The organism is uncultured Aquimarina sp. (genome assembly GCF_947492965.1).
GTDB lineage: Bacteria > Bacteroidota > Bacteroidia > Flavobacteriales > Flavobacteriaceae > Aquimarina.
In genome coordinates, this window is the sequence record NZ_CANLOZ010000002.1 from 173015 (window position 1) to 288357 (window position 115343).

Annotated in this window: 98 protein-coding genes (2 of these 98 running past the window's edge); 56 read left to right on the top strand and 42 right to left on the bottom strand. The window is 31.5% G+C overall.

Annotated features, from left to right (window positions below; all coding sequences use genetic code 11):
• From Q1B37_RS05080 to aroB, 6 genes are all read right to left on the bottom strand, one after another.
• A protein-coding gene (locus Q1B37_RS05080; protein ID WP_299896200.1) for a vanadium-dependent haloperoxidase crosses the window boundary here: on the bottom strand, positions 1 to 1181 show its 5' portion. Its footprint begins 217 nt before the window's first position; 1181 of the gene's 1398 nt are visible here — the first part of the coding sequence; its start codon is at positions 1179 to 1181; the stop codon falls past the left edge of the window.
• 296 nt (positions 1182 to 1477) lie between these two features.
• Complete coding sequence (locus Q1B37_RS05085) at positions 1478 to 3931, bottom strand: TonB-dependent receptor (protein WP_299896202.1); 2454 nt, start codon at positions 3929 to 3931, stop codon at positions 1478 to 1480.
• Between the two features lie 3 nt (positions 3932 to 3934).
• The gene (locus tag Q1B37_RS05090; protein ID WP_299896204.1) at positions 3935 to 4861 is read right to left on the bottom strand and encodes a FecR family protein; all 927 of its coding nucleotides are present in this window, start codon (positions 4859 to 4861) and stop codon (positions 3935 to 3937) included.
• 64 nt (positions 4862 to 4925) lie between these two features.
• Positions 4926 to 5450, bottom strand: a complete 525-nt coding sequence (locus Q1B37_RS05095) for a sigma-70 family RNA polymerase sigma factor (protein ID WP_299896207.1) — start codon at positions 5448 to 5450, stop codon at positions 4926 to 4928.
• A 109-nt stretch (positions 5451 to 5559) separates the two neighbouring features.
• A complete protein-coding gene (locus Q1B37_RS05100) occupies positions 5560 to 6174 on the bottom strand; it encodes a hypothetical protein (RefSeq protein ID WP_299896209.1) in 615 nt (204 codons plus the stop codon).
• A 149-nt stretch (positions 6175 to 6323) separates the two neighbouring features.
• Positions 6324 to 7394 (bottom strand): 3-dehydroquinate synthase, encoded by a 1071-nt coding sequence (aroB, locus tag Q1B37_RS05105; protein ID WP_299896212.1) that lies wholly within the window; start codon positions 7392 to 7394, stop codon positions 6324 to 6326.
• Between the two features lie 166 nt (positions 7395 to 7560).
• On the opposite strand from aroB, the gene Q1B37_RS05110 reads away from it, so the two are divergent.
• Positions 7561 to 8736: a proline dehydrogenase family protein gene (locus tag Q1B37_RS05110; protein WP_299896214.1), complete on the top strand. Its 1176-nt coding sequence runs from the start codon at positions 7561 to 7563 to the stop codon at positions 8734 to 8736.
• Positions 8737 to 8756: 20 nt separating this feature from the next.
• On the top strand, positions 8757 to 9134 hold the full coding sequence (locus Q1B37_RS05115; protein WP_299896216.1) for a VOC family protein: 378 nt from the start codon (positions 8757 to 8759) through the stop codon (positions 9132 to 9134).
• On the opposite strand, the gene Q1B37_RS05120 is transcribed toward Q1B37_RS05115, so the two are convergent.
• Complete coding sequence (locus Q1B37_RS05120; RefSeq protein ID WP_299896219.1) at positions 9131 to 11389, bottom strand: BamA/TamA family outer membrane protein; 2259 nt, start codon at positions 11387 to 11389, stop codon at positions 9131 to 9133. The two genes, Q1B37_RS05115 and Q1B37_RS05120, sit on opposite strands and share 4 nt — an antisense overlap.
• A gap of 2 nt (positions 11390 to 11391) precedes the next feature.
• A complete protein-coding gene (locus Q1B37_RS05125) occupies positions 11392 to 16371 on the bottom strand; it encodes a translocation/assembly module TamB domain-containing protein (protein ID WP_299896222.1) in 4980 nt (1659 codons plus the stop codon).
• Between the two features lie 221 nt (positions 16372 to 16592).
• On the opposite strand from Q1B37_RS05125, the gene Q1B37_RS05130 reads away from it, so the two are divergent.
• Entirely contained in the window at positions 16593 to 17168 is a 576-nt protein-coding gene (locus tag Q1B37_RS05130) for a pentapeptide repeat-containing protein (protein ID WP_299896226.1), read from the top strand.
• Between the two features lie 19 nt (positions 17169 to 17187).
• A complete protein-coding gene (locus Q1B37_RS05135; protein WP_299896230.1) occupies positions 17188 to 18162 on the top strand; it encodes an alpha/beta hydrolase in 975 nt (324 codons plus the stop codon).
• A gap of 20 nt (positions 18163 to 18182) precedes the next feature.
• On the opposite strand, the gene Q1B37_RS05140 is transcribed toward Q1B37_RS05135, so the two are convergent.
• Complete coding sequence (locus Q1B37_RS05140) at positions 18183 to 19673, bottom strand: PLP-dependent aminotransferase family protein (RefSeq protein WP_299896233.1); 1491 nt, start codon at positions 19671 to 19673, stop codon at positions 18183 to 18185.
• A 73-nt stretch (positions 19674 to 19746) separates the two neighbouring features.
• Here Q1B37_RS05140 and Q1B37_RS05145 point away from each other — a divergent pair, with 73 nt between their 5' ends.
• Genes Q1B37_RS05145 through Q1B37_RS05160 form a run of 4 tightly spaced genes read left to right on the top strand, consistent with a single transcriptional unit; the run spans position 19747 to position 21229 of the window.
• Positions 19747 to 20412, top strand: a complete 666-nt coding sequence (locus Q1B37_RS05145; RefSeq protein ID WP_299896235.1) for a pyridoxamine 5'-phosphate oxidase family protein — start codon at positions 19747 to 19749, stop codon at positions 20410 to 20412.
• A gap of 10 nt (positions 20413 to 20422) precedes the next feature.
• Positions 20423 to 20713 carry a DUF1272 domain-containing protein gene (locus tag Q1B37_RS05150; RefSeq protein ID WP_299896237.1) on the top strand — a complete coding sequence of 97 codons (291 nt, stop codon included), beginning with the start codon at positions 20423 to 20425 and terminating at the stop codon, positions 20711 to 20713.
• A gap of 2 nt (positions 20714 to 20715) precedes the next feature.
• Entirely contained in the window at positions 20716 to 20919 is a 204-nt protein-coding gene (locus tag Q1B37_RS05155) for a hypothetical protein (RefSeq protein WP_299896240.1), read from the top strand.
• Positions 20909 to 21229 (top strand): N-acetyltransferase, encoded by a 321-nt coding sequence (locus tag Q1B37_RS05160; protein ID WP_299896243.1) that lies wholly within the window; start codon positions 20909 to 20911, stop codon positions 21227 to 21229. Before Q1B37_RS05155 ends, Q1B37_RS05160 begins: the two co-directional genes overlap by 11 nt.
• On the opposite strand, the gene Q1B37_RS05165 is transcribed toward Q1B37_RS05160, so the two are convergent.
• From Q1B37_RS05165 to Q1B37_RS05185, 5 genes are all read right to left on the bottom strand, one after another.
• Positions 21230 to 21604: a hypothetical protein gene (locus Q1B37_RS05165; RefSeq protein WP_299896245.1), complete on the bottom strand. Its 375-nt coding sequence runs from the start codon at positions 21602 to 21604 to the stop codon at positions 21230 to 21232.
• 114 nt (positions 21605 to 21718) lie between these two features.
• Positions 21719 to 22918, bottom strand: coding sequence for an alanine dehydrogenase (locus Q1B37_RS05170; RefSeq protein ID WP_299601862.1), 1200 nt, complete (start codon positions 22916 to 22918; stop codon positions 21719 to 21721).
• Positions 22919 to 23071: 153 nt separating this feature from the next.
• Positions 23072 to 23596: a hypothetical protein gene (locus Q1B37_RS05175; RefSeq protein WP_299896248.1), complete on the bottom strand. Its 525-nt coding sequence runs from the start codon at positions 23594 to 23596 to the stop codon at positions 23072 to 23074.
• Between the two features lie 375 nt (positions 23597 to 23971).
• Positions 23972 to 24376 carry a tRNA (adenosine(37)-N6)-threonylcarbamoyltransferase complex ATPase subunit type 1 TsaE gene (gene tsaE / locus Q1B37_RS05180; RefSeq protein WP_299896250.1) on the bottom strand — a complete coding sequence of 135 codons (405 nt, stop codon included), beginning with the start codon at positions 24374 to 24376 and terminating at the stop codon, positions 23972 to 23974.
• 105 nt (positions 24377 to 24481) lie between these two features.
• Positions 24482 to 26032 carry a PglZ domain-containing protein gene (locus Q1B37_RS05185; RefSeq protein WP_299601854.1) on the bottom strand — a complete coding sequence of 517 codons (1551 nt, stop codon included), beginning with the start codon at positions 26030 to 26032 and terminating at the stop codon, positions 24482 to 24484.
• A 196-nt stretch (positions 26033 to 26228) separates the two neighbouring features.
• On the opposite strand from Q1B37_RS05185, the gene Q1B37_RS05190 reads away from it, so the two are divergent.
• The 9 genes from Q1B37_RS05190 (at position 26229) to Q1B37_RS05230 (ending at position 36911) form a co-directional block, all read left to right on the top strand.
• Complete coding sequence (locus tag Q1B37_RS05190; protein ID WP_299896253.1) at positions 26229 to 27458, top strand: HD domain-containing protein; 1230 nt, start codon at positions 26229 to 26231, stop codon at positions 27456 to 27458.
• Positions 27459 to 27483: 25 nt separating this feature from the next.
• Complete coding sequence (lpxD, locus tag Q1B37_RS05195; protein ID WP_299601850.1) at positions 27484 to 28512, top strand: UDP-3-O-(3-hydroxymyristoyl)glucosamine N-acyltransferase; 1029 nt, start codon at positions 27484 to 27486, stop codon at positions 28510 to 28512.
• Positions 28505 to 29908, top strand: a complete 1404-nt coding sequence (locus tag Q1B37_RS05200) for a bifunctional UDP-3-O-[3-hydroxymyristoyl] N-acetylglucosamine deacetylase/3-hydroxyacyl-ACP dehydratase (protein ID WP_299896256.1) — start codon at positions 28505 to 28507, stop codon at positions 29906 to 29908. The genes lpxD and Q1B37_RS05200 overlap by 8 nt, the downstream gene beginning before the upstream one ends.
• Before the next feature lie 48 nt (positions 29909 to 29956).
• Positions 29957 to 30739: an acyl-ACP--UDP-N-acetylglucosamine O-acyltransferase gene (gene lpxA, locus Q1B37_RS05205; RefSeq protein ID WP_299601847.1), complete on the top strand. Its 783-nt coding sequence runs from the start codon at positions 29957 to 29959 to the stop codon at positions 30737 to 30739.
• A gap of 35 nt (positions 30740 to 30774) precedes the next feature.
• Complete coding sequence (gene efp / locus Q1B37_RS05210; protein WP_299896259.1) at positions 30775 to 31341, top strand: elongation factor P; 567 nt, start codon at positions 30775 to 30777, stop codon at positions 31339 to 31341.
• A gap of 29 nt (positions 31342 to 31370) precedes the next feature.
• On the top strand, positions 31371 to 32309 hold the full coding sequence (locus tag Q1B37_RS05215; RefSeq protein ID WP_299896262.1) for a UDP-3-O-(3-hydroxymyristoyl)glucosamine N-acyltransferase: 939 nt from the start codon (positions 31371 to 31373) through the stop codon (positions 32307 to 32309).
• Complete coding sequence (locus Q1B37_RS05220) at positions 32302 to 32709, top strand: nuclear transport factor 2 family protein (protein ID WP_299601838.1); 408 nt, start codon at positions 32302 to 32304, stop codon at positions 32707 to 32709. Before Q1B37_RS05215 ends, Q1B37_RS05220 begins: the two co-directional genes overlap by 8 nt.
• Positions 32710 to 32876: 167 nt before the next feature.
• A complete protein-coding gene (sucD, locus tag Q1B37_RS05225) occupies positions 32877 to 33749 on the top strand; it encodes a succinate--CoA ligase subunit alpha (protein ID WP_299601834.1) in 873 nt (290 codons plus the stop codon).
• Positions 33750 to 33926: 177 nt separating this feature from the next.
• The gene (locus Q1B37_RS05230) at positions 33927 to 36911 is read left to right on the top strand and encodes a pitrilysin family protein (protein ID WP_299896264.1); all 2985 of its coding nucleotides are present in this window, start codon (positions 33927 to 33929) and stop codon (positions 36909 to 36911) included.
• A gap of 89 nt (positions 36912 to 37000) precedes the next feature.
• Here the strand turns inward: Q1B37_RS05230 and Q1B37_RS05235 are convergent, their stop codons facing one another.
• The 5 genes from Q1B37_RS05235 to Q1B37_RS05255 form a co-directional block, all read right to left on the bottom strand.
• Positions 37001 to 38692 (bottom strand): sodium:solute symporter, encoded by a 1692-nt coding sequence (locus tag Q1B37_RS05235; protein WP_299601828.1) that lies wholly within the window; start codon positions 38690 to 38692, stop codon positions 37001 to 37003.
• A 185-nt stretch (positions 38693 to 38877) separates the two neighbouring features.
• On the bottom strand, positions 38878 to 39252 hold the full coding sequence (locus Q1B37_RS05240; protein WP_299601825.1) for a glyoxalase: 375 nt from the start codon (positions 39250 to 39252) through the stop codon (positions 38878 to 38880).
• A gap of 18 nt (positions 39253 to 39270) precedes the next feature.
• Positions 39271 to 41772: a PIG-L family deacetylase gene (locus Q1B37_RS05245; protein WP_299896267.1), complete on the bottom strand. Its 2502-nt coding sequence runs from the start codon at positions 41770 to 41772 to the stop codon at positions 39271 to 39273.
• A 90-nt stretch (positions 41773 to 41862) separates the two neighbouring features.
• On the bottom strand, positions 41863 to 43164 hold the full coding sequence (locus Q1B37_RS05250) for a hypothetical protein (protein ID WP_299896270.1): 1302 nt from the start codon (positions 43162 to 43164) through the stop codon (positions 41863 to 41865).
• Between the two features lie 105 nt (positions 43165 to 43269).
• Positions 43270 to 43464 (bottom strand): hypothetical protein, encoded by a 195-nt coding sequence (locus tag Q1B37_RS05255; protein ID WP_299896273.1) that lies wholly within the window; start codon positions 43462 to 43464, stop codon positions 43270 to 43272.
• Between the two features lie 128 nt (positions 43465 to 43592).
• Between Q1B37_RS05255 and Q1B37_RS05260 the strand changes: the two genes are divergently transcribed.
• On the top strand, positions 43593 to 43946 hold the full coding sequence (locus Q1B37_RS05260) for a hypothetical protein (RefSeq protein ID WP_299896276.1): 354 nt from the start codon (positions 43593 to 43595) through the stop codon (positions 43944 to 43946).
• An 83-nt stretch (positions 43947 to 44029) separates the two neighbouring features.
• Here Q1B37_RS05260 and Q1B37_RS05265 read toward each other — a convergent pair whose 3' ends face one another.
• Entirely contained in the window at positions 44030 to 46201 is a 2172-nt protein-coding gene (locus Q1B37_RS05265) for a DNA mismatch repair protein MutS (protein WP_299601811.1), read from the bottom strand.
• A 147-nt stretch (positions 46202 to 46348) separates the two neighbouring features.
• Here Q1B37_RS05265 and Q1B37_RS05270 point away from each other — a divergent pair, with 147 nt between their 5' ends.
• On the top strand, positions 46349 to 47014 hold the full coding sequence (locus Q1B37_RS05270; RefSeq protein WP_299896279.1) for a uracil-DNA glycosylase: 666 nt from the start codon (positions 46349 to 46351) through the stop codon (positions 47012 to 47014).
• Between the two features lie 8 nt (positions 47015 to 47022).
• On the opposite strand, the gene Q1B37_RS05275 is transcribed toward Q1B37_RS05270, so the two are convergent.
• The 9 genes from Q1B37_RS05275 to Q1B37_RS05315 form a co-directional block, all read right to left on the bottom strand.
• On the bottom strand, positions 47023 to 47193 hold the full coding sequence (locus Q1B37_RS05275; protein ID WP_299601805.1) for a hypothetical protein: 171 nt from the start codon (positions 47191 to 47193) through the stop codon (positions 47023 to 47025).
• A 264-nt stretch (positions 47194 to 47457) separates the two neighbouring features.
• Positions 47458 to 48048 (bottom strand): hypothetical protein, encoded by a 591-nt coding sequence (locus Q1B37_RS05280; RefSeq protein WP_299896282.1) that lies wholly within the window; start codon positions 48046 to 48048, stop codon positions 47458 to 47460.
• A 135-nt stretch (positions 48049 to 48183) separates the two neighbouring features.
• On the bottom strand, positions 48184 to 48768 hold the full coding sequence (locus Q1B37_RS05285) for a hypothetical protein (protein ID WP_299601799.1): 585 nt from the start codon (positions 48766 to 48768) through the stop codon (positions 48184 to 48186).
• A gap of 55 nt (positions 48769 to 48823) precedes the next feature.
• Positions 48824 to 49675, bottom strand: a complete 852-nt coding sequence (locus Q1B37_RS05290) for a substrate-binding domain-containing protein (protein WP_299896284.1) — start codon at positions 49673 to 49675, stop codon at positions 48824 to 48826.
• A gap of 258 nt (positions 49676 to 49933) precedes the next feature.
• On the bottom strand, positions 49934 to 52036 hold the full coding sequence (gene ppk1, locus Q1B37_RS05295) for a polyphosphate kinase 1 (protein ID WP_299896286.1): 2103 nt from the start codon (positions 52034 to 52036) through the stop codon (positions 49934 to 49936).
• Between the two features lie 57 nt (positions 52037 to 52093).
• Complete coding sequence (locus Q1B37_RS05300; RefSeq protein WP_299896289.1) at positions 52094 to 52966, bottom strand: nucleoside phosphorylase; 873 nt, start codon at positions 52964 to 52966, stop codon at positions 52094 to 52096.
• A 1-nt stretch (position 52967) separates the two neighbouring features.
• A complete protein-coding gene (locus Q1B37_RS05305) occupies positions 52968 to 53906 on the bottom strand; it encodes a DUF1835 domain-containing protein (RefSeq protein WP_299896291.1) in 939 nt (312 codons plus the stop codon).
• A 31-nt stretch (positions 53907 to 53937) separates the two neighbouring features.
• Positions 53938 to 54267: a translation initiation factor gene (locus tag Q1B37_RS05310; RefSeq protein WP_299896294.1), complete on the bottom strand. Its 330-nt coding sequence runs from the start codon at positions 54265 to 54267 to the stop codon at positions 53938 to 53940.
• Between the two features lie 7 nt (positions 54268 to 54274).
• Positions 54275 to 55225 carry a 2-oxoglutarate and iron-dependent oxygenase domain-containing protein gene (locus tag Q1B37_RS05315; RefSeq protein WP_299601782.1) on the bottom strand — a complete coding sequence of 317 codons (951 nt, stop codon included), beginning with the start codon at positions 55223 to 55225 and terminating at the stop codon, positions 54275 to 54277.
• A gap of 287 nt (positions 55226 to 55512) precedes the next feature.
• On the opposite strand from Q1B37_RS05315, the gene Q1B37_RS05320 reads away from it, so the two are divergent.
• From Q1B37_RS05320 to Q1B37_RS05395, 16 genes are all read left to right on the top strand, one after another.
• Positions 55513 to 57513 (top strand): dehydrogenase E1 component subunit alpha/beta, encoded by a 2001-nt coding sequence (locus tag Q1B37_RS05320; protein ID WP_299896297.1) that lies wholly within the window; start codon positions 55513 to 55515, stop codon positions 57511 to 57513.
• Between the two features lie 256 nt (positions 57514 to 57769).
• A complete protein-coding gene (locus Q1B37_RS05325; protein ID WP_299896299.1) occupies positions 57770 to 58768 on the top strand; it encodes an SDR family oxidoreductase in 999 nt (332 codons plus the stop codon).
• A gap of 34 nt (positions 58769 to 58802) precedes the next feature.
• A complete protein-coding gene (locus tag Q1B37_RS05330) occupies positions 58803 to 60083 on the top strand; it encodes a nucleotide sugar dehydrogenase (RefSeq protein ID WP_299896303.1) in 1281 nt (426 codons plus the stop codon).
• 50 nt (positions 60084 to 60133) lie between these two features.
• On the top strand, positions 60134 to 61675 hold the full coding sequence (locus Q1B37_RS05335) for an oligosaccharide flippase family protein (protein WP_299896306.1): 1542 nt from the start codon (positions 60134 to 60136) through the stop codon (positions 61673 to 61675).
• A gap of 7 nt (positions 61676 to 61682) precedes the next feature.
• On the top strand, positions 61683 to 62963 hold the full coding sequence (locus Q1B37_RS05340) for a hypothetical protein (protein WP_299896309.1): 1281 nt from the start codon (positions 61683 to 61685) through the stop codon (positions 62961 to 62963).
• A gap of 27 nt (positions 62964 to 62990) precedes the next feature.
• Complete coding sequence (locus tag Q1B37_RS05345; protein WP_299896311.1) at positions 62991 to 63956, top strand: polysaccharide pyruvyl transferase family protein; 966 nt, start codon at positions 62991 to 62993, stop codon at positions 63954 to 63956.
• Between the two features lie 15 nt (positions 63957 to 63971).
• A complete protein-coding gene (locus Q1B37_RS05350) occupies positions 63972 to 64931 on the top strand; it encodes a class I SAM-dependent methyltransferase (protein ID WP_299896314.1) in 960 nt (319 codons plus the stop codon).
• A gap of 45 nt (positions 64932 to 64976) precedes the next feature.
• Positions 64977 to 66086 (top strand): glycosyltransferase family 4 protein, encoded by a 1110-nt coding sequence (locus Q1B37_RS05355; RefSeq protein ID WP_299896317.1) that lies wholly within the window; start codon positions 64977 to 64979, stop codon positions 66084 to 66086.
• The gene (locus tag Q1B37_RS05360) at positions 66083 to 67198 is read left to right on the top strand and encodes a glycosyltransferase family 4 protein (RefSeq protein WP_299896319.1); all 1116 of its coding nucleotides are present in this window, start codon (positions 66083 to 66085) and stop codon (positions 67196 to 67198) included. The genes Q1B37_RS05355 and Q1B37_RS05360 overlap by 4 nt, the downstream gene beginning before the upstream one ends.
• Position 67199: 1 nt before the next feature.
• Positions 67200 to 67772, top strand: coding sequence for a hypothetical protein (locus Q1B37_RS05365; protein WP_299896322.1), 573 nt, complete (start codon positions 67200 to 67202; stop codon positions 67770 to 67772).
• A gap of 45 nt (positions 67773 to 67817) precedes the next feature.
• Complete coding sequence (locus Q1B37_RS05370; protein WP_299601753.1) at positions 67818 to 68912, top strand: EpsG family protein; 1095 nt, start codon at positions 67818 to 67820, stop codon at positions 68910 to 68912.
• 29 nt (positions 68913 to 68941) lie between these two features.
• Positions 68942 to 69832: a glycosyltransferase family 2 protein gene (locus Q1B37_RS05375; protein WP_299896333.1), complete on the top strand. Its 891-nt coding sequence runs from the start codon at positions 68942 to 68944 to the stop codon at positions 69830 to 69832.
• On the top strand, positions 69832 to 70971 hold the full coding sequence (locus Q1B37_RS05380; RefSeq protein WP_299896341.1) for a glycosyltransferase family 1 protein: 1140 nt from the start codon (positions 69832 to 69834) through the stop codon (positions 70969 to 70971). Before Q1B37_RS05375 ends, Q1B37_RS05380 begins: the two co-directional genes overlap by 1 nt.
• Positions 70972 to 70976: 5 nt before the next feature.
• A complete protein-coding gene (locus Q1B37_RS05385; protein ID WP_299896344.1) occupies positions 70977 to 72380 on the top strand; it encodes a hypothetical protein in 1404 nt (467 codons plus the stop codon).
• A 101-nt stretch (positions 72381 to 72481) separates the two neighbouring features.
• A complete protein-coding gene (locus tag Q1B37_RS05390; RefSeq protein ID WP_366944297.1) occupies positions 72482 to 73807 on the top strand; it encodes an MBOAT family O-acyltransferase in 1326 nt (441 codons plus the stop codon).
• A gap of 10 nt (positions 73808 to 73817) precedes the next feature.
• The gene (locus Q1B37_RS05395; RefSeq protein ID WP_299896350.1) at positions 73818 to 74741 is read left to right on the top strand and encodes a hypothetical protein; all 924 of its coding nucleotides are present in this window, start codon (positions 73818 to 73820) and stop codon (positions 74739 to 74741) included.
• A 131-nt stretch (positions 74742 to 74872) separates the two neighbouring features.
• On the opposite strand, the gene Q1B37_RS05400 is transcribed toward Q1B37_RS05395, so the two are convergent.
• Positions 74873 to 76858 carry a right-handed parallel beta-helix repeat-containing protein gene (locus tag Q1B37_RS05400; protein WP_299896352.1) on the bottom strand — a complete coding sequence of 662 codons (1986 nt, stop codon included), beginning with the start codon at positions 76856 to 76858 and terminating at the stop codon, positions 74873 to 74875.
• A gap of 691 nt (positions 76859 to 77549) precedes the next feature.
• Between Q1B37_RS05400 and Q1B37_RS05405 the strand changes: the two genes are divergently transcribed.
• The 11 genes from Q1B37_RS05405 to Q1B37_RS05455 all read left to right on the top strand — a co-directional run bounded on the left by Q1B37_RS05405 (position 77550) and on the right by Q1B37_RS05455 (position 89136).
• Complete coding sequence (locus Q1B37_RS05405) at positions 77550 to 78623, top strand: glycosyltransferase family 4 protein (RefSeq protein WP_299896359.1); 1074 nt, start codon at positions 77550 to 77552, stop codon at positions 78621 to 78623.
• 192 nt (positions 78624 to 78815) lie between these two features.
• Positions 78816 to 80123, top strand: a complete 1308-nt coding sequence (locus Q1B37_RS05410; protein WP_299896362.1) for a CoF synthetase — start codon at positions 78816 to 78818, stop codon at positions 80121 to 80123.
• Positions 80124 to 80382: 259 nt separating this feature from the next.
• Positions 80383 to 80988: a sugar transferase gene (locus Q1B37_RS05415; RefSeq protein ID WP_299896365.1), complete on the top strand. Its 606-nt coding sequence runs from the start codon at positions 80383 to 80385 to the stop codon at positions 80986 to 80988.
• 24 nt (positions 80989 to 81012) lie between these two features.
• Entirely contained in the window at positions 81013 to 82110 is a 1098-nt protein-coding gene (locus Q1B37_RS05420) for a hypothetical protein (protein WP_299896368.1), read from the top strand.
• 26 nt (positions 82111 to 82136) lie between these two features.
• Positions 82137 to 83633 carry an AMP-binding protein gene (locus Q1B37_RS05425; RefSeq protein WP_299896370.1) on the top strand — a complete coding sequence of 499 codons (1497 nt, stop codon included), beginning with the start codon at positions 82137 to 82139 and terminating at the stop codon, positions 83631 to 83633.
• A gap of 24 nt (positions 83634 to 83657) precedes the next feature.
• Entirely contained in the window at positions 83658 to 83903 is a 246-nt protein-coding gene (locus Q1B37_RS05430; RefSeq protein WP_299601724.1) for an acyl carrier protein, read from the top strand.
• A gap of 5 nt (positions 83904 to 83908) precedes the next feature.
• The gene (locus tag Q1B37_RS05435) at positions 83909 to 84514 is read left to right on the top strand and encodes a sugar transferase (RefSeq protein ID WP_299601722.1); all 606 of its coding nucleotides are present in this window, start codon (positions 83909 to 83911) and stop codon (positions 84512 to 84514) included.
• A gap of 41 nt (positions 84515 to 84555) precedes the next feature.
• Positions 84556 to 85200: a NeuD/PglB/VioB family sugar acetyltransferase gene (locus Q1B37_RS05440; RefSeq protein WP_299896373.1), complete on the top strand. Its 645-nt coding sequence runs from the start codon at positions 84556 to 84558 to the stop codon at positions 85198 to 85200.
• 3 nt (positions 85201 to 85203) lie between these two features.
• Positions 85204 to 86778, top strand: coding sequence for an FAD/NAD(P)-binding protein (locus Q1B37_RS05445; protein WP_299896376.1), 1575 nt, complete (start codon positions 85204 to 85206; stop codon positions 86776 to 86778).
• 85 nt (positions 86779 to 86863) lie between these two features.
• On the top strand, positions 86864 to 87952 hold the full coding sequence (locus tag Q1B37_RS05450; protein WP_299896381.1) for a GNAT family N-acetyltransferase: 1089 nt from the start codon (positions 86864 to 86866) through the stop codon (positions 87950 to 87952).
• Positions 87953 to 87978: 26 nt separating this feature from the next.
• Entirely contained in the window at positions 87979 to 89136 is a 1158-nt protein-coding gene (locus Q1B37_RS05455; RefSeq protein ID WP_299896384.1) for a GNAT family N-acetyltransferase, read from the top strand.
• Between the two features lies 1 nt (position 89137).
• Here Q1B37_RS05455 and Q1B37_RS05460 read toward each other — a convergent pair whose 3' ends face one another.
• Positions 89138 to 90106, bottom strand: a complete 969-nt coding sequence (locus tag Q1B37_RS05460; RefSeq protein WP_299896386.1) for a hypothetical protein — start codon at positions 90104 to 90106, stop codon at positions 89138 to 89140.
• A gap of 26 nt (positions 90107 to 90132) precedes the next feature.
• On the bottom strand, positions 90133 to 91437 hold the full coding sequence (locus Q1B37_RS05465) for an MBOAT family O-acyltransferase (RefSeq protein ID WP_366944298.1): 1305 nt from the start codon (positions 91435 to 91437) through the stop codon (positions 90133 to 90135).
• A gap of 836 nt (positions 91438 to 92273) precedes the next feature.
• Here Q1B37_RS05465 and Q1B37_RS05470 point away from each other — a divergent pair.
• The 4 genes from Q1B37_RS05470 (at position 92274) to Q1B37_RS05485 (ending at position 98574) form a co-directional block, all read left to right on the top strand.
• The gene (locus Q1B37_RS05470; RefSeq protein ID WP_299896391.1) at positions 92274 to 93407 is read left to right on the top strand and encodes an aminotransferase class I/II-fold pyridoxal phosphate-dependent enzyme; all 1134 of its coding nucleotides are present in this window, start codon (positions 92274 to 92276) and stop codon (positions 93405 to 93407) included.
• Positions 93404 to 95332, top strand: coding sequence for a nucleoside-diphosphate sugar epimerase/dehydratase (locus Q1B37_RS05475; RefSeq protein ID WP_299896394.1), 1929 nt, complete (start codon positions 93404 to 93406; stop codon positions 95330 to 95332). The genes Q1B37_RS05470 and Q1B37_RS05475 overlap by 4 nt, the downstream gene beginning before the upstream one ends.
• An 87-nt stretch (positions 95333 to 95419) precedes the next feature.
• Entirely contained in the window at positions 95420 to 96208 is a 789-nt protein-coding gene (locus Q1B37_RS05480) for a polysaccharide biosynthesis/export family protein (protein ID WP_299896396.1), read from the top strand.
• Between the two features lie 5 nt (positions 96209 to 96213).
• The gene (locus Q1B37_RS05485) at positions 96214 to 98574 is read left to right on the top strand and encodes a tyrosine-protein kinase (RefSeq protein ID WP_299896398.1); all 2361 of its coding nucleotides are present in this window, start codon (positions 96214 to 96216) and stop codon (positions 98572 to 98574) included.
• Here Q1B37_RS05485 and Q1B37_RS05490 read toward each other — a convergent pair.
• From Q1B37_RS05490 to Q1B37_RS05510, 5 genes are all read right to left on the bottom strand, one after another.
• A complete protein-coding gene (locus Q1B37_RS05490) occupies positions 98571 to 99308 on the bottom strand; it encodes a CpsB/CapC family capsule biosynthesis tyrosine phosphatase (RefSeq protein WP_299896401.1) in 738 nt (245 codons plus the stop codon). The two genes, Q1B37_RS05485 and Q1B37_RS05490, sit on opposite strands and share 4 nt — an antisense overlap.
• Positions 99309 to 99481: 173 nt before the next feature.
• Entirely contained in the window at positions 99482 to 100216 is a 735-nt protein-coding gene (locus Q1B37_RS05495) for a head GIN domain-containing protein (protein ID WP_299896404.1), read from the bottom strand.
• A 22-nt stretch (positions 100217 to 100238) separates the two neighbouring features.
• Positions 100239 to 101333: a DUF4097 family beta strand repeat-containing protein gene (locus tag Q1B37_RS05500; RefSeq protein ID WP_299896407.1), complete on the bottom strand. Its 1095-nt coding sequence runs from the start codon at positions 101331 to 101333 to the stop codon at positions 100239 to 100241.
• Positions 101314 to 101877: a hypothetical protein gene (locus Q1B37_RS05505; RefSeq protein WP_299896408.1), complete on the bottom strand. Its 564-nt coding sequence runs from the start codon at positions 101875 to 101877 to the stop codon at positions 101314 to 101316. The genes Q1B37_RS05500 and Q1B37_RS05505 overlap by 20 nt, the downstream gene beginning before the upstream one ends.
• Positions 101874 to 102425, bottom strand: coding sequence for an RNA polymerase sigma factor (locus tag Q1B37_RS05510; RefSeq protein ID WP_299896411.1), 552 nt, complete (start codon positions 102423 to 102425; stop codon positions 101874 to 101876). The genes Q1B37_RS05505 and Q1B37_RS05510 overlap by 4 nt, the downstream gene beginning before the upstream one ends.
• A 220-nt stretch (positions 102426 to 102645) precedes the next feature.
• On the opposite strand from Q1B37_RS05510, the gene lon reads away from it, so the two are divergent.
• Positions 102646 to 105096, top strand: a complete 2451-nt coding sequence (lon, locus tag Q1B37_RS05515; RefSeq protein WP_299896414.1) for an endopeptidase La — start codon at positions 102646 to 102648, stop codon at positions 105094 to 105096.
• Positions 105097 to 105824: 728 nt separating this feature from the next.
• Positions 105825 to 107039: a class I SAM-dependent rRNA methyltransferase gene (locus tag Q1B37_RS05520; RefSeq protein ID WP_299896419.1), complete on the top strand. Its 1215-nt coding sequence runs from the start codon at positions 105825 to 105827 to the stop codon at positions 107037 to 107039.
• A gap of 58 nt (positions 107040 to 107097) precedes the next feature.
• On the opposite strand, the gene Q1B37_RS05525 is transcribed toward Q1B37_RS05520, so the two are convergent.
• From Q1B37_RS05525 to Q1B37_RS05535, 3 genes are all read right to left on the bottom strand, one after another.
• Positions 107098 to 107505: a DUF2541 family protein gene (locus tag Q1B37_RS05525; protein WP_299896422.1), complete on the bottom strand. Its 408-nt coding sequence runs from the start codon at positions 107503 to 107505 to the stop codon at positions 107098 to 107100.
• A 115-nt stretch (positions 107506 to 107620) separates the two neighbouring features.
• A complete protein-coding gene (locus tag Q1B37_RS05530; RefSeq protein ID WP_299896425.1) occupies positions 107621 to 108457 on the bottom strand; it encodes a M57 family metalloprotease in 837 nt (278 codons plus the stop codon).
• Positions 108458 to 108698: 241 nt separating this feature from the next.
• Positions 108699 to 109145, bottom strand: a complete 447-nt coding sequence (locus Q1B37_RS05535; RefSeq protein WP_299601670.1) for a hypothetical protein — start codon at positions 109143 to 109145, stop codon at positions 108699 to 108701.
• 232 nt (positions 109146 to 109377) lie between these two features.
• On the opposite strand from Q1B37_RS05535, the gene Q1B37_RS05540 reads away from it, so the two are divergent.
• Together Q1B37_RS05540 and Q1B37_RS05545 are read left to right on the top strand one after the other, a co-directional pair.
• Positions 109378 to 109566: a hypothetical protein gene (locus Q1B37_RS05540; protein WP_299601668.1), complete on the top strand. Its 189-nt coding sequence runs from the start codon at positions 109378 to 109380 to the stop codon at positions 109564 to 109566.
• 626 nt (positions 109567 to 110192) lie between these two features.
• Positions 110193 to 111059 (top strand): M57 family metalloprotease, encoded by an 867-nt coding sequence (locus tag Q1B37_RS05545; protein ID WP_299896428.1) that lies wholly within the window; start codon positions 110193 to 110195, stop codon positions 111057 to 111059.
• 365 nt (positions 111060 to 111424) lie between these two features.
• Here the strand turns inward: Q1B37_RS05545 and Q1B37_RS05550 are convergent, their stop codons facing one another.
• Positions 111425 to 112258: an OmpA family protein gene (locus Q1B37_RS05550; RefSeq protein ID WP_299601663.1), complete on the bottom strand. Its 834-nt coding sequence runs from the start codon at positions 112256 to 112258 to the stop codon at positions 111425 to 111427.
• A 337-nt stretch (positions 112259 to 112595) separates the two neighbouring features.
• Here Q1B37_RS05550 and Q1B37_RS05555 point away from each other — a divergent pair, with 337 nt between their 5' ends.
• Positions 112596 to 113573 (top strand): M23 family metallopeptidase, encoded by a 978-nt coding sequence (locus Q1B37_RS05555; RefSeq protein WP_299896429.1) that lies wholly within the window; start codon positions 112596 to 112598, stop codon positions 113571 to 113573.
• Here the strand turns inward: Q1B37_RS05555 and Q1B37_RS05560 are convergent.
• Positions 113570 to 114805, bottom strand: coding sequence for a response regulator (locus Q1B37_RS05560; protein ID WP_299601658.1), 1236 nt, complete (start codon positions 114803 to 114805; stop codon positions 113570 to 113572). The genes Q1B37_RS05555 and Q1B37_RS05560 overlap by 4 nt on opposite strands.
• A gap of 191 nt (positions 114806 to 114996) precedes the next feature.
• Here Q1B37_RS05560 and Q1B37_RS05565 point away from each other — a divergent pair, with 191 nt between their 5' ends.
• On the top strand, positions 114997 to 115343 hold the 5' portion of the coding sequence (locus Q1B37_RS05565) for a hypothetical protein (protein WP_299601655.1). 304 nt of this gene lie beyond the right edge of the window; only the first 347 of its 651 coding nucleotides appear in the window; the start codon lies at positions 114997 to 114999; its stop codon lies beyond the right edge, outside the window.

Genomic DNA, 115343 nt, shown 5'->3' on the forward strand with positions numbered 1-115343 from the left:
TCCGTACCAAAGAATCCGATAAATACTCCAGCTCCAGCACCTGCAAACGTAGCATGACCAGAAGGATAACTTGGAAAAGCTGGGTTAGCTTCTTCTATAAATCTTGATAAATTGGTTGTAAAATCTTCATTTATATATTCTAAAATATAATTACTAGGGCGCTCGATATTATAAGTGTATTTGTCATCCCAAGCAGAAACAGCTGCATCATTCAGCGCAAAACCAAGTTTTAGTAACAGTTCCAATGTTCTTTCATATCCCAAGTCATGTTGTTCAATTAATTGATTGGCAATAGAAAATTGTCTTCCTGGAGGACTAATCATCAGACCTTCTACATCATCTGCCCAAAACTCAGCAATCCATAAATCTTCATCGTTTCCATTGGCAGCTGCCGTTGCTACTTCATAAACCTCATGCATTTGTTCATAATATTCGCTAGATTCATTTCTACTGTATTGTAAGACTGTAGAAAAATCTTCGCTGCTAGTTTCCTCTGGGGATATAGCAAAAGTTCTGACTTCTCTCCAATACGGAAACCAAGCATCTTCGTTTTCATTAGCAGCCCATAAACCAACACCTACAGGAGCTATATAATCACTAGGAGTTGGGTTTGCAGCTTGTTCTTCTCCTTCTTGATCGGTTTGACTATAACTTATAACTCGCTGTGCCACATGTCTACCCCAATTTTCTGAATTTTCTATCTCTGAAGCAGAAAGTCCTTCAGTAAGTTCAGCTTCTTTTTCTTCCTGAAAAGAAGATATTCTCTGTCTAACTCCAGATTCCAGGCTAAACATAAAATGATCAATAACCAATGCATATGCAGTATTTAAAGCTAAATCAATATCTACGTCATCTTCTAATGCATTTAGATTTATATTCAGGTTATTAAATCTATCTTCATTAGACGTATAATCATCCATAAAAGGAACTGCAGTTTCATAACCTGTTAAATGAATGTATGCCAAGGCTCTAGTAATGGTGTTTGGTCTCATGCTTTGCGTATATTGATCTATAGTTACCCATAGATTACTCCATTCAACTATTAGATTAGCAGTTTCATTAGTTAAATCGATATCCGTATCAGGATCATCAAAAATAGCATCATCATCTGTGGCACAAGATTGAAATAATAATATGTTAATTGCTATAATGATAATCCACTTTAAATTTATTTTCTTCATAATTTTTTGAGGTTAAGAAAAACTTGATAAAATCTTTATCAGATACTTGTCGATACTATTAAATTACTTTCTTTTTTCGGCCGTAAATAAAGTAAAAAGCACTAAAAAATAGTATCATTTATGTTTTTTCAAGTTTTAGTTAATAATTCTAATTTGGCTTATTTTTCATAAACCTTTTTGCTTGTTTATTATGAATACGAGTGATACTTGTTTTTACCCAACCACATAATTTAAAAAAATGATAATAATTTTTATTTTAGGTGATTAACAAATTGATTTTCAAGTATATAATTTTGTTAAAAAAATAGGTTTATTTGTAAATTTGGAGAGAATCTACTTGCTTTTCTTAGACTATTATCATCTTGATTTTGAAAAGCGTTTACAATATTATCTTGTCCATATACATTTAGTATAGATAAACCAATTACCGTTTTAAAGCTTTTAGAAGTATTATAAAAAGTATAAGAAGTTGAAAAATCTAGTTGATGTAATCCTGGAAAACGATTAGAGAATTCTATATTACCAGAATTTGATTCATTCGGAAAGATAGCTGGTAAACCTGAAAAATACCCCCATGAAAGCGCGAATTTCCATTTTTCTAGATTTATTAAACCAGTTAAGCTTATGATGTGACGTTGATCAAAGAATGCATCGGATGTCTCTTGAAAGTTCGTTTCAGTTTTACTCAAAGAATAATTGATGAAAGCTTCTATTCTACGCCATTTTTTCTTAATAAAAAGATTTGTTCCAAAACTGATGATACTTCCCAATTGGTCATCAGATTTCTGAGAAATATCATTTGTTTTCTTATGATACAGTTCTAAATCTATCAACCATTTAGAAGAATCGAATATACCACCAATCATCGTTTGGGTACCTTTTAAAGGTCTTATCTCATCATTGGGTAAGAACCAAAGTTGATTTGTAGTATTGAAATCATCGAAATCATTGGTGAACTTTTTTTGAATAAATTGATTAGAACTACCAACCGAAGTTTTTAAATATATCTGATCATTAACCAAATAACTAGCCGAAAATCTAGGGTTTACATATAAATTACGAAGAGGTGAATAATAATTATTATGAAGCCCGAAATTAATGATTAATCGTTCGTTCCATTTTTTTTGAAAAGAGATGTAATTAGAATGAACAATTGCAGATTGCCGTCTTTCAGAATCAATATTGCTTTGTTGTCCAAACTCTTTACTGGTTAGACGATGCTCTGTTAGGGTATACCCAGATTCGAAAGATAAATGATCATTATAATCATATGTTATTTCTGTGATTACACGTGTGTCTGATACCGTATTATCAAACCTTTCTACATCAGATCTTGTGTTTTGCACGAAACCCTCGCTCATGCTATTAAGATCAAAATTTGATTTGCTAAATCTTAGTTCTGTTTTTAGTTTTTTAGATAATTGTGATTGCCATTTTGCAGTAAATCCCCAGTTATCTAGCTCGAGCTCTCTAAAATCAACTTCGTCATCTTCATTTTGGTTTCTTACCTGAGCTGATAGATCATTTTGAATATTTATAAAGCTTAATGTAATCGCATTTCGATCATTTATGTCATAGTTTAATTTGGCATTTAGATCATAAAAACCGATATCAAAATTAGAAGAACTATTTACTTCATCTGCTACTGATTCCAGTCTACTTCCTTGGAAACTTAAGATAGAAATAGCTTCTAGTTTTGGTGTGTTAAAATTTGGATAGCTGCTTCTTCCTGATACGATAAGCCCTAATTTCTCATCAATAAGCTTAGTCTTTAGAGTAGCTCCTGCTAATATTGAGTTGATAGAAATTTCATAACGGTTCTCTTTTGGTATTTTGTCGTAGGTAGTCATATTAATTAGACCACCAACACGACCTCCCCATTTTACTGGTAAGGAATTTCTTTGAATTTCTACATCAGTTACGACAGAAGTATTATAAGGAGAAATAGCACCTAAAAAATGGCCTGAATGATAAATAGGAATATCATCTATCTGTACCAAGTTTTGATCAAAAGTATTACCTCTAAAATTAAGGTTTCCTGGTTTTCCACTAGGAGAGTGAATTCCTGGAATATTATTGATTACATTAAAAATATCTCCATCGGTTTCACCAGCTAATAAACCAAGGGATTGGGTATTAATTTGTATGCTATGATCACTTATTCTAGAATCTATTCCCTTGGTTACGTAGCTGTTTAAAACAATCTCATCTAATTGAAATTGCTTTTTAGACAGTTTTAAAACGGGAGTGTTTAACAGATCTTCTGCTTTTAATTTTACACTATTAAAAGAATATAAATGAATACTTATAGAATCTAAAAGGAATACATTTCGCAATGTAAATGTTTCATCGGTGCTAAATATATAATCTGTTGGATGATCATTGATTTGATATTCTAATGTAGAAATAGTTGAATTAGATGTATCATCAATAACTCGAAAGTTAATACTCTTTCGAATAGGTAATATTATATAGTCATTGCTGTTATTTTTTTTAAATGTAACTCGAGCTTGTTGCTCTATGATTTTAATACAATCCTGTATAGTGTCGCAGCTAATGTTTCTTCTTAAGAATATATTTTTAAAGGTAGTATGATTGTAGGAGAAATCGATATCAAATTTTTTCTCCAATTCTTCGAGTTTATCTGAAAACTTAATAAAACTAGTATTCTGAGCAATACCAGTAGAACTAAATAGAAGGAGTAAGAGTAAAAGTAAAATATGGTAATATGAAACATACTTATTATCCATAATTTATTCTACAATAATCCTATTATTATCTATACGATATTTTATTTCCATAGATGAGAATAGTGTATTTAAAGCTGTATTTAAGTCTTTATGAGTTAGTGTCCCTGTAAATTCTAGATTTTCATATTTTTTTGGCAATTCTATTTTGATATCATAGTACTTTTCTAGCTCTTTCGTTATTGCTGATAAGGTATCTTTATTAAATTTACTAACATTATTAATCCAGTCTGGTGTGGTAGAATTATGAGAATTACTAACTAATATATTTTTTTCTGCTATTACAGACTGTCCTTTTGTTAGTATTTTTTGATCTTTATCACCATATTCTACATTCACCTTTCCTTCATAACAGCTAACTTCAAATGTATCTGGAGCTACTTTTACATTAAATTGTGTTCCTAAAACATCAATTTTTCCTAAATCGGTGACTACGGTAAAAGGTTTTCCTTTAGTAACATCGAAAAATGCTTGACCATCCAGGAAAATAGTTCTCTTGTTTTCCCAATCATTCTCCTTAAATGATACTTTAGATAATGCGTCAACTTTTACTATCGTACCACAAGGAAGTTCAACTGTTTTATTTTCAGCGACTAAAGTAGTGATTGTAGTCGTTTGATTCATAAAGTAATTCCATGATAAATAGCTAATAGTCATCAAGATAGCAATACTTGCAGCTATCTTCATCCAACCATAATTGTTTTTATGTATTGATTTTACTTGTGTGTTAGAAACGGTTTTTTTGCGATTATTAAGATCTTTTAATCCGGCTTCTACATCTAGTTTAGGTACTTGCCAGGTATCAATTTCATCAATGACTACCTTTAATTCATCTAACTCGCCAGACGATTCCAATTGTTTTTTTTCGTCCTCATTCAATCGGTTGTCTAACCAGCGTGATATCAAATTGTTTCGAGTAAATTTATTATTCACTGTATAAGTATTTTATGTTAGAATTACTTTGTATACGTTTACAATACGATTTTACCCAACCTAATTAGATGTTATGTTTTTGTAATTCTGTTATCTCTTTAATCGTGATGAGTGCTTTTGCAATACGTTTTTCTACGGCAGTTTGACTTATATTTAACCGTTCTGCTATTTGTTTAAACGTAAGTTTTTCAATTCTATTTAGTAAAAAAGCTTCTCTTTGTTTTTCTGGCAATGCAGAAATGGTCTCTTCTATTTTTTGTTTGAATTCTTTGGTTCTTAAATGAAAATAAGGATCTTCATTATCATGATTTTGTTTAGTCACACTTTTTTCAAACTTAAGAGCCACTTTTTTAGACCTTAGTTGATCTATGTACAAATTTTTAGAAACGGTGTATAAGAAGTTAACTGCTTTTTCAAATATTACTGTTTTACATTTAGACCATAAGATAATAAATGCTTCTTGTACTATGTCCTGAGCTTGATTTAAGTCTCCAAACTTGAAATAGAGATGGTTTCGAAGACTTTCGGCGTGATTTTTATATAAATCATTATATACTTTTTCCTCGCAAACAGAGAAAAGTTTATTCATTTTCTTGATAGAATTAGTAGTAAAGATATAAAATAATTGCTCAAATTTCTTTTGCGATAAAGAGTTGTTTTAAGAGTAATTTAATAGAAGAATGGTTATGCATTTTTATTTATTCATTCCATGCTCTTAAATTACTTATGGGAATTCCAATGCCTAAAGTCTTATGATACTGAGCTAAATAGGCGCCACTTTCTGTAGTAGTCCAATTCTCCCAGGTAGCTTCAATTCCTCCAATAGGTATAATAGTAACCCACATTTGATAAGAAGTAGGAAGATAATTTTTGTCAACTTTCCATAGGTATGAGTCTCCAGGTGTTGTACCACCAGAACTATACGTCACTAACAAACCTTTTTCACCATCTTCTAGGGTTACAATTTTTCTGGTTACTCCTTCATCAAACAATTTATGAGGAGCGACTACCCAAAAGGAATCATTATTAAAATAAGCAAGTGCTTTACTAATCATTTTTTGACTTTCTTCGCCTTCCAGGATATTTCCATTTTTAGTAATACTACTATTTTTAGAATTCTGAAGATCTAGATTGGCCTCATAAGTATCCCAGTTTACTTTTACTTTCCCAGATTTTTTGTTCCAGATATAATGGTTCTGATTTCTAAAAGACCATTGGATATAATCTGTATTTACAAATTGGTTATGATGTACCGCTACTTGTATTTGTAAAGCAAAATTATCAGCTTCTGTTCCAGACCTACCTTCTGGCATTTTCTTATGTAAAGAAAAGTAGAGTACAGCAATTAGAAATATAACAATGACTGTTATGCTGATAAAGAATATTTTAAGGAGTTTAAAGAGTCGTTTCTTCAAGTGATTAAGCTTTTGTTAGACCTTAAAGATATTAAAACCAACCGAAATTAAAGCGAATCATAATAGTCAAAAGCATCAATAATCAGATCGTCAGATACAATACAATTGTATTTAGCATCTCCGATGGTATTAAGTAATACAAAATAGATGTTTCCTTTTTCGTTCTTTTTATCATGTACTAATAATTCCATAATAGCTTGGCGATCATTTGGATCTATGGATACTTTTGGAAAGGTAGCTAAAATCACTTGACTTATTTGCGTAAGTTCTTGCTCTGATACCGATAGTAAAGCTGCAGAAATAAATCCTTCTAAAATCATTCCAATAGCTATTGCTTCTCCATGTAATAAAGTTGGCTTTTCTGGATGTGTGAGGTAAAAGGATTCAATTGCATGTCCAAGTGTATGCCCAAAGTTGAGATACTTTCGGATATTTTGTTCTGTAGGATCTTTAAAAACGATGTTATTCTTAATGACTACGGAGTCATAAATTAATTGATCTAGATCTTCTAAGGTTAGTTTAGATAGGTCGGTCATTTTCTCCCAATAAGCTCTGTCTTGTATGAGTCCATGTTTCAACATTTCTGCAAAACCACTACACATCTGATTGGTAGGTAATGTTTCTAGATAAGTAGTATCAACTAATACCATTTCCGATTCGCTAATAACACCTACCATGTTTTTAAGATTACCTAAATCTACACCCGTTTTTCCACCAACAGAAGCATCTACCATTGCTAGTAGAGAAGTGGGAACATTGATATAATTAATTCCTCTTTTATAGGTGCAAGCAATAAAACCACCTAAATCTGTTACCACACCACCACCAAGGTTAATCAATAAACTTTTTCTGTCGGCTCCATATTCTGCTAATACATTCCAAATGCTACTGCAGGTTTCTATATTCTTATGAATTTCCCCTGGCTCTATTTCCAATACCTCAATTTCGTAAGAACCTTTAATTTTACTCATAAAATGAGCATAACAGTTTTGATAGGTATTGCTGTCTACTAAAATAAATATTTTGGAATGATTTGCCTTTTCTAAATAGGAGTTAAGCGCAGTGTAGCATTCTTCGTTAAAATATACAATAGAATCTTTAGAAACTATGGGCTTCATAAAAGGTGTTTTTTGAGGCTGTGAAATTAAGCAGAAATTGTAATAAAATAAACTTCCAAGTTCTATATTTGCAGATATCTTAAAACAATAGGGTAAGAAATGATAATACGATCATGATTTGGTAGAATTTACCTCGATTGTTATGAATTATTAAAATTGATAGTTAATGGAAAAACGTACTTTGTTTGATAATACTGAGACTGCTTTTGTCTTAAAAAGTGATTCTGAACTAGAGAGAGCTTATTTTCTCTTTAAAATGATCGCTAATGAACCATTAGTTAGAATAGGAACAGCGGTTACAAATTTCGCATTAAAAGCACATTTACCCGTACAAGGATTAATTCGTGCAACGGTTTTTGATCATTTTTGTGGTGGAGTAGACGAAGAAGATTGTATGCCAGTGATCGAAAAAATGTATGCTAAAGGTAAAGTGTCATCAGTATTAGATTATTCTGTAGAGGGAAAAGAAGAAGAGGAACAGTTTGATCATGTGTTAAATAAGACTTTGGAAATTCTTGACTTTGTAGATCAAAAAGATGCAATTCCTTTTGGGGTTTTTAAACCTACAGGATTTGGACGATTTTTAATCTGGCAAAAAAAGACAGAAGGAACGCCATTAACAGCAGAAGAACAGAAAGAATGGGATAGGATAGAAGAGCGTTTTGATATCGTTTGTAAAAAGGCATATGATTGCGATGTTCCATTATTGATCGATGGAGAAGAAAGCTGGATGCAGGACGCAGCTGATGAATTAGTAGCTAAAATGATGCGTAAGTACAACAAAGAAAAAGCAATCGTTTATAATACATTACAGCTATATAGGCATGATCGATTAGATTATCTAAAAAAGTTACACGAAGAAGCAAGAGTGTATGGATATAAAATCGGAATGAAAATCGTTCGAGGTGCTTATATGGAAAAGGAAAACGATCGTGCAGCAGAAAAAGGATATCCTACACCAATTTGCGAAAGTAAAGAAGCTACAGACATTAACTTTAATAATACGTTAACCTATATTCTAAATAATCTAGGAGATATTTCTGTATTTATAGGAACGCATAACGAAGAAAGTAGTTATAAAGCAATTGAGCTTATGGAGCAACAAGGTATAGCTAAGAATGATCCAAGAGTTTGGTTAGGTCAGTTATTCGGAATGAGCGACCATATTAGTTTTAATTTGGCTGCAGAAGGGTATAACGTTGCTAAATATTTACCTTTTGGTCCAGTAAAAGATGTAATGCCATATCTAATTCGTAGAGCAGAAGAAAATACATCAGTAGCTGGGCAGACTACAAGAGAATTGGATTTATTATCTAAAGAAAGGAAAAGAAGAAAATTATAATGTTTTACATATAACCAACAATGAATTTAAATCAAGTAACAGTTCCATCAATAAACGTAGAACAATCGATAAGGTTCTATGAGTTACTTGGATTACATTTAATAGTAAAAGCATTACCACATTATGCTCGTTTTGAATGTAAAAACGGAGATGGTACCTTTTCAATACATCAGGTAGAAGAATTGCCTAAAGGAGAAGGTGTCTACGTGTATTTTGAAACCGAAAAATTAGAAGAAGAAGTAGCTCGTTTGCAAAAAGAAGGAATAACATTTGATCTATTGCCTACAGAACAAAGCTGGTTATGGAAAGAAGCACGACTTAAAGATCCCGACGGTAACCAAATCATTTTGTATTTTGCAGGAGACAATCGTAAAAATCCACCTTGGAGAATTAATTAAAAAGGATATCCAATAGCAAAATTTAATATAGAGTTAGAGACATTAAAATCAATTTTATTTTCGACATCAGCAGGGTCTAATATTGGAGCTGCTAAATCAAATCGGATTACAAAATTCTGAATATCAATTCTTAGGCCTATACCAGTACCTATTCCTAGTTCACTAAGGAAATTAGAAGAAAATTCTCCTCCTGGTAATGAATCATTTTCATTTGTTAACCAAACATTACCAGCATCAACAAAAACCGCTCCTTTTAAATAAGGGATTATTGGAAATCTATATTCTAGATTTGCTTCTAAGCGAATGTCCCCTGATCTATCAAAGAAAGAACCCGTATCATCATCATCAGGCGTATATGTTCCAGGTCCGATAGATCGAATTCTAAACGCTCTAACGCTAAACGCACCTCCAGAAAAATATTGCTTAGAAAAAGGAAGAGTTTCAGAATTACCATAAGCTAAACCCCAACCTCCAAATAATCGAGTTACCAACTTTTGATTGTTTCCAATGCTAAAATGATATCTAAAATCAATATCAGCTTTAACGTATTGAGCGTATTCTAATCCTAAAAATGTATTGATATTTTCTTCATCACTGCTATCAAAAAGGCTCACGGTATTACCCGCAATATCAAAATTGAAGTTGAAGAAAAAAGGATTGCTAATCGATGAATCATTTAACTCATTATAGGTAAAAGAATAGGTGAGTCCAGCAATGAATTGTTGATTAAAGCTCGTCTTTAAAAACTGATTTTCTTCAAGTATTTGTTCAAACTCTTCGGTAGTATTAGATAAGTTTACATAATTGAGACTAATTGGATTTAGTTCATGATTAACAAAACGATTGGCATTCCAGCTATAACCAAATGTGGTATTAAAGGAGTTTAAACTGTATAGCTTACTTCTGTTAAGATATTCGAAACCAGCACTAAGTATCGTTTTTGGAACCGCATATTGAAAACGATCTACAATTTTAATGGGGAATAATAATCTGGGAAATACCAAATCAGATTTCAAACCTATTTGTGTACTGCTTAGACCACTATTTTCTCCTCCAGATAATTGAGTTTCATATCCAAGGGAAGCGGTTATATTCAAAGTTTCTCCTCCTCTGAAGAGATTTCTGTTAGCATATGTGACGAGTAAGCTTGGACCAGTAAAATTGTTAGATTTCGATAAAGCTTGTAGCTCTGCTCTTATTGCTCTTTTATTAAGTGGTGACAAATAAATATTTGCTCTAAGATTTCCTTCTTCTTTTCCTTGTTTTCCTGTGGTAAGCACATCATATTCAATATTTACAAACTTATATGTTCCTATAGAAGATAGCCTGTTACTTGTTCTTTTGGAAACTGAAGGATTATAAAATTGATTTTTTTCGAAGAGTATATAGGGTTTTAAATACTTTGGTTTGAAAAAATCTCTATTTTCTATAAAATTGATATTTGAAAATTGAATAGTATCTTTTGAATTACTATCTGTATGGATTGTATAGTTTGGATATACATTAATATTACTAATGCGGTAAGGGATTAAAGATTTTTCGGGAACATTTTTCTTTAATCTCAGGAACAAATCGTAATGTTTGGTTTTATATTGATTGGTATCCGCTTCAAAAATCAAAAAATCTGAATTAAAGTTATAATATCCTCTAGCTTTAAGAGTCTTATCAATTCGTTCTCTTTCTAACTCAAAAAGCGCTAGGTCAAAACGATCCCCCTTTTTTATTGGGCTTTTGGAAAAAATGTCTTTTATCTCTTTTGAGATTGGAAAGGGAATAGAATCTAATCTGTAATTTTTTAAAATATAAGGTTGATTTACTACTACATTGTATGTAACGGATGCGTAGGAACTATCTGTTGTAATTTCAGAGTTTATTCGATTTCTAAAAAAACCTCTATTCTCTAGGCGATTATTGATTAATTCTTCGATGCGTGATCTATCTATATCAGAAAGGTATACAGGTTCTTCACCAAAATTCTTGTACAAAAATTTATTAATGAATCCAGGATTATCTTTTTGGTTTTTATAATGCGCATATAAACCAAGTTTAATTCCTAGCATTTTTGAGTTGGGTTCAGGTCTTATAACAGATTCTATTTCCTTTTCAATTATGTTAAGATTTTTGATCTTGGAATCTGATTGTAAAGACAAGGAAGCGCCCGTATATAGTTTTTCATTATTAGGTATAAAACGTTTCACACCGCAAGAAGACAGAAGAACTATAATACTGATGAATAATAAATATCTCTTTTTCAAGTCTAATTTTCTTTTGATTTTTGTTTTTTTAGTTCTTCTTTAATGGATTTGGAAAATAACTCTTTAAATTCATTAAACTCTCGATTAAAAATAAACGCAATACCCGTTACAATCAATTGTCCATCAATAACACTTTCAAATTCATTTTTTCTAAATCCTTTAAGCCGATATCTTCCATTTTTCGTTAATAGATATTCCAGGCTAACATTGCCTATTACTGGTGTTGTTTCTGCTGAGTTTTGACTACTTCCTTCAATATCAACATCACTTCCTACTTGTACGATTAATCGATCGTTGAATAGTCTTTTTTGCGCATTAATTTCTAGTTGTGTTCTGTTTTGTGCAGCATTACCTTGATAATCAGTATAGCTGTTTAGACCAAAATCTAATTCGACTCCAGTATCTCCAATTAGTTTATCCGAGAAGCTATTGAGCTGGCCAGATAGTACTTTGTTTACATTATCTCTAGCTATGGAAACGGCACCACCATTACTTCCATCACTACCAGCATCTGGAAAAAATCTATTTAACACTAAAAGAGAAAAGACTTGTTTATTAAGTTCTTCTTCTTGACTGTTAAGTTGTTGTACCTGTCCATATACTTCTCCTCCTAAACTACCTTGTTCGTCCTCAGGCATGTCTAGTTGGAAAGAAATTTCTGGTTCCAAAAGCTGACCATCTACGTTTAGATATACTAGAAATGGTAGTTTTTGACGAAACTGATTTGTAATGCCAGAAGATTCTCCAGATGTTTTTGCCGCCATCAGAGAAGCTGCAGAAGTTTCTACATTATAAATAGCGGTAACATCAAGTTTAGCATCTAATGGGTCTCCTAACCAGGTTATAGAACCTCCTGGAGCAATTTGAAATCTTCTTTTTACTATATTATAAAGACTTACTTCATAGTGTCCATCAGTAATATCATACCTTCCGGTTAGCGTAGTTCTACCGTTTGGTTCCATTCCAAATTTAAGTTCTCCTTCACCCGAGATCTGAAAATTATCTTTACTACGTTCGTCAATAACAATCTTAAAAACAGAACCTTTATCAATTTTTAATTTAGTGTTGATGTCATATCCCTTTAATAATGTATTAGCATATCGATCTTCTTCAACTCGAGTTATAATAGCATCAGGATTTTTCCGATTTACAAATACAACGATACCTTCACGTTCTTTAATTTCAAGCTCTGATTCAGGAACTATTAAAGTAAAATTGGAATCTTCATCGATGGCTAAATCACCTTTGATTTTAGGAATATCTAAATTTCCTTCTATATCTAAATCGGCTGTTATTTTTACATTTCCAAAGAAGAGATCATTGTTTTCTCTTGTAGCATTTAGTATCTGAAAGTTTTTCGTGTTTAGTGAAAGGTTAAAATCTGGATTATTCAAGTCTTTCGTACTTATTTTACCGTCTAAAGAAAAAGTATTTAAATTTTCATCTGCAATGGTGAAATTGTTTAAGGTTATATCTGTATTTGTAATACTTATATTTTCTTCTGGTAAAGTAAATCGTGTATTCAGAGAATTGACTATCATACTTGTGTTTTCAAAATGAAAAGTGCCTTTATAAATAGGGTTTAAAGTAGTTCCTTTAATTTTTGTACTACCACTAATGATACCTTTAGTCTCTGAGATTTGCTGGTCCATAAACTTTTCCAATACCTGAACTTGTAATTTTTCTAGGTTGAGATCAAAATTTATTTCCGACTCATTTTCTTTAGTCTGATAATCTCCATTGAGGTTTAATTTTACATTTTCTCCATTTAATAATAAGCTCAGATCATAATTTTGAAAGCTTTTAGATGTAGCGTCTAGTGTAAGGTCTCCTAAAGTAATTCCTTTTACTTTTAATTCTTGAACATTTAGGTCTGCAATAAGACCAATTTGTTCAAAAGGGTTTTCAAAAATAATTTTACCATCTATAATACCATTAGCGAGAATTTCATCATCGCTTAGGATGGAAGTAAATGTAGATGCATTGAAATTGTAAAAAGAAATACCTACATGCTTTTTGTCAATTTGAGAGTCATCTGAACTAATAATCAATTGTTGTTGATTTTGTTTTATTTCAAAATCTTTAAAATCTATATAATTTTCAGCTATGGTAATTTGGTTATTTGAGGAAATAGACCATGGATTTTTATCAAAAACAATAGATTTAGGGTCGATATGATAATAAAGTGTGTCTTTTTTTAGTCGTAGTTCAGACTTAACAGAAGCAATCCTTTCAGTTTCGTTATCGGTGCTAAAATCCAAAAGTAAAGTTTGATCTTTTAAAACTCCCTCAAAAGCAGTTTTATTGATTTGGATTGGGTCTGATACTATACTTTTCCAGCCTAAAGAGAATTTTACATCCTTCTTATCGGCATCTATATTCAGACTAAGGCTATCTATACTACTATTGTTGTAATTAATAGACGGTGCATCTAAATTAACAATTAATTTTTCCTTGTCTTCACTAAAGTAAAGATTGGCAGTGATAGAATCTAATTCTTTAATACCTGGTAATAAAATATTACTTAAGATAGGTTTTTCTCGTACAACCAAATCCATTGTGATCTCAGCCGATTTTTGAATAGTATCTTTTATTTTATTTTCAGAAATATATGTTTTTAGTCTATTTTGTATTGAATGTACTATTTGATCAGCTCGGGTATTAGCTAAGATATTTGCATCTAAAAATTCACTACCTATCAATACTTCGGATGTATTAGAATTACTTAAAGCATCAAATTTTATATCAGCTATTTGATAAGGTTCATTGTTCTTTACTACCAAAGCATCTGTGATTTTAGAGTGTAACCTAAAATCCTGAGAGTTTCCTGTGTAATCGAAAGATATTTTACATTGTGTTTTTATAATATCATTGGTGATAATACCTAAACCATTCAGATCGGCACCTGCAATATTCAAAAAACCATTTACCTTAGGTGAAATAGAATCTAAAACTAAATTTGTATTTAAAAGGAAATTTAAATTTCTATCTTTAAACTTAGCATTAACATTCCCTTTACCGTTAACTATTTCGCCACGTAATTTAAAATCAGAGAAGTTATATTCATTAATTGTTATTTCTTTAAAATCAGAATCTAAGGTTGCATTCAACGTATTTAGGGAGGATCCTGATCCTTTTATTTGTGCATTTAAAGTTATGGAGCCAAGTTGTTGGTTATTCAATAATTTTTGTAATTGAAATTTATCTACAGACACATTTCCATTGAATGAAATCTGATCCTTATTACTGTAATTGCCGCTTAGAAGAACAGATCCCATTGAAGAGTTCAACAAAGTATTTCCGTCTAAATCATTTACATGTCCTGATATATTACCTTCTATACCGATTTCTGAAGGAAGATTTATTCCATAATCAGATTCATTAATAAATGCTTTTAAGTTCTGTTTTGTGGAAATAAAATTATACGAAATAGAGTCAAACTGTATTTGATTTTCGGTTAGAAGATTTTTTAAGTTACCTTCTAACTGTATTCTTGTGTCCTTACCCCAATATAAATTAGGTATACTAGTTTGAAAATCTGAAATTTTCCCTTTTAACGTTAGAGATCCGAGTAATCTTTTTTGTGCTAATGAATCGATATAATTATTTTGAGCTAAACTGGATTGAAAGTAGTAAGCATCTTTAATTCCTAAATTAAGTGTATCTAAAGTTATATCAAATATTACTTTCTCTGGAGAGTTAACTAATGTAAAAAGAGAGTTATATTGTATGTCAAAATTGCCTTTTATATTACTTTCATTTGTCTGCATATAGACTTTTTCTAACCTTGTTGATGAGGTCTCATCTATAGTTATTACAGAAGAAAGATGCTTTAACTTAAAACCACTATGATCTGTAAATGCAGTTTTTTGTAGTTTTACGCCAGCTTTTCCTTCAGCAATATTCAGATTCTCTGCTTTTAATAAAATGGATTGTAAAGAAATATAGCTGGGATCAAATTGTTTTTCTTTTCTAAAGGTGGATTTGTTTTGAAACAAAAATGAATTATTTTCTAACGAAATAAAGTTTATATTCAATGTTAAATCAGGCCATTGAAAAGGCGACTCCTTTTGAGGTTGATTTTTTTTTGAATTACTTAGTGACTTCAATAAAATCTTAGAATCATCAAATTTAAATTCATTGATATTATATTCCTGATCTATAAGATTAATATAACTATTGTCAATATCCAGTTTTCCAATATTTGATGAAAAGGTAATACTGTCGGGAACGGATTGATAAAATATATTTACCTGATCAATAGAAAAATAATCTATTTTAAACTTTGGTAACTCTGTATTATTCGATTTTGTGTCAGTACTGGTTGTAGTTAATTTTGTTTGTTTGAATCGAATATCTGAATCACTAAAGTAAAATCTTCTAATTCCGAAATTCTTGGTTAATAGGTCAAAGGTTTCCATATCAAAAGAAAGTTCGCCTAGTTTTATAGTACTATCGATACCTGCAGTTTCGTCTAAAAACAACACCTCAAAATTGGTAAGAGATACGCCTCCAATGATTATTGGAACATCAGAAGATTTTTTTGTAGTATCTGTTTGGGTCGTAAATGGCTCTAATATAAAATCAAAGTTATAAGATTTAGTATCTTTTTTTCTGGTTATATTAGCTTTTACTCCATCCCAATCTAATGATTTTAAATGGTAGCTTGTTCCTCTAATAAGAGGTAGTAAAGCTATTGATGCTTCTAATTTTTTTGAATAAAGAAGCGTGTCTTGTTTTTGATCTTCTATATAAAACTCTTCTAATAAAATATTACCAGAAAAAGTAACGTAAGCTTTACTAAGTTTTATAGTTGTTTTGGTCTCATTTGATAGATAGGAGATCAGTTTATTTACAATAATTTCCTGTCCCCATGGACTTCTAATAAAAAGTATGATAAACACGAATAAAGTTACCAGAATTATTAAAATTTTAGCTATCCTTTTTATCCATTTATATTTTTGCTTTTTGACTTTATTCACAGAAGGAATTACTTGTTACGTGATTTTAAACAAATGTACATTGTTAAAAGTTAATCTAATTCGAATTTTATCTTAATAAGATCTTAACCATATGGATTGGTGTAAAAGTTTTATCATATCAGTCAATAATAAATTTCTTAGTTAAGATTTATGCTTAATTTTACTTCTATCAAATGATAGTTTACAAAAAGAATTAGTTTTTAAAAATTTTACTTTTTGATATGAATGATATGTTAGGAATCGAGAAAAACTTTATAGCTCAGGATTTCTCAAAGCAAAAATTACCTGGTAATGAGTATGATAATTGCGAGTTTGTGAATTGTAATTTTTCAGAAGCAAATATGTCTGTAATTACTTTTATGGAATGTAGTTTTACCGATTGTAATTTTGCGAATGTAATGCTTAAAGAAGCATCGTTTAGAGATAATTGTGTTTTTAAAAATTGTAAACTGTTAGGAGTAAACTTTAGTAGTTGTAATCCTTTTATGTTTTCTGTGAGCTTTGATGGTTGTGTATTAGATTATGCTTCTTTTTATGCTTTTGAACTCAAAAACACAAGTTTTAACAACTGCAAACTTTTAGAAACTGATTTTACCGAATCTGATATTACTGGTTCAATGTTCAATAATTGTGATTTAACCAAAACTATTTTTGAACAAACCAACGCTGAAAAAGTCGATTTTAGCACAGCCTTTAATTACACAATCGACCCAGAAGTAAATAAGCTTAAGGGAGCTATTTTTTCTAAAACCAATTTACAAGGATTACTACATAAATACCAACTTGTTTTCAAGTAGTCCATAAACTCTTAAAACCATGAGAAAATTTAAAAGATATAGGAAGCTACTTATTTTTCTTGCCTTGATCTTCTTATCATTATTCTTTCTAGCAGATTTTGATATTCCTGTAGAAGAGTTAAAAGAAAAATATACCTATTCATATTCTAAGTTTGTGGAAATCGATGGAATGAATGTCCACTATACAGATCAAGGATCTGGCTTTCCAATTATATTATTGCATGGTAGCGGAGGATCGCTGCATACTTGGGAAGGTTGGGCAAATGAGTTAAAAACAAATTATCGCGTGATAAGCATAGATTTACCAGCTTTTGGGCTAACAGGTCCACATACGCGAGGAGATTATTCTATAAATAGTTATACAAAGTTCTTATACGATTTTGTAAACAATCTAAAACTTGATAGATTTCATCTAGCAGGTAATTCGTTAGGTGGAGGTATAGCTTGGAATTTCACATCGGATTATCCAGAAAGAGTAGATAAATTACTATTGTTAGATGCTTCTGGTAATAGACCAAAACCAAAGAAACAAACTACAGAAAATACAAAAAAGAAAGGTAGTATTTTTTCTGTTTTCAGATTAGCGCGTATTCCTGTAATCAATAAATTATTTCTCTATTTTACACCAAAATCTATTATTCGTAATAACTTAGAACAAGTATACTATGATGATAGTAAGGTAACGGATACTTTGGTAGAGCAATATCATGATTTTGCATTAAGAGAAGGTAATCGCCAAGCTTTTATGGATAGACTTACGACGACAAGAGGAAAAGATACATCACATAAACTAAAAGAGATAAATAACTCTACACTTATTCTTTGGGGTGAAAATGATCGTTGGATTTCTGTGAACTCTGCCTATAAGTTTAATGAAGATATCCCAAACTCTAAGTTAGTAATCATGAAGAAAACTGGTCATTTACCCATGGAAGAAAAGCCAGAAGAAAGTGTGAAAATAGCTAAGGATTTTTTGGCTGAAGATTTGGAGTAGTTCTTTTAGAGGTGAATTCTTTATATACGTTCCATCACCTTTTCTAAAGTGTTAATAACCGTTCTTATTTCATCTTTATCCAATGCTGCAAAGCCAATTCTAATACCATTATGTCCAGAATTATCATTGTCATAACGTCTCCATTCTGGATTAAAAGCAACGTTGAGTTTTAGAGCTTCGGCCATAACAATATCCCAATTATATGGTTGTTTAAGTCGAACCCAAACAGCCATACCACCATTAGGAACTTTGAAATCAAAATAGTTATCTAGCTTTTCTCTAAGTAATTTACAAAATAGATCACGTCGTTCTTTATATATCTTTCTTACTTTATTACTATGTCTTTGTACATCGCCATTAACAATCATTCTGGCAAGTGTTTGTTCCAATAAAGTATCACCTTGTCTATCTAATATGCGTCTTAGTCTTGCAGCTTCATCTACTACTTCTTTTGGAGCAATAAAATAACCAATTCGGAGTGCTGGAGCTATAATTTTTGTAAAACCACCAATATAAATAACATTTCCTTGTGTGTCATTACTAGCTAACGGTAGGATAGGAGCATTACTGTAATGAAAATCATAGTCGTAATCATCCTCTATAATAGCAAAATGATATTGTTGAGCAAGATCCAAAAGATGCATGCGTCTTTCTGCTGATAACGTTACTGTAGTGGGATGGTGATGATGGGATGTTACGTATACAGCGCTAACCTTTTGTTGTTGGCATATACTTGCAATCTCACTAGTATTGATACCGTTTTCATCTACAGAAACACGTTTTATAATACCATTGGCTTCCATAAATGTATTGTCGGCTGTCATATAATTTGTGTTCCCAGTGATTATCGTATTTTGATTATTAAGCAGTAATTGACTGGCAAGGTAAATTCCCATTTGACTGCCTCTAGTGATTAAGATGTTGTCTACAGTTGTTTTAAGACCTCTGCTTTGATTGAGATAGGCAACTAAGGCTTTTCTTAAATCTAGATTTCCATATGTGTCACCATATCCCAAAAGTTCTTTATGATGGATTTTGTTAGCAATGTTCCTATAATTTTTTGCAATGTCTTCTATTGGAGCTAACCGATGGTCAGGTACTCCTTCATCTACTTTTAGAGGAGCATGCAGAGCTTCAATTCCTTTTATGAATAGATGGTCTCTTTTCTTAAAATCAAAACCTACGGTGCTATGAGTATTTGAATCAGGAAGATGTTGAAATTCTTTAGGTTTGATAAGCGGAAGGTTCTTACTTACGAAGGTTCCCTTAGCTGGGATACTTTCTATCCAATCTTGTGACATCAATTCATCATAAGCAGCAACAACCGTTTTTCTGTGGATTTGTAAATCTTCAGATAATTTACGAGACCCGGGAAGCTTTGTCGACGGTGCTAATTTTCCAGATTTTATGAATCCAATCATCTGGTCACACAGTTGTAGGTATAAATGACGATTAGAATTTCTATCTAATTTAATATTGCTTTTAAAAGGAAATATTACTGGACTACCCATTATATGATAACTGGATTAGTATATGAGTCCATAAAACTAATAATTTTGAATCAAATCAAAAAATGAACAAGAAATGTCAGAATATCAAGTAACAAAACTTAATAAAGTAGTCAGAGGATCCAAAAGAGCAAGGTATAATGTCAAAGAGATTCATCAAATTTTAGATGATACCTTCTTATGTCATATAGGCTACGTTTGGAGTGATAGCGCTATTGTAATACCTACTGCTTATGGAAGAGATGGAGATATCATCTATATTCATGGATCCTTAAAAAATAGGATGATGACTAATTTATTGGAAGTAGGTAAGGCGAGTATTTCGGTAACACATTTAGATGGTTTAGTAATGGCAAGATCTGCATTTCATCACTCTGCTAATTATAGGTCTGCTACTATTTTTGGAAATGTAAGAAAGGTAGAAGATTCCGAAGAAAAAATGAAGGCCCTAAAGTGTATTCTTGATCATATGGTTCCTGGACACTGGAATAATATTCGACAACCCAATGCTAAAGAAATTAATGCTACATTGGTCATGGCTATAAAAATAGATATGGCATCTGCCAAAGTAAGGGCAGAAGGAGTTGTGGATGAGAAAGAAGATCATGAATTACCAATCTGGGCTGGTGTAATTCCGATCAAGCAAGTTGCCCTAGCTCCAATATCAGAAAAAGATCTGAAAGTAGGAGTATCGATTCCTGAATCAGTATCTAATTATGTAACTAAAAATAAGTTGTCCTAATTTTGTAATTATGTTAGAAATAAGACCTTCTTGCGAGAATTGTAATAAATCATTACCTAATGAAAGCAACCAAGCTATGATTTGTACTTTCGAATGCACATTCTGTAAGGATTGCGTAGATACTATCTTCCTTAATGTATGTCCTAATTGTGGAGGAGGTTTTACTAAAAGACCTACAAGACCGTCACACTTATTGGAAAAATACCCAGTGAGTACTGAAGTTGTTTATAAGCCAATAGATATAAATTTATTTGAGAAGTTATTGATTCGGTTTAAAGGTATTGAGGCTAGAAAACGATAATAATGAGTATAACAATAAGAATAGCTACTATAACAGATGTAGAGGATATTTCTTTTTTAGGAAAAAAGACCTTTGATCAATCATTTGGTTATCTTTTTAATGATAAACAGGATCTTTTAGACTATTTAGAAAGAACATTTTCCTTGGCAAAACTAAAAACTAGTATAGGTAAACCTCATAATATACTGGATTGTATTGTACGATGAAAAGCCTGTTGGATATGCAAAAATTCAATTGAATGCTCGATCTGAATTTATAGTGTCTAATAATTCATGTAAACTACAAAAGCTTTACCTATTACAAGACTATCTATCAAAAGGCATTGGAGGACAATTGCAACAATTAATTCTAAAAAAGGCTAAAGAAAGCAGTGATTATATATGGTTGTCGGTTCTAAAAGAGAATACAAAGGCTGTAGCTTTTTATAAAAGAGATAACTACAAAATTGTTGGGGAACACCCTTTTAGTATTGGCAAAGAAAACTTTGAGTTTTGGATAATGGGTAGGGATTTATAATTATTTATTGATTTCCAAAGAATTTATCTTAGCAATAGAATCACAATTAGCAATCAATAGACTGACTAATTTTTCCTTGGCAACACCTTCTATAAAATAAGTTTTACAAGAATCTAGTTGGGTATTGCTCTTTCCGAAATCTACATTTCCTGAGGTAAGAATAGAAGAAATATCAGCAGTATCAATACTGTTATTACGCATAGCTGTCAATACCTCTTCCGAAAATAGTCGTTCTTTAATTCTTATATTTTTGAGTACTCGAGCATTGGGAGAATAATCACAAGATGCATTTTTGCCACCTAGAAAAAAGAACAATAAAAACAATCCTATAATAAATCCAAAAAAATAAAATCCAAGTCGATGTGCTAGTTTCATGTACTGTAAAAATCAAAGCCCAAAAGTACACAAAGTTTATCGATTTAGATAGGCTTTGTATCTCAAAGAATCTGCAAATTCATATAGTAAAAGCAGATCCAATATTTTATGTTCTTAGAAAATCAATAAATTAATATCTCTGTAAGAAAGATCGAACCAATCTGCTATGGATTTACTGGTTAAAATGCCATGATAGAAATATAATCCACTTTTTAATCCTCTATCAAAACGCACTGCGTTTTCAATACCGCCTTCATCTCCAATTTGAAGTAAATACGGTGTGAAAATATTACTAATGGATAGGGAAGAAGTCTTAGCATAACGAGAAGGAATGTTAGGTACACAATAATGCACCACACCATGTTTCTCGAAAGTAGGATGATCATGAGAGGTAACTTCGCTAGTTTCGAAACAACCACCCATATCAATACTCACATCGATCACTACAGCTCCTTTTTTCATGCGTTCTACCATCGTTTCAGAAACAATAATTGGGGATCTGTTTTTGCCTCGTACCGCTCCAATCACAACATCACATCGACGTAATGCTTTTAATAGGTTTTTGGGTTGTATGGTTGAGGTATACAAAGGTCTTCCCATATTGGTTTGTATGCAACGTAATTTAGTAATAGAATTGTCAAATATTTTTACATTAGCGCCAAGTCCAATAGCAGATCGTGCTGCGAATTCACCAACTGTACCAGCACCAACAATCACAACTTCGACTGGTGGCACGCCACTAATATTACCCATCATAAGTCCAGAACCTTGTGTAGCACTGCTCATTAATTCTGAGGCGATGAGTACCGCTGCGGTTCCTGCTATTTCGCTAAGAGCTCTTACCGCTGGATATGCACCATCTGCATCTCTTATAAACTCAAAACCAAGTGCCGTGATTCTTTTCTTTGCCAATTCCTGAAAATAGACTTTGGATTGCGTTTTTAACTGTAAGGCAGAGATTAAAACCGTTTGTGGATTAATGTGCTCTAGTTCTTCTAACGAAGGTGGTTCTACTTTTAGGATTATCGGACAACCAAAAACCTTGGTAGTATCTTTGGTAATTTCGGCACCAGCTTCACTATATTCTCTATCTGTAAAACTTGCACCAATACCTGCGTTAGATTCTAATAATACTCTATGGCCATGTGCAGTTAACGCTGCTACAGCATCAGGCGTAAGACATACACGCTTTTCTTGATAACTGGTTTCTTTTGGGATGCCTATGAATAGTTTTCCTTTTTTCTTTGCCACTTCAATCATTTCTTCCTGCGGCAATAGTTGTTCTTTGGTAAAAGGCGAGGTTGGTTTACTCATTTGTGTGTCATTCTGTATCTCAAATTACGAATAAAAATGAATAGCATCCAAATTTAGTATTACCGTATTTGTAATAAAAACATTCGTAAGTTATATAATACTTGATCTCTATTAGGATTAATTAGTAGACTCGCAAATAATTGAATACTAGTTTTAGCGTAATCTATTCCACCAGGATTTTTTATTAGACTTTTTTAGGGCATCCAATTCTGATAAATCGATGTTATGAATTTTATCAAAAACTTTGGTTCGAATGCTATATACAATGCTTAAAACTATTATTACTACAGGTATTAAATAGTAAAAATGTTCACTGTCAATATATTCTGAATCTTCTAAAATGATGAATGCTAATTGAAAAGAGTATAAGGAAATAGGGATTAAAATAACTAAATACCACCAGTGCTTGCAGGTAAAAAACCAAATAATGAAAAGTGATAAAGGGATCAGTTTTCCTAGTAAAACCCACACAAATACATTTATACTTTCATAGTATTTGCTTTGGTAAGTAAAAATAGAATTTTCCCAGATGGCACCATCTGGGAAAATATCATTGATATAAAATAAAAATGGTATTGTAGCTATTAAAATAATTACAATGTTAGTTAGAGCCAGGTATTTTGATTTTTTTCTTTTGGGTAAATGCTGGAATTGGGTTTCCTTTTTTGTTTCTGTCATTTTGTGTGATTGAGGTATCGGATGTTGGTTGGGTTTGGTTTTCTACATCGGAGAACATGTAGATAGATAAGCTAAAGAAAAAACTGAAAAAAAGTGTTGTCGTGATTTTCATTATAATAGGGATTTAATTAGTTATGGCCCCAAACATATAAGAAAATCCAACAGTCAATCGAATCAAAAAAATTGTAGTTTTGCAAGCCGTAAGCAAGCGTTTTTAGTACTGAGAAAAAGTATACTTCTTACGTAGAAACTGTCGAAAAACATATTTTTGCCGATTAAATACTTGTAAAAAACAACAATAAAAATAGTTTTTTATTAGTGTAAGAAAAAGCGTTAGTCTGTTAAATTTTATTAAAATGGTTTTTTTAACATTTTTTACCCCAATAATAGTACTCTTTTACCATCGTCTTGGAGCTCAATTTTAACTTTAACACTATCATTAGGCAATAAATTGGCAATTTTTTCTGGCCATTCTATAAATAGCCATGCATCAGAATCAAGATATTCTTCAAAACCGATGTCGTAGGCTTCTTCTTCTTGTTTGATCCTATAAAAATCGAAATGATAAATGGTGTCGTTTTTACCCTGATATTCGTTCACTAAAGAATAGGTAGGGCTGGAGATCGTATCAACAACACCTAATTGTTTGCATATTTCTTTAATAAGTGTTGTTTTACCAACGCCCATTTCTGCATCAAACAATAATGTTTTGTGGGAAGCATTGTTAATAATTTCTTCAGCTGTTTTTGAGAGCTCTTCTAAGGTATAGGTAATCTTCACAGTACTATTTTTTGTTAGTGCAACATACTACATAAAATAAGAGTATGCAATATGATATTTTTCATATCGCATACTCTGTATAAGTTATATGATAAAGTCTATATGCTATCTTGGTTTTAATACCGCAAAAGGAATAATCATTTCTTCTAAGGATACACCTCCGTGTTGATAGGTGTTTCTGTAATAGCTTACATAATGATTGTAATTATTTGGGTACGCAAAGAAATAATCACCTTTGGCAAATATGAAAGAACTACTCATATTGATAGAAGGTAAATGAATTGTTTTTGGATTTGTTGCAGCTAATACTTCTTTATCCTCATAGGTAAGACTTTTACCAGTCTTATATCTTAAATTTAAACTAGTGTTTTTGTCTCCTATTACTTTAGAAGGGTTTTTAACGTTAATAGTCCCATGATCAGTAGTGATCAATAGTTTGAAGCCCATTTGCTGAGCTTGTTGTATCATCTCTAATAAAGGCGAGTTCTTAAACCAACTTTGGGTAAGAGAGCGATATGACTTGTCATTAGAAGCTAATTCTTTAATAACTTCCATTTCTGTTTTACTGTGTGATAGCATATCTACAAAGTTGTATACAACCACAGTTAGGTCATTATCCTTGAGTCCTTTAAAATTAGCGGCTAGAGTTTTACCAGATCTCTCGTTTGTAATTTTATAATATTCGTGTTTAATATCTAATCCTAATCGTTGCAATTGCGCCGTTAAGAATTCATTTTCATTCATGTTCTTACCGCCTTCATCTACATCATCTAACCATAGATCAGGATGTCTCTTTTTCATATCAGCTGGCATTAACCCAGAAAAGATAGCATTTCTTGCATATTGTGTGGCAGTTGGTAAAATACTGCAATACGATAATTCTTCTTCTTTCTTGTAATAATTATTTACAATAGGTTCAAAAGCTTTCCATTGATCATACCTTAAATTATCTATTACAATGAATAATGTAGGTTGCTCTTTGCTAAGTTCAGGAACTACTTTTTCTTTAAATAAAGTATGCGACATGATTGGCGCTTCTTCATTACCATTAAACCAATCAGGGTAGTTTTTGTCTATAAATTTACAGAACTGGGAATTAGCTTCTACTTTTTGAGACTCCAAAATCTCAAACATTCCAGTATCTTCTATATCTTCTAATTGAATCTCCCAGTACAACAATTTTTGATACAATTCTACCCATTCGGAATAAGAGTTTACCATAGCCATATCCATAGCAATCTTTCTAAACTCTTGTTGATAGTTAGAGGTAGTCTTTTCGGATACTAATCTAGAGTGATCTAAGTTCTTTTTTAAACTCAATAAAATCTGGTTAGGATTTACAGGCTTAATAAGATAGTCAGCAATTTTACTTCCGATAGCTTCTTCCATGATATATTCCTCTTCACTTTTTGTAATCATTACTACGGGAAGACTATCATTTTTTTCTTTAATCTCTGCTAAAGTATCTATTCCAGAAAGTCCAGGCATGTTTTCGTCCAAAAATACGATGTCAAAGTTTTGGTTTTCTAATGTTTCTATGGCTTCTGTACCACTTTGACATTTGGTAACCTCATAGTTTTTCTTTTCCAAGAATAATATGTGTGGTTTTAATAGATCAATTTCATCATCTACCCAAAGTATCTTTATGTTGCTCATGCGATGTTAATTTTTATATGTTTATGAATAATAGTTAACCCTAATTGACCACTATTATTTAGATATGTTTCGTATATATAATTGACTCTTTCTTTTTTCAAGAATTACAATTTCACGTTTTAAATATAATATGTTAATTGATAATTCGTAATTCTAATGGTAGAAATATATATTTGTTAACAAAAGTATAGTAAACTTGAAAAAAAGAAATAAGCTTAAAATATTAAACGATCCAATTTACGGTTTTATTACCATACCTAATGAACTAATTTTTGATCTTATTGAGCATCGTTACTTTCAGCGATTACGAAGAATATCGCAAATGGGATTATCTTATTTAGTATATCCAGGTGCTCATCATACACGATTTCATCATGCATTAGGATGTATGCATTTAATGCAAAATGCAGTGCGAGTACTTCGTTTCAAGGGAGTTCAGATATCTTCTGAAGAAGAAGATGCTTTGTACATAGCTATTTTACTTCATGATATTGGTCATGGTCCTTTTTCTCATGCCATGGAACATAGTATAGTAAATGAAGTAAACCATGAATCCATTTCTTTAATGTTTATGGAAAAAATTAATGCTGAATTTAACGGGAGTTTAACGCTTGCTATTCAAATTTTTAAAGGAGAATATCATCGAAACTTTCTTCATCAGCTAATTTCTGGACAATTAGATATGGATCGCCTGGACTATCTAAAGAGAGATAGTTTTTATACAGGTGTCGCAGAAGGAAATATTAATAGTGAACGTTTGATTACCATGCTCAATGTGGTAAAAGACGAATTGGTAGTAGAAGAAAAAGGAATATATTCTGTAGAGAAGTTTTTATTAGCACGTAGATTAATGTATTGGCAGGTATATCTGCATAAAACTAGTTTGGTAGCAGAAAGCTTATTAATTAGAGTGTTAAAAAGAGCAAAGGAGCTAGTAGAGCGTGGCGAAAAACTGCATGCTAGCAAACCATTACTGTTCTTTCTGGAGAACAAAATTGATTCTGATAATTTTACAGATGAAGTCTTAGAAACATTTTCCAAACTAGACGATTATGATGTGGTGTCTGCTATGAAAGAATGGGCAACATCTCAGGATTTTGTTTTACGCAATTTATGTAAAATGATTATCGAAAGAGATTTGCTAAGAATCAAGATTAAGAAGAAGAAATTTAACGAAGAAAAAATAGAGAAGCGCATAGAGGATTTTAAAGTTAAATCTAATATTTCTGAAGAAGAAGCACGTTATTTTGTGTTTACCGGAATGATTGCAAATCAGGCATATCATCAAAATAAACAGAATATTAATATCCTATATAAATCGAGCAAAATAGTTGATATTGTGAGTGCTACAGATCAATTTAATTTAAAGGCTTTGTCAAAACCGGTAACTAAATATTTTATCTGTTATCCAAAGTACATAGATTAAGACATTTTTTATACTTTTGTTGCTAATGATTTTTACAGCCACACAAATTGCAGGTATTCTAAATGGTGAAATCGAAGGAGATGAAACCGTAGAAGTATCGAAGCTAGCAAAGATAGAAGAAGGAACTAAAGGTTCGCTAACATTCTTATCTAATCCCAAATATACTCCGTATATATATTCTACCGATGCATCCATTACTATCGTGGATAAAACGTTCGAAGCAGAATCAGATATAAAAACCACTTTAATAAGAGTAGATGATGCTTATAAAGCGTTTTCGCAGTTACTAGATTACTATAATATGGTAAAAATGAATAAGACAGGTATAGAACAACCTAGTTTTATTTCTGAAAGCGCGAAGTACGGAGAAAATATGTATTTAGGAGCATTCTCTTATTTAGGAGATAATGTAACCATTGGAGAGAATGCCAAAATTTATCCTAATGTATATATAGGAGATAATGTTACTATTGGTAATAACGTTATTGTTTTTGCTGGAGCAAAAATATACTCCGAATCTGTTATTGGAGATGAATGTGTTATTCATAGCGGTGCTATTGTAGGAGCTGATGGTTTTGGATTTACACCAAATGAGAAAGGAGAATATAGTAAGGTACCGCAAACTGGGAATGTAATTATAGAATCCAACGTGGATGTAGGAGCAGGAACTACTATAGATCGTGCAACCTTAGGATCAACTATAATTAGAAAAGGAGTAAAGCTTGATAATCAAATCCAGATTGCTCATAATGTAGAAATAGGAGAGCATACAGCAATTGCTGCTCAAACTGGTATTGCCGGATCTACCAAAATTGGTAAACACTGTTTAATTGGTGGACAAGTGGGTATTGCTGGACACCTTGTTATAGGAAATAAGGTAAGAATTCAAGCACAATCCGGAATAGGAAGAAATATAAAAGATGGAGAAGCGATACAAGGATCTCCAGCCTTAGGGTACTCAGATTATAATAAATCTTATGTACACTTTAAAAATTTGCCCAAAATTGTTGATAGAATATACAAACTTGAGAAAAAGATAGATGACAATGAGTGATTCCGTTGTAAATAAACAAAGAACTATTCAAAAAGAAGTGGAGCTAAAAGGAGTAGGGCTTCACACGGGAAAAGAAGTAACACTAACCTTTAAACCAGCTCCTGAAAACCACGGATATGCTTTTTGTCGGGTTGATTTAGAAGGTAGTCCAATCATTGAGGCAGATGCAAATTATGTTGTGAATACTCAGAGAGGAACAAATCTTGAGAAAAATGGTGTAAGTATTCAAACTTCAGAGCATGTGCTTGCTGCTTGTGTTGGGTTAGAAATAGATAACCTTTTAATAGAATTAAATGCTTCGGAACCACCCATAATGGATGGGTCTAGTAAGTTTTTTATAAAAGCTTTAGAAGAGGCTGGTATTGTAGAGCAGGAGGTAGAAAGAGATGAATATATTGTAAAAGACGTTATCTCTTATACCGATGAAGAGTCTGGTAGCGAAATTATCGTAATGCCTTCGGATGAATACCAAGTGACCACAATGGTTGATTTCGGAACAAAGGTTTTAGGAACTCAAAATGCTTCCTTAAAACATATTTCAGATTTTAAAGAAGAAATTGCCGATGCTAGAACCTTTAGTTTTTTACACGAATTAGAAATGCTGTTAGAGCATGGTCTAATTAAAGGAGGAGATTTAAATAATGCCATCGTATATGTGGATAAGGAATTAAGTCCAGATACTATGGAAAAGCTTAAAGTTGCTTTTGGTAAAGAATCCATAGCTATAAAACCTAATGGAATTTTGGATAACCTTACATTGCATTATCCAAATGAAGCGGCTAGACACAAATTATTAGATGTCATAGGAGATTTAGCACTTATTGGTACTCGCATTAAAGGAAAAATCATAGCGAACAAACCAGGGCATTATGTAAATACGCAGTTTGCTAAGAAACTAGCAAAGATTATTAAGATCGAAAAAAGAAATAAAGTTCCTCAGTTTGATCTCAACAAGGAACCTTTAATGGATATTAATAAAATTATGTCTATGCTTCCTCATAGACCGCCATTTTTATTAATTGACAGGATTTTGGAGATGTCTGATAGACATGTTGTAGGAATGAAAAATGTTACTATGAACGAGCCTTTTTTTGTAGGGCATTTTCCTGGTGCACCAGTAATGCCAGGTGTTATGCAAGTTGAAGCGATGGCTCAAACCGGAGGGATTTTAGCATTAAGTACCGTTCCAGATCCTGAAAATTATTTAACTTATTTCATGAAAATTGATAAAGTTAAATTCAAGCAACAAGTACTTCCAGGAGATACCTTAATATTTAAATTAGAATTACTTACTCCTATAAGAAGAGGTATTTGTCATATGCAAGGTTTTGCTTACGCTAATGGAAAATTGGTTACAGAAGCAGAACTTATGGCACAAATAGTTAAATCAAAATAATTATTTAGTATATTTTAAAGTTATATACTAACATATAAAACGAAATTCATGAATCAGCCTTTAGCTTACGTTCATCCGGGTGCAAAAATTGCAAAAAATGTAGTTATTGAACCTTTTACAACGATTCATAATAATGTAGTTATAGGAGAAGGAACCTGGATTGGTTCTAATGTTACTATTATGGAAGGTGCTCGAATAGGAAAAAATTGTAATATATTTCCTGGAGCTGTAATATCAGCCGTGCCTCAAGATAAAAAGTTTAATGATGAAGATACGACTACTGAAATAGGTGATAACACAACGATTAGAGAGTGTGTTACTATCAACAGAGGTACAACAGATAGAATGAAAACTAAGATTGGGAAAAACTGTTGGATTATGGCGTATTGTCATATAGCTCATGATTGTATTGTTGGTGACAATTGTATTTTTTCTAACAATAGTACATTAGCAGGTCATATTAACGTTGGAGATCATGTGGTTTTAGCAGGAATGGCTGCTGTTCAGCAGTTCTGTAGTATAGGAAATCATGCCTTTGTAACAGGTGGTTCTTTGGTAAGAAAAGATGTACCACCTTATGTAAAAGCCGCTCGTGAACCGCTTTCATATGTGGGAATTAATTCAATTGGCCTTCGAAGAAGAGGTTTTTCTACAGAAAAAATAAGAGAAATACAGTCTATCTATAGAATCTTGTACCAAAGTAATTATAATAACACTCAGGCAGTAGCGATAATTGAAGCAGAAATGGAAGCTACACCAGAGAGAGATGAAGTTTTAGAGTTTATTAAAAACTCTCAAAGAGGTATCATGAAAGGATATTTCTCTAATTAGAATAAAAATAAGATAACAAGTAACAAAGAAAAGCGATGGCAAGTACTAGTGATATTAGAAATGGATTGTGTATTAAATACAATCATGATATATATAAAATTATAGAGTTTTTACATGTAAAACCAGGAAAAGGACCTGCTTTTGTGCGTACAAAACTGAAAAGTGTGACAACAGGAAAGGTAATTGATAATACATTTTCTGCGGGTCATAAAATAGATGATGTACGTGTAGAGACCCATAAATTTCAGTATTTATATGCAGAGGGTGATACCTTTCACTTCATGAATACAGAAGATTATAATCAGATAACATTAGAAAAATCTACGTTGGATGCTCCAGAATTATTAAAAGAAGGAGAGATTGTTACGGTAATCATTAATTCTGAGGATCAAATGCCTCTTTCTGTAGAGATGCCAGCAAGCGTTATTCTTGAAGTTACCGCTACAGAACCTGGTGTAAAAGGAAATACAGCAACTAATGCTACAAAACCTGCTACCGTAGAGACAGGAGCAGAAGTTATGGTGCCTCTTTTTATAAACGAAGGAGATAAAATCAAAATTGAGACAGAAAAAGGTACTTATAAAGAACGTATTAAGGAGTAATTCTTACGTTTTTTGAATTTTGTTTTAAAATGAAGTTTCCTCAAACGCATACACTACAGCAAATAGCTACTATTATCTCTTCAGAGTTTGTGGGTAGTCCAGATTTTCCCGTTGAAGGCATGAATGAAATTCATGTAGTAACTCCGGGAGATATTGTTTTCGTTGATCATCCTAAGTATTATGATAAAGCCTTAGAAAGTGCAGCGACTGTTGTATTGATAAATAAAAAGGTAGACTGCCCTGAAGGAAAAGCTTTGTTGATATCGGATGACCCTTTCAGAGACTTTAATATATTAACAAATTACTTTAAACCTTTTGAAAAGGCAACAGCTTTGATTTCTTCTACATCTACAATAGGAAAGAATTCAGTTATACAGCCAGGAGCTTTTATTGGAAATAATGTAGAAATTGGTGATAATTGTTTAATTCATGCTAATGTAAGCGTGTATGATGGAACAATTATCGGTAATAATGTAACTATCCATTCAGGTACTGTATTAGGAGCTGATGCTTTTTATTATAAAAACCGACCAGAAGGATTTGATAAGTTAGTTTCTGGAGGTCGAGTAGTCATAGAAGATGATGTGGATCTTGGTTCCTTATGTACTATTGATAGAGGAGTTACAGGAGATACTACTATAAAAAAAGGAACTAAGATTGATAATCAGGTACATATTGGGCATGATACAGTCATTGGTAAAAAATGCTTAATCGCTTCACAGGTAGGTATTGCAGGATGTGTGGTTATTGAAGATGAAGTTACCTTATGGGGACAGGTTGGTGTTACTAGTGGAATTACTATAGGAACAAAAGCAATTGTTTCTGCCCAATCTGGAATTAGTAAATCCTTAGAAGGTAATAAAAGTTATTTTGGAACACCTGCAGATAACTTTAGAAAAAAATATAAAGAGATTGCTGCGATCAGGCAAATTCCTGAATTAATAGAAAAATTGAAGAGTAATGAGTAAAACAGCAAAAGAGGTGGTTAAATCCTTTTACCAAACGGATTTAATACATAATATTGAAGCCTTTTCTGAATATTTACATCCGGAAGTAGAGTTAAATTGGAATAGTAGTTTTGGGTACAATAAAAAAGGGTACGAAGACATTAAAACAATGTTTAAAGAAATGTCGAGTTCCTTTGAAACTTTCAAATGTGAAATAAGTCATCTTTTGGAAGAAAATGGAATGGTTACAATTAGATATACTTATTTGGCTAAAACCATCGAACAACCGGATACAGAAGAAGTCATTGCTCATTTTATTGCTATTTGGGAGCTAAAAGATGATAAATTATATCGAGGTTATCAGATAAGTCAACAAGGAGATACTTCTCAAGAAAATTTAAAATCGTTTTTAACAAGTTAGTTTTATTCATTTCTAAGAAATGATAGTTCGTTTTTGAAAAAAAGTACAATGAATATTTAGATAAAATTAAAAAGTGTAAAAAAAATATTTTTTTGACTTTTCATTTTAACTATCGTATCCAAAACCGTACTTTTGAAACTGCTAAAAAATAAAAAAATAATAACGCAATGAGTGTTCTAGTAAATAAGGATTCTAAAATAATAGTTCAAGGTTTTACAGGTAGTGAAGGTACTTTTCATGCAGGTCAAATGATTGAATATGGTACAAATGTAGTTGGTGGTGTTACTCCAGGAAAAGGAGGGCAAACTCATCTAGATAAACCAGTTTTTAATACTGTAGAAGAAGCAGTTAAAGAAGTTGGAGCAGATACTACTATTATTTTTGTTCCGCCAGCATTTGCAGCTGATGCAATAATGGAAGCTGCTGATGCAGGAATAAAAGTTATTATCACTATAACGGAAGGAATTCCAGTAGCAGACATGATTACTGCTTCTAATTATATCAAAGACAAAGGATGCAGGCTTATTGGACCCAACTGTCCAGGAGTAATCACTCCAGGAGAAGCAAAAGTTGGTATCATGCCAGGATTTGTTTTTAAGAAAGGAAATGTTGGTATTGTTTCTAAATCAGGAACTTTAACTTATGAAGCTGCTGATCAGGTGGTGAAGGAAGGATTAGGAATTACAACAGCTATCGGAATTGGTGGAGATCCAATTATAGGAACAACAACAAAAGAAGCTGTAGAATTATTGATCAATGATCCTGAAACAAGTTGTGTTGTAATGATTGGAGAAATCGGAGGACAATTAGAAGCTGATGCTGCAAGATGGATAAAAGAGAGTGGTACTACAAAACCGGTTGTTGGATTTATTGCAGGTGAGACTGCGCCAGCAGGTCGTACAATGGGACATGCTGGAGCTATAGTTGGTGGAAGTGAAGATACTGCTGCTGCTAAAAAAGCAATTATGAGAGAATGTGGAATACACGTTGTAGATTCTCCTGCTGAGATAGGAAAGAAAGTAGCTGAAGTTTTAGGCTAGTCATATAGATATCATCCTTAGTTTATTTTATTAAGGTTTATTATAGAAAAGCATTAGATTTTATCTAGTGCTTTTTTTTATACGCCGTTTTGTTAAAGTAATCTTAAAAACTGTAACATACATTAACATTTTGCGTTCAATAGAATATTAAAGATATAATTAACTTAAATTATCTAAATGAAATCATTAAAATCACTCTTACTCTTATGTTTGGTGTTAGTACTAAGTAATTGTAAGGACTCATCTGATCAAAAAACAAAATCTGAAAAAGAGCTCAAAGTAGAAAAACATACAGATGCTTCGGGCTTTTCTTATGAAACAGTTTCCAATGACCCAACTGGTCTTAGACTTTACACGTTGGATAATGGTCTAAAAGTTTATTTAGGCAAAAATCCGGAAGAACCAAAAATTCAAACTCTTATCGCAGTTCGTGCGGGATCTACTTATGATCCAGCTGACAATACGGGATTGGCTCATTATCTAGAGCATATGGTATTTAAAGGTACAGATAAGATTGGTACTCAGGATTTTGAAAAAGAAAGTGTGTTTTTGAAACAAATTTCTGATTTGTATGAAGCACATAAAGCAGAAAAAGATCCAACAAAGAAGAAAGAAATCTATAAAAAAATAGATGAAGTTTCTCTAGAAGCATCTAAAGTATCGATAGCAAATGAATATGACAAGATGGTTAGTTCATTGGGAGCAGAAGGGACAAATGCTTTTACTTCTAATGAACAAACGGTATACGTTAATAAAATACCATCAAATGAACTTGATAAATGGTTAACAGTAGAAAGTGAACGTTTTAGTAAACTAGTATTACGTTTATTTCATACAGAGTTAGAAGCGGTTTATGAAGAATTCAATAGAGGACAGGATAGCGATGGAAGAAAACAATATTTTGCTGTTTTGGAAGGATTGTACCCTACACACCCGTACGGAACTCAATCTACTATAGGAATATCCGAACATCTTAAAAACCCTTCAATGGAAGCAATTCATGCTTATTTTGATAAATATTATGTACCTAATAATATGGCAGTAATATTGGTTGGAGATATTGATTTTGATGCAACAATTAAAAAAGTGAATGAATCTTTCGGATCTTATAAAAAGAAAGATGTAACTCATCCAACTTTTGAAGAATTAGCACCACTTACTGCGCCTGTGAAAAAAGAGGTGTATGGTCCAACTGCAGAATCTATATATGTTGCTTTTAGAACAAAAGGAAAAGGAACAGAGCAAGAAGTGATTGTTACTTTAATAGACTATATGCTTGCAAATTCTAGTGCAGGATTAATTGACCTAAACCTTAATCAAAAACAATTGGTACAGAATGCTTCCTCATTTACGAATTTTGACAATGATTATGGATTCCATCTTTTGTATGGTACACCAAAACAAGATCAAACATTGGATGAAGTAAGAGATCTTTTATTACAACAAATTGATAAAATCAAAAAAGGAGAATTTGAAGATTGGCTAATAGACGCAGTAGTTAATGATTTACGTTTGTCTAAAATTAGAGAATATGAAAATGCTTCTTCTACGGCATATGCTTATCTAGATGCTTTTATCGGTTTTCAGGATTGGAAAAATCGTCTGGAAATGTTAGATAGCATGAAAAAAATTACGAAAGAAGAAGTGGTGGCATTTGCTAACGAATTATATGGTAATAACTATGTAGAAGTTCATAAAATCAAAGGTGAGGATAAAAATATTGTAAAGGTCGAAAATCCTGGTATTACTCCTGTAGAATTGAATCGAGGTAAAGAATCTGATTTCTTAAAGGAGTTTAATAAGATAAAAACACCAGCATTAACACCGCAGTTTGTAGACTACAAGACGGCAATAAAGGATAGTAAAACGAAAAACGGATTATCTATTTCTCATATAGAAAATCCGAATAATGATATTTTTAGTTTAAATATCATATTCGATATGGGGAAAGACCATGATCCAAAAATGTCTTTGGCTGCTGGATATTTAGATTATTTAGGGACTGATAAATATACTCCAGAACAACTTAAACAAGAATTTTATAAGATCGGTGTTAATTATAATGTATTCACAGCAGATGATAAAACTTATGTTGGAATTGCAGGGCTTAAAGAAAATCTTGATGCTGGTTTATCTTTGTTAGAAGATTTATGGAATAATGCGGTTCCTAATCAAGAAACCTACAATAAGTATGTTGAGAAAGTTTTAAAGAGTCGTCAGGATAATAAAACTCAAAAAGGAAATATATTTTGGAATGGACTTATGAGTTATGGTAAATATGGAGAAGAATCTCGTTTACGTAATATTTATACAGCTTCAGAGTTACAAAATATGAAACCAGAAGAATTAGTAAATAAAGTGAAAGAATTACGTAATTACAGACAACGTATTTTCTACTATGGTAAAGATTTAGATGCAGCTGTAGCTTCTTTAGATAAACATCATATTGTAAAATCTGATTTATTAGATTATCCAGAAAAAACTATTTATTTAGAAAAAGAAACAGGAGGGAATGTGTACTTTGTTGATTATGATATGGTACAAAGTGAAATGTTATTACTAGCGAAAGGTGCTGAATTTGACCCTAAGAAAATGGCAGCATCAAGATTATTTAACACTTATTTTGGGAGTGGTTTGTCTTCTATTGTATTCCAGGAAATAAGAGAGTCTAAGTCGTTAGCATATTCTGCCTTTTCTAGTTATAGTCAGGGTAGAGAAGTAGGGACTTCCGATTATGTAATGGCTTATGTAGGAACTCAGGCTAATAAATTGCCTCAAGCTGTAGACGCAATGATGGAACTAATGACGGATATGCCAGAAGCTGAAGAACAATTTAATCAAGCTAAAGAAGCAACATTAAAGAAAATAGCTGCACAACGCATTACCAAGTCTAATATTTTTTGGACTTATGAAGGACTTAAGAAGCGAGGTATTGATAATGACAATAGAGAAGAAATTTACAATACAATTAAGAACATGACCTTAGAAGATCTGAAATCATTTTTTAATGAAAATATCAAAGGAGAAAATTATAATGTTCTTGTGATTGGAAATAAGAAAGATGTGGATATGAGTGCTTTGAAAAAGCTAGGAGAAGTTAAAGAAATGGATATAGACTATTTGTTTAACTATGAAAAGGATAATACTGATCTTAAAATGTAATTTGATCTAATTTTTTAAGAATCTTAAAAGATCTAATATGAAAAATCCACGAAGTTAATTCGTGGATTTTTTTATGATGAGATATTAATTTACTCTACTTCAATTTCGCTAGTGGGAATAAAAGGTTCCAAAACAATTGCCATGAACATGACTATTCCACATCCAAGAGCATTTAACCAAAGGAAAGGTAGCCAATCTTGCCACCATACATATATAATAATTATTTGAGTAATAATGGCAGCCATAAAAACGGCATTACTTTTTACAAATTTTATAAAGAAGGCCAATAAAAAGATTCCTAATACATTTCCATAAAATATAGAACCAATAATATTTACTAATTGAATTAGATTATCAAATAAATTTGCAAAACAGGCGACTAAAATCGCCATTATCCCCCACATAAGGGTGAAAACTTTAGAAGCTGAAACATAGTGTTGTTCACTTTTTTCTTCTTTAATATTTCGTTTGTAAAGATCAATAGCTGTGGTGGAGGCTAAAGCGTTCAATTCTGAAGCTGTAGAAGACATTGCAGCTGATAAAATTACCGCCAATAAAAGCCCAATCAAACCTCTCGGTAAATTATTAAGAATGAAATGGATAAAAACATAATCTTTATCATTTGTTTCTACAGTAGCATCTGCTTCTTTTATCAATTCCTTGGCTCGCTGTCTCGTTTTTTTATCGGAATCTTCTAATGCGATCATTAAATTCCTAGCATCCAAAGACTCTTTTTCATTTTTTGACTGTAAATAATTCTGAACAGATGATTTTTTATATTCCTGAATTTCGGATAATTTTTGCTCCAATTCATTGTATTCCTCCGCATATGGTGTATTCTGAACGGCAAGACTAGCTGCTGGATTAAAATTTAATGGAGCAGCATTAAATTGATAGAATACAAATACCATGACACCAACAAGTAAGATAAAAAACTGCATAGGTATTTTTAGGATACCATTAAATAATAAACCTAGCTGGCTTTCACGAACCGAGCGTCCTGACAAATATCGTTGTACTTGACTTTGATCGGTTCCGAAATAAGATAACATTAAAAATGTTCCACCTATAATTCCTGTCCAAACTGTATATCTATTGCTTAGGTCAAATGAGAAGTCTAAAACCTCCATTTTACCACTAATTCCGGCAATGTCTAATGCATTTGAAAACGTGATGTCTTCCGGTAAGTAGCTAATAATTAAGAAAAAAGCAATAAACATTCCTGTGAATATAATTGCCATTTGCTGCTTTTGAGTTACGCTAACAGCTTTTGTACCTCCTGAAACAGTATAGACAATAACCAAAATACCTATAATAATGTTGAGTGTTGTTAAGTCCCATCCTAAGACTGCTGATAAGATAATAGCTGGTGCAAATATGGTAATTCCCGCTCCTAATCCTCTTTGTACTAAAAAGAAAAATGCAGTGATTGTTCTGGTTTTAAGATCAAAACGATTTTCTAAATATTCATAGGCTGTATAGACTTTTAGCTTATGGTACAACGGAATAAATACAATACAGATGATAATCATCGCGATTGGCAAACCAAAATAAAATTGAACAAAGCCCATTCCACTATGAAATGCTTGTCCAGGTGTTGATAGAAAGGTAATTGCTGATGCTTGGGTAGCCATTACCGATAAACCAATGGTCCACCATTTAGCTTCATTACCACCACGAATATAATCTTGTACATTTTTGCTACCTCTTGTTTTCCAAACACCGTATAAAACAATGAATAATAAGGTTCCAATGAGTACGATCCAGTCTATAAGTTGCATATGTTAGTTAGTTGTATCTTGTCAATAATGACTGTTAATTTTAGAAAATTTTATCTCCTGAATTATTAAGAAAAAGTTGTAGTAATCCAATAAAAGAATGCTAAATAAATGATATTAGCAATTAATACAACGGTATAAAGTTTTTTCCAAACTATTTTGGGTGAATCACTCATAATAATATTAGTTTACGAAATTTCTGTATTAAATTCACCAATTTGCCATAAAACTCCAGAGGGATCATGAAGAAAAAATACATTTCCCCAATCATTATAGGTTATATCTGTAATTTTAACACCTTTGTATTTGTTTTGTAAATCAAGTTTTTTGATATGATCAAGTGATGATTCTAATTCTTTAACTTCTAAAAATATCATGGAATTATTTACCCAACTTTTAACGTAATAGTCTTGTAAATAAAACCCGAAATTATCCATAAAGAAATAAGACATATTCTGGGGTATTTTTATTTCTTTAAAACCCCAATCCAAGTAAAATTCTCTAGAAACCTTATAATTTTTAGCACCTATAAAGGTTCTAATCGATTTTACATCCAAACTCATGTGATCTAATTAGGTAATTTATTTTCCTAAAGATAACATATTTGCAAATAACCTGTATGCTCCTGATACTCCTGCTGGGAATTCTCTAAAAAAGCTTAAACCTGTATACACATAATACCCCTTCCCATATTTGGCTACTAATAAAGCTCCTTTTTTTGAAGATTCTCCTTTGTCGTTAGCGGCAATAATTGGAGTGTATTCTTTAGACCACTCATTTGGAAAATATAATCCTCTTTCTTGTACCCAACCTTCAAAATCTTTATTGGTAATCTTATTAGGTGTGTTAAGAACAGCATGATCTTCTGCTAATAATTTTATCGCTGCATTTTCGTCAGTAACTCTATCTCTGGATAATTTTAATGGATAAGGTCCCAGATTGTCCGTAACCTTTAACCTTCTATTTGTGTTATATTGTATAATTAGATTCCCTCCATTTTTTACGTATTCTAATAAATACTTCTGTCCAAATTTAAGTTCTTCTACGGTGTTATACGCTCTTATTCCTATTACAATAGCATCAAAAGGAGCTAATGTTTTGGTAGAAATGGATTCAGGAGCTATCGTGGTTACATCATAGCCAATTTGTTGTAAACTTTCAGGAACTACATCTCCCGCACCTTCGATATATCCGATATTCTGTCCTTTTTTCTTAATATCTAGTCTTACAACCTTGGTTTCTGAAGGTAGAATAACCGTCTGGAATGGGATATGATCATAATCTATAGTAATAACTTCATCCGTGTATACTTTCCCATTATTTAATTTTATTCTTGGAGTTATATACCCTTCGTTTTGGTTGGTTGGAGGGGTTAGTGTAAAGGTAACTTTTCTTTCTTCTCCTTTTTGCGTAAGTGTAAAATCAATACTTTCTGGGCTTACTTTCCATCCCTTAGGATGTTGTAAGGAAATAGTTCCAGTAAGATTATGTTCTCCAGCTTTAATTGTTACCGGTACTTCTTTTGCAATATCATTAGCATAAATCATAACCTTGTTAGCTATAGTTGCTGAAATGGCAGGTATGATTTCAAAAGGTTTATATACTTCTCCTTTTACCGGATCATTGGTTTTATATACTACGTCTTTTGAATATGAAATTATTGTTCCATCTATATTAAGTTTAAAGACAGCTTTTATTTGACGGTTTGTTTCAGGATTTCCTATAAGCTCCTGCTTATCCACCTTGTACATGCCTAATGTACCTTTGGAAGTGAGCCAATATGGACTTGTATTGTTAGCTCCTGAACTGATTTTACCTTTTAATTCTAAGTTAATTCTGTTATTAGTATCTAAAGAAGTGTTTGAATTTTCTGAAGCGCCTATGGCACTGATATCAACTGATTGTAATTTCATAGGAATAGTACTTCTGTTGATTGCTTCAATTTTTACGGTAACTTCACTATTCTCTGTGGTATATGCATCTGTAGCAGTTGCTTCAATATACAAACCTGCAGACGCAGCGATGATTTCCTTAATTTCTTTGGATTTAATAGCTTTCCAATGTTGGTTTTCTAATTGCTGAATTAGTTGATATGCCTTTACCAATTGATTAATAGATGCAGAAGGGTTTTGGAAATCAAAGTTTTTTTCTACATCATATAATATGTCACCAATTGCTTTCCCTCCTTTAACACGATTCCAAGAAGTGTCAATGCCATCAAAAATATTAGTCTTATCTTTTGGCAAATCTCCTTTTATTAATTCAACATATTCAGTTTGCTTTCCTCGGGTTCCCGTACTTCCAAATCCTTGAGATTTATGCTGACTTCTACTTAGAGAAGCTATTTCTGTATTAGAAAGTCCTAATTTTTGATAATATACTCCTGTATCAAACTCTAGAAATTTAGATTTATCTGCTTTTTCAAAGTTTTTTCTACTTCCATAAAACCACCAAGACGTATTAAAGAATAATCTTTTTGGTTGCCATGGTTGTACATATGCTAATTGTTCTGGATATATTTTAGGATCCGCAACTAAATCAAATGCTTCGACGCTTAACATAGCGGAAGTAGTATGGTGGCCATGAGTAGTTCCAGGTGTTCTATGATTGAATCTATTGATTATTACATCAGGTTGAAATTTTCGAATAGCCCAAACAACATCATCTAATACTTCTTTTTTATCCCAAATGGCTAATGTTTCATCTGGATGTTTCGAAAAACCGAAATCATTAGCGCGTGTAAAGATCTGTTCTCCACCATCAGTATTCCTTGCAGCTAAAAGTTCTTGTGTTCGTATGACACCTAATAATTCTCGAATTTCAGGACCAATTAGATTTTGACCACCATCACCTCGTGTTAAAGATAAATAGGCCGTTCTTGCCTTAACTTCATTAGCCATGTAAGAAATTAATCTTGTATTTTCATCATCGGGATGTGCAGCGACATATAAAACAGATCCTAAAAAGTTTAACTTTTTAATAGCTTCATGAATTTCTACAGAATTTGGTTTTTGGGGTTGTTGTGCTTCAGCAATATGAATAAAAATAACACTGAATGCTATTACAAAAAGTAAATTTCGCATAATAATTGAATTGATACTTATTTTGAGTATTTCGTCAAATATATAAAGATAAAATTCTCAGTTTTTAGGTTTAAGGATACTTTAACAGCACTATTTAGATCTGTAAATTAGTCCTAATAAGGATCCTAAAAGCACAGTGATAGCGATTGTTGGTTTGGGACCAAAAGCAATTAAGCCAATAAGTAAACCTACAACTCCACCAATAGCACTGGCAATAAAACGTCCGCTATTTTTCTTACTTCTGATTACATATATCATAGCTATAGAAAGTGTCATTCTAAGGGCTGCACCAACAATTGTAATATCTACAATGCTTTTCCAGAAATGGGCAGAAATGAAAGCTGCAATTACGGTAATTATAGTAGCATAACGGATTGATTTTACTTTTTCCTTTTCCGAAGATGTAGGAATAAGATGCGATGAGACCGCAAAAACAGAAGTATCCGCCGTACTCATTAAACCAGCAAAAAACAAAACAACTAATAGAGGTATCCATGTAGAAGTAACTAAGTTTTGCATGGCAAAAATGAAAACTGTATCTGGATCCAAACCACTATTTTGTTGGTATACATAAAGTCCTACTATTAATAAAAGAAATGCAACTAATAAAACAGGTATGATAGCTAAACTAAGCCCCTTTTTTAGAGATCGTATATCTTTTGCAGCGTAACATAACTGATATCTGTCCGCTAATCCAAATACTGATAATCCACCATATAAAACAAGACCAATGATGCTTCCTAACTCTACATTTTCATTTGTTTTAGTTGTTAGAACTGTTTGAAGTTCTTTTAATTCCAGCATGTTGAAAATTAATAGGCCTAAAAAACAAATAATGATAAGAGCCTGAATAATATCCGTAATCATTACCGCTTTAAAACCTGAAAACATTACATAAATTAATACTACTGTAGCTGTAATAATAAGAGAGGTATCGTAAGAGAAAAGCCCAAAAAATTCAATGACTTTTGCTCCACCAGCTAGTGATAATAGAATCCAGAAGAACTGTACAATTACTGTAATTATATTGGTAACTAAAGAAGTATGTTTGTTACCGGTTACAAAGGCAGGAAGATCACCTTGTGTGTAAAATGTACCTTGTATAGATAGATTTTTGATTTTAGGAGCAGCCCAAAATGCAAAAAGTAAATAACCAATCACGGAACCAATGGACATAGCAAAAAGTCCCCAGCCAAATTTATACGCATATCCAGTGTAGGTTATTAATGTGCTTACACCAATGGCTCCGGCAAATTTTGAGAATAATATAGTCCAACCACTTCTATTTCTTCCCCCAATTAGGAAATCTTCTGCTGTAGAAGATTTAGCTAAATAGATGGATATCCCAATAATTAATAAAACGTAAGAAGCGAGGTAAAGATAAATTTGCATGAATACCAGATTGATGAAATTCAAAAATAACCAAATGCAATTGTTTTGAAAGTATTTATAACATTATTCTAAGTCAGGAATTTTTTTGACTTTAGATACCTTGGATTATTTTTTCTTATAATCTATGATATCAATAATATCTACACCCATATAATCTGCAATCTTTTTTAATCGCACGTAATCTTTAGCCAGGTTTTTTTTCTTCACAATATAGTCTCCTGCCTGTGGACTAATACCCAATACTTTGGAAATTCCATATACAGTTTTATTGCCCTTGCTTTTTTTTAAAAGCTTTTTCAAATTCTTGTTAACCATTATAAATACAATTCTATCAAATAAATATACAAATAAATTTTTATTAAAAAAATATTTGTATATTCAAATAATAATTGTATATTCGGAACATACAAATCAAAACCGCTTTAAAAATGAAACTCATACTTATAATTGCTGTTTTTTGCGTCTCTTTTGTGAATGCAGCCAGTGTACATTCAGATTTAATAAATGAGAAGGATAAAAAAGAAAAGAGGGTAGAGAAGGACGAAAGTGCTTTAGCATCCAGAAACTTTCATTCTATTAAGAAGTGGAAGATGACTATAGAATATTTAAATGGAGATACTATTTCTAAAACAATAGAGGTAGATAAGAATGCTTCTGTTAGTGCAATGGAATTTGCATTCATAGAAGCTGAAAAGTATATAAAGACTTTAAAAAAAGTAAAAAGTTATAATGTTTCCCCTGTTTCTAGAAATTCATTTGTTCTTTTAGCAGGAGGGAAGTAATTATCTGCAGATCTTAACCTACGCAAAAGGCCATTAGTTATAATATACTAATGGCCTTTGCTTATGAATGAAGATTAAAATTATTATTTTTTTCTTTCTACAAATTCAAGTTGATCGATGGCTACATTTGTTGTGAAAATGCCATAATTTACTACAGCTTTCCCTTTCTCTAAAGTATCAATGGTTCCTATTGATTTACCATCTATCATACGAACTCTATCTCCGATTTTAAGAATCACTTTGGGTTTTTCTTTTTCTAATTTTTCTTCTATCTTTTTTTGTTCTTTTTTCTTTTCTCTAATTACTTCAACTTTCTTTTCCACCTCTTTGACTACCTTTTGTTGTCTTGCTTTCTTGGCTTTTCTTTGTTTGGTAGTTTGTTTTGTTCTTTTAGAGTTCTCAACCTGCACAATTTTCATAAACTCGTCGATAAGTTCTCTCTTCTTTTTATTATGGAAATATTTTTCACTTATTTCATTTAGTTTTTGCCCGAGATATATCATTCGCTGATTACTATCATAAAGTTCTTGATAGCTCTCCAGCTTATGTTGTAGTCTTTTATTGATTTTGTCTAAACGTTCTTTTTCTTCTTCTGTTTTCTGCTCTTTTGTTTTTAGAGAAGACGTAGTTTTTTGTAGTTTAGAACGTTCGCGTTGTAGATTCGCAATACTTTTATCAAATCTAATTTTACCTCGTTCTACTTTCTTTTTAGCTTTATTTATTAAGCTATAGGGAATTCCATTTTTTTGAGCAACCTCAAAAGTAAATGAACTACCTGCTTCACCAAGATAAAGTTTAAAAAGTGGTTCTAAAGTGCGTGAATCAAAAAGCATATTCGCATTGGTCATATTTGGTAATTCGTTAGCCAACATTTTTAAATTAGCATAATGCGTAGTTATGATACCAAACGATTCACGTTCGTAAAAAACTTCTAAAAAGGCTTCTGCTAATGCTCCTCCCAATTCTGGATCACTTCCTGTTCCGAATTCATCAATAAGGAATAAGGTTTTATCATTGCATTTTTTTAGAAAGTAATTCATATTCTTCAATCGATAACTATACGTACTTAAATGGTTTTCTATCGATTGATTATCTCCAATATCAGTAAGAACGGTATTAAACAAACACATTCTGCTATATTCATGTACAGGAATTAGCATACCGCTCTGAAGCATGATTTGTAATAAACCTATCGTTTTTAGAGTGATACTCTTTCCTCCCGCATTAGGGCCAGAAATAACAATGATACGATTATCCTTATCTAATGAAATGGTTTGCGGATACGTCTTTTCTCCTTTTTCTTGATTATTTAGATACAGCAAAGGATGATACGCATCCTTTACGGTTAATTCTCGATCTTCTGTTATTTTTGGTAGTACTCCATTAAACTTTTGAGCGTATTTTGTTTTTGCAGCGATGATGTCTACATCGCTTAGGTATTCCTGATATTCACCTAAAAGTTCGGAAAAAGGTCTAATTTTATTAGTTAATTCTTTGAGTATTTTTACAATTTCTTCTCTTTCTTCATATTGAAGATTATTTAAAGCACGACTAAATTGAATTGTTGCTTCGGGCTCTATATATACAATACTTCCAGTTTTAGAATTACCAAGAATAGAACCTTTTACCTTTCTTCGGTACATTGCTTTTACGGCTAGTACTCTTCGATTATCAACAATACTCTCCTTAATATCATCCAAATATCCTAAACTATTGTATCTGCTCAAATCCCTTCCGAAACTTCCATTCAATTTACCTTGAACTTCGTGTATATTTTTTCTTAACACATTTAGAGTAGGAGAGGCGTTATCTTTTACTTCACCAAATTTGTCAATTACTGTATCAATGAGATTTATAATTTCTTTGGTAAAGGTAATGGTGTTTGAAGTTTGATACAGTGTAGGGTAAAGTTCTTTATTTTTTCTAAAAAAACTAAGTAACTCATTAACAGTTAGATTAATTGATATTATCTTCTTTAGATTAAAGCTTTCTAAGAACGTATTTTCAATTCCTAATAATTTTAACTCTGTATTGATACTATCAAATCCGTGATTAGGTATTCTCGAATCGTTTAAATATGAAGATTTATATTCAAATACTTGTTGTAATGCTAAATGTAAATTCTCTTTTGTAGAAAAAGGAACAATTTGTACAGCTTTTGCTTTCCCGTGTTCTGTATTACATAGCTCTTCAATATGATTTAATACCGTATTGAATTCTAAATCTTTAAGTGTTTTGTCTGAAATTCTAATCATTTTTTGGACCTAATTGATTTAGGAAATATTCTTTTTTTGTTAATTTCTTTGTTATAAAACTTGTGGTATCGCTCGATTTTTAAAAAGTATTTGTCATAATTTTGCTTGAAGCAAATGTAAACAATTGCATATTTTTTTGATACTAAGATGAACGTAAATATTGATCCCAGTTGGAAAGAACAACTTAAAAGTGAGTTCGAAAAACCGTATTTTAAGACTCTTACTGATTTTGTAAAAGCTGAATATAAAGATCACACTTGTTATCCAAAGGGTTCTGAGATTTTTGCTGCATTCGATCATTGCAGTTTTGACAATGTTAAAGTTGTTATTATTGGCCAAGATCCTTATCATGGTATTGGACAAGCTCATGGATTATGCTTTTCTGTAAATGAAGGCGTAGCAATACCTCCATCTCTAATTAATATTTTTAAAGAATTAGAAACTGATTTAAATGTATCATTCCCGTCGAATGGTAATTTAGAACGTTGGGCTAAACAAGGTGTACTATTACTAAACGCAACATTAACGGTTCGTGCTCATCAAGCAGGATCACATCAGGGTAAAGGTTGGGAAAAATTTACTGATACTGTAATCAACGCTATATCAGAAAACAAAAAAGACGTAGTTTTTATGTTATGGGGTGGTTACGCAAAGAAAAAGGGAGCTAAAATAAATACTGCAGAACATTTGGTGCTGAACAGTGGACATCCATCTCCGCTAAGCGCGAATAGAGGATATTGGTTCGGAAATAAACATTTTAGTAAAACAAATGATTACCTAAAAAAAGTAAATCAATCACCAATAATTTGGTAAAATACTTTTTAAGCAGCTTTTGCTATGCTAGCAGTTTTCGCTTTACCAATGTTAGCGTCTGTAGTTGATTTTAAGTTTTTAGACTTTTTTCTATTTGTATCAACCGATTGAACACTGAATTTTAGAAGAATAAAATTAAATGCTATAAGCCCTCCAAGAATTAGTAAAAATGTCACCATAATTGATTTGTTAGTTAATTATTAGATGCAAGAACTATATAATGGTTGCGTGCATACTGATAATTGGTTTTCGGGGTAGGCATGGCAAATGTACAAAAATATTTAAATCTTTAGCTGCGGAAAGCCCGTAATCTCTAAGAATTAAAAATATGTTAAAGATGTATAGGGTAAAATTTATGATCTAATAAAAATTTATTAAATATTTGAACATATGCCATCTTTACCTTTATATATATAACGTTTATATAATGGATATCCCTACCTCTAAAATCGATATCCTATATATAAATCCGGTCTAACTATAATTTCAGGGCTTTTATTGTTAAATAAATTTCTTCCTATTCCAAAACCAATATCTATAAAAAAGCCGTTTCTGGTTACGAATTTTCCTCCAACTCCAAATCCAAGAGCAAAGTCAGTATAATTTTCTGGAACATCTCTAAAACCAATTAAGTCTCCTTGATCATTTACTACTCTTACCGTATTATCATGATCACCAGTTGATAACATACCAAAACCTTCTACATAAAATCCTCTTGCTACTCTACGACCAAAGAAGTATTTATAATGTCCTGTTAACGCTAATTTTTTATCGAAAATACCATCTCTATCTACGATATCATTATCGTTATCAATATCATCACTGAACCTATAGAATACATCTACACCTACACTATGATCGCTGCTTAAAATTCTTTCATAAGAAACATCTAACGCTCCGAATGCAATTATGTTTAGAGGATTTAGGCCAATCTCGTTCTTATTAACATCTCTTGGTATAATGTCAGATGAATCCTGACTATATGATATAAATGAAGTAAAGAAGGTAATAATTGTAATTAATAAAAGTCTCATTTTTTTTGTTTTAATTAATATCATCAAAATTGATGTGAACTGTACCTAAAACATATAATAGATAAAATACCCTACCAAAAAATGAAGATAAAAAGCATGTGGTATTTATTTAAAAGAGAATTAAATGAAAATTCTCTAAAAACGATAACCTAAGTACAAGTTTGGCCTTATAACGATTTCTGGAGCATCGTTGTTAAATAAATTTCGTCCAATACCAAATCCGATATCAATTAAAAAACCATTCCTGGCTACAAATTTTCCACCAACACCAAATCCTAAAGCGAAGTCCGTGAAATCTTCCTCAATCTCATCAACTCTTATGAAATTACCTTGAGAATCAAATACATCTATTAAGATTTCATCTGATCCAGAAGATAACATTCCGAAACCTTCTACATAAAACCCTCGAGCTATTCTTTCTCCAAAAAAGTACTTGAACTTTGTTGTAAAAGCAATGTCTTTTTCAAATATATCATCACCATCAAATATATCATCATCATCTCTATCTGTTAATAGATAGAAAAAATCAAATCCAAGAGTACTATTATTATTTAAAACTCTTTCATATCCAATATCAAGAGCACCAAAAGCTACAATATTTAATGGGTTTAGACTAAGTTCATTTTTGTTAATATCTCGTTTTGGCAGATCTGATTGATCTTGTGCTACGGTACATTGAAATGAGCATAAAATAATGCTTACGATAAGAATTGATTTCATAATAATTAAATTGTTTTCCTTTGTAAGCAAGATGTTTGAAATGTAAAAAGGTTGCTTATACTTCAAAAATTAAATTTTTCGAATCAACTGTTTTTTCGATAATGTTTAATTGCTTTAGTTGATTTTGGACTTGATCTAATGTTTCTATTGCTATCATAGATTGGCTCCATTCGGTAAGTTGTAACCACTCTTTTATGTCATCCAAGCGTTGATCATATCTATAAGCTAATGTCTTATCTATACTTGGAATTTTCTTGAAATCAGTAGTTGTAGAATTAATAATTTCTAAAATGTCTTGTATTTGCTCTTGATGTGATTGTAAAATATTTTCTCGAACTGCAATTACAAAGCAAGGCCATGGAGTAGGGCAGTCCGCAATACGCCTAAATGTTCCGTTATCTACCAATGGTTTTGTTGTAAAATGCTCCCACATAAAATAATCAGCTGTATCATTAGTTAGTGCCTCAACTGCTCCATCTAAATTTCGTATAACTTCAAATTTTAAAAGAGATGTGTCCCATCCTTGATTTTGTGCATTTACATAGGCCATTAAATGAGACCCAGATCCATATCTACTTATTGCTGCAGAAGTATGTCGAAGATCTTCTATAGTTTTATATGTAGAATGATGTCCTACATGAATACCCCAAATCAAAGGTGATTGTATATAGGTTTGTACAATTTTGGAAGGATTACCAGCGATCATATCTTTTACGATACCTTCGGTAAGTATAATGGCAATATCAATAGTCTCATTGCGCAATGCTTCGCACATAGCTCCAGTGCCACCAGGAAAATCCGTCCATTCTAAATTAATACCTTTTTGTTGATAGGTTTTTTCTTCTATTGTTAAATGCCATGGTAAATTAAAATGCTCTGGAACGCCTCCAATTTTGATCGTTTGCATATAGTTATAATGTAAATATGTTAAAAATTGTATTTAAACGATAAAAAAATACATTTTATCGTTTAAATAGAAAAAATATGATTACTTTTGAAATATAAGTCTGATATATTCGACTATATTAGCAACATATAACCCAAAATAAAAACAATAATCGTTATGAAAAAGAATTTTTTAAAAAACAAAGGTGCTGAAGTGAAAGTGGCAAAGCTAAAAAGTAACACTTTAGAAAATGGTATCGTTGTTTTCATTGCGCTACTTTTATTGACTAATTTTTTCATCAGTCTTAAGATATTGTTCGGATAATATGTTATTATCAGTATGTATCTGATTTAGATATGTTCTGATTGCTTTTTGTGATTGTATGGACGGTTCATCGTCCATTTTCTTTTTATAGCTGTTACTAGATTTAGCATCTTGAATCCTAGATTTTTTATTGTCACTTAGTTGCATATCCAAAATAGTTTCTAATTCTTTTTTACAATCCGTATCTAATATCGGAGTTAACACTTCAATTCGTTTATCCAAGTTTCGTGTCATCCAGTCTGCACTTCCAATAAAAATCTTAGATTCTCCTCCATTTTCGAAATAGTAAATTCTTCCATGTTCTAAGTATCGATCTACAATACTAGTAATTCGGATATTTTCGCTCATACCTTTTAATCCAGGAATTAGACAAGTAAAACCTCTAACCAGTAATTCTATTTTTACACCAATACTACTTGCTCTATATAACTTATTTATAATCTTTTTATCTTCTAGACTGTTTAATTTTGCTTTTATAATTGCAGGCTTGCCGTTTTTAGCATTTTCAATTTCTATATCAATCAGATCTTCGAAGGTATTTCTTACCGTAAAGGGAGCTACTAATAATTGTTTTGGCTTAGGAAGTATCATTTTACCTGACAGGACTTCAAATACTTCACTTAAATCTTTCGTGATCTTTGAGTTGGAAGTAAATAATCCATGATCACAGTATATTTTTGAAGTTTTTGCATTGAAATTTCCTGTACCAATATATGCATAAGACTGGATAATATCTTTTTCTTTTCTCTTTACTAAAAGTATTTTGGAGTGCACTTTGATTTTAGGGTAACTGTAAAAAACGGAAGCTCCTTTTTCTTCAAATGTTTTACCCCATTTTAAATTATTTTTTTCATCAAAACGTGCTTTTGCTTCAATGAATACGGTTACTTTTTTACCATTTTCAATTGCTTTTAATAAAGAATTCGTAAGTTCAGATTCTTTTGCAACTCGATAGAGTGATATTTTTATTTCAGTTACATATTGGTCTGTAGAAGCTTGATTTATAAAATTTTGCACATAATCAAAAGACATATAAGGAAAGTGCACTAATTGATCTTTTCTTTTAATGATATCAAAATAGTTGTCACTTTTTTCAAATTCACTATGTCTTACTTCAGAAACTGCTGGGTAATGTAAAAAACTGTTATTTGTTGGATCCGGAAAGCTAAAAAAATCACTGAAGTTATGATACTTGCCACCAGGCATCATATCGATTTTCCCTAAATTAAATAATTTTCTAACCTCATTTTTAAGTGTTTTGGGCATAGAGGAGTCAAAAAGTAATCGTGTGGGTTGTCCAAAATTCCTTTGTGAAAGGGATTCTTTAATTTTTTCAGCTAAAATACCTTCAAACTCATCATCTATATATAATTCTGCATCTCTAGAAAGTTTGATTTGATAACTATCTAAAATCTTTTGATTTTCAAAAATTTGATTTAGATTTAATTTTATAATATCGTCTATAAAGGTAATATAATGACTCTCATTTTCTGTAGGGAGACAAACAAATCTTTCTAATTGATCCGAGGGAATATTTACAACCCCAAAAGATTCACTCTCTTCAAAAGTAACTAGATAATATAGTTTATTATTTTCTAGAAAAACTTCTTCTTGATCAGAATTAGTAACTAATTTTGAGTCAATTAGAGGAAGAACTTTAGAAATAAAATATTGAGTAGTAAATTGTTGTTGGTCAGTATTATAAAATTGATAATTAACTAAGTGTATATCGTTTTTGGCAAGTTCTGGAATGAGGGTGCTAAAAAATATTTTTCCAAATTTTTCTTGTTGAAGTTTTACTAACTTTAGTATTTCTTTTACCTGTTTATTAGGTTTTAAAGCAAGTTTTTTTCGTAATTGTTTATCAATCTTTTTGATTTGGCGAAGTCTGGAAACTCTTACTCTGAAATATTCATCGAGATTAGACGAAAATATCGCCAAAAACTTTAACCGCTCATATAATGGGTTTGTTGGATCCTCCGCTTCTTGTAAAACCCGTTCGTTAAAACTTAACCAATTTATATCCCTATCATTATAGGTGTATTTATTTTCATCCATATTTAAAATTAAATTATCCTATACATTTAGTTTTTAACTAAAAGTTAAATTTAATTTTTAGAAACTAATAATTTTATCTAAGGTGTATTTAATGAGGTTGTCTATTGTTTTTTCAGAGTCTTGGCTAAAACGTCCTGTAGCTCTATTTGCTAAGATAGCATTCATAGATACGGCTCGATGTCCTAAAAGTTTAGCCATTCCATAAATTCCTGCAGTTTCCATTTCTAAATTAGTAATTTTTTTATCTGCGTAGCTAAAAGAGCCTATTTTTTGGTTTAATAAGGCATCAGATGTTGCTAATCGTAAAACTCTTCCTTGTGGCCCATAAAACCCAACATTAGTAATAGTAAATCCTTTAATAGTTTCATCACTTTGCATATGTCTACCAAGTTTTTTGTCAAAGGAAACTACATATGGTGATGATTTTTTATTACTCCAATTTAAATGTTTCATTAGTGGTTCTGATATCTGTGGGAATTGTACATCTTCACTATCATAAAAATGTAGCAAACTATCAAATCCAATGGCGATTTCAGAAACTATAAAACTATCAATAGGAATTTCTGGTTGTATAGCACCAGAGGTACCAATTCTGATAAAATTAAGCGACGTATGCTCATCTTTTACCTTTTTTGTTTTTAAATCAATATTCACTAGTGCATCTAACTCGTTAAATACAATATCTATGTTGTCTGTGCCAATTCCAGTAGAAATTACAGTTAACCGCTTACCCTTGTAAGTCCCTGTTTGTGTATGAAATTCTCTTTTTCGAGTTACATGTTCAATACTATCAAAATACTGAGTAACTTTAGAAACTCTATCAGGATCGCCTACTGTGATAATGGTGGATGCAATATGTTCTGGCTTTAAGTTTAAGTGGTAGATACTGCCATCATCGTTGAGTATCAGTTCGGATTCAGCTATCGCCATTTTATAATTTTAATAAATTGTGTGTTTCTTTGTTATAGAGGTAATCATATTTTTTGACACCTCCATAGTACCAATCTAGCATTTGAGTATTATAGAAGTTTTTCTTTTCCTCTAATGCTAATCTTCCTCTTTCGGATAATAATAAACGATCTTTGGTTTGATCAAAGAATTGAAATAATCTTGCTAACACTCGCTTCATTTGCATGTCACCATATCCATAGAATCCCTGATATTCCAAAGCATATCCCATTAACTGTTTAATATTCTTAATTTGGTAATTATCAACCATCTCTAAAATATTATGTTCCAAAGTATTAAGTCCTGTTAACATATTAGGAAATCTTTGTAAGTGTGCTCTTAGGCATATGGATAAGTATTCGAAAGAGGATTGTTTTTTAATCTGTCCAGCTATTTTTTTTGGATTAGACTCACAGTACAATGTCCAAACATGCGAAGCAAGTTCTAAATCATTAAGATTTAGTAGTACTTTTTGTTCGTAGTGCTGTTTTAGTTGTGCAGCTGTTAGTTCACCTAATCCTAAACATTTTTTTGCATTTTCTACGCGTCCACTGCAAACTAAATAAATAGGAGTTTCTTTAACTCCTTTACGAAGCAGTAAGCTAATGGCAGCTATCATATTTATATGACAGAAAAGATCATATTCGAACCAAAGAATAATTTCATCGAATTTGTGAATAGCATCTAACTTATCAAGTTGTGTCACAAATTTACTTTGATAATCTGCATGTGAAATTCGGTAATACTTTTTTAAGAATTCTTTTCTTATGGCAATACCTTTTTCTGTTTCAAATTTAATCGAAGTGGGGCCTTCACAAAGCATTTCACGCCAAATCATAAATTCTCCATCGACAAGATTTAGCTCTTTTAGATAGTCTGTTAAACTATCTCCATTGGTTATATGTAATGTTTTAGCCCCCAAAAATGTATTCTTTTAATGGTTAATTAGAAAATCATCCTCCAACTCTTTTTACTTTAAAACCTTTAGAGGTTAGAATATCCATAATTTTATCTCTGTAGTCTCCTTGGACGATAATTCGGTCATCTTTAAAGCTTCCACCAACACTTAATGTTGTTTTAATTTCCTTAGCAAGCTTTTTAAAATCTTCATCCGCACCCGTATACCCTTCTAAAATAGTTATTGGCTTTCCTTTTCTCTTTTCATATTTACAGATAATAGGATCATCTTGCATCCAAATACCTTCATTTGTTTCCTCTGTTTTCTCTTCTTCTGTAAATTGATGATCCGGAAATAAATTTTTTAATTGATCTTTTAAATCCATAATTATATTATTTCTTTATCAATCCTATTTCTACTAATCTTTGATGAAGAAACTCACCTGCGGTAATATCATCATATTGTTTTGGATTATTATCAGTGATACATTCTTCCAAACAATTGAGCTTCATATCACTTCTTGGGTGCATAAAAAATGGGATGGAATATCTTGGTTTACTCCATTGTTCTTTTGGTGGATTGATTACTCGGTGAATAGTAGAACGCAATTTATTATTAGTATGACGTTCTAACATATCTCCAACATTAATTACCAGTTCATCCTCTTCTGGTATTGCGTCGATCCATTCTCCATCTTTACGTTGCACTTGTAACCCTCCAGTAGAAGCACCCATTAATAGGGTTATGAGATTTATATCTCCATGTGCACCTGCTCTTACTGCACCTTTTGGTTCTTCGGTAATCGGTGGATAATGGATAGGTCTCAAAATACTATTTCCATTACTAGCCCAATGATCAAAATAATTCTCATCTAATCCTATATAAATAGCCAAAGCTCTTAAAACATAAATACCTGTTTTCTCAAGCATTCTGTAGGCTTCCATACCCGTAGGATTAAAGTCTTGTAATTCTTCGACAATTACATTTGGAGGATATTCCTCTTTTAGGTTAGCATCTTCCGAAGGTTCTTGACCAAAATGCCAAAATTCTTTTAAATCACCTTCTTTTTTTCCTTTGGCATGTTCTTTTCCAAAGGAGATATAGCCTCTTTGACCTCCTAATCCTTCAATTTCATATTTCTGTTTGTCTTCTAAAGGCAAAGCAAAAAAAGCTTTTACTTCTTTATATAGTTCATCGACTAAATCATCACTTAAAAAATGATTCTTTAATGCTACAAAACCTATTTCTTCATAGGCTTTACCAATTTCATCAACAAACTTTTGTTTACGTGATGGATCTTCTGATAAAAAGTCGGCAAGATCTACACTCGGTATATTATTCATGGTTGTATTATTTACTATAACTAAAATAGATGTATTTACTTAAATATACATCATGCTGTTCATCTTTTTTTTAACATTTCAGAAGAATGTCAAATTAATTATATTTTAATAAAATCGAATGAAAACGTAGTAAATTTAATTAAATCATAGTATTAATTAGGTTAAATTAACAAGTACTTAATAGTATTCTCGGGTCGAGGCTATTTCTGAAATAAAAATAACTACATTTACTAGGCTATCTTTCTATTTCTGAAAGTTGAAATTGTTTCACGAATTGATTTAATAATATGGCAGAAGAAAAGTTATTATCTGATTTTGATATAAAGGATTATGGTAAGGAATTATTGGTTTCATTGTATGCCAAAATGTTAAAACCAAGATTGATTGAGGAGAAAATGCTCATATTGTTACGACAAGGCAAAATATCTAAATGGTTTAGCGGTATTGGTCAAGAAGCAATTTCAGTTGGGGTTACTGCAGCCTTGAATCCTGATGAATATATACTACCAATGCATCGAAATCTTGGAGTATTTACAACAAGAGAAGTGCCTTTATATCGACTTTTTAGTCAATGGCAAGGGAAAGCCAATGGTTTTACAAATGGTCGAGATCGTTCTTTTCATTTTGGTTCGCAGGAATATAATTTAGTCGGAATGATATCTCATTTAGGGCCTCAATTAGGTGTCGCTTGTGGTATTGCTTTAGGTAACTTGTTGAAAAAGAATAACAAGGTTACAGCAGTTTTTACAGGAGAAGGTGGAACAAGTGAGGGAGATTTTCATGAAGCATTGAATATAGCTTCAGTTTGGAGTTTGCCTGTTATTTTTTGTATCGAAAATAACGGGTATGGTCTATCTACACCTATTTCAGAACAATATAATTGTAAACATCTTGCTGATCGTGGATTAGGATACGGAATGGATTCATATGTAGTTGATGGTAATAATGTAGTAGAAGTTTATGATACTATACGAACAATAGCAGCTGATATTAGAACAAATCCAAGACCTGTATTGATTGAGTTTAAAACTTTTAGAATGCGTGGTCATGAAGAGGCTAGTGGCACCAAATATGTACCGGAGGAACTCATGCAATTTTGGGCTAAAAAAGATCCAATTGAAAATTATAAAGAATTCTTGATTAACAATGCCATCTTATCAGATGAAGAAGATTTTCGCATAAAATTTGAAATTAAGGAAGAAATTGATAAGGATTGGAAGCGCACAAATGAAGAAGAAGGTGTTTTGGTTGATATAAGCAAAGAACTAAATGATGTTTATAAAGAATTTCATTTTGTAGAAAGCAAACCTCTAGATAACACATCTGAAGAATTACGATTTATAGATGCAATTTCTGAAGCTTTAAAGATGGGAATGCGCAGAAATGATCACCTAGTCATTATGGGACAAGATATTGCCGATTATGGTGGTGTTTTCAAGATAACAGAAAATTTTGTTGAAGAATTTGGGAAAGACAGAGTTAGAAATACTCCTATTTGTGAATCAGGAATAGTTTCTACTGCATATGGGTTATCTGTTAATGGTATGAAAGCAATCGTAGAGATGCAATTTGCTGATTTTGTTTCTTCAGGATTTAATCCTATTGTCAATTTATTAGCAAAATCTAATTATCGTTGGAGTCAAGCGTCTGATGTAGTTATAAGAATGCCTTGTGGCGGTGGTGTAGGAGCGGGTCCATTTCATAGTCAAACCAATGAAGCTTGGTTTACTAAAACTCCTGGTTTAAAGGTAGTTTACCCAGCCTTTCCTAAAGATGCTAAAGGACTATTGTTAGCATCGATAGAAGATCCAAATCCAATATTATTTTTTGAACACAAAGCGTTATATCGTAGTGTTAGACAAGAAGTACCGAAAGAATATTATACAACACCTATTGGAAAAGCAGTTTTATTAGAAGAAGGAGTGGATATTTCTGTAATCACATATGGAGCAGGTGTGCATTGGGCTTTAGATGTTTTAGAAGTTCATTCTGAGATTAATGCAGATGTTATCGATTTAAGAACGTTGAAACCGATTGACATAGATACTGTTATAAAATCGGTAAAGAAAACAGGAAAGGCTATTATATTGCAAGAAGATTCTATGTTTGGAGGTATAGCTTCAGACATTTCTGCTTTGCTAATGGAACATTGTTTTGAGTTTCTAGATGCGCCAGTAAAAAGAGTTTCAAGTTTGGATACTCCTATTCCTTTTGAGCCCAATTTAGAACAGCAATATTTACCAAAAAAGAGATTCGAAGAAGAGCTGTTAGAATTGTATAGGTATTAACACCTGTTTTTCGTTCCGAAAACGTTTTTGTTAATAAAATCGAATTAATATCTAAATAATTGATTTTTAGTTATTTATGTTTTTTAAAATCGATGAATTGATTTTTTTTTAGGATAACGGAACATTAAGTATTTATTAAGGGTCAAAATCCCCTGAGATATAAGTTGTGTGTTCAGTTGTTAAATGTTAATTTCGCGCTGTCTATGTCAAAAACATAGCGCAGGGGATTAAAAATCAAGGGGTAATACAAAAATACATGAACACTAACCAATTGGAGCTGTTAAGTTCTTCTACTGTTCTGGTAACTGGAGCGGCAGGTTTTATAGGATCTAACTTATGTGAGGCATTACTGAATAAAGGCAGTAAAGTAATAGGTTTAGATAATTTTGCAACAGGTCATAAGAGAAACCTGACTACATTAATTGAAAATCCAAATTTTACTTTTATAGAAGGAGATATTAGAAACCTCGAGGATTGCAACAAAGCTTGTAATGGTGTTGATTATATATTACATCAAGCTGCATTAGGATCAGTACCAAGATCCATAAATGATCCTATAACTAGTAATGATGTAAATGTAGGAGGTTTTCTAAACATGCTTGTAGCTGCAAGAGATGCGGGTGTCAAAAGGTTTATTTATGCAGCGAGTTCATCCACATATGGAGATTCTAAAGCATTACCTAAAGTAGAAGAAAAAATCGGAAAACCTTTATCACCGTATGCAATTACGAAGTATGTAAATGAATTATATGCAGATAATTTTAAGAGAACTTATGATTTAGATACAGTAGGTTTGCGATATTTTAATGTTTTTGGAAGAAAACAGGATCCAAATGGAGCATATGCTGCCGTTATTCCAAAGTTTGTAATGCAATTCATGAAATATGAATCTCCTGTAATTAATGGAGATGGTTCTTTTTCAAGAGATTTCACATATATAGATAATGTAATTCAAATGAATCTTAGAGCTATTGTCTCTGATAATACAGAAGCTCTAAATAATGTATACAATACAGCATTCGGGGAAAGAACTACCTTAAATGAATTAGTAACTTTATTAAAAGATTATCTTTCAGAGTTTGATCCTAAAATAAATGATGTAGAAGTAAAGAATGGACCAGAACGTAAGGGTGATGTGCCGCATTCTTTAGCTTCAGTGGATAAAGCAAAAACATTATTAGGATATGATCCTGAATTTGATATGAAATCAGGATTAAAAGAAGCCGTAAAATGGTATTGGAATAATCTTAAATAGAGCATTCTAGTAAATAAACATAACAACTATAGCCATGCAAGATATTAAAATAGCAATTATAGGTCTGGGATATGTGGGACTTCCTTTAGCCAGACTTTTTGCAACCAAGTTTCCCGTTATTGGTTTTGATATCAATCAAAATAGAATAGAGGAGTTACGATCAGGTAAGGATACTACGTTAGAAGTTGAGGATGAAATTCTTCAATCAGTTTTAACTAAAAGCAGCAAAATGGATCAGGGACTTTTTTGTACTTCTAATATTGAGGACATAAAAGATTGTAACTATTATGTAGTTACAGTGCCCACTCCCGTAGATAAGAACAATAGACCTGATCTTACACCATTATATAAATCAAGTGAGACGGTAGGGAAGGTATTAAAAAAAGGAGATATAGTTATATATGAATCTACAGTGTATCCTGGTGTTACCGAAGAAGAATGTATACCAGTTTTGGAAAAAGTAAGTGGATTGAAGTTCAATGTTGACTTTTTCGCTGGGTATTCTCCTGAACGTATTAATCCTGGAGATAAGTTGCATACCGTAGAAAAAATATTAAAAGTAACTGCAGGTTCTACTCCAGAGATAGGAAAAAAAGTAGATGATTTATATGCTTCGGTAATTACTGCAGGAACTCATTTAGCACCTACGATTAAAGTTGCGGAAGCTGCCAAAGTAATAGAAAACTCCCAACGTGATATTAATATTGCATTTGTAAATGAATTAGCAAAGATCTTTAATCTAATGGACATAGATACAAATGACGTGCTAAAAGCAGCTGGAACAAAATGGAACTTTTTACCATTTAAGCCAGGTTTAGTAGGTGGTCATTGTATAGGAGTCGATCCATACTACTTGGCTCAAAGAGCGCAAGAATTTGGATATCATCCAGAAATAATTCTAGCAGGAAGAAGATTGAATGATAGTATGGGACAATATGTAGCGTCCGAAGTTATTAAATTGATGGTCAATCATGATATCAAAATCAAAGGAGCTGATATTTTGGTGCTGGGAATAACATTTAAAGAAAATTGTCCTGATGTTCGAAATACCAGAGCGGTTGATGTAATTCAAAATTTAAAGGATTTTGGAACCAATGTAAATATTTATGATCCTTGGGCTAACCCATCTGAAGTAGCACATGAATATGGGTTATCAACTATGAATGAATTACCTAATACTAAGTATGATGCAGTCGTATTAACAGTAGCACATAAGGAGTACTTAGATATTGATTTAAAATCACTATTGAAACCAGATGGTGTTTTATATGACGTAAAAGGAATATTAAAAGAGGAAGTGCACGGAAGATTATAAATATGCTTCCTGTTTTTTTTTAAGTAAAAACAACTTTTAAACCAACCAAATTGAGCCAACTAAAAAAAGGAGCTTTATTAACGTATTTAAAAATCTTTTTGATTAATGTTGTTGGGATTGTAATAACCCCTTTAATCGTTAGTTATTTAGGAAAAGATGAGTACGGTATATTCAATGCAATTGGTGCTCTAATTGGAACCATAGCTTTATTGGATTTTGGCCTCACGAATACAGTAGTTCGCTTTATTGCAAAATATCGTGCGGAAAAAGATCGAGAAGGAGAAGAAAATTTTTTAGGAACAGTTAGAATACTATACGCTGCGGTTTCTACACTAGTTGTAATATCGGGTAGTATTTTTTATTTCTTTATTGATAGTTATTTCACAAAATTTAGTGCAGAGGAATTAAGAATCGCAAAAATCATGTTTGTGATTTTAGTTTTTAATTTAGCAATTCAATTACCTGGAATGATATTTACAGGAATCTGCAAGGGATACGAAAAGTTTGTTTTTCCTGAGTCTGTAGGTATTATTCGATATATATTACGATCGTTAACTATTGTATGTGTTTTATATTTCGGCGGAAGAGCAATAGCCTTGGTTATTGTTGACACTATATTTAATATGCTTACGATTTCAGTATCTGCTTACTATGTATTGGTGAAATTGAAAGTACGATTTAAGTTACATAAACTCTCAAAAAGCTTTATTCTTCAGATTTTTCAATATTCGAGCTGGATTTTCCTTTTTGCTATTGTAAATATGTTACAATGGAAATCTGGAAGTTGGGTATTAGGCGCAATAAGTATTCCTAAAGTATTAGGGATATATGGTATTGGAATAGCTCTTGGTACATACTATGGAGCTTTTTCTACAGCAATTTCTAGCGTTTTTCTTCCAAGAGCAACACAGATGTCTGTTAATAATGCGAGTGGAGAAGAGTTAACTAATATGATGATTAAACTAGGAAGATTATCTTTCATTATTTTGATGTATATTTTTGGTGCATTTTTATTGTATGGAGAACAATTTATAAACCTTTGGGTAGGTGGTGGAGAATCGCCAGCAAATGGAAGGTATACCGCAGAAGAATGTAGAGAAATTTACATGATTGCTTTGATCATAATGATTGGGTATACATTACCATTACTACAAGCTTTTGGGAACTCTATTTTAGAAGCTAAAAACAAACTCTCTTTTAAAGCGATTTTGTATTTAAGTTTTATGATTGTTGGTGTAGTCGTTGGAGGGTTTTTAGCTATGAAATATAGCGCTACGGGAATGATAATTGGTCTTGTCGGAGGATGGATGATTGTTCAAAATGTGATGAACTTTTATTATCATCATACCATAGGATTAAATATTATCCGTTTTTTCAAAGAATTACTTCATAAAGTAGTATTAGTGGTATTATTGGTGGTTGCAGTTGGTTATTTTATAAATTATATTCCGGGTGATGGATGGTTTAGTTTTATAGCCAAAGGAGTATCATACACATTAGTTTTTGCTGTAATGATGTATACCTTAGGAATGTTAGAATACGAAAGAGAATTATTTAGAAAACCTATTGTTTCATTACTGAAACGAAAATAATATAAAAATGGATACCTTAAAACTACAAGCAATCACATACTCTGATAACGGTCGTAAGATCAATTATGACTATGTGGTAGGTGCTGATATCCAAAAATTCTTTGTGGAGAAAGAACCTTTTTATTCTAAATATCAAATAGATGTAAGTTCTACTCCAGAAAGTATCGCTGTGATTCCGTTTTTGAGTAATGTCTTACCAATGGCTTGGTTTGCTGGGTTTGATATAGAAGTTGATGAAGTTGATGAAGATTTCTATAATGCTCAAGAAAAAATAAAACAGGAGTTTGCTAAAAGAGATGTACCGAGTTCTTTTACAGGAAGGTTAGTAGCAAAGAAACTAGTAAAAAACTCTATAAAACATACTAAATCGGCAATGCTTTTTAGTGGTGGTGTAGATGCTTATGCTACTTATATTAGAATTTATGATCAAAAACCTGATTTGATAACGCTGCATGGAGCAGATATCACTATTGCTGATAAAGGTCAATGGAAAGAGTTTACAGATTTCATTGAAAATGAAGAGTTGTTAGTAGATAATAACAAAGAATATATAGAAACCAATCTGAGAGATTTTTATACGTATCAAGTAGAATTACTGCTAAAAGATATAGGTTGGTGGGGCAAAGTACAGCATGGTTTAGCATTAGTTGGGTCTATTGCTCCTTTAGCATATATTCATAACTATAGTTCGGTTTATATTGCGTCTTCATATACTGATCATATTGATATTGATTGGGGATCTACACCAGAAATTGATGAAAAAATTACTTGGGGTTCAGGTTTTAGAGTTTATCATGATGGGTATGAACTTAAAAGACAGGATAAAGTCGATTTAATAGCAAAATTTGCTGAGGATAAAGATAAGAGATTTAGACTTAGAGTTTGTTATTCTGAAAAAAGAACAGAGTTTAATTGTAGCTATTGCGAGAAATGTTTTAGAACTATAATGGGACTTATTCTCAATAACCAAAATCCAAATGAATATGGTTTTAATGTAGATGGATCGGTTTATGACAAAATTTATCAGATTTTACATATAGGCTCTGGAAGTAAAGGAGTAAAATACTTTTGGTGGGAATTAATGGAAAAGGCTAAGAGTGTGGATACATTTTATGTTTTTGATAACAAAGAAGTTGAAACTGCCCATATGAACGAGTTTAGAAATGGCAAGGTAGATAGACTTTTAGAAGAAAAAATTAATAATGCAAATAAAGGAACCAATCGATTGAAATTTATTATTAGAAATAAATTTCCTTGGTTACAAAAAATATATAGAAAATTAAAGTAGATACAAACTAGGTAAATTGTAGAACTAATGAAATACGGATTGCTTACATACGATGAGAATAAGAACTTTTTTAATGTTGGAGACAATATTCAAAGTTTAGCGGCTAAACAATTTTTGCCAAAAGTAGATACGTTATTAAATAGAGAAAGATTAGGAGAGTACACGGGTGACCCTATAAAGTTAATCATGAATGGATGGTTTACTCATAATATTCATAATTGGGTACCGTCAGATAATATTGATCCTATTTTTGTGTCTTTTCACATGAATAATACGGCTGCTCCAGCTATGTTAAGTGAAAAAGGTATTGCATATCTAAAAAAGCACCAACCTATTGGATGCAGAGATCAATTTACAGCGGATACTCTTAAGGCCAAAGGAATTGATGCCTATTTCACTGGATGCCTGACATTAACTTTAGATTCTTATAAAGTTGATGATTCAGAGAGAGGAGAGGATATTTATATTGTTGATCCTTTATATAGCTATCCAAGAGCAGAAAAGGTATTTTACAATACAAAAATCACTATTAAAAACATATTAAATGGATCTGCTTTCAAACTAGGAAAAAAAGACAAACACATAAAAAAGTTTATCAGTAAAGAAGTATTGGACACAGCTACGTTTATCAACCAAGAACCGCCTTCGAATACTTATACAGACGAAGAAAAATTTGATATGGCTGTTGATTTGCTAAATAAATATGCAAAAGCAAAGCTAGTCATAACCTCTAGAATACACTGCGCATTACCATGTTTGGCGATGGGTACTCCTGTAATCTTTGTAAATGGTTTTGATAGTTTTGTAGATTCTTGTCGATTTGATGGGATTCTAGAATTATTTAATCGAATTGATATTGATAGTAAAACAGGAACTTATACTTCTAATTTTGGATTAGAAGGTAAAATAACCAACGAAACCACAGTAAAAAACCTCGAAAAACACCACGACTTAGCCAATGCACTAAAAGAAAAAGTTACTAATAAAATCTAAACAACCGCACAAACGATGAAAAGGGTACTCAAAAAACTGTTAAAGGATAACTTCTTTACAGCTCCAAAGAAAATGCAACAAAAACACACTACATTTTCTAAAGAGCAATTAGAAGAGTTAACAAAATCACTTAAAGAAAACTACTTAGACAGAGGAAATACCAAAAGTAGATTATCAACTGAAGAATATAATCAGGCAGTAAGTGGACAGCTTTTTGATCGTTTGTACTATAATAGAAATAGAATAGCGCCATGGTTACACCATGTAAAGGATCTAAATGGAGCTAATATTTTGGAAATTGGATGCGGAACTGGTATTTCTACACTAGCCTTAAGCGAGCAAGGAGCCAAAGTAGTAGGTGTTGATGTGGATGCTGGAGCTTTGGAAGTAGCAAAAGATAGAATGAGAATAGCTGGATATGAAGCAGAGCTGCATCATGTAAATGGAGAAGAAATTGAAGAGAATTTTAAGGATAGAAAGTTTGATTTTATCATCTATTATGCGGTTTTAGAGCATATGACAGTTAGTGAACGATTAGAATCATTACAACAAGCATGGAGAATGTTATCAAGCGGAGGCTATCTAGCGGTTATAGAAACTCCGAATAGATTATGGTATTATGATTCGCATACGGCTGCACTGCCTTTTTATGATTGGCTACCAGATGATTTAGCGTATTACTATTCTAAATTTTCCAGTAGGAAGAATTTTAAAGATTCTTATCGTGAAATTGATGATGAAAATATGATGAAATTTAAAAGATGGGGAAGAGGAGCTAGCTATCACGAGTTTGAAGTAGCAATAGCACCTTTAAAAGAAATTAATATAGTAAGCAGTTTAATGAAGTTCGAAAAGTCTGCTTTTCTAAAGGTTGGTTTTAAGGGATTACGTTATATAAAATTCCTAAAATCAATGAATAAAAATCTAAATAGTGGTTTTTGCTATCCATATTTAGATATCGTAATTAAAAAATAACTAAGAGTATCTCCCCCAAATACTACTATTCTTAAACGTAATTTGATGAAACTGGTATATATAGTAAATCGTATCGACGGTCCTGGAGGATTGGAAAGAGTACTTTCGATAAAGGCTAGTAAGCTTGCAGAGGATTATGATTATGATATCCATATAGTTACATTAAATCAAAATACAAGAGAACTCTTTTACGATTTTAGTCCTAAGCTATCATATCATAATGTAGAGGCGAAAGGAAATCCTATATCAAGGATGTATAAGTATGCTAAAGGACTTAGAAATACGATAAAAAAATTACAACCAGATGTAATTGCAGTTTGCGATGATGGGTTAAAAGGTTTTTTCGTACCCCTGGTTTTGGGTAAACCTTGTCCTATGATCTATGAAAGACATGTTTCTAGAAATGTAGAAATAAAAAAGGGGAAGAGATCTTTAAAGAAGAGAATTACCACTGCTACCAAATTTTCTTTAATGAATTTTGGCGGAAAGTATTATGATCATTTCGTAGTACTTACCAATGGGAATTTAAATGAATGGACATTTAAAAATCTTAAAGTTATTCCTAATCCATTATCTTTTTATCCAGAAGAAAAAAGTTCTTTAGAAAATAAAAAAGTATTAGCTGTAGGGAAACATAGTTTTCAAAAAGGATACGACAGACTCTTAAAAAGTTGGCAAAAAGTAAATGATATACATCAAGATTGGAGCTTAGATATTTATGGGACTATTAATGAAAAAGAGGGCTTGAGTAAACTTGCAGAAGATCTAGGGGTATCTAATTCAGTCAATTTCTATCCACCAGTAAAAAATATAGCAGAAAAGTACCAACAGGCATCGATTTATACGATGTCGTCGAGATATGAAGGATTCGGAATGGTATTAACAGAAGCGATGGCATATGGAGTACCTTGTATTTCTTATGATTGTCCTTACGGTCCATCTGATATAATTAGTGATAAAGTTGATGGTCTTTTAGTAGAAAATGGAGATATCGATACTTTTGCAAAAGCTATTCTTATCTTAATTGAAGATGAAGATAAACGGAGAGCTATGGGAAAGAATGCCAAAGAAGCAGTAAAAAAGTATCTGCCAGAAACTATTGCTCAAGAATGGAATCAACTTTTTATCGGTTTAACTAATACCTCATCCAAATGAGAATCGTATTTGTTATAGATCAGGTATATCTCCACGGAGGAATCGAAAGAGTACTTTCTATAAAAGCAAATTATTTTGCTTCTCTAGAAAATTACGAAGTACATATTATCACTACAGAACAAAAAGGGAACACACCTTGTTATTCCTTTGATCAAAATATTGCTTTTAAAGATTTAGGGATTAATTACAATAGAAGAAAGTCCTATTTTCATCCTAAAAACCTAAAAAAACTTCCGAATCATATTGCCAAAACAAAGGCTGCTTTAAAAGAAATTAAGCCAGATGTTGTGGTGGTGTGCAGTCATAGTGTGGATACTTATTTTGTTCCTTTTATAGTAAAAAGTATTCCTAAAATTAAGGAGTTTCATTATTCTAGGTTTATAGAAAAAGACAAAAGAGCAAATCCTAGTTTGTTTAAAAAGTACTTTTTCAAGTTTGCGGATTATGTGGAAACAAAATATGATAAGTTGGTAATCCTAAATAAAGATGAAACAAATTATTATAAAAGCAATAATACAGTTGTTATACCAAATCCATTGACCTTCTTCCCAGATAATGTGTCAAATCTAAATAACAATCGAATCATTACTGCAGGTAGAATTGCTGCAGTAAAGGGATATGATATATTGATAGATATTTGGGCGGAAGTTTCAAAAACTAAAAAAGACTGGAATCTTCATATCTTTGGGAGTGGGGAATCGAATTATGTCGAGAAACTTCAACGTAGAATTAATGAAGTAGGTGTTCAAGATACATTGAAGTTGATGGGACCAACAGATAGGATGCAAGAAGAAATGTTAAGTTCTTCTATTTTTGTAATGACTTCGCATAATGAATGTTTTCCATTGGTATTATTAGAAGCTCAAGCATCTGGTTTACCGATAGTTTCTTTTGACTGTCCATATGGACCTAGAAATATTGTAAATAAAGAAACAGGAGTTTTAGTACTAATGTATGACAATTCCGAATTCGCAAAACAGTTAACTGAGCTGATGAATGATAGGGATACCATTAAGAATATGGGAGCAAAAGCAAGAGAGAATTCTAAAAAGTATGAGTTAGCACAAATTATGAATCTTTGGAAGGGTTTGTTTACAGAAGTAATAAAGTAATATGAGATCACTAATTTTAAATATATATAAGATCTTTTTATTTCCTCATGTGATCATTTATAAAGGAAGTAAGAATAAAGATCTAATTGATAAGGATATAGAAAGATGGGCCTCGGCCAAAGGGATGACTGGAGGTAAGGTTTCTTTGCTTCTAAATTTTCTGGCGAACTCTCCAGACTTTAGAACTTTGTTTTACTTTAGAAATAGAGGTATGGTCTCTAGTCTACTAAACTTGTATTGCAAAAAAGAGAAATATTTTAGAATTGATATCAGTACTAAATTAGGAGGTGGTGTATTAACAGGACACCCATACAGCACCATTCTAAATGCAGAAGAAATAGGTGAGAACCTATATGTAAATCATTTGGTAACAGTAGGCGAAGTAGATGGAAAAAGGCCTACGATAGGAAATAATGTTTCTATTTATACAGGAGCTATAATTATTGGAGATATTAAGATCGGAAATAACTGTTCTATAGGAGCTGGTTCTGTTGTAGTTAAAGATGTTCCGGATAATTGTGTAGTAGTTGGAAATCCAGCACGTATTATTAAGCAAGACGGGAAAAAGATCTAGAAAATATGATGTGTAATAAGATAACTGTTAAAATAAGCTAGTAAAATGAACACTTTTGTGCCTTTAGAGTTTTACTATCCGTTGTATATTAATTTATGCTTCTTTTTGGTGGTATTTACTTTATTACACACTAGACTTTTACAGATTAGTGAGCACAAGAATATTGTTTTCATAAATTTTTCTGGATACTTCTTGTTAATTTTTCTAATACTTTATATTGGTCAGCGCCCTATAAGTGGGATTTTTGGGGATACGGTCAATTATATAGTTACATTTGATAGATATCGACTTGGAGGAGAAATTCCAGAGGTAAATGATTATGGTTGGCATGTGTTTATGAAAACATTGGCACAAATCGTATCAGCGCACACTTTTTTTACAATTTGTGCATTTATATACATTTTCCCATTATACAAGATTTCTAAAAAATTATTTGGACAATACTGGTACTATTCATTTGTAATGTTTATCGTTTCCTTTTCCTTTTGGACTTATGGAGTAAACGGAATGCGTAATGGTGCTGCAACTTCCTTGTTTTTATGGGGATTATGTTATCATGAGAAAAAGGTAGTAATGGCGTTGTTTTTTCTAGCTGCCACATTTTTCCATAAAACCCTGTTTTTACCAATTTTCGCATATATAATTACCAACTTTTATAATGATCCCAAAGTATTCTTCAAAGGTTGGCTATTTTGTATTCCGTTGTCTTTGGTAATGGGAAGTTTATGGATAACACTATTTGCTAGTTTAGGTTTTGGCGATGATCGACTTACCGGATATTTAACTTCTGAGGTAGATGCCAATACATTTGCAAGTACTGGGTTTAGATGGGACTTCCTGTTTCATAGTGCTTTTGCAGTTTTTGCCGGATGGTATTTTATTTATAAAAAGAAGTTTGAAGATAAATTTTATTATCAATTGCTAAATACCTATTTGATTTGCAATGGATTTTGGATTTTAGTTATAAAAGCTAATTACTCGAATCGATTTGCATATCTGTCATGGTTTATGATGGCAATCGTGATCATATATCCATTTCTAAAGAAAGAATTTTTTAAGGACCATCATTTTATGATTGGGAAAGTAATGTTGGCCTATTTTTCATTTACATATATGATGTACTATTTATATTGGGGATAAACACTAACAACAAATCAATTAATCAACTAATGAAAACGATAACAGTATTTACACCAACTTACAATCGGGCGTATTGTTTGTATAAATGTTATGAAAGTTTAATTAAGCAATCAAATCAAGATTTTGTTTGGTTAATTATTGATGATGGTTCTACGGATGATACAGAATCATTAGTAGCTTCTTGGATAAAAGAAGGGAAAATAGATATACAATATCATTATCAGGAAAATCAAGGAATGCATGGTGGTCATAATGCGGCATATCGTTTAACAGAAACCTTGTTAAATGTATGTATAGACAGTGATGATTGCATGGGAGAAGAAGCTATAGAGAAAATACTAGTTGCTTGGGAGAAAATAAAAGATAAAACAGAATATGCTGGTCTTGTAGGATTAGATGCTGATCCTGACGGAAAAATTATCGGAACTAAAATTCCAGAGCATATAAAAGAAACTACTTTATATGATTTGTATAATGTACACAAAGTTTTAGGTGACAAAAAATTAGTATATCGTACCGAGGTTGTAAAAAAATATCCTTCTTATCCGATTTTTGAAGGAGAGCGTTTTGTTCCACTAGGGTATCTATATCAATTGATTGACCAAGATTATAAGCTACTTCCTATTAATGATGTTCTTTGTGAAGTAGAATATATGCAGGATGGTTCAAGCATGAATATTTTAAAACAATATAGAAGACATCCAAAAGGCTTTGCATTTTCTAGAAAAAGTAGAATGCAGCTTGCAGAAAACTTCAAAGACAAGTTTAAAAATGCAATTCATTATGTGTCTAGTGCCATTTTCACTAAAAATGGGTCTTTTATTAGTGAATCTCCAAAGAAGTTGACTACAATTTTAGCCATTCCTTTTGGAGTACTTTTAAATCTTTATATACGATACAAAACTAAAGGAGAGTTTTAATGGGTGTTATAAGGGTTTTACAGGTATTTACTATCATGAACAGAGGTGGAGCCGAGTCGATGATCATGAATTACTATAGAAAAATAGACAGGAGTCAAATACAGTTTGATTTTCTGGTACATCGCAAAGAAAAAGCTGCTTTCGATGAAGAAATAGAAAATTTAGGAGGAAGAATATATAGATTTGATCCAATAAATCCTCTTTTTCCGGGAGATTATTATAATAAATTAAGAGACTTCTTTAAAAAGCATTCTGAATACTCAATAATACATTCTCATTTAAACACTTTTAGTTGTTTTCCATTAAAAATTGCAAAAGAATTTAATATTCCTTGTAGAATTGCGCATGCTCATATTGCTATTGATGATGTTAGTTTAGGTTCTCTTTTTTCAAACAAAGAAAGCATAAAAGAAACTTTCAAGAAATTGATAAAACTTCAATTAAAAAAGAAAGTAAAAAAAGATGCCACAGATCTATTTTCATGTGGTGATAAAGCCGGGAATTGGTTGTTCGGTAAGGATACTTCTTTTACTACTATGAATAATGCAATTGATACAGAAAAATTTGCATATAATCAATCTATTGCTCAGCAATACAAGAAAGAGTTTGATGTAGAAAAAAATCTAGTGATTGGGCACGTAGGAAGATTTGCAAGTCAGAAAAATCATACCTTTTTGCTTAAGATTTTCAAAGAAGTTTTACAAAAGAAACCTGAGGCTGTATTAATGATGGCAGGAGAGGGACCTTTACGTTCAGTAATGGAAAAGGAAGCGGCACAGTTATCAATAGAAAAGAATGTTCGTTTTTTAGGAGTAAGAGCAGATGTACCACAACTGTTTCAGATGTTTGATGTATTTGTATTCCCATCTTTTTATGAAGGATTACCAGTTACATTAATTGAGGCACAAGCTGCGGGAATAAAAGTTTTTGCTTCTGATAGTATAACTACAGAAGTTAGTTTGACAGAAGATATCGAATTTTTATCCATAGATCAATCGCCAGAAAGCTGGGCAGATAAGATTTTGGCAATAGATGCTTCTATAAAGAATGATAATGTACAGAAAATTGTGGAGGGTAATTATGATATTGTTTCTAATACATTAGAAATTCAAGAATTCTATAAAGAACAAATAAGATAGCAATTATGGGGAAGTTGCAAGAAAAAATTTATAATAGTTTACCTTATCCTTTTAAGTTTATTTTACTAAATGTAAAAGCTTATCAAAATTCTAAACAACGTTATACCAAAGAATTTGAAACGTACTTAAATGAGTATATCGATTTATGGGATTCGGATATTGATGTAGTAGAGAGGTATCAGGAAAGTAGACTAAAGGTTTTGTTATCCGAAGTATTTGAGCATTCTGATTGGTATACGTCCAAAATGAAGGATTTAGGGATTACATTACAGGATATTGAAGAAAAGCCCTATGAAGTTCTTCGAAAAATGCCAATATTAACAAAGTCAGAAAGAAAGACAAATCCAGAAGCTTTGGTTAATAAAAAGCGACCTACCGATGGAGTGGGATATACTAGTGGAACTTCTGGTGCTCCGACGGTAAATTATTTAGATAAAGAATCTATCAATAGATCTTTTGCGTTATGGCGTCGATTTCATAAAGCTATTGGTTTAGAAACACGAAGAGTAAAACAGGTGCGATTTTCTGGAAGATTAATCGTAAAACCAGATGCTAAAAAAGCTCCTTTCTGGGTTTATAATTATTTTGAGAATCAGTTATTAATGTCGACCTATCATCTAACGGATGAAAATTTACCTAGTTATATTAAGAAATTAAATAAATTTAAGCCGCTATTATTAGACGGTTATCCTTCAGCGATTTATATTATCAGTCGATTTATAAATCAAAATAATATTGATATTAAGTTCACTCCCAAAGCTATTGCGGTTACTGCAGAGACCTTGTATGATTATCAAAGAACAGAAATAGAGAAAGCATTTGGATGTCATGTGTTTAATCAATATGCATCTAGTGAAGGAAGCCCTTTTATAACAGAATGTGTAAATGGTAATTTGCATTTAAATACAGATTCTGGGATTTTTGAATTTATTAATGCAAAAGGAGAAAAGGCAAAACCAGGAGAAGTTGCACAATTGGTGGTTACTAGTTTTACTAATTTAAAAACTCCTCTTATCAGATATAATATAGAAGATACTGTTTTACTTTGTAATGAAGGAAAAGTTTGTGACTGTGGTTGTGTGATGCCTATGATCGAAAAATTAACCGGTAGAGAAGATGATATTCTTTGGACCAAAGAAAAAGGATATGTCGGTAGGATGGATACTGCTTACAAAGGATTAGAGGGTATTGTAAAAAGCCAAATTGTACAGGAAAATCATGATGAAATCACAGTTAATTTGATAGCTGATCAAAACTTTGACGATGAAATGAAGGAAAAATTAGTACACAATCTAAAAGACCGATTAGGACAGAATGTAAACTATACAATCAATATAGTAGATGATATTCCTTTGGGACCTAATGGAAAGTTTGACGCGGTAAAAAGAAATTTTACAATCTCGCTTTAATTCGTTTTTGGTAGGTAATGTACTTTAATTCATTTGATTTTTTAATTTTTCTTCCAGTTACCTTTTTATTGTATTGGTTTTTGGATAAGAGGAAAATCGTCTTGCAGAATTTATTACTGTTAGTTGCTAGTTATATATTTTATGGCTGGTGGGATTGGAGATTTTTGTCATTAATAGCCTTAAGCACTGTTGTCGATTATGTTGTAGGTCTAAAAATATACGAGTCAAATTCTAAGAAGCATAAAAAAAGATGGCTGTTTTGTAGCATTTTCTTTAATTTAGGGTTACTAGCATTCTTTAAATATTGCAATTTTTTCATTGATTCATGGATAGAACTATGTAGCGCTATTGGTATACAAAACCAAGAATTTACTGTAATGCGTATCATATTACCTGTGGGTATTTCTTTCTATACCTTTCAGACGATGTCCTATACTATCGATGTATATAGAGAGAAGCTAAAACCGACAAAAGACTTAGTTGCTTTTGCAGCTTTTGTTTCCTTCTTTCCTCAATTGGTAGCAGGTCCTATAGAAAGAGCTACCCATCTGTTACCACAGTTCCTGAATAAAAGGAGTGTTTCTCAAGGTTCAATTTCACTTGGTTGTAAATTAATTATCATTGGATTTTTTCTAAAACTTGTAATTGCAGATAGAGCTGCTATTTATGTAAATGCTGTTTATAATAATGTAGAATTACATGATGGTCTAAGTTTTATTTTTGCGACAGTTTTATTTGCCTTTCAGATTTATGGAGATTTTGCGGGATATTCTTTAATCGCAATTGGTACGGCAAAGTTTTTTGGATTTGATTTAATGACAAACTTTAGAAGACCTTATTTTGCCGCATCTATTCATGAATTTTGGAATCGATGGCATATTTCATTGTCGACCTGGTTTAGAGATTATCTGTATATCCCGTTAGGCGGAAATCGTGTTGGGAAATTTAGATGGTTCTTTAATCTTTTTATTACCTTTTTAATAAGTGGATTATGGCACGGGGCAAATTGGACATTCGTATTGTGGGGAGCAATTAATGGAGCTTATCTTATTATAGAAGTATTGCTTAGTGCTAAAAACAGAAAAGGTATTCTAAATATCATAAGCACATTTATTCTTATCTGTTTTTCCTGGATATTTTTTAGAGCTAATACTGTTTCTGAAGCTTTTTATATTATAAAGAAAATAGTTCTTCAACCTGGTAAACTTTATATTGGAATGGGAGATGATATCGCCGCACCTTTTTATGCTGTGTTGGCAATTATAGTGCTGATTGGTTTTGAAATTTGGAGAGAGTATATAGGTTCTGTGAAGCAGATTACCGAAAAAACTGAGATTTCCAGAATGTTAGGATATAGTCTATTAATTTTCTTGATTTTATATTTAGGAGTTTTTGGGGATAGCCAGTTTATATATTTTCAATTTTGAGTAAGATCGTATGAACAAACATAGGGTTATAATTTTTAAGCTTATTAAACTATTAATCATCATAGTGATAGTTGATACGGTTTTAGGTATTACAGCGGAAAAACTTTTCTATACACAAAAGACGGGTAAATATGCTCGCAGTACATATGCCATTGATCAAACAAATGCAGAGACATTAGTTTTTGGTAGCTCACATGCACATAGACACTATGTTCCAGAAGTTTTAGAAAAAGAACTACAAACATCCGCTTATAATGTTGGGGCAGAAGGGCAACAATTATTATATCATTTAGGTCTTCAGAAAATGATCTTAAAACGAGTAGTCCCTAAAACTATTATTTTAAATATTGATGAAGACTTTTTGTTTAATTCGACCTTTGCTTATGATAGACTTCATGATCTATATCCTTATTATGGAGATCATAAAGATGTGCTAAGACCTATTTTTGCTGTAAACAATAGGTTTGTAGATATTAAAATGTTTTTTAAATCATATCTTTTTAATTCTACTATCGTACATATGACACGTTATTACGTATCTCCACAAATAGATTATAAAGGGTATAGACCACTTAATGGGATCGTAAGTGAAAAGGAAATTGATAATTATGAAAATGATATACAACAAAAAAGTAATGTAATAGATAGTAATCTTGTAAATGCCTTAAAAGAGTTTATTCTAAATGCAAAGTCGAACAATATTAAACTCATTTTTGTTACATCACCGAAGTTTATAAAGGGTAATTATAGAAAAAACAGATCTTTTTCCTTAATTAATGAGATAGCTACAGAACATAATATTCCTTTACTAGATTTTTTTAACGATCCGAGATTTAGTAATAATCATGATTTTTTTCATGATCCGTCTCATCTAAATGATAAAGGAGCTAAGTATTTTACTAAGCTTCTTGCTAAAGAGATTTTAGCTCTCTAATATTAACTAGTTTATGAGGCATGAGTACACTGTGCAATTAGTACTATATACAGGATATCATAAATAGAAAGAGACCATCAATATTGATGGTCTCTTTTCCTTATAAAATATAAGTACAATTATAAGGTGTCTTATCGATTAGCACAAGTATTACCACTTAAAACAATGGCATTTGGCGTATCTGAATCATTGTTAATACAGTCGAATCTATCTGCTCCGGATGGTTCCAAAATGTTATTATTAGTAATAGACACATCCGAATGAGAACCATACAATCTAATTCCATCACTATCGTTAGGATCAATTTTAGTATTAGAAGAAATATTGATATTAGAAGAGGTACCTAATTCAATACCACCAGTTACTTCGTTATTCATAAAATCAATACCATTCGCATTATTTATGGTTACTTTTTTCGAAGTAAGGAATTTATTTCTTTCTACAGAGATGGTATATCCGTTAGTATCAGGAGTATTATTAAACCCTGTTAGGAATAAATGAAATCTTCCTGCTGTAATCTCATTATCGTTGATACTAGTATTATTTACAAAAGTATTGGTCGCACTAATTCCTGTTTCATTTACATTAATCATGTTATTGTAAAATCTAGAATCAGACGTATCTTTTAATTGAATTCCAATATCACCATTTGTAATATTATTATCATGTACATCGATATCATTGGTATCTGTTGCTATACCAATACTGTATCCAGTAATATCGTTACCAGATATTTCATTATCAAATACTGTTTCACTATGACTACCTGCTGCAAAAATTGCAAATCTTTCGGCAGCTTCTGCAGAAGCATTGAATCTATTATTTATAATTTTTGTTCCAGAAGCTAATGAGAGAATACATCTAGTTTCTATATCATTGTTTTCTACAGTAATATCTTGTCCAATAGTTGCTGCAGTAAAACCAACTCTACTATTAATTTCAGTATTTCTGGTAATTAAAATATCAAAAGCTCTTTCGTGTTCTAATAGATTCCCACTAGCATCTCTGCTTCTAAAAGCTTCAATATTTATAGCATATCCAACTTCACCACCATCGGATCCAGCCATTGGTTGACCCACATTAGTAAAGGTATTTCCTTCAATTAAAATATCGTTACCATCGGTAAGAGCAATTCCCATTCTTCTTATATTTGTAAAAGAACAGTTGATTACCTTTACTCCGTATGTTGGAATATAATCTGGATCAAATCTAAATCCTATAGAATAAATAGTTAAAGCTCCTTTAGATCCTTCTACAAAATTTACACCATCAACGGTAACATTTCTACCAGAATGAATATGCATAAGGTGAGTACCGTAGAGGCCTACATCGTCAGGAGCGTATTCACGATCATTTCTGTCTCCAATTATGTTTCCACCAGAAATCGTTACGTTGTCAGCATCTCTAACTGCGATAACTGTACCATTTTCGATTCGTGATCCAGCAGGAAACTGTCTTAACTTGGTATTGTCAGACATTTTTAAATGGAAATTAGATGGAACATTGATTCCTTCTACAGAAGCATAAAAATTTTGATCAGCTGTGGTGCTCGTTACTTTCGTAGTTTCGAAAAAGGCATCAAAAACATTCGTCTCGAAAGTAGTTCCACCCATTTCTTTTATCTGAAACATTAAATCTTCAAATTCAGCAGTATTCTTCAAAGCAATATCAGAATTAGTTTGCCCTTGAACAATATTTTCCCATCTAGTCGCATTAAACTTAAATACAGGATCTTTTAAACTAACATTACCTTCAGTTTTTAAACTAGAGTTTAAAAGCCTTCCATCAATTATACCTCCGGAAAATATTAAAGTTCCATTAAAAATATCTCCACCATCAAAATCAAAAGTGGTGTTAGGAGGTAAAGTAATGGTCGCGCCTTCTAAATCTAACAGACAATTTATTGTTACTGTAGAGTTAGCGGCCAGACCAGAAAGGTCAAAATCGCATGGAGTATCAGAAACAATTCCATCGTCTTCTTCCTCTGGAGGAGTATCGTCTTCATCTTCAATAACTTCCTCTTCTTCTTCAGAAATTGCTTCTTCAATGTTCTCTGTACTACAAGCAAAAATGCTTATAGCAAACACTAATAATAGAAAATAGGGTAACTTTTTCATTTCGGTTGGGGGGTGTTTTAGGTTTTTAATTTCATTTTTAACGGAGTTTCATCGATACTATTGTGTATTATGTCGAAAAAAAATGTTAAAGTTTACGAATTATAATCATTTGATAATTAAACAATTAAACCCTTACGGCTTTACCGTAATGCGTGCCGAAATTAAAACCAAAATGAAAACTACTTTGATAAAATATACTGTAAATACTAGGGTAAGGTGAGTGAGTCATAAATTTGATGGATTTATTCCCCAAAAAATGGAGTGTTTTTGTGTGAATTTGTAAGTTTTTTCTTTCTTTTTTGTTACGTCTTAAATTTTTCCAATGTCTAAATATACATAAGTTGATGTTATTATTGCATTTGTTTCTTCAAATAAATAAATAATTACAATTTCTTAATCCCTATTGTATTAAGATCATTAACTATTGTATTATATAACTGATATATTGTAAAAATTCAGTATTCATTTGTACGTAAAATGAATCATAACTTTCAATTTACAAACTATTTTTTCATAGATCGTTTATGATTTTTAAAAATATTGGAAATAAAATTTTAATCATTCCTTATATCTATATATTTGCAACCACAATATTTATTATTTCTATTAAGTGGAAAAAAAGGGGAAAATTATTCGTGTTACAACTGTTCCAAGGTCTCTTGGGGGATTGCTTCAGGGGCAGTTAAAGTTTATGTCTCAGTATTATGAGGTAATAGGAGTTTCGAGTAAAGATGAAAATATTTTAGATAGGGTAGCGAAACAGGAAGGAATCGCTGTAGTTCCGATCCAAATGACACGTAAGATCACGCCAGTTCAGGATTTAAAGGCAGTATATCAATTATATAAACTTTTTAAGAAAGAAAAGCCAGATATTGTGCATAGTCATACACCTAAAGCAGGAACATTATCTATGTTAGCTGCAAAATTAGCTGGTGTTCCTTATAGATTACATACAATAGCTGGATTACCATTATTAGAGGCAACGGGAGCGAAAAGATTATTGTTGGATACTGTAGAAAAAATTACGTATGCTTGTGCTAGTATGATCTATCCAAATTCTTTTGGGTTAAATGATATTATTTTAGAGAACAAATACACTTCTGCTAAAAAATTAAAAGTAATAGCAAATGGAAGTTCTAATGGAATTGATACTTCTCATTTTGATCCTTCGGGCTATACAATAGAAGATAATGACAAATTAAAACAAGAACTTGATATAGCACCAGATGATTTCGTTTTTGTTTTTGTAGGCAGATTCGTGAAAGATAAAGGTATCAACGAGCTTATTACTTCATTTAAACAATTGAATAGTGAATTTAAGAAATCAAAGTTGTTATTAGTAGGGACTTATGAAAGGGATCTAGATCCATTATTGCCAGAAACAGAAAAAGAAATTAATGAAAACCCTAATATCATTCCTGTAGGTTGGCAAAATGACGTAAGACCATTTTTTGCAATATCAAACGCTTTAGCATTTCCTAGTTATCGAGAGGGGTTTCCGAATGTGGTAATGCAAGCTGGTTCTATGGGATTACCAAGTATTGTTACCGATATTAATGGTTGTAATGAGATCGTTTCAGAAGGTATTAATGGTACAATCATTCCTCCTAAAAGTTCTGAAATCTTGTACCAATCGATGAAGAAATTTATTTCTGATCCTTCGTATACCAATCAGTTATCGTTAAAGGCTAGGGATATGATTTGTGAACGATACGAAAGGAAGTTTGTTTGGAAGTCAATTTTAGAAGAATATAAAAAGTTATAATTTTAACTTTTTATTTAGATATTTTCTTACAATTTCTTATTTTACCAAAAACAAAAAAAGTAAATAACATCGTCATAATAGTAGTTGCATATTTTATCCCGTAAATATGCACGAAGTTTTTCGTATAAGCTCATTATGTGACTTTGATGTTTGCTATGCTTTGAATTAAGATAAAAGTTAAGTGGACGGTATATGAGAGTTAACGAAAGGATAAGAAATCTTTCTTTTTGGATTATTGATTTTTTAAGAGGAGGTAAGGTTAGAAAACATTATCGAGATGTTAAGCACATTATAGAAAAACCGAATCATCCACTATCGTTAGGTAAAAAAGAGCAGTATTTAAAAGATATACTAGAACATGCTACTCAAACTTCTAATTATTATAAAAATATAAATCCAAACAGTCTTCAAAATTTTCCTGTTGTTAATAAAGAAATAATCAAACTTTCTTATAAGGATATACAATCAGAAATACATATTAATAAACAAAAAGTAGGAGTGTCTACAAGTGGGTCTACAGGAGCCTCTTTTACTGTTTACCAGAATCTCAATAAAAAAAATAGAAATACAGCTGATATCATTTATTTTTCAGAGTTATGTGGGTTCACAATAGGATATAGGTTATACTATTTACGTTTTTGGAATATGTTTAAAAAGAAAAATGGACTAGCTTCTTTTTTTCAAAATATCATTCCAATAAATGTTTTTGAATTATCAGAAGAAGCTGTTAAAAAGCTGATTACCATTCTAAAACAAGATTCTTCGAATAAAGGAATGTTGGGTTATGCCTCATCTTTTGATAAAATATGCAAATATTTAGAATCAATTAATTCAAAACCTATTGATTGTAAATTGCGATCAGTAATTGGAATGTCAGAGCGCTTAGATCCGAATACCAAACAACAGATGAAAAAATACTTTAATGTTGATATGGTATCCAGATATTCTAATGCCGAGAATGGTATGTTAGCGCAACAACCAATAAAAAAAGAGTTCTTTAAAATTAATTGGGCAAGTTATTATATAGAAATTCTCAATTTCAATAATGATGAAAGGGTAGCTCCTGGAACTATCGGAAGAATTGTGATTACAGATCTATTTAATTACGATACTCCGATGATTCGATACGACACAGGAGATATTGGTATTATGAATTATGAAAAGGATCACAACGCTTCTGAACTTGTACTTACTAAAGTAGAAGGTAGAAAAATGGATATGATTCGTAATACCTCAGGAGAGATATTATCTACTAGTATTCTTTTGATCATTAACAAATACAAACAAGTAAAACAACGACAGATTATCCAAAAAGCAGAAAAAGAATATCTCTTTAAATTAAAAATAGAACAGAATATTTTTGAGCAAGAAACAGAGTTTATTGAAGAGTTTAGAGGATATTTAGGTGAGGATGCAAATATTAGAATAGAATATGTGTCTGAGATTCCATTATTAAATTCTGGAAAACAAAGAGCAATTGTGAATGAATTCGTTGCTTAAATAACTTTAAAATAGGCATGTACGACAAGTGTTATTTTTGTTTAAAAAGAAGTTAATTTTAGTTAAGAAAGTAAAATATAGATTGTATATTTGCCACCGATTCTAAATACAGAATTATAGATATGATGATCACTGCGTTCCCCTTGTCAGATATTTGTCATTTATCTATCTCGTTTCCCCCGTATTTTTATAGTAAAGGTATAAGCCAGATGTTTTCTAGTGCTTTAGATTGTTATTTATTTTTAAAATAAGGAGTAGAGTGTATAAACAAATTTTTAAAAGAGTATTAGATTTTAGCATTGCATTTGTGGTGTTGTTATGTATTTCTCCTTTGTTTTTTATACTAATTGTTTTTTTAGCTATTGCAAATAATGGTAAACCTTTCTTTGTTCAAAGGCGACCAGGAAAGAATGAGAAGATCTTTAGTATCATTAAGTTTAAAACGATGAATGATTTAAAGGATTCTGATGGAAATTTACTGCCAGATAAGGATAGAATGACTTCTGTAGGAACATTTGTTAGAAAAACGTCTTTAGATGAAATTCCGCAGCTTGTAAATGTTTTGAAAGGTGATATGTCATTGATTGGACCAAGACCACTAATCATAGAATATCTACCGGTTTATAACGAAACACAGAAAAAAAGACATAATGTAAGACCTGGAATTACCGGTTGGGCTCAAGTTAATGGTCGAAATTCAATTTCCTGGACAAAAAAATTTGAGTACGATGTATGGTATGTAGAAAATTGTAGTTTTTTACTAGATGTCAAAATAATTGGTCTTACCTTAAAAAAGGTATTAAAAAAAGAAGATGTTAATTTATCCAATGAGTTAACTTCAGAATGGTTTAATGGTACTAACTAATATTAGATTTATAGCAAATATAGAATGAGTAAAGATTTACAAGTTATAGGCTTAACCAAAAAGATGTTAAGAGAAGCTATTGATAAAAATACGTATTGGAAGAATGATCTTGCTCCTTTGCCTAAAAGTAAAGCTATATGGTTGGTAAATAATAACAGAATTGAAGAGAATGATTATTGTGGTGTTTTAGGATATGAAGGAGACAAAATGATTTCTTTTATTTTTATGTTTCCTGATTTGTTAAACGCTGGTAATGTAGAGCCCCAAAAGGTATATTGGATGATATCTTGGTGGGTTCATAAGTCCTATAAGGATACTGTTTTAGGGACTTATATATATAATGAAGCAATTAATCTAACAGGAAAACAAGTACTGATAAAGTCATATGCTGAAAATGTAACTGCTTTTTATGAAAAGCAGCCTTTTACTGTGATAGCATCGAGATTAAGACACACCATATTTTTTAGTTTAGATGCCTCTATGTTAATAGGGAGGTTTAAATTTTTAAAATCATTTAAATTTATATTGAATCGAGTAGATGGTTTTGTAGGAGGAGTTATAAGATATCTAAATACTTCAAAATTAAAAAATAGCGTAAAGTCACTTTCGTATGAATATGTAAATCAATTAGATGATGATACTTGGGAATTTATAAAACCTTCCTGTAAAAACGATTTAATTTATAAAACAAAAGAATATGTCAATTGGCAATTAGATGCAAGTCAGTACCTACAGACTCCTGTGCCAGAAAGACATCCGCATAAGTCTTTGCAAACAGGAATTAGTAACAATATTTATTTGCACAATCTTAAAATTTCAAAAGGTGAAGAAATAGTAGGTTTTATATCTTATGTTGTTAACTATAATGAATTGAATGTAAAATATTTTATAGTCGACAAAGAAGAAAACTATGATATTTGTGTTGATGCCTTGTTAGAAAATTTTATAAGACAAAAGACAACTTTTATGTTTACTGATGATACTAAGTTGTCAGATAACATAACCAAAAGGTTTAAAACAATATTTACGCATAAAGTAACTAAGAAAGGTTTAGCTCATAATGAAACCAACGTGGATACGGAGCATTGCGAAATGTTAAATCGAGATGGACATTTTTATTAACTAATTGCATAATCAACCAGACCAAAATGGAATTTGTAAATAGACTTCAAAAATCAATAGAACAGCATGCTAAACTAAACGTATTATGCATAAATGGAACATGTTATACGTATAAAGATTTTGCACAGCAAATATCAAATATAAGGGCTGCTGTTATAAATAAAATTGACGATTCGGAAAAGCTAATAGGTTTGGTTACTAATGATGATTTACAAACCTATGCTAGTATTTTAGCACTTTGGTTAGAAGGTAAGGCGTATGTACCAGTCAATCCAGAAGTTCCTTTTGAAAGAAATAGTAAAGTTTTTGAACAAACTGAAACGAAGTATGTAATAGACTCTTCAGAAAATTCAATTTATGATGATTATGAAGTAATTGCGTCAAAAGAGTTGTCGGATACTAACATTAATTTGGTACCAAGAAAAATTAAAGGAGACGATTTAGCTTATATTCTATTTACTTCAGGAACTACAGGATTACCAAAAGGAGTTCCGATTACATTTGATAATGTGCAAGCTTTAGTTGGAGCTATAGATGCTGAACCAACTTTTAATTTGGTTCCGGAAGATAGATGCTTACAGATGTTCGAACTTACCTTTGATTTTTCTGTAGTTGCTTATTTATTTCCTTTATTAGCAGGTTCCTGCATGTATACGATTCCGAAAGGAGCAATTAAGTATTTTTATATTTTCAAGTTAATAAATGAAGAAAAGTTAACTGTACTAACTATGGTTCCGTCCATCATCAATTATCTAAGACCTTATTTTGGAGAAATAAATGCACCAGATGTACGATATTGTAGTTTTGGAGGAGGAGCCCTTCATAGTGATATAGCGAAGGAATGGAGTGATTGTTTACCAAATTGTAAAATATTTAACTATTACGGCCCAACTGAATTTACGGTATATAGTGGTTTTTATCCGTATCATAAAGAAACGGCAACAAAAGCCCACAATGGGATAATTGCTATCGGAACACCACAAAAAGATACTTTATATTTAGTGGTTAATGATAATAATGAAGAAGTTCCAATAGGAGAGACGGGAGAATTGTGTTTAGGAGGACCACAAATTACTCCAGGTTATTGGAAAAATGAAGAACGAAATGCTAAAAGCTTTTTCGAAAGAGAAGAAAATGGGAAAAGCATTCGTTATTATAAAACAGGAGATCTTTGTTTAAAAGATGAAGATGGAGATTTTTTATATGTAGGTAGAGCAGATTTTCAAGTAAAGATTAGAGGATATCGTGTGGAATTAGCTGAAATAGAGTTTCATGCTAAATCTAAATCTGAAAAAAAAGTGAATATGGTAGCGTTAGATATTACAAATGATCTAGGAAACGCTGAGCTTGGATTAGCTATTGAATCTGAGGAATTTGATACAGAAATTATTTTTGACCATATGAAATCAGTGATGCCATCATATATGATTCCAATGCATGTGAGATTTGTAAAAGAATTTCCTCATAGTATCAATGGTAAAATTGATAGAAAAGAACTAAAAAAACATTTTGACTTAACATAAATACCTAAAAAATAAAAACAATCGATGAGTAGAGAAGATATTTTATCTAAAGTAAGAACAGCGTTCATCGCTGTGTTAGAGCATGAAAATTTTGAACTTTCTGATGAAACAACTGCAAATGATGTTGATGGATGGGAGTCTATTACCCATATGATGATTATTACAGAAGTTGAAAAAACATTTAATATCAAGTTTAAATTAATGGATCTCATGAACATGAATAATGTTGGAGATTTACTTAATTGTATAGAATCAGAATTACAAGCATAAATTATATGTACCAGTCGTTTATAAAACGTATTATTGATTTTACTTTAAGCTTTATTGGCATTCTCTTTTTGTCGCCAATTATCTTAATATTAATTGTACTGTTAGCAATAGCAAATGGTGGAAAACCTTTCTTTTTTCAGTCTAGACCTGGTAAAAATGAAAGGATTTTTAAAATAATTAAGTTTAAGAGTATGAATGACAAGAAAGATGAAAATGGAGAACTGCTTCCTTTTGATCAAAGAATTACCAAAACAGGTAAGTTTATAAGAAAATACTCATTAGATGAAATCCCACAGTTATTTAATGTTGTAAAAGGAGATATGAGTTTGATTGGTCCAAGACCACTATTAGTTAAATATTTGCCTTTGTACAATGATGTTCAGAAAAAACGACACGATGTTAAACCTGGAATTACTGGGTGGGCACAAGTCAATGGTAGAAATGCAATTTCTTGGGATGAGAAGTTTAAATTAGATGTTTGGTATACAGAAAATATTAGCTTTAAACTTGACATAAAAATTATAATTAAAACCATAAAGAAAGTTCTCTTTAAAGAAGATATCAATAGTGGCGAAAATGTAAATATGCCTACCTTTACAGGTAATAATTAACCATACTAAATTAAAACAACTAAAAACTATATTATAAAGAAGTGAAAAATGCTGTAATCATTGGCGCTGGAACGCAAGGTCAAGTATATGCTTCTTACCTAAAAGAGGCTGGAATTAATATCATCGGTTTTATAGATGATAATCCAGATCTAGTAGGTAAGGACGTTATAGGGATACCTGTTATTGGTATGTATAAAGACTTGTTTTTGGATGAATTTAAAAATAAAATACAAGATGTGTATTGCCCAATTGGTGTTAATGCTGTTAGAGTTGAGTATTTATCAACTTTAAAAAAAGAAGGATATGGTATTCCCGGTTTTTTACATCATACTGTCTCAATCGCTCCGGATGTTACCATTGGAGAAGCAGTGTATATGCTAGCAGGTAACATTGTAATGCCGCATACTAACATAGGAAATTATATTATGATCAATATGGATAGTACCATAGCGCATCATGTAACATTGGAAGATGGAGTTTTTATGTCTTCTGGGGTAAATATTGGAGCGCTCATTAATGTTAGAAAGAATGCTTATATAGGTATGGGAGTTACTGCTATGACTGGAGTAAAAGAAATAGGAAAAGAAACATTGATAGGAGCCGGTACAGTTATTATTAAAGATGTTCCCGAATATACTACCGTAGTTGGAAATCCAGCGCGTGTAATCAAAACAAAACAACCATAGTTTATGGATTTTGAAATTAACCACACAGATATCACTTTTATTGGATCAGGAATTTCATCCTCATTCTCTATATTACATTTTCTTGATCTTTTAGAAAAAGAACCAATTGACAAGAAAATTTCACTTACAATTATTGATCGATATCCAGAGTTTTATACTGGTATTCCATACGGTGTTAGATCTGGTTACTCGGTTTTATTAATTACTTCGTTGAAGAATTTTTTGCCAGAGCCAGAATTGAGTAAATTCATTAAATGGCTTAATCTAAATAAAGAATGGCTATTAGATGAATTTAGAACAGAAGGTGGACAATTATCTCTAGAATGGTTAGCCACGCACAAAGAAAGGCTTAAAAATAATGAATGGGAAGATCTGTTTATTCCACGTCGCTTTTTTGGCTCTTATATTGATCAAAAAGTAAAAAGTACTCTTGAAAAAGCCATAAATGAGAAAAGGGTAACGGTAGATTACATCAACTCCGAAGTAACAGATATTGATAAGAACAATGACTCTTATACCTTATCATTATGTGATCATAAAAAAATATCATCAGAAAAAGTTATTCTTTCGGTAGGTTCACTTCCTACACTAAAATTATGGAAGAATGAGGATTTAATTGAGCAGGATAATCTAATGTTTATCAATAACCCTTATAAACCAAATTTGGGTGAAGTTTTAGGACAATTAGAGTTGTTTTTAAAAGGCAAGAACGCTAAAGAAGTAAATGCTTTAATTGTTGGAGCAAATGCGAGTGGATTAGAGATGTTGTATAAACTGAATGATTTGGATGCTATTGGATCCAAGATTGATAAGTTTACAATGTTATCTACACAAGGACTTTCTCCAGATTCTATTATAGATGAAGAAGGAAAGAAGAAATATACTCCTAAAAATTTATTAGCTCTTAAGGACAAGGAAGACTTGACTGCTAGCCAAATTGCCGAAGCAACGTATAAAGATTTAGATGTAGCTGATGATGTTAAATTAGGAGCAGCTTCTACAGTCGATATAATATCTGGTGCTTTCGGAGCATTACTTAAAAAATTAAATTGGGAAGAATTAAAAAAGTTTGCATGCTTGTATGGTAATGATATTGGACGTAGACAACGTTGTGCAGGATACCATTATTCTAAAACTATCGATGCTTTAAAAGAGGAAAATCGTTTTGAACATATTGCGGGAAGATTTGTTGATATTAAAAAAGAATCTGATCAGGCATATTTTTTCGAATATTTAGATACTGCATCTAAAACGAATAAGATAAGTAAAGATACTGTTGATGTTGTTTTTAATTGTATCGGAGGTACAAATTTAAAAGCATCAGACGTTCCTGAATTGTTAAAGAATTTGATTCAAAAAGAACTATGTGTTCCTAATGAATCTAATATTGGTTTTGATGTTAACGAATCCTTAGAGTCATCTAAGAATTTACATGTTATGGGGCCACTTTTGGCCGGAAACATTTTTGATGGTAAAGCGGTCTGGCATGTAGAACATTGTGGAAGAATTATCTGGCTTTCAGGAGTGTTATCTAAGAGTATACATCAATATTATAAACTTTTAGAACCCAAAAAATGAAATAATTTAAAGAAATAAAAAAAAATCTATCCCCCTAGATTAAGAATACTATTAAACCGAAATATCCATACCAAACATTTTTGCATTGAACAACTATAAAATACAAATTAAAGAGCTCAATGATTCTGTAGATATACAGAATTACAGAGATCTGCTTACAAAAAGATGGGGAAATAATGTGTATTATTCTATAGAACATATGCGTTATTTTGAGAAAGAAGGAGATCATCTAAGATGTTTTTTGTTAGAGAAAGATGATGTTCCTATAGTTTTAATGCCTTTTGTTTTAAGAAAAATCAAGATAAATAATGATGATGTTCCTTATTACGATGCTATTAGTCCATATGGGTATAGTGGACCCTTGTTTAATGAAGATATAACAGCAGCAGATTTATCCGAGTTTTGGCGTTTAGTTGATATTTGGTACAAGGAAAATAATGTAATAACAGAGTTTATTCGTTTTAGTTTAAATTCAAATCATCAGAATTATTCTGGTTCGTTGATTAAGACACTCTCTAATGTAAAAGGAATGTTGATTAATGATTTTGAAGAACAATGGAATGCCTTTTTACCAAAGGTTCGTAATAATTATAGGAAGGCGATAAATTATGATTTGGATTTTAAGGTATTTCATAAACAAGAAATTACAAAGGACATCATTAAAATATTTCATAGTATATATGAAGATACAATGACTAGAAATAATGCTGATAAAATTTATTTTTTTTCTAACACCTATTTCGAAGATCTAATTTTATCTAATCTTGATAATTTTTCCATCATTGTTGTTTACTATCAAGAAATACCAATTTCTGTTGAGTTAATTATTAATTATAAGGATACCATATTTGCCTTTTTAGGAGGAACGAATGCTGAGTATTTTAGCTATCGTCCTAATGATTTTTTACGGGTTAAAGTAATCGAGTGGGCAATTAGTAATGGAAAGAAATATTATGTTTTAGGAGGAGGAATGAAGGATGGAGATGGATTGTATAAGAATAAAAAATCGCTTTTCCCAAAAGATGAAGATGCTACCTTTTATACAGGTAGAAAGGTAATCAATGAGAAAGTCTACGATCAGTTGTGTTTAGCATCTTGCGATACATATGCACAGCTAGATAAAGAGGATCTTAATAATTACTTCTTTCCATATTATAGACTAAACAACAGATAATACTAATTATCCAGAAATTCAATCGGGTGAAAAAAAACAGTATAGATTATTTCTTCGAGCTTTTCGAAAAATCCTCAATTCCTAAAGTATTTTCCGGTGTGAAATCCGAAAGTTCCACCGAAGTTATTGAAAATAAAAATCATGACAGTACACTCGTAAATGAACCGAATGAAATATATTCTGTTTTTTTTATTCCAGACTATTTAGAACCAAGTCTAGATGATACAAACTTTACTGTCAAAAAGGTGGATCAGTTTTTTAAAGGATATGCTATTTTTTTAGATGGTTTTTCTAATGCAGATGCATATATCAAGCATCGTTTTAGGAGTAATGCCAAAGGTATAAGAAGGAGAATTAAGCGATTAGAGACTTGTTTTGATATTACTTATAAAACATATTATGGTAGCATAGAAAAGGACACCTACGATGCTTATATGGATAGTCTTGAAAAAATGCTAATCAGACGATTTGAGCAACGTAACGATGTTAGTCAGAGTCTCTTAAGATGGGATTATTATAAGAAACTGTATTTCACCTTAATCAATGAGAAAAAAGCTTCTATGTTTGTCGCTTTTGATGGGAATCAGCCAATTATTGTTTCCTTAAATCATCATTTTCAGGATCGATTATTTAGTGCAATTTCTTCATATGATATTGATTATTCTAAGTTTAGTTTAGGTAGTGTTGAGATTTATAAAAAGGTAGATTGGTTGATAGCTAATGACCATAAATCTTACGAAATGGGTATGGGAGATTTGAGTTATAAAAGGGAGTGGTGCAATCATATTTATAATTTTGAACATCAGGTCATATATCCCAAAAGATCTTTATTAGGTATTATAAAAGGAAACATAGAGTATACAAAAGTATTGTTTAAAGAGTTTGTATTCAAAATTGCATATGTACGTTATAAAAATTATAAAGCGAAACGTAAACAATCGCTAGGAATAACTTCGGAGACTTATGAAGTTTCTAAAATAGAAGATCTAAATTACGATGAAAATTTTCCCGAGATAGATTATAATTCAGACCAGTATAAATCCATTCGTAGTAAGGTTTTTGACTTTTTGTATACCAGCATAGATAAGGTTTCTGATGTCCGTGTAGTGGTTTTATCGGAACAAGAAAAATCATTTTTGATTTTAGGTTCTTCTAAAATGCAAAAAATCGTACAAAAACAATAGTTTATTCAATGATAGGTGTCTTTTTAAGGTAATCCGAAATTGATTTTGCTATTAGCTCTCTACCATGATCGTTCCAATGTCTATCATAAATTAATGTTGTTGGCATTTTGCTTTTTGCAAAATAATCTGCAAAATCGATGTGATTAAACCCCTCTCTATCAAGGTATGCGATAAAATAGTCACTAGTGATCTTAGAATCTAACAATAGTGTATAGCGAGTCTTATCAAAACCATAGGTATTAACTAAGCTTTTGAAGTTAGTTAAATATTGTTCTTCTTTTTTCTGTAATGCTTCTTGTTTTTCTTTGTCAGAAATTTCATTTGTTGGAGTAGGTGGTTTCAGAAGACTTTTTAGTCTATAAAGCAACATTTGAGGAGGGTCTAGGATACCAATGCTTTTACAATAAACTAGTAGTTTACTTTTTTTGAGCAATCGATTCATTGGCGACTCTAGAGCTAATCTTCCTTGTACTACTTTGTAGGTTCCTCTGGTTAAATCATTTGAAAATTTTATTCCCAAAATAACATGATCAATCGCGTTAAATTGCTCTTGGTAAGCATTTACTAAATGTAGTTGATCAGCAAAGTCATATCCTGCATATCCATATTCATAAACTTCAATTCCAGGAATAGATTTTTCGATTTTTTTACCAATCGAATTGTAATAATTTTGATGAAAACCTTCAATAAATGAATCTCCTACCAATGCAACTTCAACTTTATCCATTGTAGGTGTAAATTCTCTGTACGAATTGTATCCTGAATTGTTAATATGAAATTCTGAAAAATTTTGTCTTCTATTTCCTGTAACTGAAAACCCCTGTTGGTTTGGTAACCATTTTTCAACGTTATTTTCATCTAATATTCTTGTGGGAGTATCTTTTCCCAAATGAAAAACACGAACCAATAGTTCCAAAGAAATGAGTATCAGAAAAAAATATAAAGCACTTTTAAGAATAAGTTTTTTCATAGTGTATAGTGGATTAGATAGTCATTTTAAAATTGGAAATAAATAAAAGATCGATCTATATTATCGTCAAAAAATAATAGCATCCCTAGTATTACCAGAGTATATAAAGCAAATCGTACAATTTTTGATTTGAATTTAAATGGAGATCTTTCATCTTTTCTAATTAAATACTCATAAAGTACAAACAATGCTAAAAGAATAAAATAATCTATCATTCTGTATCCCAAAGGATGCGCATAAGTTTCAAATTTGAAATTAGAATATAATTGTTTTAAAAACCCAAAAGCATCCGTAATAGATTCCGATCTAAAGAACACTCTTGAAAAAGTTACTAAAGAAAATGTCAACAAAATTTGAAATATCTCTTTAATAGATGGAAACCATCTGTTTTCTGCTACTACATTATTCATATAAATACGATTGCGACCCATTAGAAATACAGGAATGTAAAGAAGTGCATGAATAGCTCCCCAAATTACAAAGGTCCAGTTAGCACCATGCCAAAAGCCACTTACTAGAAATATGATAACAATGTTTCTAACGGATTTTAGTTTGCTTACTCTACTACCTCCAAGTGGGATGTATACATAATGGCGAAACCATGTGGATAATGAAACATGCCATCTTTGCCAATATTCTGCAACATTTCTTGAAAAATTAGGAAACTTAAAATTAGACATTAATTCTATACCGAAGAGCTTCGAAGTCCCAATCGCAATATCAGAATATCCGCTAAAATCACCATATACCTGAAAACTAAATAGCGAAACTCCCAAAACTAGAGTAGAGGCAGAGTAGGTTTCGTAATTAGCAAAAATATCATCTACTATCGGAGCTATAGAATCCGCGATTACTACTTTTTTGAATAAACCCCAAAGAATAAGTTTAATACCTTCTTTACATTGTATATAGTTAAAGGTTTTTTTAGTTGTTATTTGTGAGAGTAAATTGGAAGCTCTCTCGATAGGTCCTGCAACTAGCTGCGGAAAAAAACTTACAAAAGTAGCAAAGCATATAAAATCTTTATTAGGAGTTAGTCTCTTGTAATAAATATCAAGAGAATAGGACATCGTTTGAAATGTATAAAATGATATTCCTACGGGTAATATAATTTGTAAAGTCCATGAATTATCTGCTTTGTAACCTATTGTGTTCATCATGTCGATCCAAGAGTCAACAAAGAAATTGTAGTATTTAAAAAAACCAAGGAGACCAATATTAAAAATAACACTTACCCATAACCATCTTTTCCGAATTTTGCTAGAATCGCTATTATGTATCAGTGGTCCAATAATAAAATCTACAATAGTACTAGCAAGGATTAAGAACAAAAAGCGCCAGTCCCACATTGCGTAAAAAAAATAACTAGCAATCAGAATAAAAATATTCTGAAGTTTTATATTCTTTTTAAAAAGGGTCCAATAGACAATAAAAACTATTGGAAGAAAGATGAAGAAATCTAAGGAATTAAATAACATGAATAATCATTAATATAAAATTCGGGGATCGTTAATAGAAAAATGTAAATCAGTTGTTTTTTTGAAGCGAGTAAATTTTAGGCAATTTATTTAATTAATCAAGTATTATTTAATTTTTTTTAGAAACTATTTTCTAATCCTCTATTTGGTACATTTTATGAATTGATTCAAGGGGCAAAACCCCTGCTAAAAAACAGCTAAATTCCTTAATTCTGATGTTAAAATAACTAATATTATTGCAGTATTCTTTAAGGGAATGATTACGTAAGAATGTAAGGGGTGAATTTTAAGTTAAATTTGGTTATAAAACATTAAAATATGGTTTTATGACTTAATATATGAATAGAAACTACTAGCGATGTAGGTAAATACTTGGTTTTTGTGTAAGAATATATAGTAAATTTCTTACGGTAATTCCCTTGTTTTACAAACTATTTCGAAATAGTTATGCTGTTAAACGCTTTTTTTAAGTATTCTATCTAAAAAATTAATTTTTCCAGTGATATTAAATCTAACTGAACTATTTTAGCGTTGGTTAAAGCAAGTAAGAGTAAAATACATATTGGAAGTACTACCCCCTTCTTCCTTACATTTTATTAGATTGTCATGAAAAAGAATCTAGCATTTGTTCCACTTTTGGAGCAATTGTTGAGGATAAATTATTGTTCAATAATTAATGGGGAAAAATTATGAATGCAGTAGAATCCAAAAAGATATGGCTTTCTTCACCACATATGGGAGGAACAGAGCAAAGTTTTGTTAAGCAAGCTTTTGATGCAAATTGGGTTGCACCGTTAGGACCAAACGTTGATGGTTTTGAAAATGATATAGAAAACTATCTAGAAAACGATAGCCATGTTGCGGCACTGGCTTCTGGTACAGCAGCGTTACATTTAGGTTTAATATTGTTAGGAGTAACACAAGGAGATGAAGTGTTGTGTCAAAGTATGACATTTGCAGCTTCTGCTAATCCTATAATGTATCTTGGAGCTAAACCTATATTTGTTGATAGTGAGAAAGAAACTTGGAATATCTGTCCTGAACAATTAGAATTAGCGATTAAAGATAGAATCGCTAAAGGTAAAAAGCCAAAAGCTATTATCGCTGTGCATTTATATGGAATGCCGTATAATGCCGAAGCAATCCATAGAATAGCTACCGAATATCAAATTCCAGTTTTAGAAGATAGTGCAGAGTCTCTTGGAAGTTCTTATCATGGAGTTAAGTGCGGAACTTTTGGGGATATTGCTATATTATCTTTTAATGGAAACAAAATTATTACTACCTCTGGTGGTGGAGCCTTAGTAGCAAAAGATGAAGAGGTTAAAAGAAAAGCAATTTTTCTATCTACACAAGCTAGAGATGATGCACCACATTACCAGCATAGCGAAATCGGGTACAACTACCGAATGAGTAATATCATAGCTGGGATAGGTCGCGGACAGATGGAAGTATTGGATAAACACGTTGGTTATAGACGTAATAATTTTGAATATTATTGTAAACATTTAAGTGATTCTACAGATATAAAGTTTTTGCAAGAACCTGAAGGTTCTTATTCAAATAGATGGTTAACGTGCATAGAAACCACCTCTTTTGAATTAAGAGAAAAATTACGATTAGCATTAGCTAAAGAAAACATAGAATCAAGACCACTATGGAAACCCATGCATCTTCAACCTGTATTTAAGGATTGTGATGCGTACCTCAATGGAATTTCTAATGACCTATTTGATCGTGGACTTTGCTTACCTAGCGGGTCCAATCTTGAAGAAGAAGATTTATTTAGAATTGTATCGGTAATTAAAAACGAGTTGAGATGATAAAGGATTACATAATTAATAATTCGCATAAGCATGCTTCTAAATGGCTTGTGTTGTCTATTGATATTGCTATTACTATTTTTAATTTCTTTTTAGCATATGTAGTTAGATTCGGTATTACTTTTGATTTCGACCTTACCAATTTTGTATATCAGATACCTGTTATGACCGCCTTAGCGGCCATTAGCTTCTTATTAATAGGTTCGTATAAAGGAGTAGTTAGGCATACAGGAATGAGAGATGCTTATAATTTGTTTTTAGCAGTAACTGTTCTGATAGCCTTAAGTGGAGCATTAATGGTATCGAGTAGATTGTCATTAATTCCTGAATTACTAAATATTCCAGTTTCAATAATATGTGTGCATTATTTATTGAATATCATTACGCTCACTACTAGTCGTTTGATCTTTAAATACTGTTATTTATATATAAAATCTAAACTGGGAGACTCTTCTAGAGTTATGATTTATGGTGCAGGAGATTCTGGTTTAATAACTTTAGCAGCTATTACAAATGATTCTTACAAATCAGTAACCGTTGTTGGATTTATTGATGATAATCCACAAAAAATAGGAAAAACAATAAACGGTATTAAGGTTTATAGATCTCAGTCAATTGATCAAACTTATATTACAAAAAATAACATCACCGAGATTATTGTTTCGATTCCGCATATCGATAAACAACGTCTTTCTCAAATTTCAGATAATTTATTGAAGTTATCTGTAAAGGTTAAGATAATTCCTGCTATTAATGATTGGATAGACGGGAAATTAAATGTTTCTCAAATTAAACAAATTCAGATTGAAGACTTATTAGATAGAGCTCCAATTGCTTTAGAAAATCAGAACATCAAGAAAGAATTACACGAGAAGGTAATTATGATTACTGGTGCTGCTGGATCTATCGGTAGTGAAATCGTGAGACAAGCTTCATTTTATAGTTATAAGCATTTAGTTTTAGTGGATCAAGCAGAATCTCCTTTATATGATCTGCAACAAGAATTACTTAGTAAAGGTGTTGTTAATTTTACACCAATAGTTGCTGATATCAGAGATCATCAGCGGATACAAACTATATTCGAGAGATTTAAGCCTAATATGGTTTTTCATGCTGCGGCGTATAAACATGTTCCTCTAATGGAAAATAACCCATGCGAGGCTATTAAAATTAATGTTTTAGGAACAAGAAAGTTAGCTGATTTATCTTCGGAATTTGGAGTAGATAAATTCGTTTTCGTATCTACTGATAAAGCGGTTAATCCTACCAATGTGATGGGAGCTACAAAAAGAGTAGCCGAGATGTATATCAAGTGTCTTCATAAAACAAGCAAGACTAAGTTCATCACTACTAGATTCGGAAATGTTCTTGGATCTAATGGTTCTGTTATACCTTTATTTAAAAAACAAATAGATAAAGGAGGACCACTTACAGTTACTCATAAAGATGTAACGAGATTCTTTATGACGATACCTGAGGCTTCTCAATTGGTAATTGAAGCCGGAACTATGGGTAATGGAGGTGAGATTTTTATATTTGATATGGGAGAGTCCGTGAAAATATTTGATTTAGCCAAAAAGATGATCAGACTATCTGGTTTAAATTATCCTAATGATATAGATATTGAAATCACAGGATTAAGACCTGGAGAAAAGCTATATGAAGAGCTATTGGCTGATACGGAGAACACATTACCTACGTATCATAAGAAAATTATGATAAGTAAACATGATGATGAAGATTGTCCACTTATTATGGATAAAATAGATGACCTATGCATCATGAATTTATTTAATCAAGACCATAAAATTGTAGGAAAACTTAAGGAAATAGTTCCAGAGTTTATTTCTAAGAATTCTGCCTTCGAAAGTATTGATGTAAAAAATCAAGAGACTAACAATAAAACCCCTAAAATTTTAGTTTAGTCTTCTTTTAAAATTGTTATTATAAACAAGAATATTATTCTATTTTTGTTTGATATTGAAAAGCCCTAAAGAAAAGAACTTAGACATATGCGTTCATATAACCTTTTTATTATATTATTATTAGCTGTATTTACATTTTCCTGTAAAACACCAACGGATGTTGTGTATTTCCAAGAGTCTAAAGATATGGAAAAAATTAAATCGGCCAATTCGTTCACTCCAGTTTTTAAAGTGGATGATGTAGTGAGTATTACAGTTTCTGCTACGGATATGGATGCTGCAAGGCCTTTTAATTTAATGCAAGGAGCTAGTTTACCTGCGACTGGTGCAGAGAGTGGCGGTGCTTCTGCCAATGGGGCAAGCGAACCAACTTATTTAATTGATGAAGAAGGAAATATTGATTTTCCTGTATTAGGAAAATTAAAAATATCTGGTCTTACACGTATTCAGATAAAGGATATGTTGAAGGAAAAACTTAAGATTTATATTAAGGATCCTATAGTTAATGTGAGACTGAAAAACTTTAAGATTACAGTAATTGGTGAAGTTGGGCAACCTGGATCATTCACCATTCCGAATGAAAGAATAACTATTATTGAAGCTATTGGATTAGCTGGGGATTTAACTATAATGGGAAAAAGAGGGAATGTAATGGTTATCCGTGAGAATGATGGAGTTAACACCTATCATAGAGTGGATCTTACTTCTAAGTCCATTTTTGATTCTCCAGTATATTACTTAGCCCAAAATGATGTATTATATGTAGAGCCAAATGAGGCAAGAGTGAAAAACTCTAAAGGTAATGATAAAACCATTGGAGTTGTGTTAAGTGTTATAAGTGTTGGTCTAGCGGCTTTAGCACTTATCTTAAGATAGTTGGTATGATTACAAATAATAGTACGGAAAACAACGATACGTTTGTTAATAACACTGCACCAAAGTCTAGTTTCAATTTTAGAGATGAAATTCTAAAATATGTAAAAAAATGGTATTGGTTTTTACTTAGTGTAATCATTTTTGGAACACTAGCTTATCTTCATGTACGCTATACAATTCCTGAATACAATGTCTCGGGAACTATACTAATATCTCAAGAGGAAAGTGTTAGCGAATCAGAATTAGCAGCTTTTAAAGATTTGGGACTATTAGATGATTCTCAAAATAAAATAGAAAATGAGATTCAGATTATGAAATCAAGAACGCTACTAACTAACGTAGTGAATAATCTGAAACTTAATGTGCAATACTTTACCAAAGGAAGAGTATTAGAAACAGAAAACTATCCTAAATCAGTAGTAGAGATTAATTTTCTTTCTGCTGATTCCATAGTGCATACTAAGGCTAAGGATTTCAGAGTTCTTATTAATTCTGAAACTGACTTTTCTTTTGTTGATAAAGAAGGGCAGAAATTAAGTGATCATTCTTTTGGAAAAACTATCAACACAAGTATTGGCGACATTGTTATAACACCTAGTATCGAGGATATTCAAACTAATAAAGGAAAGATTATCCATATTAAGGTCACTCCAGTAAATATTGTAGCCCAAAAATATAGAAATAAATTAGCTATAATTACTATTGGTAAAGGGTCATCTATTGTTAAACTGTCTCTTAATGATCCAGTTAAGGAAAAAGCTAAGGATATCATTAATAATTTGGTAGAAGAATATAATAAGTCTACCATTGAGAACAAGAAGATTACCTCAGCTAGAACTGCTGGTTTTATTAACGAAAGATTAGAGCTAATTTCTGGTGATTTATCCGCGGTAGACGACGAAGCAGCTGGATACAAGTCTAAATTTGGATTAACAAATGATGTATCTGCGCAAACGCAAAGAGTGGCAGATATAGATTCCAGAAACCTTCAAGAGATAAATAGGTTAGAAACTCAGCTTAGAAAAATAGAGTCTACTAGAAGATTTGTGTTAAGTCAAGATGGTAAATATGATATCCTACCATCTACATTAGGTTTCGAGGATCCTTCCATTACTTCTACGGTAGCGCGATATAACCAATTAATAAGCCAGAGGAAAAGATTACTAAAATCTTCTAGCGAACAGAATCCTGTGGTTGTTAATATTGTAGAACAAATTAATTCATTAAGACAAGGATTAATAGCGAGTTTAAACGGTGCTAAAAACTCTATTAATATAAGTTTAAATAGTCTTAGAACGCAGGATAAATATTTTAGTGGACAATTATATAACGCTCCACTTCGACAGAAAGAACTTACTGCAATTGGAAGAGAGCAAGGAATTAAAGAACAGTTGTACCTGTACTTATTACAAAAAAGAGAAGAAGCTGAAATTACGAGTCATATCACATTATCGAATGCTCGTGTTATCGATAAAGCCTCAACTCTTGGTTCTTATCCAGTATCTCCAAATAAGAAAATGATTTATTTTGGAGCCATTTTCCTTGGATTGGCGCTTCCATTTTTAACGATCTATTTATTAGATTTATTTAATACGAAAGTAAATTCTCGAGAAGACCTAGAAAGATCTCTTTCTATGCCAATTTTAGGAGCTATCCCTAAAACAAAAAGTAAGAAAAGTAAAATTGTTGTTTCTAGAAACAGTAGATCTTCAGTAGCCGAAGCATTTAGAATTCTAAGAACGAATTTAGGTTTCTTAATGGCAGGTAATCATAAAGAAACTGGAAAAGTTATTTTTGTTACCTCTACTATATCAGGAGAAGGAAAGACTTTAGTTTCATCTAACCTTGCAAAAACATTAGCAATATCTGGAAAGAAAATTGCGTATTTAGGAACGGATTTTAGAGATCCCAAGTTTCATAATTTCTTTGAATTACCTAAGGGGAAAGATACGCCTGGATTTACCAATTTTATTATGAATTTGGATTTAAAACCTGAGGATGTCATTTACGAACAAGGAGAGCAAGACCCATTATTTGTAGTGCCTTCTGGTGTAATTCCACCAAACCCAGCAGAGTTGTTGATGAATGGTAGGGTGAAAGAAATGTTTGAATATCTAGGTAACAATTATGACTATATTGTTGTAGATACGGCACCAGTAAGTTTAGTAACCGATACTCTGCTAATTGGTCATTTTGCTGATTTAAGTATTTATATAGTAAGAGAAAATTATTCCGACAAAAGAATACTTCAGGTTCCTGAGAATTTCTACAGAGAAAAACGTTTACCAAATATGGCTGTGTTATTGAATGCCGCAGGTGATAAGGTTGGATATGGCTATGGCTACGGATATGGAGTTAAAGGTTAACTAAAAACTATCGTATTATTTTCCATAAGCTTTGAAATTTTATCAATATACTTTGGTAAAAAGCCCTTTTCAAGTGTTTCAAACTGCTGATAATTGTGTACATCAGATCCAACAAAGTCAAAAAGATCTTCGTTTAACATTTTATAAGCCGTTTTTTTGACCAATTCGCCATAATATCCAGAAATCGAAAGTAAATTTAACTGAAATAAAAAACCGGACTTTTTCAATTCTTTATATTTATTAATACTATCCTGATAATAAGAATATCTTTCTGGATGAGCAAGAATAGGAGAGTACCCTTTTAGTTTAATTTCAAAAAGTAATTCATTTAGATTTATTGGAGGGTTAAAAGTGGACATCTCAACCAGTATATAGTTTTTATGCAATGTAAGGATATCTTCATTTTGAATTCTCTTTAAAAATAAATCATCTAGCATATATTCGGCACTTGCTTTTAAATTGATGTTGATCTCCAAAGTAGCTAGTGCTTTTTGCATTTCATTATGTTTCTCCTGTATAGTTTTAGAAGTATTGGGCCATACTTCATTCATTATGTGAGGAGTAGTAATAATTTTTGTTAGTCCTAGGTTTTTGAATTGCTCAATGATGTATGCAGATTGGTAGACTGTTTGTACTCCATCATCTATACCAGGTAATAAATGGGAATGAATATCCACATATCCTTTTGGGAGGATATCATGAAGAGGAATTTCTTTTTTCGATAAAAAATGCAATGTGTTCGTTCTTGTTTTGGGGTTATTAAAGTAGTATACTTTAAATTGATGTTAGTTCCCTTATTAACTTACATCAAGATAATTACAAAAGTAGAAATTATTAGACTTAAAAAAAACTGCCTAAGAAGTAAAACTTCTTTAAGCAGTTTTCGGATTATTGAAATATGCTTCTTTTAGTGTCTGGTAATATCTCCAGAACCAGATACCTTTTTGTCTTCTCTTTCAGGATTTCCTTGGTAATCGATATCACCTGAACCTGTAACTCTTGCTTTTATATAAGATGTAGAAGTTACTTTAATATCTCCAGATCCTGTCACTGATGCTACTACATCTTTAGCTTTTAAGTCGTATGCTTTTAGATCTCCAGAACCTGTTACCGTACATTCTAGATTATCGGCTGTACCTTTTAGTACTAGGTCTCCACTTCCAGAAACCGAACTTTGGATATTATTTGCTTCTACTGCTAATCGAACATCTCCAGAACCAGAAACGCTGGTTTTAAAGTCAGATGCCTTAATAACATCATCGCTATATACATCGCCTGATCCAGTAAGACTTACTTTGCTCAAATCTTTAAAAGGTACCGTTATGATAAGTTCTTTGTTTCTGCTTACCTTTAAATAATATCCTTTTTTTACATAAATTTTTAAAGCATCACCATCAATTTCGGTTACTACATAAGGAATAAGATTGCTTTCACCCTCAATTTTAATGTTTCCTTCTGTACCAGATACTAAAGATACATCTAGGCTACCTTTTACTTTTACCTGATCATATTCAGATAGATTTCTTGTCTTGGTAACTACATTACCATCTCCTTCAATTTTCTTGCTATTTCCCCACCATTGTGCATTTACTGTTGTGATACTACAAATGGCTAAACTTAAAATGATTGTTACTGTTCTCATAATTGATTGAATATTTGAATGATTAATTTTTTCTTAATTTAACACTGCCATAGCTGGTAGAAATATCAATAGTATTACCACTATTTTTCTCTCCATTATAACCACTATAATCTTTATCAGTGTTTTCTCTATTTTTTTTCATGATATTGATATCATCATCAAGGCTAATTCCGCCATAAGAAGTTCTAATACTAAAATCGAAGTTTAGATTGGAATTATACCCAATACCAACACCTGTATAATCTGTTCGAATAGTCACATTTTTTGTGGTAGCTTCCAGATTATCAATGGCTATCGATCCATAATCAGAATTAATGTTTACGCTTGTGCTAACATTACCAATATTTGTATCTAAGTAGTCTCCGTTTCCTTTGAAAACACCAACGTTTTCAACTTTTAAACTACCATAATCACAGTTATAATTTAATTCTTTAATAGCTTTTATTCTGGATTTGGTATAATCTGCATTAAGAAGGATGTTTTCTCCATTTTCTAAGGTAAAATCGGAGTAATCAGCACTAATTTTTCCAGCTTTCATATATTTTATTGTGCTATTATGAGTATAATCAAAGCTTATATAATTTTCATTACCCATTAATTCGCCAACAATAATTTGTCCGTAATCACAGCTTAATTTTGCATTACCCGTAATTTTGTCTAGTGTAATACTACCATAATCGTTGCTTAATTGAACATTGTTAGTTATGGGGACTTTTACATTATAATTAATCTCCATTTTAATGTTGCTTCCGTTCCATCCATCAGAAAACTTGGACCACCAAGATTTTCCTTCTTTATTAAAGGTAGTTTTAGCATCTACTAATGAAGCACTAGATTCAAAATCAACATCAATACTTTCCAATTTTTTGATCACTTTTTCTTCATCATTTCCATTAACTTTAATGGTGATTTCCATTACTACTTTGTTTTGGTCCCAAGATGTAATATCTAGATTTCCATAATCATTACTAATTTTTAGTAAAGCATTACTGTTTACAGAAAATTCCTTTTTCAAAGATTTTTCTTTTGTATACTTTCCTTTCATTCCGTTGTTGGCTAACACCAAAGTCGGAATAAGAAACAAAAAGCATAAGATTTTATAGTATGTTGGTTTCATTTTCAGATAATTTTAATTTGTTGATATCGTTAATTTTTTCTAATACATTTTCTAAAAGAGAAGCGCGTTGTTGAAAATTCTTTATCATGGCGCTAATAACTCTTTTATCATTGCTACTTTCTACTAAATCCTTTTTTAAAATTTCGTAGCTAGTCTCTAATTTTTCTAATTGTTTCATAGCATCATCTACAAGTGCATTAGTCTCTTCAGATGAATTTTTGCTTATTTCTTCTAGTTGATTTTGAATAGCAACGGTAAAGAAATTCTGAGTTTCTTCCATCTGAGGAGAAACACTAGCTAATTCAGCTTTTTCATTGGTCTGAAAAATAGGAGCGATCGAAATCATACCTATTAATACTGCTATGGATGCAGCAATCGCTAATGGTTTTATCCAATTTCGTTTCTTAGGTTGTAAAGCAATTACTTGATTTTGTGCTTGCAATTTTTCTAAGAATCGAAGTTTATGATCAGCTGATGGTTCAAATACATCAAGTTGATTTTCCATGCGTTCAAATAATTTGTCTATTTCATCTTCGGTTTTCATGCAACTACTAATTTTTTACGTAGACTTTCTTTTGCTCGAGAAATTAGGGTGCGACAGTTAGAATAAGATATATTCAATATTTCGCAAATTTCCTCGTAATCATACCCTTCAATTAAGTGTAATGACAATGCTGTACTATAGCTTTCCTTTAATTCTTTTAGCGTTTGTAATACTGCATTTGCTTTTACACTAGTTAAATCTTCTCTTACAACCCCTTCTGTTTCATCTGTAAGGGCATACGATACGGCTTCTAAAGGGATCTCACCATAGGTAGTACGCTTACGAGATATTGTAAGACTGGAATTAACTACTATTTTTTTTAACCACGAACCAAATAGTTTACTATCCTCTAACATAGATAATTTTGTAAAAGCTGTTAGAAAGGCTTCTTGCATAACATCTTCGGCTTCTGCTGAATCTCTTATAATTCTAAAAGCAGTGTTGTACATTGCTTTGTAATAGCGATTATAAATTTCCATCTGCGCTCCTTGATCTTGCTTGCGGCATCTTTCTATGAGCTGCTCTGTATTTAGTTCGGTTAGTGTCAAAAAAAATAATTTGTTTTAGTATAAAGATACAGCTAGTTGTATTTTGTTACAGTTTTGAAATATTTTTTTTCAAGTTTATGGCATAACAATTGAATTAGTTAAGTAGAAATATCGTTAATATCCTTATTTTATAGGTGTTTCCGATTCTAAAGTTAGATTAAATTAATTTTTACAATAATGTTATTTTGTTCAAATGACAAAATGACTTTGATATATACTTATGACAAAATCCAAATTAACAACTCTTGACAGTTTGTCATTTCAAGGGATCAATGAAGATGCTGAATTAATTCCTTTAATGACACCAGAGGATGAAGAGGAAATTGATAAAGAAGATTTACCAGAGGTACTCTCTATTTTACCTCTAAGAAATACAGTTTTGTTTCCAGGTGTTGTAATTCCGATTACTGCTGGTAGAGATAAATCTATTAAGCTTTTAAATGAAGCCAATAACGGGAATAAAACTATAGGGGTTGTTTCTCAAAAGGAAGAAGATGTAGAAAACCCAGGTTCTAAAGATATTAATACTATAGGAGTAGTAGCTAGAATCTTAAGAGTGCTTAAAATGCCTGATGGGAATACTACAGTTATTTTACAGGGGAAAAAGAGATTTAAGATAGATCAGATTATTGAAGAAGATCCTTATATCAAGGCAAAGGTAATCGAAGTTCCAGAAATAAGACCTGCTAAAGAAAATCAAGAGTTTAATACGATTATTGATTCAATTAAAGATTTAGCATTGGAGATTATTAAGGAAAGCCCTAATATTCCTTCTGAGGCTTCTTTTGCTATCAAAAACATAGAGAGTAATTCTTTTCTGATCAATTTTGTTTCTTCGAATCTTAACTTGCCAGTAGAAGAAAAACAAAAGATACTGGAAATTGATAGTATTAAGGATAGAGCCCTTGCTACATTAAAATACATGAATTTGGAGTTCCAAAAGTTAGAACTTAGGAACGATATTCAAAATAAGGTTCAGCATGATATGAGCCAACAACAAAGAGAATACTTTCTTCATCAGCAGATGAAAACCATTCAGGAAGAACTGGGTGGGGTTTCACATGAGGATGAAATAGAGGAAATGCAAGCACGTAGTAAGGACAAGAAATGGGATGAGAAAGTACAAAAGCATTTTGATAAAGAATTATCCAAAATGCGTCGTATGAATCCTCAGGTTGCCGAGTATTCTATCCAACGTAATTACTTGGATTTATTCTTGGATCTTCCTTGGAATGAATTTAGTAAGGATCAGTTCGATTTAAAAAGAGCAAAAAAGATTTTAGATAGAGATCATTATGGATTAGATGATGTAAAGAAACGTATTATCGAATATTTAGCGGTGCTAAAACTCCGTAATGATATGAAATCTCCTATATTATGTCTTTATGGTCCTCCTGGAGTAGGTAAAACTTCTTTAGGGAAATCCGTAGCCGAAGCACTTGGTAGAGAATATGTGCGTATTTCACTTGGTGGATTACGAGATGAAGCAGAGATAAGAGGACATAGAAAAACCTATATTGGGGCAATGCCTGGTAGAATTATCCAAAGTCTTAAAAAAGCGGGGACTAGTAATCCAGTGTTTGTTTTGGATGAAATAGATAAACTTTCAGTTGGAAATCAAGGGGACCCTTCATCAGCTTTGTTAGAAGTATTAGATCCTGAGCAAAATTCGGAGTTTCATGATAACTTTTTAGAAATGGGATTCGATCTTTCTAAAGTTATGTTCATTGCTACCTCTAATAGTTTAAATACAATTCAGCCTGCCTTGCGTGATCGTATGGAAATTATAAATGTTACAGGTTATACAATAGAGGAAAAAGTAGAAATTGCAAAACAACACTTACTTCCAAAGCAATTGGTAGAGCATGGGTTGGATAAATCTCATCTTAAAATAGGAAAGGCTCAATTAGAGAAAATTGTCGAAGGATATACTAGAGAATCAGGAGTTAGAGGATTAGAAAAACAGATAGCAAAAATGGTTCGTTATGCTGCCAAGAATATTGCTATGGAAGAATCCTATAATGTAAAGGTGAGTAATGATGATGTGGTAGAAGTTCTTGGAATTCCTCGATTAGAACGCGATAAATATGAAAGCAATGAGGTAGCAGGAGTAGTTACCGGATTGGCTTGGACCAGTGTTGGTGGCGATATTTTATTTATCGAATCCATCTTATCAAAAGGAAAAGGAAGTCTTACCATTACAGGTAATCTTGGTAAAGTGATGAAGGAATCTGCTACCATAGCCATGGAATATATTAAGGCCAATGCAGATGTTCTTGGAATTAATCAGGAAATATTTAGTAACTATAATGTGCATATTCATGTTCCAGAAGGAGCAACACCAAAAGATGGACCTAGTGCTGGAATTACAATGCTTACTTCATTAGTCTCTTTATTTACTCAAAGAAAAGTAAAGAAGAGTATTGCAATGACTGGAGAAATAACATTAAGAGGAAAAGTGTTGCCAGTAGGAGGTATTAAAGAAAAGATACTAGCAGCAAAAAGAGCTCATATAAAAGAAATTCTGCTTTGCGAAGATAATAAGAGAGATATTGATGAAATAAAGCAAGAATATCTAAAAGGATTAAAATTTCATTATGTAAAAGAAATGAGTGAAGTTTTGGAATTAGCTTTGACAAAAACTAAAGTAAAGAATGCTAAAAAGCTATAATTCAGAACAGTAAAAAGCATTTAAATTTATAAAAATCATTTTTCTATCTAAGAAAAATGATTTTTTTTTGACCTGAAACCTGTTGATTTTACTGGGATTTGATAGGTTTTGTTGTTTTTATTCAAAAAAAAAATAAAATAAAGTGTAACAATATTATATCATGTGCGTCATATAGATGTAAACAGTAGAGAAATCAACAAGATCTATTACTAGATAAACAAAAGTTGAATTGAATACTAAAAGAGGGTAGATCCTGATACTTCTTGGGATGTATGCTTTTTAAAGATAAGAATCGATTCGATTAACAATCAAAAAGCGAGATTTACTTTACTTGATATTTACAAGTTCGAACAATACTTTTTTTGGGCGTTTATCCTGATACTTCTTGGGATGGGCGCTTTCTTTTTTTGTTAAAATTCCAACTATTTTCTTCCACTTTTTTTGAGGTTAAGACGCAATAGAAAATGATATAATTGTTTTACTTTTATAATAAGAAACCAGACTTTTATTAACATTCGTGTTATAATTAACCAACAAATATATTACACGCGAAATACTCTTAAATCTCAATGTAAGATGTCACACCTATCATATGTCTAATCTGACTTTTCCGATATAGGTTACACTTTAAAAAGTTTTGGTTAAAACGGGGTTGTCTTGCACATACAATCCCGTTTTTATTTGTAATAATTCTCATAAACTAAAAAATATTATTATTCTTGCAGAATATGAATCTTATTCCAGATATCACAATTCAACGACTAGCGATAAAACTAAAACCTTCTGCCGAAAAAATGGTTAGAAAGGAGCATCCATGGATTTTTGAAAACAGTATTGCGAAACAGAGTAACAAAGGCAATGCAGGGGATTTAGCAATTATTTATGATAATAAAAAGAATAGGATACTGGCTATAGGATTATACGACCCTTATTCTCCAATTCGGATAAAATTAATTCAATTTAAAAAAGCAGCTCAGATAAACAATGATTGGTTTGCCACGAGAATTCAGGAAGCTTATCAACTAAGAAAACCTTTATTAGAAACGGACACCAATAGTTATCGATTACTTTTCGGAGAGAATGATAGAATGCCAGGTTTTATCGCCGATGTATATGACGAAGTATTAGTAATAAAATTATATTCTCATATTTGGTTTCCATATTTAAATTGGATCGTTCCTCATTTAATAGAAGTCTCTAATTGTAATACGGTAGTTTTACGATTAAGTAGATCTTTGCAAACTACTGGAAATACCTTTGGTGTATCTGATGGTGATGTTATTTATGGAACATTAAAAGATGAAGTTGTAATTTTTAGAGAGCATGCTGTATTGTTTTCCGCGAATGTTATCAAAGGTCATAAGACTGGGTATTTCTTAGATCATAGACATAATAGAAAAAGAGTAGGGGAATTAGCAAATAATAAAACTGTACTAGATGTTTTTTCGTATGCAGGAGGTTTTTCTATTCACGCATTAGCAGGAAGCGCAAAAGAGGTTACAAGCCTCGATATCAGTAAGCATGCTTTGGAAATGGCAAAAGAGAATGCTCAGCTTAATACGCATTCAGGAACTCATAATATTATGGTTGCAGATGCTTTTGAAGGTTTACAACAATTAATCGATGATAAGCAGCGATTCGATATTGTGGTAATCGATCCTCCTTCATTTGCTAAAAGAGAAAGTGAAATAGATGGAGCAAAAAATAGCTACGCGAGGTTAGCAAGACTTGGTGCACGTTTAGTAGTGAATAAAGGGATTTTAGTGTTAGCATCTTGCTCTTCTAGAGTACAATCAGATGTTTTTTTTAGCATATGTGAAGAACATATTATCAATGCTGGTAGAAGTTTTACGGTATTGGAAAAAACATTTCATGATATTGATCATCCAATTGCTTTTAGAGAAGGAGCATATTTAAAATGCGGGTATTATTTATTAAATTAAGTTGAAGTATTCTATAAACTATAAAATACTTCAACATTTTTATATCAAATATTTACCACTAGTGCTTACCAAAAACATGTACTTTAGCACGTTTCCTAGATAAATTTTTTGTATCATAAAAGAATGTAATATCTCTTATAATTCTTTTATTTCCTTTTAAATCGATAAGTCTAGTTGTTCCGCCTTTCGCAAAATTCTTTTTGATAGCGATTACTTGTTTTTCACCATTTCCGTATTGAACAACCACTCTGTGCATATTTAGAGAACCATTAGTTACCTTTAGTTTTAGTTTTTTAAATCTTCCATCTTTTGCCGTTACTTTAATAACATCTCTATCTAATTTGTGATTCACCGTTCTGGTTCCCAAATGTTCCCATTTTAAAGGTGCAATGGTAAAACTACTTCCTATTAAAAAGATTACTACTAATAATGGTAATGCTATTTTTAGAGTTCTTATAGTTTTCATAGTATTAAATTTTATGTTCGCTAATAAGACTAGTTCAAAAGAAAAAGGTTTAATGAATACAAAAGCCATATAAAAAATTATATGGCTTTAAAAGGTTTTAAGATATGTGATATGGTTAATAAAGTATATTCAATGCTGTTCTATCTGTATCCGTAAATTCTCCATCTTCATCATTTCCAAAGCAAGCCAACATAATCGAATCTGCATCTGGAGAAGTTGGTGTTCCAGGTATCCAAATCGCTGGTGGTTCTACTTGTATGCCTCCAGTGTTTCCACAGCTTTGTCGGTTAATCCAATCCTGATGTCTTAAACCGAGACAATGTCCAATTTCATGGGTGATTACATGTTCATTAACATTAGTACTAAAAGCTTGGGTTCCAGAGTTAATTCTAACCCAAGGATAAGGTTTACCTAATAAATCAGGAAATCCAGCACTTCCGCCTCCATTTGGGTTATTAACCTGGAATACTACTATATCGGCTGCACCAATATTTGCTCCAAATGTAAGATTGAAATTAAGACTATTTGGTAATGCATTATAATTGTTAACTGCCCATCGTAAGGCTGTTTGCATCCTTGATGTAAGACCGGCACTTCCTCCTGTAAACCCAAGAATATTGATGTTTCTATTAGCTGGAGATACAATATTAATATCACGGTATTGCTTATTTCCATTTTCTAAAGGTTCTAACGCTGCATAAGAATCTAAATCGGATACAGGTACCATAATATCACCTGAGATAAAATATGTATTTGTTTTTTTATCTGGAGTAGTGATTTCTTCAATAGAGACATTATCTATATTGATACCCATATTAAATAATTTATCGAGCTGCTCTTTTGTTGGTTCTTGAATAAATTCTTGTGTTTCTTCGGAAATCTCCTTTTTCTTGCAGGAATAAAAGGTAAAAATAAAAATGGCTAGTACTGTTGAAAATCTAAGTGCTTTCATAGAAATGTATTTAGTTTGATTAGTTAATTTTTATCTAAATAGGGATTCTAATGGGGAAGCTTATTACCATTTCTCAGACCTGAAAAAGAGTAAGATTGTAACTGGGATAAATTATAGTGTGTTATTACTTTTAACTTGAAACAAAAGTATAACGAAACAGTTCATAAAAAAAGGGGATTAGAACCCATATTTACGGGTTAAAATCCCTTTGATAATTTTAAAATCTAACAAAATATGAAGTTTATTCCACTTTTATATAATTTTCTGATCTTGAATACTGTCCGTTTTCATCGATTGCAATTTGCTGATAAGAATTTTTATTCATGACTAGTTCAAATTTAAATACTTGGGTAGTGTCTACAATTTTCATCATTGGACCTGAAGCATATTCTAATCGCTCTTCTAAAATGGTTCCTTTTATGGTATATGTGCCATAACCGAACCATTCATTATTATCTGACGGATCGAAACGTGTCCACATCACTTTTCCCTTGCTATACATTTTTACTTGGCGATAACCATTGATATTATAGATAGTGTCCGAAATTTCATTATGATCATATAAAAACTGATGTTTTAAGTCCCACACACCTTCAAGGTTATATAAGTCCATAGTGCTACTAAAATTATGATTATCGAAGGTGTTAATTGAGAATAAGCTACAGGTAATTAAAAGGAAGAGTTTCATGATGGAATGATTTAATATTTGACCATCAATAAGTTACGAAAAAAACATGAATTTTTAAACTTAAAACTTCCTTTATAATTGAAATATATATGATTGTGAATAAGAATTTGATAACATCATAAAACAGTAGTGAAAAGTAGGCTTGTTAAAAAGTAAATTTGAACAATTAGAATTATGATATATTACTCGTTAATTATTGGCGGGGTAATTATTATTAAGAAATAAATAGTTTATGACCGAATATGTATTGCTTACCGATGATCAAACTTATTTTGTAGAGTATCTAATTGGAGAATTGGTTTTGTCTAATAGTATAAGTGAGGCGATGAAATTCAATGATGAACATTTAGCATTAAAATTCAAGAAAATGCTTCATAGCTCATGTAAACTTACTACTAGTGTAAATACTTATATAGAATAATGTTATCCGTATTTTATAATAGTGGAAAGGTTTTATTTTGGTAAAAAAACTACCTCTATAATGTATTTTATGTTTTTCCCATTTTTTTAATAGTTATCGTCTTTTTGTTGAATTTTATTTACGGTTTTGCCGTATTTGTAAAAAAATATTTAGTATTTAACTTTTTTCTTTAAAAAAAACATATATCTTGCCGTCGCATTAATAGTGAAATTTTCCTCGGAAAAAAATTAGTGTAGAACTAAGTAACTATGGTTCTTAATATATTATACAAACTCAACTACTTAAAATGAAGACGAATAAAATTAAACCACTTGGTTTGGTCAATTTTTTGCCCACCAAATCCTTCCGAAAAAAATATAGGACTTATTTTGATATACTCCATCAATAGGACTTTTTAAGGTTTTTATTTAACCATACGCTTTTAGATATTTTTATACTATTCTATACTATTAAAAATTTCTATGTTTTAGATTTTTTAAAATCCTTATCCTTTTCGAAAATTATTAACTTAAATAAACACAATATCTTTTGCTGTCTGCATAAGGTGTATCTTTTATAAACATTTTGCTACTATGTGAATACTAACTACATTCTTTTATTAGTAGTAAAACAAACTCAACTTAGAAATGAAAAAAATCAAATTATTAGCGCTTAGCGCTGTAGTGGCAGGATTAGTAATCTCTTGTCAGAAAAATGATGTTAATGAAGCTCAACCTGATTTAGCATCGGACTTATCAATTGAAGAAATAGAAGCTCTAACCAAGGCAGCTGTAAATCCTAATGGTGCTGTAAAAGAAATGATGACAGATTTAGATGGTAATGCTACCATGTATGTTATTTCTGGCGATATCGCTCTAGAGCGTAAAAAACTTTTAAATGGCGACTACGCTATGTTAGAAGGTGAAAACAACACTAAACAGTATAGAACTTTTAATTTAATTAGTGGTGCTAATACTACTATCGATATTTTAGGATATACAGGTTCTTGTTGTGCATTAACAACAAATATGCGTACCGGATTACAGTGGGCTGTAAATAACTATAATAGATTAAACACGAATCTAAATTTTAGATTAACGTTTGGATCTAATACAAATGGTGCTGATATGATTGTATTCAATCAAGGAGGAACTGGAGTTGGTGGTCGTGCTGATTTTCCAAGTGGTGGAAGACCTGGTCAATTAATTAGAATTGATGGAGGGTTAGCAAATAGTAATAATAACATCAATGAACATGTAATCACCCATGAAATAGGTCATGCTGTAGGTTTAAGACATACAGATTATGCGAGAAGAAGATGTGGAAATAACAACGAGCAAGATAGTGCTGAAGGTCAAGCTGCTGGAGCAATCAATATTCCAGGTACACCAACAGAAAACAGATGGGGCGCTGCTGGATTGGATTCCGGTTCTATCATGATTTCTTGTTATGATAACAGTACACAAGGAGAGTTCTCTAATTTTGATGTTGTAGCATTAGAGTTCTTGTACTAAGAAATAAGCAAAAGTGAAATAATTAAATAAAGATATACCTTATACAGACTAAGAGCCATCTCATTGTTGAGATGGCTCTTTTGCTTATTTATGATGTTATCTTCTGTGTTTTTATATACGTTTAAACACTGTTAAATAACTAAACATAGCTATTGATTTGTGCGGTAATTTAAAGTAAATACTTTATAATTAGTCAAATCCAATGATAATAGCTCATGTGGTTTTAATTAAAGACAAAATGGTATTACAATATTTACGTTTTGTATAGATTCATGGTGCTGATATTTGAATCTAACACTACCAATTGTAAACAAAAAAAAGACCACCTAATGGTAGCCTTTTTTGATATTATAAATTCTTTCTTCTTAGTTAGAAGATAACATTGCAAAGAATTTGTCAAGATTTGGTAATAATACAATTCTTGTACGTCTGTTGATTGCCATATTTTCTTCCGTGTCATTTTCAACTAATGGCTGGTAACTACTTCTTCCAGAAGCGATTAATTTAGCAGGATCTACATTATACTTATTTTGTAATAATCTAGTAATAGAAGTTGCTCTTTTAACACTTAAATCCCAGTTATCTTCTAATGCAGGAGTACTGATAGTTCTAGGATCTGTGTGTCCCTCAATCATTACATCAAGACTTGGCTCTGAGTTAATTACTTGAGCAAGTTTTTCAAGGATATCATTTGCCTTATTACTTACTCTGTAGCTTCCACTATTAAATAGCATCTTGTCCGAAATAGAGATCATTACTACCGTTTGATCAATATCGATAGAAATGTCTTCATCCTCTTTTAAGCTGTCATCCAATGAATTCTTCAAATTATGAGAAACTGCAAGATTCATTGAGTCTTGTAATGTTCTAGCACCTTGTAATTTTTCAGGACTAACCTGAGCAAGGGTTTCATTCATTTTCTTTTTGGTGTTGTTAGAGATTACAGCTAGGTCATCCACCATCACCATTTTTTCATTATTAGAGTCTCTTAAAGAGTTAATCTTTGCGTTATAATCAGCAACTCTTGCTTCAATTTTTGCAAATTTAGACTCAAGCTCTTCTTTCTCTACGGTAGTCTTCTGTAATGTACTACGCGTATTGTTTAGATCTTGCTCAAGAGCCAAATACTTCTTCTTTGATACACAAGAGGTAGTCATCAAGGCTCCAGATAATGCGATTAGTGTGAATACTTTTTTCATGGTTATTTAATTAATCTTTTATATGCTACCTAAAACTGATTGTGGAGCATTTTATTATAATTTTACCTACTAAACTTTTCACATTAAATTCTTAAAATATGTTAAAAAGTTTACATAAAAAATATATCCCGTATTGTTTTTACGGTAAATATATCAAGGCTTTTTGCGTAATATTTTGATTTTTAACCATTTGTTTGTTTAACTGCTTTTAAAAAAGAAATATTGTTATTAAATGAATAATTAATATTATTGTAACGCCTTAAACAAAATATCGTCTTACTTAAAAATAAAAGTGCTTTGAATAAAAATTACTTAGGATTTAAAATTTTTGACATTCATGTTTTTGAATAAAGGGAAACTCACGTTCTTATTAACTCTAGTCGGTATAGCTACTTCATCTTTGTTTGCACAATATTCCGATAATACTAAGGCTAAAGTTTTATTGGATTACAAGGAATTGGTCTTAGATGGTAAGAAGACATATTTGCCTATCTACAAGGTTAATCGGCAATATATTATTACTCAGAATAGCGAAGAAGTAGGAGTTATAAATAAGGAAATCATCACAAGCGTATATGATGAAAATTGGAACACCAAGGTTTTCAATACTTTTTTGAAAAAGAAATTCGATAAACGTCCTTTTTTACTTCATTTTAAAGATTCTGTATTCTCTTCACCTGTTGATCATAAAATGGTGGTTACCTCTAGGTATGGTTGGAGAAGAGGAAGAGCACATCAAGGTATAGATATTGATCTTCAGACAGGCGATAATGTAAAAGCATTGCTTAGTGGTAAAGTTAGATATGCAAGACGACATTCTGGTCATGGAAAAACGGTAGTTATAAGACATGAAAATGGTTTAGAAACCGTTTATGCTCATCTTTCTAAATATATGGTAAAAGAAAATGATCTTGTAGAAAAAGGACAAGTTATCGGTAAAGGTGGAGTATCTGGGAATGCTAGAGGAAGTCATTTACATTTGGAAGTGCGCTACCATGGTAAAAGCATACATCCTGAATATCTTTTTGATTTCTCTGAAAATACCAAAGTAAGGTCTGAACAAATTGCGGTTACCAAAAAGTGGATGACGCCTAGATCACATCGTTCTACAAGAAAAAGTAAAATAGTAGTTCAACAAACGATAGAGAAAATAATTGAAGAGCCAACTACTAAAAGTGTTTATGTTGTTCAGAAAGGAGATACATTGCATGGTATCGCTAGGAAACATGACATTGAAGTTTCGGAAATCTGTAAGATTAATGAAATAAGATATAATTCAGTACTAAATATCGGACAAGAAATAGTTATTTACTAAAAACTATTCGGTATATGTTTATGGATCATTTCTAATAAGATATTCTTATCATAAGGTTTTAATATATAGTCGTTTAAACCCGCTTGCATAATCTGTCTATTTAACTGAGTCACATCTACAGCAGTTAGTGCAATAATAGGTGTTTTATGATCAAATTCTCGTATTCTTTTTGTGGTTCCTATACCATTAAGTTTAGGCATGTTTATATCCATTAAAATAATGTCGTAAGAATTATCTTTGGCAAGTTCAATAGCATCAAACCCGTTATCTATTGTTGTGCATTCAAAATTTTCTTTGGATAAAATTTTATTTGCAACTAATAAATTTAGTTTATTGTCATCAACTATTAGTGCTTTTTGTTTTTCATTCCCTGTAGACTCATTATTTGTGCTCGCATTTTCGTTCACAGTTTCTAAGTCTACTACAAACGCATATTCAGATCCTGCATGAGAATTATTTTGTACGATAATTTCTCCTTCAATAGATTTAGCCAATCCTCTTACGATTAATGAATTAAGTCCACTTCCTAAATACGATTTTTTTACCTTATCAATATCAATAAACTCTTGGTATATAGATCTTTCATCTTCTTTTGTAATCTCGTTTCCATCATGCTTAATTTTAAAAGAAATATTATTCATACTTCCTTTTTTGGTAATTAAATTGACAGAAAAAACAATATTTCCATTTTTAGTAAAACGTAAGGCGTTACTAATCAAGTTCATTAAAATTTGTGAAAGAATAGAAGAATTTCCAATAAGCTTTTCTGGAATTTCATCATCGAACTCTAAATTTAGAGTATTACCACTATTTTCGGTAGCGTAACTAAAAGAATTAACCACATTTTGAGTTAGTTCTCTAAGATCAATCTGCTGCTTATCAACCTCTATTTTTTCAGTTTCCAGCACATTAACCTGTAATACATTATTGATGAGCGTTAATAGATAATCTCCAGAAAACTTTAAGGACTTAAGATTTTTATTATCCGACAATTCTGGGTGTTCATTTACCAAAATATTGGTTAATCCCATAATTCCGTATAACGGAGTTCTTAATTCTTGACTCAAAGAAGAAATAAACTCTTGATTTTTTTGTTCTTTTTTTTCTGTAGAACTAATTAAAGTACTTAACTCATCATTTTTTCGTTTAAGTTTAGATGCTAAACTGATATATCGAAAACCTAAAAAAATGACTACTGCTAAAAGAACAATTATTATAGGGAAAATATACATGGGTTGTTTTTTATAACAAAATAATAAATATCGGATTTATCTTACAAGTATCAACGGGTGTTTTTTTTGTTAATATGTGATTTTTGATGTTTTGTACGGTTTATTCGTAGTTTGGTAGAGTTTTTGAAAGTAATTAACAGAAAAAAGTAAGGGATTAGTTATCTTTAACGACTATATGGCATAAAGGAAGAATGAAGACGAAATCAACTGTTATATCGATATTTTTTTTGTGGTTTGTAGCTACGCTACAGGCACAAATAGAAAAACCTATTTCATCTTTACAAATAGACAAAAACAGTGATTTAAAAACCAGTACTTATAAACTTACTCCGGGTTTAACAAAACCTAAAAACAACTTTTCTTTATATACCAGCTTAGAAGATTCTATTCGATTTAATAGAACGCAGAAACCTTTTGATATGACAGGTAATAATGGACTTTTAAAACCAAATTTTAAGTCAGTTCCTAAGTGGTTTCAAAAAGATAAAGAAATAAAGGAAGAATATAAATCAGACCAGTACTTGGGTGATTTTAAAAG

Excerpts from the sequence above, each read along its gene's own strand:
- Q1B37_RS05085 (WP_299896202.1), bottom strand. The coding sequence starts at position 3,931 with ATGGATAATAAGTATGTTTCATATTACCATATTTTACTTTTACTCTTA.
- Q1B37_RS05095 (WP_299896207.1), bottom strand. The coding sequence starts at position 5,450 with ATGAATAAACTTTTCTCTGTTTGCGAGGAAAAAGTATATAATGATTTA.
- Q1B37_RS05100 (WP_299896209.1), bottom strand. The coding sequence starts at position 6,174 with ATGCCAGAAGGTAGGTCTGGAACAGAAGCTGATAATTTTGCTTTACAA.
- aroB (WP_299896212.1), bottom strand. The coding sequence starts at position 7,394 with ATGAAGCCCATAGTTTCTAAAGATTCTATTGTATATTTTAACGAAGAA.
- Q1B37_RS05110 (WP_299896214.1), top strand. The coding sequence starts at position 7,561 with ATGGAAAAACGTACTTTGTTTGATAATACTGAGACTGCTTTTGTCTTA.
- Q1B37_RS05115 (WP_299896216.1), top strand. The coding sequence starts at position 8,757 with ATGAATTTAAATCAAGTAACAGTTCCATCAATAAACGTAGAACAATCG.
- Q1B37_RS05130 (WP_299896226.1), top strand. The coding sequence starts at position 16,593 with ATGAATGATATGTTAGGAATCGAGAAAAACTTTATAGCTCAGGATTTC.
- Q1B37_RS05135 (WP_299896230.1), top strand. The coding sequence starts at position 17,188 with ATGAGAAAATTTAAAAGATATAGGAAGCTACTTATTTTTCTTGCCTTG.
- Q1B37_RS05140 (WP_299896233.1), bottom strand. The coding sequence starts at position 19,673 with ATGGGTAGTCCAGTAATATTTCCTTTTAAAAGCAATATTAAATTAGAT.
- Q1B37_RS05145 (WP_299896235.1), top strand. The coding sequence starts at position 19,747 with ATGTCAGAATATCAAGTAACAAAACTTAATAAAGTAGTCAGAGGATCC.
- Q1B37_RS05150 (WP_299896237.1), top strand. The coding sequence starts at position 20,423 with ATGTTAGAAATAAGACCTTCTTGCGAGAATTGTAATAAATCATTACCT.
- Q1B37_RS05155 (WP_299896240.1), top strand. The coding sequence starts at position 20,716 with ATGAGTATAACAATAAGAATAGCTACTATAACAGATGTAGAGGATATT.
- Q1B37_RS05165 (WP_299896245.1), bottom strand. The coding sequence starts at position 21,604 with ATGAAACTAGCACATCGACTTGGATTTTATTTTTTTGGATTTATTATA.
- Q1B37_RS05170 (WP_299601862.1), bottom strand. The coding sequence starts at position 22,918 with ATGAGTAAACCAACCTCGCCTTTTACCAAAGAACAACTATTGCCGCAG.
- Q1B37_RS05175 (WP_299896248.1), bottom strand. The coding sequence starts at position 23,596 with ATGACAGAAACAAAAAAGGAAACCCAATTCCAGCATTTACCCAAAAGA.
- Q1B37_RS05185 (WP_299601854.1), bottom strand. The coding sequence starts at position 26,032 with ATGAGCAACATAAAGATACTTTGGGTAGATGATGAAATTGATCTATTA.
- lpxD (WP_299601850.1), top strand. The coding sequence starts at position 27,484 with ATGATTTTTACAGCCACACAAATTGCAGGTATTCTAAATGGTGAAATC.
- Q1B37_RS05200 (WP_299896256.1), top strand. The coding sequence starts at position 28,505 with ATGAGTGATTCCGTTGTAAATAAACAAAGAACTATTCAAAAAGAAGTG.
- lpxA (WP_299601847.1), top strand. The coding sequence starts at position 29,957 with ATGAATCAGCCTTTAGCTTACGTTCATCCGGGTGCAAAAATTGCAAAA.
- efp (WP_299896259.1), top strand. The coding sequence starts at position 30,775 with ATGGCAAGTACTAGTGATATTAGAAATGGATTGTGTATTAAATACAAT.
- Q1B37_RS05215 (WP_299896262.1), top strand. The coding sequence starts at position 31,371 with ATGAAGTTTCCTCAAACGCATACACTACAGCAAATAGCTACTATTATC.
- Q1B37_RS05220 (WP_299601838.1), top strand. The coding sequence starts at position 32,302 with ATGAGTAAAACAGCAAAAGAGGTGGTTAAATCCTTTTACCAAACGGAT.
- sucD (WP_299601834.1), top strand. The coding sequence starts at position 32,877 with ATGAGTGTTCTAGTAAATAAGGATTCTAAAATAATAGTTCAAGGTTTT.
- Q1B37_RS05230 (WP_299896264.1), top strand. The coding sequence starts at position 33,927 with ATGAAATCATTAAAATCACTCTTACTCTTATGTTTGGTGTTAGTACTA.
- Q1B37_RS05235 (WP_299601828.1), bottom strand. The coding sequence starts at position 38,692 with ATGCAACTTATAGACTGGATCGTACTCATTGGAACCTTATTATTCATT.
- Q1B37_RS05240 (WP_299601825.1), bottom strand. The coding sequence starts at position 39,252 with ATGAGTTTGGATGTAAAATCGATTAGAACCTTTATAGGTGCTAAAAAT.
- Q1B37_RS05245 (WP_299896267.1), bottom strand. The coding sequence starts at position 41,772 with ATGCGAAATTTACTTTTTGTAATAGCATTCAGTGTTATTTTTATTCAT.
- Q1B37_RS05250 (WP_299896270.1), bottom strand. The coding sequence starts at position 43,164 with ATGCAAATTTATCTTTACCTCGCTTCTTACGTTTTATTAATTATTGGG.
- Q1B37_RS05260 (WP_299896276.1), top strand. The coding sequence starts at position 43,593 with ATGAAACTCATACTTATAATTGCTGTTTTTTGCGTCTCTTTTGTGAAT.
- Q1B37_RS05265 (WP_299601811.1), bottom strand. The coding sequence starts at position 46,201 with ATGATTAGAATTTCAGACAAAACACTTAAAGATTTAGAATTCAATACG.
- Q1B37_RS05270 (WP_299896279.1), top strand. The coding sequence starts at position 46,349 with ATGAACGTAAATATTGATCCCAGTTGGAAAGAACAACTTAAAAGTGAG.
- Q1B37_RS05275 (WP_299601805.1), bottom strand. The coding sequence starts at position 47,193 with ATGGTGACATTTTTACTAATTCTTGGAGGGCTTATAGCATTTAATTTT.
- Q1B37_RS05280 (WP_299896282.1), bottom strand. The coding sequence starts at position 48,048 with ATGAGACTTTTATTAATTACAATTATTACCTTCTTTACTTCATTTATA.
- Q1B37_RS05285 (WP_299601799.1), bottom strand. The coding sequence starts at position 48,768 with ATGAAATCAATTCTTATCGTAAGCATTATTTTATGCTCATTTCAATGT.
- Q1B37_RS05290 (WP_299896284.1), bottom strand. The coding sequence starts at position 49,675 with ATGCAAACGATCAAAATTGGAGGCGTTCCAGAGCATTTTAATTTACCA.
- ppk1 (WP_299896286.1), bottom strand. The coding sequence starts at position 52,036 with ATGGATGAAAATAAATACACCTATAATGATAGGGATATAAATTGGTTA.
- Q1B37_RS05300 (WP_299896289.1), bottom strand. The coding sequence starts at position 52,966 with ATGGCGATAGCTGAATCCGAACTGATACTCAACGATGATGGCAGTATC.
- Q1B37_RS05310 (WP_299896294.1), bottom strand. The coding sequence starts at position 54,267 with ATGGATTTAAAAGATCAATTAAAAAATTTATTTCCGGATCATCAATTT.
- Q1B37_RS05315 (WP_299601782.1), bottom strand. The coding sequence starts at position 55,225 with ATGAATAATATACCGAGTGTAGATCTTGCCGACTTTTTATCAGAAGAT.
- Q1B37_RS05320 (WP_299896297.1), top strand. The coding sequence starts at position 55,513 with ATGGCAGAAGAAAAGTTATTATCTGATTTTGATATAAAGGATTATGGT.
- Q1B37_RS05325 (WP_299896299.1), top strand. The coding sequence starts at position 57,770 with ATGAACACTAACCAATTGGAGCTGTTAAGTTCTTCTACTGTTCTGGTA.
- Q1B37_RS05330 (WP_299896303.1), top strand. The coding sequence starts at position 58,803 with ATGCAAGATATTAAAATAGCAATTATAGGTCTGGGATATGTGGGACTT.
- Q1B37_RS05340 (WP_299896309.1), top strand. The coding sequence starts at position 61,683 with ATGGATACCTTAAAACTACAAGCAATCACATACTCTGATAACGGTCGT.
- Q1B37_RS05345 (WP_299896311.1), top strand. The coding sequence starts at position 62,991 with ATGAAATACGGATTGCTTACATACGATGAGAATAAGAACTTTTTTAAT.
- Q1B37_RS05350 (WP_299896314.1), top strand. The coding sequence starts at position 63,972 with ATGAAAAGGGTACTCAAAAAACTGTTAAAGGATAACTTCTTTACAGCT.
- Q1B37_RS05355 (WP_299896317.1), top strand. The coding sequence starts at position 64,977 with ATGAAACTGGTATATATAGTAAATCGTATCGACGGTCCTGGAGGATTG.
- Q1B37_RS05360 (WP_299896319.1), top strand. The coding sequence starts at position 66,083 with ATGAGAATCGTATTTGTTATAGATCAGGTATATCTCCACGGAGGAATC.
- Q1B37_RS05365 (WP_299896322.1), top strand. The coding sequence starts at position 67,200 with ATGAGATCACTAATTTTAAATATATATAAGATCTTTTTATTTCCTCAT.
- Q1B37_RS05370 (WP_299601753.1), top strand. The coding sequence starts at position 67,818 with ATGAACACTTTTGTGCCTTTAGAGTTTTACTATCCGTTGTATATTAAT.
- Q1B37_RS05375 (WP_299896333.1), top strand. The coding sequence starts at position 68,942 with ATGAAAACGATAACAGTATTTACACCAACTTACAATCGGGCGTATTGT.
- Q1B37_RS05380 (WP_299896341.1), top strand. The coding sequence starts at position 69,832 with ATGGGTGTTATAAGGGTTTTACAGGTATTTACTATCATGAACAGAGGT.
- Q1B37_RS05385 (WP_299896344.1), top strand. The coding sequence starts at position 70,977 with ATGGGGAAGTTGCAAGAAAAAATTTATAATAGTTTACCTTATCCTTTT.
- Q1B37_RS05395 (WP_299896350.1), top strand. The coding sequence starts at position 73,818 with ATGAACAAACATAGGGTTATAATTTTTAAGCTTATTAAACTATTAATC.
- Q1B37_RS05400 (WP_299896352.1), bottom strand. The coding sequence starts at position 76,858 with ATGAAAAAGTTACCCTATTTTCTATTATTAGTGTTTGCTATAAGCATT.
- Q1B37_RS05405 (WP_299896359.1), top strand. The coding sequence starts at position 77,550 with ATGTCTCAGTATTATGAGGTAATAGGAGTTTCGAGTAAAGATGAAAAT.
- Q1B37_RS05410 (WP_299896362.1), top strand. The coding sequence starts at position 78,816 with ATGAGAGTTAACGAAAGGATAAGAAATCTTTCTTTTTGGATTATTGAT.
- Q1B37_RS05420 (WP_299896368.1), top strand. The coding sequence starts at position 81,013 with ATGAGTAAAGATTTACAAGTTATAGGCTTAACCAAAAAGATGTTAAGA.
- Q1B37_RS05425 (WP_299896370.1), top strand. The coding sequence starts at position 82,137 with ATGGAATTTGTAAATAGACTTCAAAAATCAATAGAACAGCATGCTAAA.
- Q1B37_RS05430 (WP_299601724.1), top strand. The coding sequence starts at position 83,658 with ATGAGTAGAGAAGATATTTTATCTAAAGTAAGAACAGCGTTCATCGCT.
- Q1B37_RS05435 (WP_299601722.1), top strand. The coding sequence starts at position 83,909 with ATGTACCAGTCGTTTATAAAACGTATTATTGATTTTACTTTAAGCTTT.
- Q1B37_RS05445 (WP_299896376.1), top strand. The coding sequence starts at position 85,204 with ATGGATTTTGAAATTAACCACACAGATATCACTTTTATTGGATCAGGA.
- Q1B37_RS05460 (WP_299896386.1), bottom strand. The coding sequence starts at position 90,106 with ATGAAAAAACTTATTCTTAAAAGTGCTTTATATTTTTTTCTGATACTC.
- Q1B37_RS05470 (WP_299896391.1), top strand. The coding sequence starts at position 92,274 with ATGAATGCAGTAGAATCCAAAAAGATATGGCTTTCTTCACCACATATG.
- Q1B37_RS05475 (WP_299896394.1), top strand. The coding sequence starts at position 93,404 with ATGATAAAGGATTACATAATTAATAATTCGCATAAGCATGCTTCTAAA.
- Q1B37_RS05480 (WP_299896396.1), top strand. The coding sequence starts at position 95,420 with ATGCGTTCATATAACCTTTTTATTATATTATTATTAGCTGTATTTACA.
- Q1B37_RS05485 (WP_299896398.1), top strand. The coding sequence starts at position 96,214 with ATGATTACAAATAATAGTACGGAAAACAACGATACGTTTGTTAATAAC.
- Q1B37_RS05495 (WP_299896404.1), bottom strand. The coding sequence starts at position 100,216 with ATGAGAACAGTAACAATCATTTTAAGTTTAGCCATTTGTAGTATCACA.
- Q1B37_RS05500 (WP_299896407.1), bottom strand. The coding sequence starts at position 101,333 with ATGAAACCAACATACTATAAAATCTTATGCTTTTTGTTTCTTATTCCG.
- Q1B37_RS05505 (WP_299896408.1), bottom strand. The coding sequence starts at position 101,877 with ATGAAAACCGAAGATGAAATAGACAAATTATTTGAACGCATGGAAAAT.
- lon (WP_299896414.1), top strand. The coding sequence starts at position 102,646 with ATGACAAAATCCAAATTAACAACTCTTGACAGTTTGTCATTTCAAGGG.
- Q1B37_RS05520 (WP_299896419.1), top strand. The coding sequence starts at position 105,825 with ATGAATCTTATTCCAGATATCACAATTCAACGACTAGCGATAAAACTA.
- Q1B37_RS05525 (WP_299896422.1), bottom strand. The coding sequence starts at position 107,505 with ATGAAAACTATAAGAACTCTAAAAATAGCATTACCATTATTAGTAGTA.
- Q1B37_RS05530 (WP_299896425.1), bottom strand. The coding sequence starts at position 108,457 with ATGAAAGCACTTAGATTTTCAACAGTACTAGCCATTTTTATTTTTACC.
- Q1B37_RS05535 (WP_299601670.1), bottom strand. The coding sequence starts at position 109,145 with ATGAAACTCTTCCTTTTAATTACCTGTAGCTTATTCTCAATTAACACC.
- Q1B37_RS05540 (WP_299601668.1), top strand. The coding sequence starts at position 109,378 with ATGACCGAATATGTATTGCTTACCGATGATCAAACTTATTTTGTAGAG.
- Q1B37_RS05545 (WP_299896428.1), top strand. The coding sequence starts at position 110,193 with ATGAAAAAAATCAAATTATTAGCGCTTAGCGCTGTAGTGGCAGGATTA.
- Q1B37_RS05550 (WP_299601663.1), bottom strand. The coding sequence starts at position 112,258 with ATGAAAAAAGTATTCACACTAATCGCATTATCTGGAGCCTTGATGACT.
- Q1B37_RS05555 (WP_299896429.1), top strand. The coding sequence starts at position 112,596 with ATGTTTTTGAATAAAGGGAAACTCACGTTCTTATTAACTCTAGTCGGT.
- Q1B37_RS05560 (WP_299601658.1), bottom strand. The coding sequence starts at position 114,805 with ATGTATATTTTCCCTATAATAATTGTTCTTTTAGCAGTAGTCATTTTT.